The following is a 113,178-nucleotide window of genomic DNA, read 5'->3' as shown; positions in this document are numbered from 1 at the left end:
GTGGGCGAGATCACTCAGTTGCAGGCGGTGGCCCGCCTCTTCCGAGAGCAGGCTGAGCACCTGGAACTCGAAATGGGTGAGCCCGGACTCGCGTTGCAGCCGGGTGTCCAACGCGCCGGGGATCCGGGTCATGAGCGCGACGATCGCCTGCCATGCGCGCCGTTCGACGGGGTCGAGCCACTGGGTCATCGCCGGAACTGCCTCGCGGTCGGACGGCGGGCATGGTGGAGTGGGGCGCGCACGAGAGAGAGTTTGCCACGACGTCGCTGTGGCGTCCGCGAGTTGGTGGTGGTCGTGAGGTCACTCACATCACCGCGAGGTCGCGGATAACGGCTACCGGTCGCCGGTCATCGGCGGCATGGTGGGCTCGGGCGGGCGTGCCGCGGCCTTGGCGGCCTGGTGACGGTTCAGTCCACGCTTGCCCATCAGTGCGAGCACCAGCGCGAAAACCACCGCCGCGATGATGGCGCCGACCAGGCAGGCGCCGCGGAACGCAGGCGCGTCGACGTCGAGAATGCGTTGACCGGCGTGTGCGGCATTGTTGCCACCGAGCACGATCGTCAACGTCATCAGATTGGGCAGCGAGCAAGCCAGCGCGATGATCACCGCCGCGCCCGCGATGAACTTGCCGCCCTTGCGCTTCCACACCCGCACCGCCGATACCAGCAGCAGCAAGGGCAGCAGCGTGAACAGGAACCCGTACACCAGACCCCACCAGATGCCCGAGCTGAAACTGCCGTGCACGACGTTGGCCAGCCGCTGTGCCCACCATCGGGGGATGAACGAGGACAGAATGAAGTAGGCGATCACCAGTACCACCACCGTGGCGAGCGCCATGATCGCCCGGTTACGCCATCGGACGGCGGTGGATTTCTGACCGCTCGACTGCACCTCGCCGGTTGTCATCTGCCCAGCGTAAGTGCGTCGGGGCCGCCGGGCGGCGACCCGGCGCCCGGCGATTCTTCGATCGGTACTACTCCGGGGTGGTGCTGCGTTCGCGCAGGAAGGCCAGTGCTTCGTCGGCATGCACGGCCGCGCGCAGCTCACCGGTGATGATCTTCAGGATCGTGCGGTCGGTGTCGATCACGAAGGTGTGGCGCTTGACCGGGGCGAGTTTGCCGAGAAGTCCACGCTTCACGCCGAATTCGGCGGCCACCGCGCCGTCGCTGTCGGACAACACGGGATAGTCCAGGCGCTGCTTGGTGGCGAAGCCGGCCTGCACCTCGGTGCTGTCGGTGCTGATGCCGACGCACGAGGCGCCCAGCGCGGTGAATTCACCACTCAGATCGCGGAAGTGGCAGGCCTCGGCGGTGCACACCGGGGTATTGGCGGCGGGGTAGAAGAACAGCACCAGCGGGCCGTCGGCGAGCAAGCCGTCGAGCGAGCGGAGCTGGGCGGACTGATCGGGGAGCTCGAACTGCGGAGCGCGCTGGCCTGGCTGCATGCCCAGACAGTAACGACCGGCAGCGAAGTAAGGAAGATCCCCGTTCGCGTACACGAGCGGGGATCCTCATGGCCTACTGCCCGAGCAGCGCCGCGACGTCGGGATTGCGGATCTGCATCACGTCGAGGATGCCGTGCGCGCGCAGCAGTGGCTCTAGCTCGCGGATGCGGTCGCTGTGCCCGGCGTACTCGTCGGGGAAGTTCTTCTTGTCGAGGTCCTGGATGGCCTTGGCGTAGGTGACGAACGAATTGATCGCGCTCGCTGTCACCGCCTGCTGGCCGGGACCGTAGTGCTGCTGCGACGGGACAGCCAGCCGGCTGTCCTGTGCGCCCTGGTGCGAGGGGTACAACATTGCTCCTCTCGGAAAGGGGATTACCGCATGCGACGTGGAACCCGCGCGAGTGTAGTGATGCCGGTCACCGCCCGATTCGGCGCGGGGTCGGGTCCGCGCGCGCAGGCGGCGGCACGCCTGGGATGATGGGCTCATGCAGGGCGCGTCGACACCAACCACCACGACCCGCGAACAGTTCCGGCTGCTCGCCGCCGAGCACCGGGTCGTCCCGGTGACCCGAAAAGTGCTGGCGGACTCCGAAACTCCGCTCTCGGCCTATTCCAAACTGGCAGGCGACCGGCCGGGCACCTTCCTGTTCGAATCCGCGGAGAACGGGCGCTCGTGGTCGCGCTGGTCGTTCATCGGCGCGGGCAGCCCGTCGGCACTGACCGTCGTCGACGGTGAAGCCACCTGGCTCGGCACGGTGCCCGCCGACGCCCCCACCGGTGGTGACCCGCTGCGCGTGCTGCACGAGACCCTCGAACTGCTGCGCACCGAACGGCTGCCCGGTCTGCCGCCGCTCACCGGTGGCATGGTCGGTTATCTCGGCTACGACGCGGTGCGCCGGATCGAACGGCTGCCCGAGCTGGCCGCCGACGATCTGCGACTGCCCGAGCTGGTGCTGATGCTGGCCACCGACCTGGCCGCGTTCGACCACCACGAGGGCGCGATCACCCTCATCGCCAACGCGGTGAACTGGGACGGCACCGACTCCCGGGTCGACGACGCCTACGACGACGCCGTCGCCCGGCTCGACAAGATGACGGCCGCGCTGGCCGCCCCCGCGACCTCGACGGTGTCGGTCTTCGACCGGCCGGAACCGCAGTTCCTGCGCAGGCGCACCACCGAGGAATTCGGTGCGGGCGTGCACCGTCTGATCAAGGAGATCGAGGCGGGCGAGGCGTTCCAGGTGGTGCTCTCGCAGCGCTTCGAAATGGACTACACCGGTTCCCCGCTCGCGGTCTACCGGATGCTGCGGGCCTCGAACCCGAGCCCGTACATGTACCTGATGCACATCCCCGACGGCGCGGGTGGCACCGCGTTCTCCATCGTCGGCTCGAGTCCTGAATCGCTGGTCACCGTGAAAGACGGTGTGGCGACGACACATCCGATCGCGGGCACCCGCTGGCGCGGCGACAGCGCCGAGGACGACATCCTGCTCGAGAAGGACCTCCTCGCCGACGAGAAGGAGAACGCCGAGCACCTGATGCTCGTCGACCTCGGTCGCAACGACCTTGGCCGGGTCTGTCGTCCCGGCACGGTGAAGGTCACCCAGTACCGCCACGTCGAGCGGTACAGCCACGTGATGCACCTGGTCTCGACGGTGTCCGGGCTACTCGCCGAGGGCAAGGTCGCGCTCGACGCGGTGCGGGCCTGCTTCCCGGCCGGCACGCTGTCCGGTGCGCCGAAGGTGCGGGCGATGGAACTGATCGAGGAACTGGAACCGACCCGGCGTGGCGTCTACGGCGGCGTGGTCGGCTACCTCGACTTCGCCGGTGACGCCGACACGGCCATCGCCATCCGCACCGCCCTGCTCAAGGACGGCATCGCCTATGTGCAGGCGGGCGCGGGCGTGGTCGCCGACTCCGATCCCGTGTACGAGGACACCGAGGCCCGCAACAAGGCCATGGCGGTGCTCAAGGCGATCGCGGCCGCGCAGACCCTGCGCACCTACGAAGGCGGGGACTTATGACGGCCACGCCCGGAGCAGACGACACCCCTCCGGCGGACGTCGACGGGCCGGATGCGGCGGTCACGGACTCCACCGGGGCCACGGCTGGGACGCCCGCTCGGGCAGCCAAGCCGATCGTTCCGGTCGTGCTGCTGGCGCTGGCCGCGGCGGGGTTGTGGGCTGCCTCGCGGATGACGTGGGTGACGGTGCACTCCGCCGACGGGCTCACCGAACCGCGCACCGATGACCTCAACGGTGGCGTGTGGTTCGGCGCGCTCACCCCACTCGCCCTGGTCCTGGTCGCCTCGATCGCGGCGGTGTTCGCGGTCAAGGGTGTGCTGCGTCAGCTGCTCGGGGTGGTGATCTCGGTGATCGCGGCGGCGGCGGCGGTACCGGGCTTCGCGCTGGCGGCCGGGGCGGGCAATACCGCCGACCGTGCGGGCACCCTGGCCGAATTGCCGGTGCGCGCGGTCGTCAGCGGCGCCGACGCGCACCTGGGTCCGGCGATCCTGTCGATCCTCGCCGCGATCCTGGCACTGGCCGCGGGCATCCTGCTCACCCGCCGCACCGGCGAACGCGCCGAACTCTCCGGCAAGTACGACAACCCGGTGTTCCGACGTGCCGACGCCAGCGCCGCGGTGAGCAAACAGAACGCGGAGACCGGAACCGCGGCGCCACTGTCGGACCGGGTGCTGTGGGACGCGCTCGACGCGGGTACCGACCCGACCGACACCTCCGATACCCCCGGCGCCGACCACGGTCCGGCCGGGGAGAACAAGTGACCGGCAGCACCCCCGCCGCAGTGACACGCGCGGCGGGCATTTATTCTTTACCAGCATCGGTGAGACAGCGCCTGAGGGGACTCTCGGGCGAGAAGTGCGTCTTCCCAGAAAGGATTCGAGCCAGATGACGGTACTCGACTCGATTCTCGACGGGGTCCGGGCGGATGTTGCCGCTCGCGAAGCCCTCCTCGATTTTCAAGCGATCAAAGCTGCTGCCGCCGCGGTCAAGGGACCGCTGGACGCATATGCCGCGCTGCACGAGGACGGAATCGGTGTCATCGCCGAGGTGAAGCGCGCCAGCCCCTCCAAGGGCGCGCTGGCCGACATCCCCGATCCCGCCGTGCTGGCCAAGGCCTACGAAGACGGTGGCGCGCGCATCATCAGCGTGCTCACCGAGGGTCGGCGCTTCGGCGGATCGCTCGACGATCTCGACGCCGTACGCGCGGCCGTGAACATCCCGGTGCTGCGCAAGGACTTCGTCGTCGGCCCGTACCAGATCCACGAGGCCCGTGCCCACGGCGCCGACGTGATCCTGCTGATCGTGGCCGCGCTCGAGCAGGACGTGCTCGCCTCGCTGATCGACCGCACCGAATCCCTCGGCATGACCGCCCTGGTCGAGGTGCACACCGAGGAAGAAGCCGACCGCGCCCTCGAGGCCGGTGCCACGGTGATCGGCATCAACGCGCGCAACCTCAAGACCCTCGAAGTCGACCGCGATGTGTTCGCGCGGATCGCGCCCGGCCTGCCGTCGGAGGTCATTCGGGTGGCCGAGTCCGGCATCCGCGGCACCGCCGACCTGCTGGCCTACGCCGGCGCGGGCGCCGACGCCGTGCTCGTCGGCGAGGGCCTGGTGACCAGCGGTAACCCGCGTTCGGCCGTGTCCGAGCTGGTCACCGCCGGTACGCACCCGTCCTGCCCGAAGCCCGCTCGGCGGAGCATTCGGTGACGGTGCTTCCCCCGGCGAGCGCCGGCGTCGCGCAGCACTCCGACTACGAGCCCGACGCGGGCGGCCACTTCGGCATCTACGGCGGGCGCCACGTCCCCGAGGCGCTGATGGCCGTGATCGAAGAGGTCACCGCCGAGTACGACAAGATCCGCACCGATCGCACCTTCCTCGACGAGCTCGACCGGTTGCAGCGTGACTACACCGGCCGCCCTTCGCCGGTGTTCGAATGCACCCGGCTGGCCGCGCACGCCGGTGGCGCGCGGATCTTCCTCAAGCGTGAGGACCTCAACCACACCGGCTCGCACAAGATCAACAATGTGCTCGGCCAGGCCCTGCTCGCCAAGCGGATGGGCAAGACCCGCGTCATCGCCGAGACCGGCGCGGGCCAGCACGGCGTCGCCACCGCCACCGCGTGCGCGCTGCTCGGCATCGGCTGTGTGATCTATATGGGCGCGGTCGACACGGCCCGCCAGGCGCTCAACGTGGCCCGCATGCGGCTGCTCGGCGCCGAGGTGATTGCGGTGACTTCGGGTTCGCAGACCCTCAAGGACGCGATCAACGAGGCATTGCGCGACTGGGTCACCAACGCCGACGACACGTTCTACTGCTTCGGAACCGCCGCAGGTCCGCACCCGTTCCCGCTGTTGGTGCGTGATTTCCAGCGCGTGATCGGCCTGGAAGCGCGCGAGCAGATCCAGCTCCCGGAGCAGGCGGGCAAGCTGCCCGATGCCGTCGTGGCCTGTGTCGGCGGTGGTTCCAACGCCATCGGCATCTTCCACGCCTTCATTCCCGACGCGGGCGTACGCCTGGTCGGTTTCGAGGCGGCCGGTGACGGCGTCGAAACCGGACGCCATGCGGCCACCTTCACCGGTGGCACGCCCGGCGCCTTCCAGGGCGCCTACTCGTACCTGCTGCAGGACGAGGACGGCCAGACCATCGAATCGCATTCGATCTCGGCCGGTCTCGACTACCCGGGCGTCGGCCCCGAACACGCCTACCTCAAGGACACCGGTCGCGCCGAATACCGGCCGATCACCGACACCGAGGCGATGGACGCGCTGCTGCTGCTCTCGCGCACCGAGGGCATCATCCCGGCGATCGAGTCCGCGCACGCCGTGGCCGGCGCGCTGAAGCTGGGCTCCGAGCTCGGCGAGGGCGCGGTCATCCTGGTCAACCTGTCGGGTCGTGGTGACAAGGACATGGACACCGCGGGCCGCTGGTTCGGTCTGTTCGATGACGACGCCGCCGAGGAGAACAAGCAGTGAGTCAGCAGTCCCGTCTCGCGAACACCTTCGCCGCGGCGCGTAGCGAAGGTCGGGCCGCCCTGATCGGCTACCTGCCCGCGGGCTATCCCGACCTGGCCGGATCCATCGCCGCCTGCCGCGCACTGGTCGAATCCGGTTGCGACATCGTGGAAGTGGGCGTCGCCTACTCCGATCCCGTGATGGACGGCCCGGTCATCCAGGCCGCCGCCGAGCAGGCGCTGCGCGGTGGGGTGCGCGTGCGCGACGTGTTCTCCGTCGTCGAGGCGATCACCGACGCCGGTGGTCAGGCCGTGGTGATGAGCTACTGGAACCCGGTGCTCCAATACGGTGTCGACACCTTCGCCCGCGACCTGGCCTCGGCCGGTGGCGCCGGAATCATCACGCCGAACCTGATCCCCGACGAGGCCGACGACTGGTTCATCGCCTCGGCCACCCACAACCTGGATCGCATCTTCCTGATCGCACCGTCCTCGACCGAGGAGCGTCTGGTCAAGACCCTCGAGGCCTCGCGCGGCTTCATCTACGCGGCCTCGACCATGGGTGTGACCGGTGCCCGCGACGCGGTCTCCTCGGCCGCGCCCGCGCTGTGCGCACGGGTCCGCGCGCACTCCGACATCCCGATCGGCGTCGGCCTCGGCGTGCGCTCGGGCGCGCAGGCCGCCGAGATCGCCGCCTATGCCGACGGTGTCATCGTCGGATCGGCGCTGGTCTCGGCCGTGCCGGAGGGCCTCGACGCGGTCCGCGCACTGACCGCTGAACTGGCTGAAGGTGTGCGCTCGGCGACCGTTCGCTCCTGACCGCATTGCCAGCCCCGCACCCGCGACCCCTGGGGAGCGGCGGCCACGAAGTGGCCGGTCCGCGGCCGGGTCGCCGGTTAGCGCTCGACAGCGCATGCGCCGCAGGCGCGAGTCTCGAGCGCTAACCGGCGGCCCCTTGGGGCCGCGGACACGCGCGCGCCAGCGCGCCAATATGCTGAGGCCGTGAACTCAGTCCTGGCCTATATTCCGAGTCCGCCTCAGGGGGTCTGGCACCTCGGACCCTTCCCGCTGCGGGCGTACGCACTGTTCATCATTCTCGGCATCGTCGTCGCCATCTGGTGGGGCGAACGCCGGTGGCGCGAGCGCGGTGGTCAGCCGGGCGCCGTCCTCGATGTCGCGATGTTCGCGGTGCCGTTCGGCCTGGTCGGCGGCCGTATCTACCACGTCGCCACCGACTGGCAGAAGTACTTCGGCGAGGGCAAGCACCCCGTCGAGGCGCTCTATATCTGGCAGGGCGGCCTCGGCATCTGGGGTGCGGTGTTCTTCGGTGCCATCGGCGCCTGGATCGGCTGCCGGATGTACAAGATCCCGCTGCCCGCGCTCGGCGACGCGGTCGCGCCCGCGGTGCTGCTCGCCCAGGCGATCGGCCGGCTCGGCAACTACTTCAACCAGGAACTCTACGGGCGCGCCACCGAGGTCCCGTGGGGTCTGGAGATCTACGAACGGTTCGACCCGGCGACCGGCGCGCGCGACATGATGAACGGGGTGTCGACCGGGCGAGTGCTCGAGGTCGTGCAGCCGACGTTCCTCTACGAGCTCGTCTGGAACGTGCTCGTCGTTATCGGGCTGGTGCTGCTCGACAAGCGCTACAAGATCGGTCACGGCCGCCTGTTCGCGCTCTATGTCGCGGGCTACAGCTTCGGCCGGTTCTTCGTCGAACTGTTGCGCAGCGACGAAGCCACTCACATTCTCGGCATCAGGATCAACTCGTTCACCTCCGCACTCGTCTTCCTCGGCGCCATGGCCTATTTCGCGTTGGCGACCAAGGGCCGCGAGACGCCCGCGCAGTTGCAGCCGGACGGTGAGCCGCGTCCGTGGCCGTGGCAGTTCTCCGCGTTGCGGGCCGCCGGTGCGGCCGGCGCCGGTGCGGCGACGGACTCCGCGACCACGACGGTCGACGTCACGAAGAAGGCAGATTCCCCTGCGGTGGAAAATGATTCGGCAGATGTGGACGGTGTGACCACTCCCGCCGACGAGGACGCGAAGGACGTCACCGACGCGAAGGACGTCACCGACGCGAAGGACGTCACCGACGCGAAGGACGTCACCGACGCGAAGGACGTCGCGGACGTGTCCGGTGAGGACTCCGAGTCCGCGACCGGCGCCGACGGGGAGCCGTCGAAATCAGGTGCGAAGAAGTCCTGATCCACCACGGTTTTCGTCGAACCGACGGGCGTCCGGCAACATTGCGGGCGCCCGCCGCGATATTTCGAATGTGTGGCGAGGGCCGATCGGGTGGTACCCGACAAGACAACAGTGGGCAGTACCGGCCACAATGGCCGTGATCGTCGCGCGCGCACCGCCGTTCGGCCGATCGCCACGGGCCGGGGGCCACGACGGGTACCCGCACGAATGAGGAGGACATGAGTGACCGATCCCTATAACCCCAATCCCCAGTACGGACCTGACCTGAGCAAGCCGCAGGACGGCGGCTCGCAGCCGCAATACGGTCAGCCTGCCTACGGTCAGCCCTCCGATCCGTACGCCCAGCAGCCGCAGCAGCCCGGCTACGGCCAGCCACAGTACGGTGCGCCGCAGCCGCAGTACGGCCAGCCCGCCGATCCGTACGCGCAGCAGCCGCAGCCGGGTTACGGCCAGCCGCAGCCGGGTTACGGCCAGCCGCAGTACGGTGCGATGCCGCAGGGCTACAACCCGAACGACCCGGAGGCGCCCTGGGGCCGGGACATGTACGGCGTGCCGTTGTCGGACAAGCAGAAGCTGATGGCCGGTCTGCTGCAGATCTTCCTCGGCAGCTTCGGTGTCGGCCGTTTCTACCTCGGCTACACCGGTCTCGGCATCGCCCAGATCGCGGTCACCTGGCTGACCTGTGGCCTCGGCGCCATCTGGCCGCTGATCGACGGCATCATGATGCTCACCGGCAAGGTGCCCGACCCACAGGGTCGTCCACTGCGCGACTGATTCCATGCCCACACCGGGGAGGTAGACGGGTGCTCTGCTCACGCGGAGTGCCCGTTTCGCGTTTTCCCACCGGTATTCCGATCACGGTGAGCGATACTCTGTGTCGGTCTGTGGCGGCGCCGTATCGTCGCTTGGCCTGCGCGTGCCCGCTACGCGCAGCGGAGAAAGGGATGTCCGTGCGCAAATTCATTGCCGCCGCCGTACTCGCTGTCGTCGCCGCGACGAGCCTGTCGGCCTGCTCGTCCGCGTCCGACCCGAACGTGCTGAAGATCGGCACCGAGGGCACCTACGCGCCGTTCAGCTACCAGGAGGGCGGCACGCTCACCGGCTACGACGTCGAGGTTGCCCGCGCGGTCGGCGAGAAGCTCGGCAAGCAGGTGGAATTCGTGCAGACCCCGTGGGACTCGATCTTCGCCGGGCTCGAGTCCGAGCGCTTCGATCTGGTCGCCAACCAGGTCACCGTGAACCCCGAGCGCACGGCCAAGTACGCGCTGTCGCAGCCGTACACGACCTCCGAGGGCGTGATCGTCACCAAATCCGACAACGCCACCATCACCTCGCTGGCGAGCCTGGCGGGCAAGACCACCGCGCAGTCGGCCACCAGCAACTGGAGCAAGGTCGCCGCCGGCGCCGGTGCGAAAGTCGAAGCGGTGGAAGGGTTCGTGCAGGCGGTGCAGCTGCTCAAGGCCGGTCGGGTCGACGCCACCGTCAACGACACACTCGCCGTGGGCGAGTACACGAAGAAGACCGGTGACACCGGCATCAAGATCGCGGCCCAGACCGGCGAGACCAGCAAGCAGGCCTTCGCCGCCCGCTCCGGCGACACCGCGCTGATCGCCGACGTCGACAAGGCCCTCGCCGAACTGCGTGCCGACGGCACGCTGGCCCGGCTGTCGGAGAAGTACTTCGGCACCGACGTCAGCAAATAGCGGATGGATCCGGCTACCTGGGAGCTGATCCGGCACAACCTGGTGCCGATGCTGAAGGCCACGGTGACGATGACGTTGCCGCTCACGGCCGTCAGCTTCGTCATCGGCCTGGCCATCGCGGTGGGTGTCGCGCTGGCCAGGATGTCGACGCGGCGGATGCTGTCGGTGCCCGCCCGCTTCTATATCTCGATCATCCGCGGCACCCCGCTGCTGGTGCAGCTGTTCATCGTGTTCTACGCGCTGCCGCAGTTCGGGATCGTCATCGATCCGTTCCCGGCGGCGGTGATCGCGTTCAGCCTCAATGTCGGCGGGTACGCCGCCGAGGTGGTGCGCTCGTCGATCATGAGCGTGGCGCACGGGCAGTGGGAGGCCGCGCAATCGCTGGGCATGACCTATGTCCAGACGCTCTGGCACATCGTGTTCCCGCAGGCCGCCCGGATCGCGGTGCCCCCGCTGTCGAACACGCTGATCTCGCTGGTCAAGGACACCTCGCTGGCCTCGACCATCCTGGTCACCGAGCTGCTGCGCACCGCCCAGCTGGCCGCCGCGCCCACTTTCGACTTCTTCGCCCTCTACGGCGTCGCGGCGCTCTACTACTGGGTGATCTGCCTGATCCTCGGCTTCGGCCAGACCCGTCTGGAGACGCGGCTCTCGCGCCACGTTGCCGTTCGGTAGCAACCGTTTTCGTGAACACGAGTCGAACTCAGCGTGCAACTCGACAGGCGAAAAGACTCGGCGCTCCCCGAGTACTAGGCTGTTGGGCGTGATGCGACGGACGAAGATTGTGTGCACCTTGGGGCCGGCCACTGCTACCCAGGATCGTATTCGTGAGCTCGTCGAAAGCGGCATGGATGTGGCCCGGCTGAACTTCAGCCACGGCGACCACGCCGACCACGCCGACAACTACAAGATGGTCCGCGCGGCCTCGGACGAGATCGGTCGCGCGGTCGGCATCCTCGCCGACCTCCAGGGCCCCAAGATCCGCCTCGGCCGCTTCGCCGACGGCAAGACCGTGTGGGTCAACGGCGAGCAGGTCCGGATCACCGTCGACGAGGTCGACGGCACCCACGACCGCGTCTCGACCACGTACAAAGAGCTCGCGCAGGACGCCAAGGCCGGTGACCGGCTGCTCGTCGACGACGGCAAGGTCGGCCTCACGGTGGAATCCGTCGAGGGCAACGACGTCGTCTGCCGGGTGACCGAGGGCGGCCCGGTGAGCAACAACAAGGGCCTGTCGCTGCCCGGCATGAACGTGTCGGTGCCCGCGCTGTCCGAAAAGGACATCGCCGACCTGGAATTCGCGCTGGAGCTCGGCGTCGACTTCATCGCACTGTCCTTCGTGCGCTCACCGTCGGACATCGAACTCGTGCACGACATCATGGACCGCGTCGGCCGCCGGGTTCCGGTGATCGCCAAGCTGGAGAAGCCCGAGGCGATCGATAACCTCGAGGCGATCGTGCTGGCCTTCGACGCGGTGATGGTCGCCCGCGGTGACCTCGGCGTGGAGCTGCCGCTCGAGCAGGTGCCGCTGGTGCAGAAGCGCGCGATCCAGATGGCGCGCGAGAACGCCAAGCCGGTCATCGTCGCCACCCAGATGCTCGAGTCGATGATCGAGAACTCGCGCCCGACCCGCGCGGAGGCCTCCGACGTCGCCAACGCGGTGCTCGACGGCGCCGACGCGGTGATGCTGTCGGGGGAGACCTCGGTCGGCGCGTGGCCGATCGACGCGGTGCGCACCATGGCCCGCATCGTGACCGCGGTCGAGTCCGAGACGTCCCGGGTGCCACCACTGACCCACGTGCCGCGCACCAAGCGTGGCGTGATCTCCTACGCCGCCCGCGACATCGGCGAGCGGCTCAACGCCAAGGCGCTGGTGGCGTTCACCCAGTCCGGTGACACCGTGCGCCGCCTGGCCCGCCTGCACACCCCGCTGCCGCTGCTGGCGTTCACCCCGCTGCCGGAGGTGCGCAGCCAGCTCACGCTGACCTGGGGCACCGAGACGTTCATCGTGCCCATGGTGGACACCACCGACGCGATGATCCACCAGGTGGATCAGGCGCTGTTGTCGCTGGACCGTTATCGCAAGGGTGACCTGGTGGTCATCGTCGCCGGTTCGCCTCCGGGTACCGTCGGTTCCACCAACCTGATCCACGTGCACCGCATCGGCGAAGAGGACCACTAGTAGTGAGCAGTTCGATCGACATCGAGACCACCCAGGGCGAGCCGACACCCGATCTGCGGGTGTTGCTCGACCTGCTCGACCTCGAGGCGATCGGCGAGGACACCTTCCTGGGCAAGCACCCGGAGAAGGTGTGGAGCCGCACCTTCGGCGGGCAGTTGGTGTCGCAGGCGATCGTCGCGGCCGGCCGCACGGCAGGCGACCGGCCGCTGCACGCGATCAACGCGCATTTCGTGCGCGGCGGTGATGTGAAGAAGCCGATCGAGTACCACGTGCAGCGCCACCGCGACGGTCGCTCGCTGGCCAACCGGACCGTGACGGCCAGCCAGGACGGCCAGGAACTGTTCGTCATGCTGGCCGCGTTCCAGGACTTCGGCAAGGGCCTCGAGCACGCCCACGACGGCCCGGACGTGCCCGATCCCGAAACCCTGCCCCGGGTGGAGGAGAGCTTCGCCGGCTTCGAGGACAAGCTGGAGATGTTCATCAAGGCGCCGCACCCGATCGACATGCGCTATACCAACGATCCGGCGTGGATCCTCAAGGGCACCGGCGAGAAGCTCAACCACAACCGGGTCTGGATGCGCACCGACGGCTCGCTGCCGGACGATCAGCTCCTCCACGTGGCCGCGCTTGGCTATTCCTCCGACACCACCGTGCTCGATTCGATCATCACCACGCACGGTTTGTCGTGGGGGCTGGACCGGATTCTCGCGGCGACGGTGAACCACTCGATCTGGTTCCATCGTCCGTTCCGCTTCGACGACTGGGTTCTCTACGCCACCGAGTCACCGGTCGCGGCGGGCTCGCGTGGGCTGGCGACCGGCCGGTTCTATTCGCGCACAGGCGAATTGATCGCCACCACCGTGCAAGAAGGCGTTATCCGGCACTTCCCGGCCCGCTGAGCGCCGCTGGGCGGCCCCGCTGAGGGCTCCCGTGGCGGGCCTCAACGCAGTTCGTGGTCGAGTGCCGGTTCGACGACATCGGTGCGCTGATGTGCGCGCAAAATAAAGGGCACGCCGCGGCCAGGATGCGGTGGGGCGGCGCCGTACACGGCCAATGCGAGACCGTGCTCGAGGTCGGCGATGTCGGCGTCGGTGAGATCGGCCGGGTCGCCGACCAGACTCAGCGCGATCTCATAGGTGCTCTCCGTGCTCGGCTCGAGGCCGGGAGAGCAACCGCGCCACTGTGCTTCGAGATCGCGATGGACCGGGTCGCTCGCGTCGACGGGCATGGTGAACCGCCAGGCATAGACATCGCGGTCGTGCACATGGTCGTCGAGGACCGTCCGGACACTGGCGACGATGCGGTCGAGGATCTCCGGTGTCACATACACATGGAGCGAAACATCCGAAATGCGTTTCGGCAAGTCTGTAGTCCCGTCGTGTGTCGAACCTGCAAGGGGTAACACCCACGTCCGCGCCGAAGTGTAATCCCTGCGCGCCGCCGCGAACAGCCTTAGCGAGCGTCAGGACACGGCGGGGTGCCTCAGCGCCTGCGCTGCGCGGCGAGGAATGCCGATAGTGGGCCGGGCCCGCCGGGCGCTATCACCAGGCCGGCGCGATCGCCCTCGCCGGAGAGTTTCGTCTGCTCGTGCGGTGCCAGCGCTCCCAGAACGGGGAACAGCAATTCGGCGATGCGGTCGCCGACCTCGAGGAAGGCTTCCGGGGAAAGGCCGATCGGATCGGCGATGTTCTCCCGGCCGACGTAGGCCAGGTTGTTACGCGCGTCATGCAGTGCGGCAATGGATTTCGCGCCGGTGACCTTGGCGATGCGATAGGCCTCGGCGAGGGTGAAGGTCCGCGGGGCGGTGCCGAAGGCCAGTTCACCGACCTGGTCGCGTAAAGAATCGGTCATCGTCAGCACCAGGTCGGCGCGATCGACCATCTCGGGCTTGAGCTTTCGGGCTTTGAAGCCGGTCGTGTCACCGCCGAGGCTCGCGATGGTCTCCACGGCCAGTGGCTCGGGTGGGAAACCGACCAGGGCGCGGGTGCCTGCGCTCTCCGCGGTGAGGTCGGGTAGGCCGTGCTCCGCCGCGAACGCCCGGGTGAGCCGTTCGGCCATCACCGACCGGCAGACATTGGAGTTGCAGACGAAGAGCACGTGCATACCGACACCGTAATCGGGTCGATTGTCGTGCAGTAGGTCAGAATTGTAACCATCACAAACGCGGTACTACTTATTCACCTCTCGGTTGAACGCCGTACATCAATCATGATGCGCAAATCCGTTGTGTGCCACCGTGATACCCGTGAGATATGGAGTGAAAACCTCGCGGTTATATGTGTCGATCATCACTCGTTCCGATTATAATCATTCGTTCTGTAATAATTCGATTCGGTAATAACCGGCGGTACGGCTGGTGGAGTGCCGTGTACCCGGCCGCGAGTGGAGAACATCGGGCCGCGCGCCGGCACCCGCGGGGCGAATGCCGCCAGCCCGGTCGGCGCCGACATCGTCGTAGACCGCGTCGATCCCGCCGCGGCGGAAGTAGGCCTCGTGCCAGAAGCCGGTGCCGCCGGAATCGCGGAGGAATTCACCCACCACTGCCGGTGCGGCCGGCGATCGCGTCCAGCGCTCCATCGAATCCGGATCGCGCCAGTACTGCCGGGCGCCCCAGTGCGGCGGAAACATCGACCACACGATGTCCTCGTGGCGCGGCAATCCGTCGGGCCGGTCGGTATGTGAGCGAGACAACTTCGGGCCGACGCCGAGCAGCCGCAGCATGCCGCGTGGGGTGCGCACCCGCGTCCCGAGCGGGATCATCACCAGGTCGGGGTAGGCGTCCGGGTCGACCGCAGTGCTGTGCACGCGCATGATCGCGGCCCCTTCCGTGGTGCCCTTTCGGGGTACGTACGGGGCAGCCGGACGTCCGCTTCGACCGGCGGTTCGCTTCCCGGCGCGCCGAGACGCTATAGTGACCGCGGTGCGCCGGGTTGGCGGAACTGGCAGACGCGACGGTCTCAAAAACCGTTGTCCGGAAGGACGTGTGGGTTCGAGTCCCACACTCGGCACCACGGCGGAAGCGCGGCGAAGGCAGCCGCGCTCCGCGGGGGAGTATCCGGCGCAGGGTGTGTGCGCGATCTCATCGCAGGCGCATTTTCTGCGCGGAAGCAAAAGGTACTCTTTACATCGCCCGTCGTGGTGTGATCGACAGGCATCTCCAATCCAGAGGGGTCGAACCTATGAGCACGAATGCAGCCGGCGCCACGCGTGAGGCCGCGGCCAAGCGGGTCGTCGTCGCCGAGGATGAGGCCTTGATCCGGATGGACCTCGTCGAGATGCTCAAGGAAGAGGGCTACGACGTCGTCGGCGAAGCGGGCGACGGGCAGCAGGCCGTCGAGCTCGCCGAGGAGCTGCGCCCCGATCTGGTCATCATGGACGTGAAGATGCCGCGCCGTGACGGCATCGATGCCGCCGCCGAGATCGCGTCGAAACGTGTTGCGCCCGTGGTGATTCTGACCGCGTTCAGTCAGCGTGACCTGGTCGAGCGCGCACGTGACGCCGGCGCGATGGCCTATCTCGTCAAGCCGTTCACCAAATCCGATCTGGTCCCCGCGATCGAACTCGCGGCCAGTCGTTTTCACGAAATCACCGCGCTGGAAACAGAAGTCGCGAATCTGTCGGACCGTTTGGAGACGCGCAAACTGGTCGAGCGGGCCAAGGGCGTGCTCATGCAGACCCAGGGGCTCTCGGAACCGCAAGCGTTCAAATGGATTCAGCGCACCGCGATGGATCGCCGCACGACGATGAAGGCGGTCGCCGAAGTCGTGCTGGAGAACCTCACCCCGCAGTGACACGGTTCGGCTCTCACTGCCGCGCGGGTCGAAAGCAGAAAATGTTTACGCAAGCGAAACAATAATGTGAACTATTGCTGGACAACTGACCTCCGACATGATGCGAATGTGATGCGGATCTAACAAAGCGGCGATATGTTCTCTGCGGGCTGAACGTGGTCGGCCCCCTCGGTGAACCCGGGGAGCACAGGACATAGAGGTGAGACGTGCTCAGTTCGACATGGCGCAGTCGGTCGACGCGAGGAGTTCTGGTTATCGGAGCTGCCGCGTCGTTGGTGTTGTCCGGATGCAGTGACAAGTCGTCCGATGGCGGCGGTGGCGGCAACACCGATCTCTCCATCCAGTCGGTCGTTCAGCTCGATACCGAGGGTAAGGCGGTCGCGACAACCGATGCCGGCAAAGCCGCGGACCCCGCTGGCGACGGAAAGGCCAAGTGCGCGCCACAGACCCTCGCGATGGCAGGCCCGCTGACCGGCGGTAATGCCGCCCTCGGCATCAACATCATCATGGGTGTGAAGCTCGCGCTCGACCAGCACAACAAGGCCAACCCGGACTGTCAGGTCTCGGTGAAGCAGTTCGATACCGAGGGCAAGCCGCAGATCGCCAGCCAGGTGGTTCCGACGATCGTCGCCGACCCGAACATCGTGGCCCTGGTCGGCCCGACCTTCTCGGGTGAGACGAAGGCGACCGGCCAGATCCTCAGCGAGGCAGGCATGCCCACGCTGACGGCATCGGCCACGAACCCCGCCTTGACCACCAACGGCTGGAAGACCTTCTTCCGTGGTCTCGGCAACGACGACTCGCAGGGTCCGGCCGTGGCCAACTATCTGACCGGCGAGAAGGGCTTCAAGAAGATCTGCGTCGTGCAGGACAACACCGACTACGGTGCCGGTCTCGCGAAGGCCTTCATCACCGCCGCGGGTCCCGCGGCCGACGCCTCCTGCGGGACCAGCGTCAAGGAAGGTGACAAGGACTTCTCGGCAGCGGTCTCGAAGCTGTCCGCGGCCAAGCCCGACGCCATCTTCTACGCCGGTTACTACGCCGAGGCAGCACCGTTCGTGCAGCAGCTGCGTTCCGGTGGCGTGACCGCGGCCTTCGTTTCCGCCGACGGCACCAACGATCCCGAGTTCGTCCGCCAGGCCGGTTCCTCGTCCAAGGACGCGCTGCTGTCGTGCCCGTGCAGCCCCGCGCCGGAGAAGTTCGCCGCCGACTACAAGGCGCTCAACGGCCAGGCGCCCGGCGTCTACTCCGTCGAGGGCTACGACCTGACCACGATCCTGCTCAAGGGAATCGATGCCGGTAAGGTCACCCGCGCCGAGCTCGTCGACTTCGTCCGAAACTACGACGGCACCGGTGTCGCCCGCCAGTACAAGTGGGGCGAGACCGGCGAGCTGGCCAACATCCAGATCTGGATGTACCAGGTCAAGTAGTTCCGAAGACGTGTGTAGCGGTGCGCGTGGCTGTGATGCCACGCGCACCGCGCGCCTGACGCGAGAGTAACCATGACATCAGCGGCTTCGCTCGGTGTGACCCTGTTGGCCGAGGGGTCCATCGATTTCAACGTCTCCGGGGTGATCGACCAGTTCTGGCGATTGACCGTGGACGGCCTCACCTACGGCTCGATCTACGCTCTGGTGGCTGTCGGCTACACGCTGGTCTACGGCGTGCTTCGACTGATCAACTTCGCCCACTCCGAGATCTTCATGCTCGGCATGTTCGGCACCTACGTGGGACTGGAACTGCTCGGCTTCGCGCCCAGCGGCAACGTGTATTCCCAGGGTGTCGCGCTGACGGTTCTCTACCTCGGCGTGGCGATGCTGTTCGGCATGCTCGTCTCGGGCATCGCGGCGGTGGGGCTCGAACGGATCGCCTACCGGCCGCTGCGCAGGCGCGGCGCGAAACCGCTGGCCTTCCTGATCACCGCGATCGGTATGTCGTTCGTGATCCAGGAGTTCGTCCACTACATCCTGCCCAAGATCAAGCCGGGTCTCGGCGGCTCCAACGCTCAGACCGGAATCCGGCTCGTCGAGCCGAAGGTGCAGTTCACCTTCCTCGGCGCGCAGGTCACCAATGTGGCGCTGGTGATCTTCGCCGCGGCCATCGTGCTCGCGGTCACCACCGAAATCGTCATCAACAGAACCAAATTCGGCCGTGCCATCCGCGCGGTGGCCCAAGACCCCGACACCGCCACCCTGATGGGCGTCTCGCGCGAGCGGGTCATCGTGCTGACCTTCCTCATCGGCGGTCTGCTCGCCGGCGCCGCCGCGATGTTGTACACGCTCTACATTCCCACCGGCATCATCTTCTCCGGCGGTTTCATCCTCGGCATCAAGGCGTTCAGCGCCGCGGTGCTCGGCGGTATCGGCAACCTGCGTGGCGCGCTGCTCGGCGGTCTGCTCCTCGGCGTCGCCGAGCAATACGGGCAGATCCTGTTCGGCACCGAATGGCGTGACGTGGTCGCGTTCGTGCTGCTGGTGACCGTGCTGATGTTCCGGCCGACCGGCATCCTCGGCGAGAGCCTGGGGAGGGCACGCGCATGACAGACCTGACGAAAACTCCGGAAGTTCCCGCCGCACCCAAGGATCGACGTGGCGTCGGCGACGCGATCCGCGGCTGGTGGGACGGGCTCTCGCGGCCTGCCCAGTGGGCCGTCGGGGTGCCGATCCTCGCCCTGCTGGCGCTGATGCCGCTGTTCCCGCCCCCGCTGCTCGACACTCCGGGCGTGAGCTTCGGCGGTGTGATGGCGCAGTTCGCCATGTACGCGTTGATCGCCATCGGCCTGAACGTGGTGGTCGGCCAGGCGGGCCTGCTCGACCTCGGCTATGTCGGCTTCTACGCTGTCGGCGCCTATACGGTCGGCCTGCTGACCAGCCCGAACAGTCCGTGGAACCAAACCGACGGCGGATGGCTCAGCTCGGGCTGGGCGTGGGTGGCCTGTCTGCCGATCGCGGTCGCGCTGACCGCGCTGGCCGGTCTGATCCTCGGCTCCCCGACCCTGCGGCTGCGCGGGGACTACCTGGCGATCGTGACGCTCGGCTTCGGTGAGATCGTGCGCCTGATGGCCGACAACCTGGGCGAGCTGACCAACGGCAGCCTCGGCCTGTCCAAGATCGCCTACCCCGAGGTCGGTGAATCCGAAGCGCATCCCGGTGGCTACTTCTCCCCGGGCAACCTCGGTGACAAGAGCAGCTGGAACCCGTTCGATCGGGCGAGTAGCGGCACCTGGTGGTTCTGGCTCGGCATGGTCCTGGTGATCGTGGTGCTGTTGATCATCGGCAATCTCGAGCGCAGCCGGGTCGGCCGCTCCTGGGTCGCCATCCGCGAGGACGAGGACGCCGCCGAGATCATGGGCGTGCCGACCTTCAAGTTCAAGCTGTGGGCGTTCGTGATCGGTGCCTCGGTCGGCGGTCTGTCCGGTGCGATGTACGCCGGTCAGGTCACCTATGTGAACCCCAAACAGTTCGACATCATCTTGTCGATGCTGTTCCTGTGCGCGGTCGTGCTCGGTGGTTCGGGTAACAAGCTCGGCGTGATCGTGGGCGCGTTCCTCATCGCGTACCTGCCGATGCGGTTGCAGTCGGTGCAGCTGGTGTCGAACGAGTCGACCGGCTATCTGCTGCTCGGCCTCGATATCGCGCTGCTGATCGGGTTGTGGTTGCTGTGGCGGTGGCGCAGGGACTCGCTGGGCACATGGGTCCGACGCGCGGTGATCGCACTCGCGATCTTCGCGGTGATCGCCGGATTGCTGCTGTTCGGCAGCGTGCTGCTGTTCCGCAAGGGTGGCGCGCAGAACCTCGGTGACCTGAAGTACCTCTACTTCGGCATCGCGCTCGTGGTGATGATGATTCTGCGGCCACAGGGTCTGTTCCCGGTGCGGCAGAAGCTGCTCGCCTACGGCAGACAGGTGTACCAGGCCGTCGTGCGCAAGCCGGCGGCCGAATCGATCGGAGCAGGGCAATGACGGGGCCGGGCGCGGGAGACGCGCTGTACGACAACGAAGACATGAAGGCGGGCTACCAGCCGCCGCCCGAGGTCGAGCCGACGGGCGAGGTCGACGTCACCGCGGTGATGCCCGAACTCGCCGATGCCGAGACGGTCGCCGAGGTGGTCGCGCCGCATCGAGCGATCGAGACCGCGGTCGGCGAGCCGCTGCTGCGCACCGACGGTCTCACCGTCAAGTTCGGCGGTCTGACCGCGCTCGACGGGGTGAGCTTCGAGATCCGCCGCGGCGAGATCCTCGGCCTGATCGGCCCCAACGGCGCGGGCAAGACCACCTGCTTCAACGCGATCACCGGTGTCTACAAGCCCGCGTCGGGCAGCGTGCACTTCGACGGTCGGCCACTGGCCAAGACCAAGCGCAACGAGATCACCCGGATGGGTATCGCGCGCACGTTCCAGAACGTGCGGCTGTTCGGCGAGATGACGGCGCTGGAGAACGTGGTCGTCGGCACCGACGCTCGCCACACCACCTCGGTGCCCGGCGCGGTGTTCCGCACGCCGAAGTTCAAGCGTGAGGAGCGTGACGCCATCGAACGCGGCATGGCGCTGCTCGAGTTCGTCGGCATCGCGCCACGCGCGGTGGAGAAGGCCCGCAACCTGTCCTACGGCGATCAGCGCAGACTCGAGATCGCGCGGGCGCTGGCCACCGAGCCCAAACTGCTGTGCCTGGATGAGCCGGCTGCTGGTTTCAATCCCAGCGAGAAGTCGGCGCTGATGGATCTGATCCGCAAGATCCGCGACGACGGCTACACCGTGCTGCTCATCGAGCACGACATGCGCCTGGTGATGGGCGTGACCGACCGGATCGTAGTGCTGGAGTTCGGGCGCAAGATCGCCGACGGCCTGCCCACCGCGGTGCGCGAGGACCCGGCGGTGATCGCGGCCTACCTCGGTGTGCCCGACGCGGACACCATCGACGAGGTGCGCGAGGAATCCGTGGCCGCTGCGGAGGAGGGGGCGACCCCTTCGCCGGTTGTGGCGCAGGCGCGCGAGGACGAGCCGCAAGCCGTTGTCGAGAAGGCGGTGCCGCTGCTCGAGGTGCAGGACATGGTGGTGAACTACGGCCGGATCGAAGCGCTGCACGGCATTTCGCTCTCGGTCGCCGAGGGTGAACTGGTGACATTGCTCGGCGCCAACGGCGCGGGCAAGACCACCACTATGCGGGCGATGTCGGGCCTGCTCCCGCTCACCTCGGGCCGGATCCTGTTCCAGGGCAAAGACATCACCACGATGAAGGCACACGATCGGGTGGTCGAGGGTCTCATCCAGGCACCCGAAGGTCGCGGGGTGTTCCCCGGCATGACGGTCGCGGAGAACCTCGACATGGGTTGCTACGGCAGGCCTTTCGAGAAGAAGACCGAATACCAGCAGACCCTGGATTGGGTTTTCGAACTGTTCCCCCGCCTGGCCGAACGCCGCAAGCAGGTCGGCGGCACGATGTCGGGTGGCGAACAGCAGATGCTCGCCATCGGCCGCGCCCTGATGGCCCGGCCCAAGCTGCTGCTGCTCGACGAACCGTCGATGGGTCTGGCCCCGATGGTGATCCAGCAGATCTTCCGGATCATCAGCGAGATCAACCGCCAGGGCACCACCGTGCTGCTGGTGGAACAGAACGCCCAACAGGCCCTGACCCGCAGCGATCGGGCCTACATCCTGGAAACCGGCGAGGTCACCAAGTCCGGCCCTGGCGCCGCGCTCCTCACCGATCCCGCGGTGAAGTCGGCCTATCTCGGCGTCGACTGATCCGTTCTCGGCCCGAGTCGGGTCCCTGCTCCACTCACCCAGCGAAGCAGGGGCCTGTTTCGGGTTTCCCCCCACATCAGCGGCCGCTAGGCCAGTTCTCGGCCGCCTTGATCTGGACTGAGTGGAGGGTGCGACGAAGGAGTGCCCGGAGGGAGGGAAGATCGAGGCTTCCAGGCCGAGAACCCGCGGCGCCAGCCGCCAGAGATTCTGTCGGTGGGGGTGCCTAGACTCATGCGCGTGAGTTCACCGACGACTGCGCAGGCATCGACTACGACCACTGCCCCTGACGGCGAGCGGCCTACGCTGCTGCTCCTGGACGGGCATTCGATCGCCTATCGCGCGTTCTTCGCGCTACCGGCGGAGAACTTCAAGACCGTCACGGGTCAGACCACCAACGCGGTGTACGGATTCACCTCGATGCTGATCAATCTGCTGCGCGACGAGAAGCCGAGCCATGTCGCCGCGGCGTTCGACGTGTCGCGCAAGACTTTCCGTACCGAGGCGTACCCGGAGTACAAGGCCAACCGCAGCGCCACCCCCGACGAGTTCCGTGGGCAGGTCGAACTCACCAAGGACGTGCTCGGCGCGATGGGCATTCCGGTGATGGCCATCGACGGCTACGAGGCCGACGATGTGATCGCCACCCTCACCACTCAGGCCGTCGCGCAGGGTTACCAGGTCTTCATCGTCACCGGCGACCGCGACGCGATCCAGCTGGTCAACGATGACGTCACCGTGCTCTACCCGAAGAAGGGTGTCTCGGACCTGACCCGCTTCACCCCGGCCGAGGTGGAGACCAAATACGGCCTCACCCCCGCGCAGTACCCCGACTACGCGGCCCTGCGCGGCGACCCGAGCGACAATCTGCCCGGCATTCCCGGGGTGGGGGAGAAGACCGCCGCCAAGTGGATCCGCGAATACGGTGACCTGGCCACCTTGGTCGACCGGGTCGACCAGGTGAAGGGCAAGGTCGGCGACTCGCTGCGTGCGAATCTGTCGAGTGTGGTGCTCAACCGCCAGCTCACCGAGATGGTGCGCGAGGTGCCGCTGCCCTACACCCCCGACCAGCTGATCAAGGCGCCGTGGGACCGCGACAAGATCCACCAGCTCTTCGACGACCTCGAGTTCCGGGTGCTGCGCGACCGGCTGTTCGACACGCTCGGTTCCCCCGAGCCGGAAGCCGAGTCGGGTTTCGAGATCAGCGGTGCCGCGCTCGAACAGGGCGCGGTGGCCGACTGGCTGGCCGAGCACGCGAAAGCCGGTGTGCGCCACGGTCTCTCGATTGTCGGCGTCGGCACTCCCGTCCACGGTGACGCGCGGGCACTTGCCATCGCCGCCGCCGACGGAGAGGGCGGCTACATCGACCTGACCGTGCTCACGCCCGAGGACGAGACGGCGCTGGCAGCCTGGCTGGCCGACCCCGAGGTGCCCAAGGCCCTGCACGAGGCCAAGTCCGCCGGTCACGCGCTGCGCGGGCGCGGTTTCACCCTGGGCGGTCTCACCACCGACACCGCCCTGTCGGCCTACCTGGTCCGCCCCGGCCAGCGCAGCTTCAACCTCGACGACCTGTCGCTGCGCTACCTCAAACGCGAGCTGCGAGTCGAGACCGTCGATACCGGCCAGCTCTCGCTGCTCGACGACGAGGACACCCTCGCCGCCGACGTCGCCCGCGAGGAAATGCTGCGCGCCCGCGCGGTCGCCGACCTGGCCGACGCGCTCGACACCGAACTCGCGGCCATCGAATCGACCCCGCTGCTCACGGAGATGGAACTGCCGCTGCTCGGCGTGCTCGGTCAACTCGAGGAAGCAGGCATCGCGGTCGACGTCGCCCAGCTCGAAAACCTCCAGCAGCAGTTCGCCGACCGCGTCAGCGAGGCCGCGAACGCGGCCTACGACGTGATCGGCAAGCAGATCAACCTGGGCTCGCCCAAGCAGCTGCAGGTGGTGCTGTTCGACGAGCTCGACATGCCGAAGACCAAGCGCACCAAGACCGGCTACACCACCGACGCCGATGCGCTGGAATCGCTGTTCGAGAAGACCGGCCACGCGTTCCTGGAGCACCTGCTGGCCCACCGCGACGCGACCCGGCTCAAGGTGACTGTCGACGGCCTGCTCAAGTCGGTCTCCGACGACGGCCGCGTGCACACCACCTTCAACCAGACCATCGCCGCCACCGGTCGTCTCTCCTCGACCGAGCCGAACCTGCAGAACATCCCGATCCGCACCGACACCGGCCGCCAGATCCGCGACACGTTCGTGGTCGGTCCGGGCTTCGCCGAACTCATGACCGCCGACTACAGCCAGATCGAGATGCGCATCATGGCGCACCTGTCCGGTGACGCGGGCCTGATCGAAGCGTTCAATTCCGGCGAGGACCTGCACACCTTCGTCGCGTCGAAGGCCTTCGACATCCCGATCGCGGAGGTGAGCCCCGAGCTGCGCCGCCGGATCAAGGCCATGTCCTACGGCCTCGCCTACGGTCTCAGTTCCTATGGCCTGAGTGCCCAGCTGAAGATCAGCACGACCGAAGCCAAAGAGCAGATGGACGTCTACTTCGACCGCTTCGGCGGCATCCGCGACTACCTGTCCGACGTCGTCGATCAGGCCCGCAAGGTCGGCTACACCCAAACCCTGTTCGGTCGCCGCCGCTACCTCCCCGACCTGGACTCCAGCAACCGTCAGCGCCGCGAATCCGCCGAACGCATGGCGCTGAACGCTCCCATCCAGGGCACCGCCGCCGACATCATCAAGGTCGCGATGATCAACGTGCAGAACGCGATCCGCGAGGCAGGACTGCGCTCACGCATGCTCCTGCAGATCCACGACGAACTCGTCTTCGAGGTGGTCGACGGCGAACGCGAAGCACTCGAAGCCCTTGCGCGCGAACAGATGTCCGCCGCGATCGACCTCTCGGTCCCGCTCACCGTCTCCGTCGGCACCGGCCGCAGCTGGGACGCGGCCGCGCACTGACCCGGCCACACAGCACAATGGGCACCGACCCGCGCGGGGTCGGTGCCCATTGTGGGCGTGTCAGGGAACGCTGATTACGCGTTGACCGTCACGGCATCGTCGGCGATCGAGTAGCTGATCGAACCGTTCTCGAACTGGCTCACCTTGCCGCCGTCGATGTCCTGCTCGTCAGTGGTGGGGTAGCCCAGACGGCCGCCCGCGCCGCCTTCGGCTTCCCATGCCAGTCGGATGGCGCCGTACACGGTCTTGGCTCCGGTCGGGAGCTTGAAGTAGATGACGCCGCCGGTGAATTCCTGGAACTTGCCACCGTTGGCGGCGTCCTGCTCTGCCGAGGTCGGCTCACCCAGCGGGCTGGAAGCACCACCGGCTTCGTTGTAGTGATCGCCGATAGCCCCAGTGACTTCGAATGCCATGTCGAACAATTCCTTTCACGCAGTAACAATTGGCCTAGCGGCGGCGACGCTACAGTGCCATCGCCCGTTCTGGGCGGCGACTCGCGGGAGATTCACGATCTGGTCACACTTCGTTAGCCGATGATTTGCTCGCGACCGACGGCTGGAGTCGGCACACGATCTACCTGCCGTCATCGGGAAACCTGTTGCGGCGCTAGAGAAAACGCTGGCCGATAGCTTCGGCGATCTTGCCGGGCTCGTGCTCGGGGATGAAGTGCTTGGCGTCGGGCAACTCGAGGACCTGGTGATCGGTGAACGTGTCGCGCATTCGCGGCAGGAACGCCGGGGCGCGAAAAGCCATGTCCTTCATGCCCCAGACCAGCAAGGTGGGTTTGGCGCCGAGTCGAGCGGGCACGTCGGTGGCCAGCTGCTCGAGCAGCGGACGCGCAGCCAGGATCTGCCCGGGCATAGCGGCGATCCCGCGCCTGGCTTCGGGTGAGGGCTGCACCCTGCGGTAGTGATCGGCCTCGGCGGCGCTGATCGTATTCCGCAGCTCGGCGATCAGAAACCGCTCGACGAGCAGGTTGTTGTCCAGGATCCGCCGCTGCATCGGCCTGCTGCCCATGACCCGGCTGAAGGCTTTCTGGGGCCAGGTCTCCGTCGGCCACAACGTGGTGTTGCCGAGTACCAGTCCACGAACCCGGTCGGCCCGCTCGGTGCCCACGGCGGCGCCGATCGGCCCGCCCCAGTCCTGGCCCATGATCACGAACTGATCGAGCCCGAGATGGTCGACGAGCTCGCCGACCACCGCGGCATGTTCGGCGATGGTGTAGCCGTAGCCCGCCGGCCGCTCGGACAGGCCGAAACCCGGGTAATCGACTGCGATGCAACGAAATCGGTCGCCCAGCTCGCCGATGATCTTGCGATAGAGAAAACTCCACGTGGGGCTGCCGTGACAGAACAGAATGGGGATTCCGGAGCCCTCGTCGATGTAGTGCACCCGGCCTGCGGAGGCAGCGAACCACCGGGACTCGAAGGGGTAGAGCGCTTTGTCCGGTGTGAAATCGATCAGCATCGCATCCATCCTGTCCGAGGGTTTCGATCCGACCATACGGACGAAAAGATCTGCGGTTCAATGTGTTCGGTGGATATGCCGCTGAGATGCTCGCCACGCATGCGGTGATGGCCCCGGACCGACTCGACTGTGTGTGCTCCCTCGGTCACGAACGGGCCGGGTCTACTCCTGGTGGGCAACCAGTCCACGCCCAGGCCTGTTGCATCGACGCGGGCGCGGCGAACTGTGGCAGCATCGCCCGTATGACCGAACCCGTCATCGCGACCCCGCTGCCCGACTGCCTCGATATCGAACAGGCGTTCGCGATGTCGTGGCCCGTGCGGCTGGGTGATACGGACGGTGACGACCGGTTGCGGCTCGACGCGGTGGCGCGGTATCTGCAGGACATCGGATTCGATCACCTCGACGCGGTCGAGGACGGCGATACCCATCAGGCGTGGATCGTGCGGCGCACGGTCATCGACGTGTACGAGCCGATCATGTTCGGCGATCGTGTCCAGCTACGCCGCTGGGCCGACGCGCTCTCGAATCGCTGGTGCGACATGCGAATTCAGCTGCGAGGGGAGAAGGGTGGACACATCGAAGCCGCGGCGTTCCTGATCCATATCGACCCTGTCGCCGGCCGCCCCGCTCGCATGAGTGACGCGTTCATGGCGCCGATGCTGGCCAGCACCACCGAACATCGGCTGCGCTGGAAAGCGGCCCTCACCGAACTCGACGACCCGCACGTGGAGTCGGTGCCGTTCCCGCTGCGCGTCACCGACGTCGACCGGCTCGGTCACGTCAACAACGCTGTGTACTGGGAGGCGGTCGAGGAAGCACTCGCCGCGCACCCGGACCGTCACCGGCTGCCGTACCGAGCGATCGTCGAACATGTCGGCCCGGTGATGATGGGCGACAAGGTGGTGCTGCGGACGAGCTCGCAGTCCGACAGCCTGCGCGTCCAGGTCGACGTCGACGGCTCGGCGCGTGCCCTCGCCTCTGTGGAACCCCTACCCGGCGATGTGCCGGGACGCTGACCGTGGCAATTCGTCGAAATCCCCGTGGCGCTGCGGCTTTCGCCGGCGGGTGAGGCGTGCGGCCTCAGCGCTCGCGGGCGACGAGCCGTGCCGAGCTGCCGGTCAGATCCACCTGATCCCGCGGCGGCGCACCCTCCGGCGGGTCCTCTCGATGCATCAGCGTGCTCTGCCGCTGTTCGAACTGTTCCTGAACCAGTTCGCCGCCGTCGGCGAGCCACCGATTGCCTGCGGAAAATAGCCAGATGATTGCTATTATGGAATGCGTCGTGTCACATTTTGGTGAGCAGTGGTCGGCGTGGGAGGTCCACCGCCGAGATCGGCGACCGATCGGAGACCAGGATGCCGGACGGTTTTCACGTCAAACGAGCCTATGACGAACCCGCGAACACCGATGGATACCGAGTGCTCGTGGATGGGTTGTGGCCGCGCGGAGTCAGCAAGGAACGCGCGGACCTCGATGAGTGGGCAAAGGACGTCGCGCCGTCGCCTGACCTGCGGCAGTGGTTTCACCACGATCCTGGCGCGAGTTTCGCGGGTTTGACCCGTCGGTACAAGACCGAACTAGCAGGGGAGAGGCAACAGGAAGGGTTGCGGGAGTTGCGTTCTCGCGCTGCCCGGCAGCCGGTCACCCTGATTACCTCCGAGAAGGATCTCGAACACAGTCACGTCGCGATTTTGCTGGATGCGCTCTGTTCCCGCCGTATGGGAGGAAACTCGGCATAACGAAAAGAGGGGTCAAGGTGCTCGCCAGTAGACACGCGCGCAAGTAGGGAAAGGCATGAGGTTGCGATCTCGTGACAAGAGCCCTATCCTCGACTGCGTGCCGAATCCCGCCCGCTGTGCCGCGCTGCTAGTCGCTGACCGCGACCTCGCGGTCGCTGCTGCGCAGACCGCGCAGGAAGCTTCACGGCGAATTCTTCTCGTAGTAATCCGCCGTAGCGGGGTCTGATTCGGACCAGCCCCTACGCTGCGGGCTGTATTTCATCGTTCTGCTGGTCCCACCCTGCCAACGAAGACATCTTCGGGAAGACCTCACCTGCAATGACGCTGACACTGGACCATGCCCTGTTCGCCGCCGCCCCCAAGGGCCTGCGCGCCGAGCTCACCGACCTCGACCCCGCCGCTTTCCTCGACCGGTACACCCGCGCCGACGGATCCATCGCCCTGCGCGAATGGTCTTGTTCCGGAACGGATTTCACCGCCACCCTGGAATTCGCCGACCACCTGCGCACCGTCATCGCCACCGGTAGCCCGGTCGCGGCGATGACCTCCGCGCTCTACGACGAGGGCTACCCCCTCGAGATCCTGCACTTCCATCAGCGCCCGACCACCGACGGCATCGCCACTTTCATGCAGTGCGAGTTCAACGGCAGGCGCGGCTGGGCGGTGGCGACAGCCGCCGACAGTGCGGAATCGACCGTGCGCGCCATGCTCGCCGGCGTCAACCTGCTCGCGGGCTGACACCACACCGCACACACAAGGGCCCGTTCACCTCGAAAGGTGAACGGGCCCTTTGCGTTACGCAGCGCCGAACTACTCGGCGGGGGAGGACTCCTGCTGCTCGGCGATCTGCTTGCGCACCTCGTCCATGTCCAGGTCCTTGATCTGGGTCACCAGATCCTCGAGCGCGGCGGGCGGCAGCGCGCCGGGCTGGGCGAACACGAGCACGCCCTCGCGGAAGGCCATGATGGTCGGGATCGACTGGATGTTGGCGGCCGCGGCGAGCCCCTGCTCGGCCTCGGTGTCGACCTTGCCGTACACGACGTCGGTGTGCTTCTCCGACGAGGTCTCGTAGGTCGGCGCGAAACTGCGGCACGGACCGCACCAGGAAGCCCAGAAATCGACGAGGACCACGTCGTTTCCGGTGATGACTTCGTCGAAGTTCTGCTGGGTCAGCGTCTGGGTGGCCATGACGTCCTCTCCTTGTCGGTGTCCTCGGCTGTAACGCCGGGGCGTCCTACTATCTTCCCCCGATCACGATTCGCTCCTGCCGCGCCTCCCCGTCCCAGCGGCGAACCCCCACGATGAGCGACCGGAAATCGGTGTCGGCCGCGACCGCCCGCATCGCGTCGCCGAGCCGTTCGGGGGGCACGCGCCGCGCCAGGGTCACATGCGGTGTCCACGCGCCGGGAGCCATGGTCGCCGGTATGCCGGGACAGGGCGAGACCACCTCGCTGACCCGGCGATGCAGGGTGAGCAGGTCCGCGGTGACGACGACCGCCCTGACCAGGATCGGTCGGCGCGCACCGAAGACGAGCAGTCCGCCCAATCGGATCGGCAGCGGCTCGAACGCGAGCCGTTCCAGCGCGTGGTCGATGCGCGGCCAGATCTCGCGCGCCACCGCGACGGTGATGTGCGGCCGATAGGTCTCGGCGCGGCGATTGCCGAGGCCTGCTTCAGCAAGAACCGCCCATTGCCTGCGGATCTCCGTCTCGCCGCGATCGTCGAGGAGCAACTCCACCGACTGCACCATGATCTGCAGAAACTAGTCGCTGCGGCGTGTCCGCACGGCCCACTCGCTCGATAAGGCCCGGACACGCGCGAGGATGGGGGAGTGAACGGTGCGAAGGCGAACCTGCGACTCGGTGTGATCGACGGCGACGGAATCGGCCCCGAGGTGGTGGCCGCGACCCGAGCGGTCGTCGACGAAGCGATCGGCGCGGCCGGGCTGGCGCCGGTGGAGTGGGTGCCGCTGCTGATCGGGCACGACGCGATCGCCGCCTACGGCAACCCGCTGCCGGAACAGACCCTGACCGCACTCGAGGATCTCGACGCCTGGATCCTCGGTCCGCACGACAACGCCTCCTACCCGTCGGATATGCGAGTGGCACCGGGCGGCGTCATCCGCAAACGGCTCGAGCTCTACGCGAACATCCGCCCCGCCGCCGCGTTCACCGGGGTGCGCGCGATGGCGCCCGATATCGATCTGGTGATCGTCCGGGAGAACAGCGAGGGCTTCTACGCCGACCGCAATATGTTCGCCGGCTCGGGGGAGTTCCGCCCCACCGAGGACGTGGCGATGGCGGTCGCGGTGATCACGCGCAAGGCGTGCGAGCGGATCGCTCATCAGGCGCTGCGACTGGCGCAGGGCCGGCGCAAGCGGGTCACCGTGGTGCACAAGGCCAATGTGTTGCCGATGACGACCGGCCTGTTCCGTGACGTCTGTTACGAAGTGGCCGAGCAGTATCCGGACGTGCGGGTCGACGACGAACACGTCGACGCGATGGCGGCGCACCTGGTCCGCTCACCCGCCGAGTTCGATGTGATCGTCACCGAGAACCTGTTCGGTGACATCCTCTCGGACCTGGCCGGTGAGCTCAGCGGTTCCCTCGGCATGGCCGCCTCGCTCAACTGCTCCGATACGCGCGCGATGGCGCAGGCCGTGCACGGCGCGGCGCCGGGTCTGGCCGGACATAATCGGGCCAATCCCGCCGCGCTGCAATTGTCGGCGGCAATGTTGTTGCGCTGGTTGGCGGTTCGTGACGACAATAGGGTGCTCCATGATACGGCCGACCGCATTACCCACGCCGTGACGGCGACACTGGCGGCCGGAATCGCGACCGCGGATCTCGGCGGCCTGGCTTCCACCAGCGAATTCACCGAGCAGGTCAGTGCCCGCGTGCACCGGAGGTGAAGGGACCCCTTTCACATTGGCTGATTAATCTTCGGTTACTGTCGCACCACGCTGTGTCCGGTTCGCATACATTGCCAAACAGGCGCTGACACGTGGCCGGCGTCGACGTGAAATGTGGAGGCTCCTTTGTCTGTTCGAACTGTCCTCGGCCGTGGTGCCGTGCGGCTGCTGTGTACCGTCGCCGGCGGTGCCTTGTTGTTGACCGGCTGCGCCGAGAACACCGAGGGCGACGGCGCCTCGGTGAACAAGGTGTCGGCGGAGAAGGTCGACGCGCTCGCCGCGGCCGTCCCCGACAAGGTGAAGCAGGCAGGCAAGTTGGTCGTCGGCGTGAACGTGCCGTACCAGCCGAACGAGTACAAGGACGCGAGCGGCAAGATCGTCGGCTTCGATGTCGACCTCCTCGATGCGGTCGCCAGCACCCTCGGACTGAAGGTCGACTATGTCGAATCCTCGTTCGAGAAGATCATTCCGGCCATTCAGGCAGGCACCTACGACGTGGGTATGTCCTCGATCACCGATTCGCGTGAACGCGAACAGCAGGTCGATTTCACGACCTATTTCTCCGCCGGTATCCAGTGGGCCCAGCAAACCGGTAAAGCGGTCGATCCGAACAATGCGTGCGGCAAGAAGGTCGCCGTACAGTCCACTACGGTCGAGCACACCGACGAGATTCCCGCCAAGAGCGCCAAGTGTGTCGCCGAGGGTAAGCCCGCCATCGATATGAAGGCTTTCGACGAGCAGAGCGCCGCGACCAACGCATTGGTGCTCGGCCAGGTCGACGCGATGTCGGCGGACTCCCCGGTGACCGCGTACGCGATCAAGCAGAGCGAAGGCAAGATCGAGGCCGCGGGCCCGCTGTTCGATTCCGCGCCCTACGGCTGGGCCGTGCAGAAGTCCTCCCCGCTGGCGGTGGCCCTGCAGAAGGCGCTGCAGCACCTGATCGACAACGGCAAGTACGGCGAGATCACCACCAACTGGGGTGTACAGGAGGGTCAGATCAAGACCTCGGTGATCAACGGTGCAGTGAGCTGACGTGACCGACGAGAAAGACACGGTGGAGGTGCCCGGACCGGGCACCGAACCCGAACCGATCAAAGCGGTCCCGCTGCGCAGGCCGGGCCGCTGGATCGCGGCGGCAATCATCCTGATCCTGGTGGGATTGTTCGTCTACGGCGCTGCCACGAATCCCGCCTACCGGTGGGACACCTACGGCAAGTACCTGTTCGACAGCCGGATCACCGCCGGCGCGATCGTCACCCTGGAACTCACCGTGCTCGCGATGGCGATCGCGGTGGGTCTGGGCACCGTCCTCGCGGTGATGCGCCTGTCGCCGAACCCGGTGTTGCGCACGGCGGCCTGGGTGTATCTGTGGATCTTCCGCGGGACCCCGGTCTATGTGCAGTTGGTGTTCTGGGGCCTGGTTCCCTCGCTCTACAAGCAGATCGACCTCGGCGTGCCGTTCGGCCCGCAGTTCTTCCATCTCGACGTGCAGAGCCTGCAGGCCGCGTTCCTGTTCGCCGTGATCGGCCTCGGCCTCAACGAGGCCGCGTACATGGCCGAGATCGTGCGCGCGGGCATCAACTCCGTCGGCGAGGGTCAGCGCGAAGCGTCGGTGGCACTGGGCATGTCGTGGACGCAGACGATGCGCCGCACAGTGTTGCCGCAGGCCATGCGGGTGATCATCCCGCCCACCGGCAACGAGCTGATCGGCATGCTCAAGACAACCTCGCTGGTCACCGCGATTCCGCTGAGTACCGACCTGTTCGGCCGCGCCCGCGATATCTACGGCGTGAACTTCCAGCCGATCCCGCTGCTGCTCGTCTGTGCCACCTGGTACCTGGCGATCACCAGCATCCTCATGGTCGGCCAGTACTACTTGGAACGCTATTACTCGCGCGGTGCCACTCGGCAGCTCACGGCCAAGCAGCTGCAGGAACTGGCCACGGCGCAGGCGGCGGTGAAGGCGAAATGACCGAACAAGTTGTGGCAGTCCCGCCGATGGTGCTGGCTGACCGGGTGTGCAAGAGCTTCGGCGCGCTGCAGGTGCTCAAGGGCATCTCGCTCGAGGTCGAGCGCGGCAAGGTGCTGACCCTGGTCGGTCCGTCGGGCTCGGGCAAGTCGACGTTCCTGCGGTGCATCAATCACCTCGAGCAGGTGAACGCGGGCAGGCTCTACGTCGACGGCGATCTCGTGGGCTACCGGGAGAAGAACGGCAAGCTCTACGAGATGCACGAGCGCGATGCCGCGATCCAGCGTCGCGATATCGGCATGGTGTTCCAGCATTTCAACCTGTTCCCGCACCGCACGGCGCTGGAGAACGTGATCGAGGCGCCGATCCAGGTGCGCGGGATCCGTAGGTCCGACGCGATCGCCAGGGCCGAGGAGCTCCTCGAGCGGGTCGGGCTCTCCGCCAAGCGCAACGCGTACCCCGCGCAGCTGTCGGGCGGTCAGCAGCAGCGCGTGGCCATCGCGCGAGCGCTGGCGATGGATCCCAAGCTGATGCTGTTCGACGAGCCGACCTCGGCGCTGGATCCCGAGCTGGTCGGTGAGGTACTCGCCGTCATGCGGGAGCTGGCCGATTCGGGCATGACCATGCTGGTGGTGACCCACGAGATGGGTTTCGCCCGCGAGGTGGCCGACGAACTGGTGTTCATGGATGCCGGTGTGGTCGTGGAATCGGGTCCGCCGCGTGAGCTGCTGGCCAACCCCCAGCACGAGCGGACCCAAGCCTTCCTGTCCCGCCTGCTGTGAGATAGCGACACAACGGCCCCGCGGATTCTTGGGTTCTCGCGGGGCCGTTGTGCGTTCAGTGGGTGTCCTGATTCTTCAGGCGCTCGAGGGAAACCTGGGCCTGGGCGATGCGGCGGATGGCGGCCAGGGCGGTGTCGCCGAGCACGGTGAGTACCACGACCGCGTCGATGATGTCGTCGCGGTCGCCCGCGGACAGGGCGGCCGCCACGTCGGTCTCCGCGACTGCGCGCGTGCTGTCGAAATAGGTGGGCAGGGTGGTGGTGGCCCAGTCCCGGTAGCCCAGTTGCGCGAGTCGAACGATCACTCCGGTGAGGGTTTCGATGGCCTGTGGGCTGGGTTTCATGTCCCAGCCGCGCCGGTCCATCTCCGTGCACACGGCCTCGTACGCACGGTCCCAGTCGGCGTCGTGGGCGGCGGGTACCGGCGTGGACAGACTGTCCTGTGCCACCCCGAGCACGTGGAACAGGGGCATCTCGGGGGAGTCGATCGCCGCGAGGACATCGGCGACGGTGGCGACCGGTATCCCGCCCACCTCGATCAACGCGCGGATCAGGCGCAGTCGGCGAAGGTGGTCCTCGCCGTAGCTGGCCTGGTTGGGGCTGCTGCGTTCGCCTGCGGGCAGTAGTCCCTCACGCAAGTAGTACTTGATGGTCGCCACCGCGATGCCGCTGCGTTCGCTCAACTCCGAGATTCGCACTGTTACCTCCGATTTCGTTCTACCCCCTTGCCTACGTCACCCGTAGCGGATAGTCTAACTATCCATAACGGATAGTATAGCTATCTATCTCTGGGAGATTCGAATGTCAGCCCTGACCGTCCCCTCGCTACCCCGCCCCAACGCCCCCCTGCATCGGCCACTGATGTATTTCGCCGCCGCCAACGTCGCGCTCGTCGTGGTCGGCCTGATCGGGATGCTGGTCGATGACCGGGTGATCGCCGGATCGGCCGCCTGGTTCAAGCCGACCAAGTTCGCGATCTCGTTCGTGTTCTACGGCGTGGCGCTGGCTTGGTTGATGTCGTTGCGGCCCAAGCCTTCTCGGCTCGCCTCGTGGATGGCCTCGGTGATCGTGGTTGCCGGGGTGATCGAACAGGCGATCATCTTCGGGCAGGTGATCCGCGGGACTCGCAGCCACTACAACATGACCACCGCCCTGGACGGCACCCTCTGGGTGATCATGGGATCCACCATTATCATCTTGTTCCTGGCAACTCTGGTGATCGGGATCGGACTGATGCGCGTACGCCTCGGCGACGCCTCGATCACCTGGTCGATTCGTCTCGGCATCGCGATCACGTTGGTCGGGTTGGCGCTGGGAAATCTGATGCCGCAGCAGGAATCCGGCGTCGAGGCAATCGCGGGCGCACACACTGTCGGAGCTCCCGACGGTACCCCCGGCATGCCGCTGACCGGGTGGAGTACGACCGACGGCGACTTGCGCATTCCGCACTTCTTCGGCATGCACGCACTACAGGCGTTGCCGCTACTCGCCGCGCTGCTGGTGTTCCTGGCGCCACGGATCCCCGCACTGCGGCCGACGCGGGTGCGGCTGGGCCTGATCATCACCGCGTCGTCGGGTTACGCGGCGGTCCTCGCCCTGGTCACCTGGCAGGCGTTGCGTGGGCAGCCGTTGATCCACCCCGATCAGGCCACGCTCACCGCCGCGGCCGCGATCGTCACCGGAGTTGTTGTCGGAGTATTGATCTCGGTCGCGAGCGCGGCCGGTGCCCGAAAGGTAGTCACCGCATGAGCACGCTGTTCGACCTGTCGTTCTTCGTCACGGTGCCGTTCTGGGCCTTGATGATCTTCGCCCCGACCTGGCGCTGGACCCGCGCGATCATCTCCTCACCGTGGATTGTGCTGGTGCCCTTGGTGGTATGGGCGATCGTCGCGGTGCCGGTGCTCGGCGCGATGTGGTCGCTGGTGACCTCGCCCTCGCTGGACGCGATCACCGAAGCCACCGCCGACCCTGCCGTACTGACCGCGCTGTGGGCGCAGATCATCGCGTGGGATCTGTTCCTCGGGCGCTGGGTCTACCTCGACAGCCGCGAGCGCGATATCCATCCGCTGCTGATGGGGCCGCAACTGGTCGGCACGATCCTGTTGTCGCCCATCGCGTTTCCGATCTACCTAATGGTGCGCGAAGTCGCACGGCGCGGTACTTCGCCTGTGCCGCAAGCGAGTTCGGTCAGCACATAGTCGCCGTGAGCCGGACTCCGAGGAGTCCGGCTCACGTTGTTCGCCTAGGCGGGGTCGGCAAGGCCCTCCGGTTCACCGAGCGGTGCCAAGCAGGGGCGCTGTCAGTTGTCGTCGAAAGTGATGTGCGAGCGTGCGTGCAGGCCACCGCGTCGGGGCGGTGACGCCCGGCGCTACAACGGCATCAGGCGATGTTTGCGCGGGGCCTGCTCGACGTGTTTGTCGCCGAGCAGTCGCAGCGCTTTGCGGATTTCCAGCCGCGTGGTCGACGGCTCGATGACCGCGTCGATGTAACCGCGTTCGGCGGCGGTCCACGGTGTCGCGACCGCGGCGTTGTAGAAGTCGACCATCTGCTGTCGCACAGCAGGCCGCTCGGCCGCCGGAACGGCGGCGAGCTGCTTGCGCTGCGTCAGACCCACCGCGGCTTCGGCACCCATCACGGCGATGCGCGCGGTCGGCCAGGCGAGGTTGATATCGCCGCCGAGCTGCTTGCACCCCATCACCGCGTAACCGCCGCCGTAGGCCTTGCGAACCACCACGGTGACGATCGGGACGGTGGCCTCGACAACCGCGAAGAAGAATCGGCCGCCGCGTTTGATAACGCCGATCCGCTCCTCCTCGACGCCCGGCAGCACGCCCGGTGTATCGACGACGAACACCAGCGGAATGTCGAACGCGTCGCAGAGGCGGATGAAATGCGCGGCTTTGTCCGATCCGCGCGCATCGATCGCGCCGCTGGCCACCAGCGGCTGATTGGCGACCACCCCGACACTGCGTCCGTCGACCCGCGCGAATCCGGTGATCAGATTGCGGGCGGCGCCGTCGCCGATCTCGTGGAACTCCCCGTCATCGAAGATCCGGAGTAGGACCTCGTACATGTCGTAACCCATGCGATCGGAATCCGGTATGAGCGAGTCGAGTTCGCGATCGGAGTCGGTGATCTCCGGTTCCAGACCGGGATTGACCAGCGGCGCCCGCTCGTAGCAGTTCGACGGCATGAAGCTCAAATATGTTCGCGCCCACTCGAACGCGGCCTTCTCATCCACCGCTACGTGGTGGATATTGCCGTTGTTCGCCTGGTTGAACGCGCCGCCGAGCTCGTCGAGGGTCACTTCCTCGCCGGTGGTCTCGCGGATGATCTCGGGACCGGTCACGAACATATACGCCGACTCGGTCGCGATCAGCACATCGGTGTTGATCGGCGAATACACCGCGCCCGCAGCGCATTTGCCCAGCATTACCGACACCTGTGGCACCACCCCGGACAGCCGCGTCTGCCGCCTGCTCATCTCCGCGTACCAGGCCAGCGAGGTGACCGCGTCCTGCACCCGCGCACCGCCGGAGTCGTTGATCGCCACGAACGGGCACGCGATATCGGCCGCCAGATCCATCGCCATCGCGACCTTGCGCCCGAACATCTCACCCACCGAGCCGCCGAACACGGTCTGGTCGTGGGCGATCACCACCACCGGCCGCCCGTCGATCCTGCCGTGCCCGGTGACCACGCCGTCACCGTAGAGCCCGTCGGCCGCGCCCGGCTGCTTCACCAGCGCGCCGATTTCGGTGAAACTGCCCTGGTCGAGCAGTATTTCGATGCGTTCGCGTGGGCTGGGAATTCCTTTCGCCGCACGCTTGGCGATCCCCGCATCTCCCGCCGGTTCCCGCGCCGCCGTCAGATTGTCCCGCAGCTCTTGCAGTTTCGCAGCAGTATTCGACTCCACCACGCACGCCCTTCCTCGTCCTGGTCGAGCTCGCCTCCATCGGTTAGCCACAGCGTAACCCGATGTCCTGCGCGACATCAGCGGCACGGCGTCAGATGCCTGACGAATCATCGGAGATCGGCGTCGGCGTCCGGGGTTCGGGCGCCGAACGCGATGCGCAATTGGCCGAGCAGCACCGTGGCGGCTGGGCTGAGTGGGCGGTCGGTGCGCCAGGCGAGGGCGAGTCTGCCGTGGATTCGTGGGGCGACGATGTCGAGGGTTCGGACGCCGAACTCGGCGGCTTCGGCGGGGGTGAGCGCGGGGACGATCGCGGTGCCGAGGCCGCGCGCCGCGAGCTCGAGCAGCAACGGGGGAGCGGCGGCTTCGAAAGCGACGTTCGGGGTGAAACCGGCTGCGGTGCAGGATCGTTCGAATATTCCGCGCAGACCCGTGCCCCTGGTGAGGCAGATCAGCCGGCGGTCGGCGAGAGTCGCCAGGGTGATGGAGTTCGCCGATTCGGCAGGGTCGACGGGTGCGTCGCGGGCGACGGCGGCGACGAGTGGGGTCTCCAGGATCACGTGCAGGCCGATGTCGGAACCTGTTGGGGCGCCGGTCAATCCGGTCAGCGCGATATCGAGGTCGCCGTGCTCGACGGCGGTGAGCATCCTTTCCGCGGTGTCCTCGGTGAGGCTGATCCCGACCTGCGGATGATCGTGGTGGAAATCGGCCAGCACTCCCGCGACATCGAATACTTCCGACGCCGCCCCGGAGATCATGCCGAGCCGCACCTGCCCGCGCAGCAAGCCCGTGAACTCCCCGACCGTGTCGCCGATCCGGTCGGTGGCGGCCAGGGCGGCCCGCGCGTGCTCGAGCACGGCGGCGCCGACGTCGGTGAGCGTCACGGTGCGCGCGCCGCGGTCGAGCAGGCGCTGACCGAGTTCGCGTTCGAGTTGCCGGATCTGGGTGCTGAGGCCGGGCTGGGTCAAGTGCAGCCGTTCGGCGGCCTTGGTGAACCCGCCTTCGTCGACGATCGTCACGAAGTAGCGCAGCTGCCGCAGTTCCATAACTATCAATTATAGGTTACAGAAGAACTATCTCTTTTACTTATTTCCTCGCGGGACGCAGAGTCGAAGACATGACCGATATCGCAATGAAGTTCGCTGGTCCGGTGTTCACCCCGGACGACCCCGGATACGCCGAGGAGATCGCCGGTTTCCAAACCGCCTACGCCCACCGTCCGGCGTTCGTGGTCGGCGCCCTGCACGGTCAGGACGTGCGCGCCGCAGTGGAATTCGCCGCGCGGCACGGGCTCTCGGTGGCTGTGCAGGCGACCGGACACGGGTTGTCGGTCGCGGCCGACGGCGGGGTGCTCATCACGACCGGACGCATGGACAGCATCGCCGTGGACCCGCAGGCCCGTACTGCCCACATCGGTGCGGGGGTGCGCGCGGGTGCGTTGGTCGAGGCGGCCGCTCGGTATGGGCTGGCGCCCTTGAACGGATCGTCGCCGTCGGTGGGTGTCGTCGGGTATGTGCTCGGCGGTGGGCTCGGATTGCTGGCGCGTGAATTCGGTTATGCCGCCGATCATGTGCGCCGCATCGAGCTCGTGACCGCCGACGGCAGAATGCGCTCGCTCGGCCCGCGAGACGAATTGTTCGGGGCGGTACTGGGTTCCGGTGGGAACTTCGGTGTGGTGACCGGGCTCGAACTCGATCTCGTCCCGGTCGACGAAATCTATGGTGGTCAGCTGGTTTTCGATGCACCACTGGTCGATCTGGCGCTGGAGACCTGGCGGGCGTGGACCGCGACTGTACCGAGCGCGCTGACCTCGACGATCGCGGTGATGACCTACCCCGATATCCCGCCCGTGCCGGAATCCCTGCGGGGCCGCCACGTCGCCTCGATCCGGGTGGCCTTCGACGGGTCGGACGAGGAGGGCGAGCGGTGGGTCGCGCCGCTGCGGCAGATCGGACCTCGGCTGCGCGAGGACCTGCGCACGATGCCCTACGCCGAATCGCACACCATCCACAGCGATCCGCCCTTCCCGCACGCCTACGCCGCGACCAACGCGCTGCTCTCGGAGCTGACACGGCAGAGTCTGTCCGCGCTGCGCGCACTGACCTCGCCGGGCGGACAGGTCGACGCGGTGATCGACATCCGCCACCTCGGCGGCGCCCTCCGGCACGGCGGCCCGGCCTCGATCGATCATCGTGATGCCGAGTACATCGTGCGGGTGATCACCGGTCCCGGCGCGGGTGACTCGGCGCCCGAAGGGCTGGCATTGGTCCGGGAAGCGTTGGCGCCGTGGACGATCGGACACAGCCTCGCGTTCCTCTACGGTGCGGGCGGTGCGGCGGACGCGGCCCAGACCGCGGCCGGGTACTCCCCGGACACCTACCGCTGGCTGGCGGCGGCGAAAGCGAAGTACGACCCGCGAAACATGTTCCGGGCCAACCGCAACATCGCTCCCAGCGCCTAGCGGTCTCTTGCTCGGCCTCCCGATATCTACTATCTTGGTGATATCACTCAGATATCGGGAGGATGTCATGGAGCTGCGATCCGCATTCCGCGTCAATGGATTCGTCGTCTTGCTGGGGTGCCTGGTGCTCACCCTGTTGTTCAGTGCCGCTGCCGTTTTCGCGTTCGTCGCGGCCGCGCAACACGGTGGCGGCGCGCCGGCCTGGATCGGTGCGGTGGCTGCCTCGATCGCCGCGTTTGTCATGATGCTGCTTGCCACCGGGCTGACCATCGTCAACCCCAACGAGGCCAAGGTCGTCACCTTCTTCGGCCGCTACATCGGCTCGGTCAGCGATCCCGGGTTCTTCTCGGTGGTTCCCATGGCCGACCGCAAGTCGATCTCGCTGCGGGTGCGCAACTTCGAGACCCAGAAGCTGAAGGTCAACGACGCCGACGGCAACCCGGTCGAGATCGCCGCGGTCGTGGTCTACAAGGTCGTCGACAGCTTCAAGGCGGCTTTCGCTGTGGACGACTACGAGGAATACGTCGAAACCCAGTCCGAAGCCGCCGTGCGCCACCTCGCCACCACCCACCCCTACGACGCCCACGACGATTCACGCACCAGCCTGCGCGACGGCGCCGAGGTGGCCGAGGAACTGACGGCCGAGCTGCGCGAACGCACCCTCACCGCGGGCATCGAGGTCATCGAGGCCCGCATCACCCACCTCGCCTACGCCCCCGAGATCGCCCAGGCCATGCTCGTGCGTCAGCAGGCCGCCCAGGTCGTCGCCGCCCGCACCCAGATCGTCGAAGGCGCCGTCGGTATGGTCGCGCTCGCTCTCGACCGCCTCGCCGAACAAGGCACCGTCGAACTCGACGAGGAACGCAAGGCCAACATGGTCTCCAACCTGCTCGTCGTCCTCTGCGGCGACCGCGCCACCCAGCCGGTCGTCAACACCGGATCCCTCTACTCCTGAGCCGCGGCGATGACCCAGCCGAAGAAGGAACCCAAAAAGATCCTGCTGCGGCTCGACCCGGCCGTCCATGAGGCACTCGCCAAATGGGCGGCCGACGACCTGCGCAGCGTGAACTCTCAGATCGAGTACGCGCTGCGCATGGCCCTCGAGCAGGCCGGACGTAAACCCAAGCGGGACTGAGTCAGGGTCATGAACTCCACGGGAGGGGTGATGGTCCCGTGGAGAATCGCCTGGCTCGCGTCATCCGAGATCGGGCATGTTCTTGAGCTGTCTGCGCGAGGTGATACCGAGCTTGCGGAAGATGTTGCGCAGGTGGGCGTCGACCGTCCGGGGGCTGAGGAACAGGTGCGTGGCCACCTCCCGCGATGTCGCGCCCGCCGCGACCTGGCGAGCGATATGCATCTCCTGCATGGTCAGGCGGTCGTAGGTGTGCTCGGAACGGGCACGGGCCACTTCGCCGGTCGCGCGTAGCTCGTCCGCGGCCCGTCGCGCGAACGCCTCCATGCCGATCTTCGAGAGTTGTTCATGCGCGGTACGCAGGTGTTCGCGTGCGTCACGACGGCGGCCCGCGCGGCGCAGCCACTCCCCGTACCGCAGGTGTGCCCGCGCGAGGTGCGCCATCAGCGCGCTGTCCGCCAGGTACTCGAGTGCCGCCATGTGGTCCTCTTCGGCATCGTTGACCAGCGCTCGCGCACCTGCCGCCACGCCGAGGGCGAAGCTGGTTCCCGCGGGCTCGGTGCGCTCGATCAGCGACGCCAGCGCCGACCGCGCGACGGCGGTGTCGCCGCACCGGACCGCGGCCTCCACCAACTCGGGCAGCGCGAATCCGGCGAGGAAGAGGTCGCCGCCCGCCACCGCCCGCGTGGCCGCGTCCATCGCGGCCGGGTATTCGGCCAGGCCGTTGTACAGCACGGCCGTCGCCCAGTGAGCGTTCGCGGTCAGCTGACCGGTGCCACGGCTCATCACCTCGGCGAACACGTCCAGGACCTCCTCGCGGCGGCCACGCATCGCCGCCACGTGCACTCTCGGGTACAGCTGCGGCAGATCGCCGAGGGCGTCGGCGATCGCTTCCTCTTCGGCGATCGCGGCCATCGCCTGCCCGAAGTCGCCGGCGAACACCGCCGATACTGCCGTTTGCGACAGGCCGAGCCGGATGGTGATCGGCGACCCCGTGTCCCGCCCGGTCCGCACCAGCCACTCGGTCACCGTGGCGTGCAGGTCGATGTCCCACAGTTCGCCCGCGAGCACCGTGGCCAACGCGGGCGCCTGAGTCCAACCGGCATCGTCGCCGGTGAGAATCCGTCGAAGCGCAGGTACTCCGGCGCTGTGTCCCGCGGTGCTCAACAGCATGAGCGCGTCGAGCAGATCCGGCGCTCGCGTGGCCGTCGGCGCCGAGCGGGCCGCGTCGAGCACCCGGTCCATCACCCCCGCGGCCCGCCCGACGACGAGCCCCATCTCCAGTGCCGCGACGAAGCACGCACGCGACTGTTCCGGATCGACGTCGGCGAGCCGCTGACCTGCGCTCATGATGAGCTCTGGACCCCGGACGGCCCCGTCGTCACCTTGGACGAACGCGATCCGTCCGCGCAGTAGGTCGACCGACGCGTGCCGACGATCATCGAGCGTCTCGGTATCGATACTGGCGAGCAGATCGGCCGCCGCGCTCGCTCCGCCTGCTTCGAGTGTCGCCCGAGCGGCCGTCAGCGTCCGCTCGGTCTGCTTGCCTGCGTCGAGCGACAGCGCCGCCGCACGTTCGAGAAACGCGGCGGCCGCCGCTATGCCGCCCCGTGCCTGCGCACGCCACGCCGCCGACTCCAACTCCGCCGCGACCTGTTCGTCCGGCCCGCTGGTGGCCTGAGCACGGTGCCAGGCCCGCCGGTCCGGAGCGCCGTCCGGGTCGGTGGCATCGGCCAGCGCTCGATGCGCGGCATGACGCTGTTCCGGTTCGGCCGCCCGGTAGGCGGCCGAACGCGCGAGCGGGTGGCAGAAGCGCGCCCGCGTATCGACCTGCATCAGCGCGGATGCCGAGGTGGCGGCGCTCGCGGCGGGCACGTCGATGCCCAGCCGCCGCGCGGCCGCCCACAGCAGAGCGGGGTCGCCGGTGGGATCGGCGCTCGCGACCGTCAGCAGCAGCCGTGCGTTCGGGGGCAGTTCCGCCATCCTGGCCAGGAAGCTCCGCTCGATCCGGTTCGCGACCGGCGACGGCGTCGGCAGCGCGAAGCCACCGGCTTTCGGCAATTCGATCAGGGCCAGCGGGTTTCCGCGTGCCTCGGCGAGCAGGCGGTCGCGCACCCGCTCGTCGAGTGTCCCGGTCTGCTCCGCGGCCAGCAGCTCGCGCGCGTGGGCGTCGCCGAGGCCACCGATGGTCAGCGCAGGCAGCTCGTCGAGCCCGCGGGTGGCATCGTCGCGCGCGGCGAACACCATCACGATCGGCTCCGCCGCGATGCGCCTGGCCAGAAACGTCAACGCCCGCGCGGAGGCGCCGTCCATCCAGTGCGCGTCGTCGATGAGGCACAGCATCGGGCGATCCGCGGCGGCGGCCGCCAGCAGTTCGAGTGCGGCGAGGCCGACCCGGAACGGGTCCGGCGTTCCGTCGGCCATCCCGAAGGCGACCAGGAGGAAGTCACGGTAGGGAGCCGACAGTTCGTCGAGGTGCGCGAGCACCGGGACACACACCTGATGCAGTGCCGCGAACGGCATTTCACCCTCGAACTCGGCCCCGGAGGCTCGGATTATCCGGAACCCGGCCGGCGTCGCGTGTTCGACGTGGTCCAACAGCGCGCTCTTGCCGATGCCCGGTTCGCCGCGCAGGACGAGCACGCCGCCCGCACCCTGTTCGGCCGCGCGGACGAGGGCGAGGAGGCAATCGATCTCGGTGTGCCTGCCGACGAGCGAGCCGCGTGACGTCGTGCGCATGGTGCGAACAATAGGGGTCCGCGCCGACCGGCGTGCCGGCGGAAGTAGGTAATTGTCGCCGACGCGAGCAGGGGCGTGCCCAGTGGATCGTGGTGGCATGACGACACAAGCTCGCAGCACATCAGCGCCGCCGACAGTGCTGACCCGTTCGGGGATACCCCGCCCAGTGGCGATGATCGGCCTCGCGACGGCCATGTTCCTGGTCATTCTCGATGCCGCGATGGTGAACCTCGCCGGGTCGACGATCCGGGACGGTCTCGCGCTGACGGCCGCGGAACTCACGATCGTCGTCGACAGCTATCTGGTGGCGTTCGCCGGTCTGCTCCTGCTCGGCGGGCGGCTCGCCGACGTGCTCGGCGCCAGAAAAGTGTTCCTGGGTGGAATAGCTGTCTACCTCGCTGCCTCGGCCTTCTGCGCGGTCGCCACCAGCGGCACGATGTTGATCGCCGGACGGATCGGGCAGGGTGTCGGTGCCGCGATCGTGATGCCCGCGGCGCTCTCGCTCGTGCTCGCCCTCTATCCGTCTCCCGCGGAACGCACTCGGGCGATGGGCATCTGGGGCGCCGTCGCGGGGGCAGGCAGTCTCCTCGGTGTCTTTCTCGGTGGAACGTTGACCGAATTGCTCGGCTGGCAGTCGGTATTCGTGACTCCGGTGCCGTTCGGCATCATCGGGGTGATCGTCGTGGTGCGCGCGGTGCCGTCGGTTCCCGGCAGGCCAGGCCAGTTCGATGTGCTCGGCGCCGTCACCATCACCACCGCGATCTCCGGCCTCGCGCTGGGCATGGTCGCCGCCGCTGACGCCGGATGGACCGCGCCCGCCACGGTCACCGGCCTCGCAGTCGGCCTCGCCTCGCTCGTGGCGTTCGTGATCGTCGAGCGCAGCGCGGCCCGTCCACTCGTCCCGCTCGGGGTGTTCCGTCGCAAGGCTGTGGCCACGGCGAACCCGGTGATGCTGCTGATCGGCGGCACGCTGACGAGCCTGTTCTTCTTCCTGCCCCAATACCAGCAAGACATTCTCGAGATGAGCCCGCTCGCCGCCGGGATGGCGCAGATCCCGATCGCCGTCATGATCATCGTGGGCAGCATCGTGGCACCCCTGCTGGCTCAGCGACTCGGAGTGGCTCGCGCGCTGCCGGTCGGCCTCGCCGTGCTGCTCGTCGGCTTCTTATGGCTGGCGCTCGACCCGACGACCAGCGGCTTCTCCGTCAGCCTGCTCGGCGCGTTCCTCCTGATCGGCACCGGCCTCGGACTCGGTGCGGTCAACGCCACGGCGATGGCGGTGCGCGACAGCGCCGACGGTGAGTCAGGTCTGCTCAGCGGACTCGTCAACGCCGCGCAGCAGCTGGGCGGCGCGGTCGGGCTCGCCGCGCTGGCCGGAATCGCGATCGGCACCGCGGGGACAGACGGCGACATCTCGTTCACCACCGCGTTCCTCGGTGAGGCCGCGCTCATCCTGATCGCCCTCGCACTGGCGCTCATTTCCACTGTCAGCACACGGCGGCCCGAGCCGGCCGCCGCGCGCTGACCTCCTCTACTGAAGGGACCTTTTGACGATGAAAACCCGCACCGTCCTCGTTACCGGCGCGACCGGAACCGTCGGATCCGCACTGATCCCCGCGCTGCAAGCCCGTGGTGTGACCGTCCGCGCGATGACCCGCAACCCCGATCACTCCGTCCCCGGCGTCGAGACCGCTGTCGCCGACCTGCAGGATCCGGCCTCGGTCGCCGAGGCGCTGAAAGGCGTCGACGCGGTCTTCCTCAACAGTCCATCGGCACCCGACGCCGCCGCGCTCCAGATCCAGTTCGCCGACCTCGCCCGCGACGCGGGCGTGCACCGGCTCGTGCTGCTCTCCCAGTACGCGGCACGCATCGACTCGCCGGTGCGGTTCCTGCGCTGGCATGCCGAAGTCGAAGCACATGTCAGCGAGCTCGGGCTCGACTACACCGTGCTGCGCCCGAACCTCTACCTGCAGGCACTACTCGGCTTCGCCGGCACCATCGCGCAGGGCTGGTTCGCCGCACCCATCGGTGACGCGGCTGTCAGCCTCATCGACACCAGAGACATCGCGGATACCGCCGCCACCGTGCTGACAACAACGGGACACACCGGCCACACCTACACCCTGACTGGACCCCGCGCCCTTACCCACGCCCAGATCGCCTACGCGATCGCCTACGCCACCGGGCGCGACATCACGTTCCACGACGCACCCGCCGACCAATTCACCGCCGTGCTGACCGGGATTCTGCCGCCGTGGCAGCTCGACGGGCTCGTCGAGGACTACGCCCACTACGCGCGAGGCGAAGCCGCCGAAGTGCACACGTGTGTCACCGACCTCACCGGCCGCCCCGCACGCGACATCACCGACTTCGCCCGCGATTACGCAGCCGCCTTCATTCCGGCATGATCTACCACTGCATTCGATTCACCCTCCGGCCCGGAGTCTCGGAGGAGGAGAAGGTGATCGGTCTCGCGCAAATGCGCGAGCACATCCACGCCATCCCGTCGATCAAGGCACGCGTCGTCGGCCCCGACTTCGGCGGTGAATTCGAGTACGGCGCTGTGTCTTTGATCGAGGATCTCGAGGGTTACGAGGAGTACATGAACCACCCGGCGCACTTGGCGATGGACCGAGCCGGGCTGCCGCTCGTCGACAAGTTCGTGTCGTTCGACATCACCGACGATCCGGATCCGGAGGTCGGCGCGAAGATCGCCGAGATCCACCGACGCAGGTTCGACAACGTCCCCGATATCGCCGAATTGGTCTCCGGCCTAGCCGAATACACCGGCAGCGCAGCGCCCGGCGAACATGGCCCTGCGCTGCCGGGAGCCGCAGCGGGTTGAGACCGCATCACAGGTCCGCTGGAGCGCGTGCCGCCAGCGGACCTGGGTCGGCCCGGCCGGAATCCTGAGTAGGTGCCGAACCATCCGCCTGCGACGCCGAGCTAGGTGATGGTCGCGTTGCGGAACGCCAGATACGGGGCGCTGGAGCTGAAGCAGATCGCTGAGCCCGCGGTGCCCGTCGCGAGCCCACTGGTGGTTTGCCCGGTTCGCAGAATCGTGGCTGACGGGACGATCGGTCAGCCGACGCCCAGGACTCGGGAGAGGAGGCGTTGGCGGGTTCGGGTGCCGGATTTGGCGAGGATGGCTTTGACGTGGTCGTTGATCGTGTGTTCGGACAGGAATAGTTCTGTTGCCAGTTCGTGGGAATCCAGGCCTGTCGCCACGAGGGCCAGGACCTGGGATTCCCGGGCGGACAGGGCGTGGGCTCGGGCGAACAGGTCGAGGCGTTCGGCGGCGGTGCTCGGTTCGAGGGCCACGGCGATGTCGGTGCCGATGCGGTCGGCTTTCACGGTGAGCCAGCGGTTGCCGCCCAGATGGACGCGGGCAGTGGCGGGGCCGAGGGGCGTGGCTGCCTCGATGGCGAGCAGGGCGGCGCCTACGTTGTAGACCGAGGCGGGGACGGGGGGAATCGGATCGTCCGGGGGGAGCAGGCGGAGCAGGGAATCCGCGGCGGCTGCTGTCTGGGAGCGCACGCGCAGGGTGTCGTCGAGGAGTACAACCGCGGGGCCGAGGGGTGCGAGCCGGGCGTCGGATTCGACGAAGGTGGCACCGACGGTCCGGCGCAGGCCGACGGTGACCGTGGTTGTCAGCGTGCTCAGCGCAGCGAGTTCTGCTCTGGTGAAAGGGGATTCGGTGTAGCGGAGCAGTTCGAGAAAACCCCAGCAACCGTAGCGGTCGGCGAAGGTGACGGTGGCGGAATCGGTGATGCCGAGATCGCGCTGCGCGGTGCGCCACAGCAGGGAACGGTCCGGGTCGCCGTCGGTGGCGCCGAGCAGGGAATGGGCGCCGGTGCCGCGCACGGTGTCCCAGCGATTGAGCGGGGTGAGATAGCGGGCGCGGATCAAGTCCGGCACGAGCCCTAGGTCGAGTCCGGGGAGATCGGCGAGCGGCGCCGTCGCGACGGCGGTCACAGGATCGGTGAGCGCGAAGACATGACCGGCGAACGGGATCGCCGCGCGGATCTCGACCAGGACGAGTTCCCGCAGTCGTTTGGCGGAGTGATCGGCGCGGCACAAACGGCCGATCCGGTCGGCCAAGATACTCGGCACCTATCCAGCCTACGGCGCAATCCCCCCAGGATCAGGGATGTTCCAGCGCATCGGGCCGGCCGATGATCGGGGTATCCCATCCGGCACGACGACGGAGGTCATCATGGCCATCACCCTGCACATCGACAACACCGTTCGCGACTACGACGACTGGAAGGTCGCCTTCGACCAGTACGAGCGGTTCCGCGCCGACCACGGCGTGCGCGCCTACCGTGTCGGCCGGGTCGACGGCACGCCACCGCGGGTGCTCATCGACCTCGATTTCGACGACCGCGCGGCCGCTGAGGCGTTTCGCACCGCGCTGGCGACCGTGCTCGCCACCCCGCGCAGCACCGCGATGGTGATCAGTCACAAAGCCTGGCTCGTCGACGTGGTCGACGAGCGCGTTTCTCCCTTGATCGACGCGCCGAGCGCCGCACGGGGACAACCTAAGTCGGCGGCGCCGGTAGTTTGATCGGGTGCCCATCTCGTTCGACATTCCTGGAATGCAACAGTTGGACGACACGACCTGGGGGAATCCGGCCACTCGTGACGTCGTCGCGCTGAACTATGTCTACGGCGCGCCCGACCTACCCGCTCGACTCGACGACTTGAAGCGGTTACGCAGGCGGCTGGCCGAGCACCACGCGCGGACCGGCTGCCTGATCGAAGCCTTCGTGGTGTGGGTCGACCAGCTGCCTGCCCTGCTCCGGGTGGAGAAGACTCAGCTGCCCGGTCCGCGCGGTGAACTCGTTTTCGCGGCGTCGATCGTGGTGCCCAAGGACCGGTGCTCGGCGGTATTCCAGATCATGTGCCCCGAGACCGGTCCGCCCGGCGCGCGCGAAACCTCGATCGGCAGGCAGGTTCGGCGCAGCGAGATGTGTCCGCCCCACCCGTACGCGCCCGGCCTGCGCGGACGGTTGCCCTATCTATTGTCCGATGACGTCCGCTTCGATGCCGAGTTCCCCGACCACGCGCTGACCAGGGCGCGCCGCTGGGTCGCCGACACGGTGCCGAACGTGCGGGTCGACGCGTCCTTCGCCGCGCTACCGGCGTTCTAGGGCTTCTCGGCGATGAAGATGGCGGTTCCGGGGAAGATCTGCCCGCGCAGCGGCGACCACTGACCCCATTCGCGGTCGAGCCACTCCGGCCACTCCGGTTCGACGATGTCGACCAGGTGCAAGCCGGCGCCGACGATCTCGCGGACGCGGTCCCCGATCGTGCGATGGTGCTCGACATAGGTCGGCACACCGTCACCGTCGACCTCTACATAAGGGGTGCGGTCGAAATAGGGGATCGTGGCGGTGAGACCCGCCTGGCCCGGATCGTCGGGGAAGATCCAGCGCATCGGATGGTTCACCGAGAACACCCAGCGCCCGCCCGGCCGCAACACCCGCGCTACCTCGCGCATCACCAGCGCCGAATCGGCGACGAAGGGCACCCCGCCGAACGCCGAACACGCCAGGTCGAACGACGCGTCGGCGAAGGGCAGCGCCTCGGCCCCCGCCTGCACGAGGGGCACCCGCGGTCCGCCCTGATCCATCGCGGCCACGCCACGCTCCAACATCCCCATCGATACATCGAGCCCGACCGGGAACGCGCCGTGACCGGCCAGCCACCGCGAGCACGGCGCCGAACCGCAGCCGATCTCCAGGATGGTCTTGCCGGTCACGTCCCCGAGGAAGCCCATGTCACCCTCGTGCAGGCCCTCCGGGCACCACACGAACTCGCCGCCGGGGGAGTCGACGCCGAGGAAGTCGGCGTGGGTCTGGTGGTACTGCTCGGCGTCGGCGTCCCACCAGCGGCGATTCGCGCGTTCGCTGTCGCGCGAGTCGATCTTGGTTCGGGTGGTCGCTGAGGTACCCAGCAGCGCGTTGGCCTGCGCATGGCGTTCGTCGTCGGACACGCCGAACAGGGTATCGGCGTGGTGCGGGGGGTGGTTTGCCCGGCTCGGCGCCGGTCGCGTAGGCTGACACACGCTGTAGAGGGACGCTGAAGTTGATCAGCGGCAAGTGCGACAGTCCATGCGATACTTTACCGGTATCCCTTCGTCGCGTCGTCGCGGTGATCTCGCAGCGTACCGAAAGATCCAATGTCCGCAACCGACCACAATCCGTCCGGAGCAAACCCACATATGCCCACCACCGTCACCTCGCCGCAGGTAGCCATTAACGACATTGGCTCCGCCGAGGATTTCCTGGCCGCCATCGACGCAACGATCAAGTACTTCAACGATGGTGACATCGTCGAAGGCACCATCGTCAAGGTCGATCGTGACGAGGTCCTGCTCGACATCGGTTACAAGACCGAAGGTGTCATCCCCTCCCGCGAACTCTCCATCAAGCACGATGTCGACCCGAACGAGGTCGTTTCCGTGGGCGACGCGGTCGAGGCCCTGGTCCTCACGAAGGAGGACAAGGAAGGCCGCCTGATCCTGTCGAAGAAGCGGGCGCAGTACGAGCGCGCGTGGGGCACGATCGAGGAGCTCAAGGAGAAGGACGAGGCCGTCAAGGGCACCGTCATCGAGGTCGTCAAGGGCGGCCTGATCCTCGACATCGGCCTCCGTGGCTTCCTGCCTGCCTCGCTCGTCGAGATGCGTCGTGTCCGCGACCTCCAGCCGTACGTCGGCAAGGAGATCGAGGCCAAGATCATCGAGCTCGACAAGAACCGCAACAACGTGGTTCTGTCGCGTCGCGCCTGGCTCGAGCAGACCCAGTCCGAGGTCCGCAGCGAGTTCCTGCACCAGCTCCAGAAGGGCCAGGTCCGCAAGGGCGTCGTGTCCTCCATCGTCAACTTCGGTGCCTTCGTGGACCTGGGTGGCGTCGACGGCCTGGTGCACGTGTCCGAGCTGTCCTGGAAGCACATCGACCACCCGTCCGAGGTCGTCGAGGTCGGCAACGAGGTTACCGTCGAGGTTCTCGACGTCGACCTGGACCGCGAGCGCGTCTCCCTGTCGCTCAAGGCGACCCAGGAAGACCCGTGGCGTCAGTTCGCCCGGACCCACGCCATCGGCCAGATCGTGCCCGGCAAGGTCACCAAGCTCGTTCCCTTCGGTGCCTTCGTGCGCGTCGAAGAGGGCATCGAGGGCCTGGTCCACATCTCGGAGCTGGCCGAGCGCCACGTCGAGGTCCCGGACCAGGTTGTGGCCGTCGGCGACGACGCCATGGTCAAGGTCATCGACATCGACCTCGAGCGTCGTCGTATCTCGCTGTCGCTGAAGCAGGCGAACGAGGACTACAACGCCGAGTTCGACCCGTCGAAGTACGGCATGGCCGACAGCTACGACGATGCGGGCAACTACATCTTCCCCGAGGGCTTCGATCCCGAGACCAACGAATGGCTCGACGGGTTCGACAAGCAGCGTGAAGAGTGGGAAGGCCGCTACGCCGAGGCCGAGCGTCGCCACAAGATGCACACCGCTCAGATGGAGAAGATGGCAGCCGACGCTGCCGCCGAGGCCGCCGCTGGCGGTCCCGTCGCGGGCAACTACTCCTCCGAGACCGGTGGCAGCGCGGCTGCGTCCACCTCCGGTCCGGCCGAGTCCACGGGCGGCTCGCTGGCCAGCGATGCCCAGCTCGCGGCTCTGCGGGAGAAGCTCAGCGGCAACGCCTGATTCAGTCGGCTGACGCCTGAATCAACAACTGCATTACCGAAGGCCCTGGTCCACACGGACCAGGGCCTTCGGCCTTTTCGGGGGTAAGTTCCCGTCAGCGTCCGACAGTGAAGCGACGCTGGAGGTGGCGCGGCTGGTCGACCTCGTCGAGGAGCGCGACGGCGAGATCCTCGGCCGAGATATCGGTGTCGGAGTCGAGGAGCTGATCACCGCCGAGCCGGTAGCGCCCGGTGCGCGGGCCCGGTTCGATGCGGCCCGAGGACGGGCTCAGATAGGTCCAGTGCCGATTGGACTGGCGGTAGATGTTCAGTGCGTCGCGACCGGCGAGTACGGGTTCGCGATACTCGGTCGGTACCCGCAGTTCCTCGGTGAGCACCCGGGTGAAGTCCGGGGTGTCGACCAGCTGCAGGCCGGGGGCGACCTCCAGGCTGCCGCCGCCACCGACGACGATCAGCCGGATCTCCGGATGTCGTTGCAGCGCATCGACCATCGCCCGCGCGCCGACGACGAAATTACCGGCCTTGGCGATGGTGTCGGCGATGCCGTGCCCCGCGTTGACTGCGCTGATCACCACGTCGAGTCCCGCGATCGCCGTGGCGATGCTGTCGGCGTCGAGCCAGTCGGCGGCTCGCCATGTTGTGTCTCCACGCTCGGTAGGAAAGCGGGCCGAATCGCGGGTGAACGCTGTCACCCGGTGTCCCCGATACTGTGCTTCGGCGACTACTCGGGAGCCGATGACGCCGGTCGCGCCGAATACTCCGATATTCACAATGCCACTCGTTTCTGCGTGGTGTTCGATTACTACACGGCGTTCAGTAATGACACGGCTGATAGTAGACGAACACTGTAAGGTGTCAACCGTGGTCGAGGTGAGGAATCGGCGCGAGCGATTGCGCGAGGAAGCGACAGCGGAGATCAAGGCGATCGCGTTGCGGCTGTTGACCGAAGGTGGCCCCGACGCGATCTCGTTGCGCGCCATCGCCAGGGAGATGGGGATGACCGCGGGTGCGCTGTACGGCTACTTCCCGGCCAGGGACGACTTGATCACCACCCTCATCGCCGACGTCTACACCTCGCTCGTCGACCGGGCCGTAGCCGCGCGTGATGCGATACCCGATACCGATCCGGCCGGTCGGATCGTGGCTTGGGGTGAGACCGTCCGCGAGTGGGCGGTCGCCAATCCGGCTGGGTTCAAACTGATCTACGGCGATCCTGTCCTCGGCTACCAGCCGCCGGTCGGTGGTCCTTCTCGCGATGCCGAACTGCGGGCGTGCAGCGGATTGGTGGGTCTGGCCGCGGCGGCGTGGCCCTACGCCGCCGGCTTGCAGACCATTGGTGCGCCGGCTTGGTCGGATTTCGATCCCGGGCTCGTCGATCATGTGCGCGGCGACTTCCCCGACCTGCCTGCTGCGGGATTGGCTCTCGCACTGCGGATGTGGGGGCGCATGCACGGGCTGCTCGCGCTGGAGATCTACGGTCATCTCGGGCCTCGGGCGCAACATCCGGACAAGCTCTACCGGGCCGAGATGCTCGATCTGGTCCGTTCACTCGGGTTGCGAGAATAGGCCCATTCCCAGGTGGAGTACCGTGTGCGCGATTGCTCCATCCCCCTACGGGAAAGGTGCTCCAATCCGATGAGTTCTGGTCCCTTCGCCGGTCTCAATCGGCGGCAGTTCCTTGCGAAGGCGATGGCCGCCGGTGCGGTGGGAACGCTTGCCACCTGGGCGAATCCGATTATCGACCGAGCTTTTGCCGCCGATCCAGCCGGTATGGGTGGGCTCGGCGATATCGAGCATTTCGTCTTGCTCATGCAGGAAAACCGGTCCTTCGACCACTATTTCGGCACCATGTCGGGTGTGCGCGGGTTCGGTGAGGCGTCGGCTTCGTGGCGTCAGTTCGGGTGGTCGCCCGGAATCGGGCCCACCGCAGAGGGTTTCGTCGAACCGTTTCGGCTCGACACCACTCGCGGCGCCACCCTGGACGGGGAGTGCATCAACGACCCCGACCACACCTGGCCCGGCATGCACAAGGCATTCAACAACGGGCGCAACGACGGCTGGATGCCGATGTCGGTGGCCTCGGTAGGGCCGGGTAACGCGCCCGCGGCGATGGGTTACTACCTGCCGGAGGACATTCCGATCCATACCGAGCTCGCGCAGGCATTCACCCTCTGCGACAACTACCACTGCTCGGTGCTCGGCCCCACCGACCCCAACCGGCTGTACTGGATGAGTGCGAGTATCGACCCCGACGGCCTGGCGGGCGGTCCGCTGGTGGAGACGCCCCTCCTGCTCCCGAAGAACGTCTACAGCTGGCGCACTTACCCGGAGAACCTGTCCGAGGGTGGGGTGCCGTGGAAGATCTACAGCAATCGCGATATCGGCGAGGCCTCGTCGATGATTCTGGACGGCATGATGGGCTGCTTCACCCAGGCCGCCGACCCGAATTCCGAACTGGCGCGCCGCGGTATCGCCCCGACCTATCCGAACGATTTCCAGGCCGACGTCGCCGACAACACCCTGCCCGCGGTGTCGTGGGTGGTCCCGTCGGTGCTGCACTGCGAACACCCCGCGCTGCCGGCGGCTTTCGGCGCGCTAGGGATAGTGCAGCTTCTCGATATCCTCACCTCGAATCCGGCGGTGTGGGAGAAGACCGCGCTGATCATCAGCTACGACGAGAACGGCGGCTTCTTCGACCACGTCACCCCGCCGACCCCGCCGCCCGGCACCGCGGGCGAATTCCTGACGGTGCCACTGGACCGGGTGCTCGCGGCGGGCGGGATCACCGGCCCGATCGGACTGGGCTACCGGGTGCCGTGCATGGTGATCTCGCCGTACAGTCGCGGTGGGCTGGTCGCCTCGCAGACGTTCGACCACACCTCCCAATTGCGTTTGCTGGAAACCAGATTCGGCGTCGACGTGCCGAACCTGACCGCCTGGCGACGCGGCGTCACCGGTGACATGACCTCCACCTTCGACTTCGCGGCGGCGCCGGATGCCGCGAAACCGGTGCTGCCCGACCCGCGTCCCAAGGCCGACGCGGCGATCGCGCAGTGCGGTCCGAATATCGCGGCGGGCACGCTGGGACAGGGTGTGCCGTACCCGGTGCCGCCGAACGCGATGCCGGCTCAGCAGCCGGGGACTCGGCGCGCGCCGAGCGGTCTCGTCGGCGTGTGAGCCGGGGGTGGGCTCGGTATCAGGCCGGGCCCACTGTCAGCTCGCGGCAGCGGGCGACCAGTATCCGGTGGCCATGCTGGGGCGTTTGCGCATCGCGGCGAAGCTGTGTCTGGCGGGGGAGAGCAGGGTGCTGAACCAGGAACGCCGGTATTCGGCGAGAGTCGCTGCGACGGCGGGGAATTCGATGCAGTGCACACCGCCCTGCATGCCGAGGCGGTGGCGAGCCGCCCGGTGGTTCCTGGTACCCATGATCATCCTGTCGGTAGTCGTGCGGCCTTCTCGCCTGCGCGGAAGATTAATCCACGCGACGCGCCCGGCCCGGGATCTTCCGCCGCTCCGGGGGTGGGCGTGTCGCAGGAGCTGCCCCGACCCGGCGGTCGAGATGCGAGACTGGGCCCATGTTGCGGATCGGCCTCACCGGAGGCATGGGAGCGGGTAAATCCACAGTGGCGCGGACGCTGGTCGAGCTCGGGGCGGTGCTCATCGACTCCGACGCGATCGCTCGCGAGGTCGTCGCCCCTGGCACGCCGGGCCTGGCTGCGCTGGTCGAGGAGTTCGGTGCGGCGATCCTGAGCCCCGACGGCAGTCTGGATCGGCCCGCGCTGGCCGCGGTGGCCTTCGCCGACGACGAGTCGCGGGGCAAGCTCAACGCCATCACCCATCCGCTGGTCGGTGCCCGCACCGCGGAACTGATCGGCGACGCGCCCGCGGATGCCGTTGTGGTGCAAGATATTCCGTTGCTCGTCGAGAACGGGCTCGCGCCGCTGATGCAACTCGTCGTTGTGGTCGGGGCCGAGGAGAAGACCAGGCTGCGCAGACTGGTCGAACACCGCGGGGTAGCCGAAGCGGATGCGCGAGTCAGGATCGCCGCGCAGGCCACCGACGAACAGCGCCGCGCGGTCGCTGATGTGTGGCTCGACAACAACGGTGCGCCGGAGGTGGTCGAGGCGCAGGTCCGGGAGCTGTGGACGCGACGGCTGGTGCCGTTCGAGCGCAATCAGCGCGAGGGCGTCCGCGCGCGCGCCGACTACCGCCTCGTCACCGACCAGGAATGGGACATGCAGGCGCGCAGGATCATCGCCCGGCTGCACCTGGCGTGTGGTGCGTCGGCGGTGCGCATCGATCACGTCGGATCGACCGCGGTGCACGGACTACCCGCCAAGGACATCATCGACATCCAGGTGACGGTGGCCGACATGGCCACGGCCGAATCGCTGACCGATGCGTTGACGGCGGCCGGGTTCCCCCTGGCCGCGGGGGTGACGCACGACAATCCGAAACCGAGTCAGGGTGATCCCGAAGGCACCGACCTCGCCCGGTGGGGCAAGCGCCTGCACGGCAACGCCGATCCCGGTCGACCCGCCAATATCCATCTGCGTGTGCGGGATTCGCTCGGCCAGCGGTTCGCGATCGACCTGCGCGACTGGTTGCGGGCCAACGAAAGCGTGCGGTCGGAGTACCTGGCGGTCAAGCGTGGGGCCGAACTCGCGGCGGCGGATCTGACCGATGACGCGGCCGGTGATGCCTACTACGTGGTGAAGGAACCGTGGTTCGACGCGGTCTATCCGGTGGTCACCGAGTGGGCGCACGCCCGCGCGTGAACCGCGTACCAAACTGTTAAACATCATTGTTTCGGAAACCGTCCGCACGCTGTCGCGCGCTGTGTAAATTGTGCGAAGTCACCACGGGGTGACTCAATTCACAGGGAAGTTGTAGCGCGTATGACAACACATCACCGTCAGTTCGGCCGTGCGGGCTTCGGTATCACCGCACTCGGCGCCGTCGCCGCCAGCCTCGTGCTGGCCGCTCCGCAGGCCTCGGCCTGGGTCGGCAACCTCGGCGTGGCCGGAACCGACCACAAGGTCGGTTGCAGCTACAAGCTGACCGCGAGCGTCGAGGTCGACCGGTTGACCTCGGTGAAGTTCACCGACAACGGCGTGGATATCCCGGGCAGCCCGGTGTCGCCGTCGCTGCTGTCGGGCACGGTGAGCATCACCTGGAAGCCGACCACAGCGGGCCAGCACAAGCTCGAGGCGCGTCAGCTGCTGATCAGTGACTCGATCACCGTCACGGTCGGTGCGGCGGGCAGTACCGGTAGCGCGTCGTGCGGCGGCGGCCTCGCGGATCTGTTCCCGAGCCTGTCGGCCGGCTGACACCGACTCCCCGCACCGCCCGGACCCCTACCGAGGTCCGGGCGGTTCGTCGTTTCGGCGCCAGGTCAGGGTCATCCCGAAGGTGCTCAACCAATTCTCCAGCGAATACCCGTGCGCGGCGATCCCGTCGATCGCGGTGGTGGCGTGTTCGATCGCGGCCTGGCATTGGGCGGCGTCGAGCAGGCCGTCGGCGTGCGCGCCGAGCAGTTCGTCGACATCGACGAGCCGGACATCACGCCCGGTGCGGACCAGCAGATCGAGGTAATGGTCGATCGAGCGCCACAGCGTCGGCGACTCCCTGGTGAACGCGCCGACATCGACATAGATGTCCTGCCACTGATCGACACCAGGGTTGTAGTGCAGTTTCGACGCGCGCAGCGACAGCTCGGGGAGCAACCACGATTCCAGGTAGTGGAAGTGCGCGTGATCGGAGTGACGACCCATGTACAGGCCCCACGGCTCCACCCGATAGATCTCCACCGGTCGGATGAACCCTTTGGGGTCGGTGTTCGTTTTGGCCGCGACGTCGAAGTACTCGACCTTGGGTGGATGCACGTGCACGGTGGATGCCTGCGTCATGAGCGCAGAATCTACCGGCGCGTGCCCACCCTCGCCCGGTCGCCGGCTACATCCAGGTCAGCGTGATGTCCCGGGAGCGCAACCACTGTTCGACATCGTGGTCGTTGGCTGCCAAACCGTCGAGCACGCGCGCGGCGCGTTCGAATGCCCGGTCGGCGTGCTCGGTGTCGACATGGCCCGCGGCGTGCGCGGCGAGCAGTTCGCTCGATCCGGACAACGTCGACGACCGGCCGCGCCGCACCGCGACGTCGAGGAAGTAGTCGGTTGCCATCCACCGTTTCGGCCCGACCTGGGCGAACTCGACGATGTCGAGCACGTAGTCGTGGCTGCGGTGATGGCCGGGCCGGTCGTGGCTGATGGTGGCGCGAATCGCGTGGCCGGGCAACATCCACGACTCCTCGTAGCGACCGTGCGGCCGGTCGAGAATGCGGGCCAGGTAGATGCCCCATGGCTGCACTCGGTACCGGTCGACCGAGTGGATGTAGCCCTTGGCATCGGTAACGGTCAGCTCGGCGAGGTCGAAGTATTCGACCCGGGGTCTGGCGGCCGGTGAAACGGTTGTCGAATCAGTGGTCGGTGTGTGCGGGCCGCGTATCTCTCTGGCGAAGTATCCGGCGAATCCGGTTACCGCGGGAGCCGCGACGAGCAGGGGAAGTAGAACGCTCATGGCCTTGTCCTTCACCACGTGCCGATGATCAACTCAGGGTACGCCCGCATCGGGCCGTATGGCGTGTTCGATTCGGTACCGCGATCGGCGAATATCTTTGGGGCAAGCGACTTTTCGGGCATCAGTCGAGGTGCCCGGAATTCGCCGAGTTGGGGCTTGATGCCTCTACCAGGCGAAACAGTAGTCGCCGCCGGTTTGCGTGCAGTGGTTGCTGTCACGTTCGCGCAGCGCTGTGACGGTATCGATGAGCAGAAGTTCACCCGAACGACCACGTCCCGACCGACGGTCATCGGCGCGGCGCAGGGCGTGGCGAACGGGCGGTGGTTCGCCGGCGCCGAAACGTGTCAGTGGTCGCGCCTAAGCTTGGTCCATGGCATTCGCAACCGAGATCCCGACGGAAGGGTACGAAGAGCGGGGTCACCCGATCGCCCATTCCGAGCACCGCCCCGTCGGCACGATCGAGCGCACGGGCGCCCGGTTCGAGGTGGTCAGCGAGTACTCGCCCGCAGGCGACCAGCCCGCGGCGATCGCGGAGCTCGAGCGCCGGGTGAACGCGGGGGAGAAGGACGTTGTCCTGCTCGGTGCCACCGGTACCGGTAAATCGGCGACCACCGCGTGGCTGATCGAGAAGTTGCAGCGACCCACCCTGGTGATGGCGCCGAACAAGACCCTCGCCGCGCAGCTCGCCAACGAGCTGCGCGAGATGCTGCCCAACAACGCGGTCGAGTACTTCGTCTCCTACTACGACTACTACCAACCCGAGGCGTACATCGCCCAGACCGACACCTACATCGAGAAGGACAGCTCGATCAACGACGACGTCGAGCGGCTACGGCACTCGGCGACCTCGAGTCTGCTCTCGCGTCGCGATGTCGTGGTGGTCGCGTCGGTGTCGTGCATCTACGGCCTCGGCACCCCGCAGTCGTATCTGGATCGGTCGGTGCAGCTCGAAGTCGGTGGCGAGATCGATCGCGACGCGTTGCTGCGGCTGCTGGTCGACGTGCAGTACACCCGCAACGACATGTCGTTCACCCGTGGCTCGTTCCGGGTGCGCGGCGACACCGTGGAGATCATCCCGTCCTATGAGGAGCTGGCGATCCGCATCGAGTTCTTCGGTGACGAGATCGAGGCGCTCTACTATCTGCATCCGCTCACCGGTGATGTTGTGCGCCAAGTGGATTCGGCGCGCATCTTCCCGGCTACCCACTATGTGGCCGGTCCGGAGCGGATGGAGCGGGCGGTCGTCGACATCGAGGCCGAATTGGCCGCGCGGCTGGCGGAATTGGAGCGTCAGGGCAAGTTGCTCGAGGCGCAGCGGTTACGCATGCGCACCGAATACGACCTGGAGATGATCCGTCAGGTCGGCTTCTGCTCGGGTATCGAGAACTATTCGCGCCACATCGATGGGCGTCCGGCGGGTTCGGCACCGGCCACGCTGCTCGACTACTTCCCCGACGATTTCCTGCTGGTGATCGACGAATCGCACGTCACGGTGCCGCAGATCGGTGGCATGTTCGAAGGTGACATGTCGCGCAAGCGCAACCTGGTCGATTTCGGTTTCCGGTTGCCCTCGGCAGTCGACAACCGCCCGCTGACCTGGGAGGAATTCGCCGGGCGAATCGGTCAGGCGGTGTATCTGTCGGCGACACCCGGCAATTACGAGCTGGGTCAGGTCGGCGGTGAGGTGGTCGAGCAGGTGATTCGCCCGACCGGCCTGGTCGACCCGAAGGTCGTGGTCAAACCGACCAAGGGCCAGATCGACGACCTGGTGCACGAGATCCGTGAGCGCGCCCAGCGCAACGAGCGGGTGCTGGTCACCACGCTCACCAAGAAGATGTCCGAAGACCTCACCGATTACCTGCTCGGCCTGGGCGTGAAGGTCCGCTACCTGCACTCCGAGATCGACACGCTGCGCCGCGTCGAATTGCTCCGCCAGCTGCGCCTCGGCGAATACGACGTGCTCGTCGGCATCAACCTGCTGCGCGAGGGTCTCGACCTGCCCGAGGTGTCCCTGGTGGCAATCCTCGACGCCGACAAGGAAGGGTTCCTGCGGTCGAGCACCAGCCTCATCCAGACCATCGGCCGCGCGGCGCGCAATGTGTCCGGCGAAGTGCACATGTACGCGGACAAGATCACCGACTCGATGCAGCACGCGATCTCCGAGACCGACCGTCGCCGTGCCAAACAGGTCGCCTACAACGAAGAACACGGCCTCGATCCGCAGCCGCTGCGCAAGAAGATCGCCGACATCCTGGACCAGGTGTACACCGAAGCCGAGGACGAGGTGGCCGTGGGCGGATCGGGTCGCAACGCCAGCCGCGGCAGGCGTGCTCAGGGTGAGCCGGGCCGGGCGGTCAGCTCGGGCATCTACGCCGAACGCGACGTGAAGTCGATGCCGCGCGCCGAATTGGCCAACCTGGTCACCGAACTCACCGCGCAGATGATGAACGCGGCCCGCGAACTGCAGTTCGAGCTGGCGGGCCGGTTGCGTGACGAGATCGCCGACCTGAAGAAGGAGCTGCGCGGCATGGACGCCGCGGGGCTTTCCTGACGACAATGACGACGCCAGAGCCTGTCGGCGGCCGCGCACCCGGGCTGCGCGACGGATCGCGCAGCTCGGAGGCGAGGTCCCCGCAGTCGAGGACCCAGCCCAGTGCGTCGCTACGCCTGCTCGGCCATCCACGCGGCCACCCGGCGGTCGGCCTCTTCCTTGGAGACGTCCTCGACGCGGGTGATCACCGCCCAACGGTGCCCGAAGGGGTCGATCACCACGCCGAAGCGGTCGCCGGTGACGAAGGTCTGCGGCTCCTCGGCGCTGCGGGCACCGTGGGCGAGCGCGCGGGCGATCACCGCGTCCACGTCGGGGCAGTAGTGCACCACCGAGGTGTGTACCCAGTCCTCGGGGGCGCGAACATTGTTGTCGGGGATGGGCATTCCGAGCTGCAGCGTGGAATCGCCGATGAGCAGTTCGGCGTGCGCGGGCTGGCCGTCGGGCCGATCGGCCCGGCTGAGTACCTTCGCGTCGAAGACCGCGGTGTAGAAGTCGATGGCCGCGTTACCGTCCGGCACGGCCAGGAAACAGGTGATGGAGTGGTAGCCCTCCGGAATGGGCGCAACGGGATTGGTCATGACTGCGATCCTGCTCCGCCACCGGCGACCCGTCTTGTAAGAACGCGACAGATCGGCCGGTGATGACAGCGGCGCCGGATCCCGGTGATGTGAAAGGAATCCTGCACCCCGACGAGCAGGCCAGACACCGGTCGCTGCACCGGCTCGGGGTCGGGCCCGCGCTGGCCGAATTCGCGGACCGGTACTGGGTGGTGCGCTGGGATCTGCGTGGGCAGCCCAGCTATTCGGCCGAGGTGCTGTCGTTCCCGTGTGTGAATGTCACTTTCGAACGCAGCACCACCCGCACCGGCGGGTTCGTCAACGGTGTGTGCACGACGAAGTACGTGCGCGAGCTCGAGGGGGAAGGCGAGACCTTCGGCATCCGGTTCGCCCCCGGCGGCTTCGGTGCCTTCACCGGCATGGATGTCGGAGCGCTACGCGATGATTCGGCGCCGTTGAGTGCGGTGTTGCCAGAGGCCGCGGGGCTGGCCGAACGGGTGCTGGCCGAACAGTCCGACGAGCGAAGGCAGGTCATCGTCGAGGAGTTCTTCGCGGGCCGCGGTCGCACCGACGATCCGCACTACGCACTGGTGACGCGCATCGTCACAGCCATGGCGAACGATCCGGAGCTCACCAGGGTCGACCAGGTCACCGACCGTTTCGCGATCCCGATCCGCACCCTGCAACGGCTGTTCCGCCGCTACGTCGGGGCAGGCCCGAAATGGGTGCTGTGCCGGTTCAGATTGCAAGACGCCGCAGACCTGCTCGCGCGTGGCCGCCTCGATCTCGCGGTACTGGCCGCCGACCTCGGCTATTTCGACCAGGCGCATTTCAGCCGCGAATTCACCGCCGAGATCGGGATGTCACCGACGGAATACGCCCGCAGCGCACAGGTGGTCTCCACGGCACGGTGACCGGTGGAACGACCCCAGAATCGGGGGGTTTGAAATATTGACGTTCCAACTTGGTGTGGCGGTATTCGTCGATAGTGTCACCGCATTCGCAGCGGCCATTGCTGCGTGGAGAAGTCAGGACATCAACAGTGACAACATCTTTCGACCGGACCGCCCGTCTGGGCGCCGCCCTCGGGACCGCCCTGGTCGCCACCGCATTGCTCGCACCGACCGCGCATGCCGATGGCCAGTGGGTCAGCGTCTCGAGTCAGGACCCCAAGGCCGGCTGTTCCTACACGCTGGTCGCAGTCAATGTCGTCGGCTACAGCTCCGGCTACGCCGGTGCGCCGGTGACCTTCTATGACAACGGCGAGGTGATCGACACGGTCACGGTCCCGGCGTTCGGCGAGACCAAGACCTCCTGGCGCCCCTCCGTGGCCGGTTCACACGAAGTGACGGCGAAAGTCGACGGCTATGGGCGTATCTGGTGGATCACCCCCGCCACGGTGACCGTCGCGCCGAATACCGGTACCGGCAGCGCCGCCTGCGGATTCCCCAGTTTCTCCGGCTGATGTGATCGAAGTCCCAGTCGCACTGCGTCGTTGATCGTGTTGTGATAGGCCACAATTTCTTCGACCTGCGGTTCTATCGCCGCAGGTGGATGTTCTCGACTGTCGCGAAAGCCACCGTGACATCGGCACACACGCCAACACTCCGGGATGTGATCTATTGCGAATTGTCGATAAATCGGCCTGATTTGGCGTTAGGGTCGAGCCGATTGCCGCGCTGACGCTCGATTCCCGAGTGGTTCGGTGCTGGCACCGACCAAGTTGGAGGAGAGATGACCGCCTACCGGACCATTGTCGTCGGTACTGATGGCTCGGATTCGTCGTATGTGGCGGTGGAGAAGGCCGCGGCGCTCGCCGGGGACGCGGAGGCAACTCTCGTGCTGGCCTGCGCCTACTTCCCGACCGACGACCGCGACGTCGCCGCCGCCGCCGATGTGCTCAAGGACGAGGCCTACCAGGTCCGTGGCTCGGCCCCGACCAACGAGATCCTGCACATCGCCCGGGAGAAGGCCCTGGCCGCCGGTGCGAAGAACATCGTCGATCGCGCGATCGTCGGCGAGCCGGTCGATTCGCTGCTCGACCTCGTCAACGAGGTGGACGCGGATCTGCTCGTCGTCGGTAACCGAGGCCTCAACACCCTCACCGGCCGCCTGCTCGGCTCCGTCCCCTCGGACGTAGCCCGCAAGTCCCGTTCGGACGTGCTGATCGTCCACACCGTGCGCTGACCGCCTCTCCGGGTATTCAGGCCAGACCTAGGTGGGAGTTGCGAGCGTAGGCGGCCGGCGGTAGAGCGCGGGGGCGTTAGCCCGTCCCGGTGAGTTACCCATGTGCTTGCGAGATCATGGGTGGGCTTGTGTAAAGGAAGGAACGTGGCGTCGCGGATCGTGCGACGCCACGTTTTTTCATTGGGCGAAGTGTGCGGCGAGGGTCTCCGGCAGTCGTTCGGCGTGCACGACTGTCAGCCGCTGTGTCGCGCGGGTGAGTGCGACGTACAGGTCGTTGAGGCCGCGCGGGGATTCGTCCAGGATCGCCTGTGGCTCAACGAGATACACGCGGTCGAACTCGAGACCTTTCGCGTCGTGCACCGTGAGCACCTGAACGGATTCGCCTGCCAGGGAAGATAGTTCCGGCACGAGGGCGGCTGGAGCGAGGACCGCGCTGGTGCCGGGGCCGTGCTCGGTTTCGAGCAAGCGTGCCAGCTCGCCCGCCAGGTCGGCGGGCCGAACCCGGTGGGCGCGTGGGGGATTGCCGGTTTCGCGGACCGAGCGCGGCACCTGGGTGCCGGGATCGATCGCGGCGAGCACGTCGGCCGCGACCGCCATGATCTCGGCGGGGGTGCGGTAGTTCACGGTGAGCTCGGTGAGCTTCCAGCGATTGGCCACATACGGTTCGAGCACCCGCTGCCAGGACGACGCACCCGCCGGGTCGCCGGTCTGCGCCACATCGCCGACGACGGTGATCCAGCGATTCGGGATGCGCCGCATCACCATTCGCCACGCCATCTCCGAGAGTTCCTGTGCCTCGTCGACGATCACATGACCATAGGTCCAGGTCCGGTCGCCCGCGGCGCGTTCGGCGGTGGTCTGCCGGTTGCCGAATTCCTGGCGCTGGGCCAGCTGGGAGGCGTCGATCAGGTCGTAGGCCATCAGGATCTCGGGATCGAGTTCGTCCTCGATGTCCTGCGGTGCCGAACCGGTGAGGATGTCGAGGGCGTCCTGGGCCTCCTCGATCTGGGCCCGCCACCGGCGACGCGAGCGTTCGCGTTCCTCGGTGTCGTCGACGCCGAGCAGTTCGGCCAGCTCGTCGAGCAGCGGGGCGTCGGCCGCGCCGAACATGCCGTCATCGGAACGCACCAGCTCGGCGCGATCCGCACCGCTCAACGTCTTGGCCGCGCGGTCGAGGCGGGCGGGGTCGGCGAGCAGGTCGGCGAGCACTTCCTGGGGCGACAGCACCGGCCACAGCGCGCTGATAGCGGCCTGCACGTGCGGGTCGCCGCGCATCTCGTCGCCGATCTCGCTGAGGTCGGCGGAACTGAGCAGGCTCTTGCCACCGGACAGGTCGGCACCCATCGTCGCGGCGAGCTGATCGGTGAGCGCGTCGATCACCGACGACGCGAAGATCGGCCTGGCCAGGTTGTGCGGGCGCCGCGAGGAGCGGGCCCGGCCGCGGGCCCGGGTCGCGATCTTGCGATCCAGGGTCACCGGATAGCCGTCGAAAGCGAGGCGGACCGGTTCCGACGGCACTTCCTGACGGTCGCGCACGGCCTGCTTGAGCACCTCGAGCATGTCGAGGGAGCCCTTGATCTCCCCGGCGCGCAACGAATCCTCGCGTACCGCCTTCACACCCGGATACAGGTCGCCGATGGTCGACAACAGCACACCGGTCTCACCGAGTGAGGGCAGCACCTGGCCGATGTAGTCGAGGAAGGTGGCGTTCGGGCCGATGATCAGCACGCCGCTCTTGGCCAGCTGCTGACGGTAGGTGTAGAGCAGGAACGCCGCCCGATGCAGCGCGACCGCGGTCTTGCCGGTGCCCGGCCCACCCTGCACCACGAGCACGCTCTTGTGCTCGGAGCGGATGATCGCGTCCTGCTCGCTCTGGATCGTCTCGACGATGTCGTTCATGTGCCCGGTGCGGGCGGCGTTGAGCGCCGCCAGCAGCGCGCTCTCGCCACCGACGCCGTCGTCGGTGCCGACCACACCGTCGCGTTGGGCGGCACCGAGATCGAGGTACTCGTCGTTGATCGCGGTCACCGCTCGGTTGCGCGAGCGAATGTGCCTGCGGCGGGTGACGTCCTCGGGGTTGGCGGTGGTGGCCAGGTAGAACGGGCGGGCCATCGGTGCGCGCCAGTCGAGCAGCAGCGGCTCGTAGTCGTTGTCCTCGTCGAGGATGCCGAGCCTGCCGATGTAGCGCGCCTCCTCCTCGGTGCCATCGAGGTCGATCCGGCCGAAGCACAGACCGTGCTCGGCGGCGTCGTATTTGGACAGGTCCTCGCTGTAGAGCTGAGTGAACGACTCGCGTTCACTGCGCGCCTGCGGTGTGCCACCGGCTTCGAGGAGCACGGTCTTGAGCCGGTTCTGCGCGTAGTCGCGCATGCCGTCGAGCCGGTCGTAGAGCACCGAAACGTACTTCTGCTCATGTTCGATCTCGCGGTCGTGCGCGGCCGGGGAGGCGTCGGCGAGGCGGTCGGGCAAAACAGGACTCCTTTGTCACCGCGTTGAGAACAGAGTTGTCGAGTCTACGTGCCCGCCGGCATGGCCGCCGCGACCGGGAAGACTTCGTCGCCCAGGACCGGTGTGAAGTGTTCGACCACCGGGAAAGGCTCATAGAAGTGGTGCAACAGCGCACGCCAGCGCTGATATTCCGGCGACTCCCGGAATCCCACTGTGTGATCGGTCAGCCGCTCCCAGCGCACCAGCAACAGAAAGCACTCGGGCCGCTCGACACACCGCGACAACGACAACCCACCGAAACCGGGCATTCCCGCGATGATCGGATACGCCTGCGCGAAGGCCGCTTCGAAAGCGGCGGTGGCACCGGGGCGAACGGGTAACAGCGCGTGTTCGACGATCACGCCGACCAGTCTGTCAGGAGGCGTGGGTGTTGTTCGAGCGTCGATTCTGACCGAGACCGAGCTCACGATGCGCCGACGGCTTGTCGCGATACATCGCCAGGTCGGCGTCGTGCAGCACGGCCTCAGGGGTGCGGTTCTCGTGCGGGCCGAGTTCGGTGATACCCACCGAGGCGCTCACCTCGAGCCGGTGACCGCTGGCGATGATCGGTTCCGACATCGTGCCGCGCAGCCGCTCCACCAGCGCGGGCAGGTCGGCGCGCTGCGGATGACCGGACAGCAGCACCAGGAATTCGTCGCCGCCGAGCCGTCCTACCAGGTCTTCGCTGCGCAACGACTGCTGTAGCCGCTGGGCGACGATCTGCAACACCGTGTCGCCGATGGCGTGCCCGAGCGTGTCGTTGATCGCCTTGAAGCCGTCGAGGTCGATGAACAGCACCGTGGTGACCAGGCTGCCGCCCTCGTCGGCCAGCGCCGAGGACAGCTGCGACAGGATCAGGGACCGATTCGCGAGCCCGGTCAGCGCATCGTGGGTGGCCTGAAATTCGAGCTGGCGCCTGCTCGCCCGGAACTCGGTGATGTCGGCGAACGAGGACACCCCCGACGAATCCGGGCTGTCCGGGTTGAGCAGCCTGCAGTTGCACGACAACCACACCTGGTGGCCGTCGGCGTGCTCGACACCGAAGATGAACTGGGTGATCACCTCACCGGTCGCGAGCGTGTGCGCCATCGGGTGTTTTCCGGGCGGTAGCGGCCGTCCGTCGCTGTCGATCATCGTCATCGGCAGATCGTCGATGAGGCAGCCGAGGACCGGCCCGACGTCGTCGATGCCGAGTATGTGTATGCCCGCCGGGTTGATCGATTCGATCCGGCCCCGCCGATCGACGACGAGCACGCCCTCCTCCAGTTGGGAGACCACGGTGGTGAAATGTGCTTCCGCCCGCCGCGCCGATGCCTCGGCGGCTCGCTGCGCGGTGAGATCGTGCACCACCACCTGGTAGGCCGGTTCGCCCTGCCACACCGTGAGCACCGACACCGTCTGCACCGGCACCGCGCGCCCGTCCACCCGAACCAGGTCCATATCGGAGGGTGGCGAGGCCGATCCCTCGGCGGTGAGCTGGTTGATCCGGTCGAGCATGGCGGCCACGGAAGCGGGATGAACGAAGGTGGTGATCGACAAACCGAGTAGTTCTTCGGCCGAGCGGGCTCCGAGTAGGCGCACCATGGCCGGATTGACGTAGACGACGGTTCCGGATTCGTGCACACAGATGGCGTCGGGGGTGTGTTCGACCAGCGACCGATAGCGCTGCGCGAGTTGTTCGGCGCTCGCCGCGTCGGTCTTTCGTTCTCCCACTGCGAAACCCCCGATCTCGGCCTGCGTCGGCGGACGGCGTATCGGACTAGTCTGGTGATCCTTCATGAGATCCGCGAGGAGCGATGTGATACCGGACCTGCTCACGGGCGGCATGGCTCACCGCCTCGATTCTATGTCGATAGCCGGCATCGGTGTCGTCTCCGGTTACGGGTGGGGTCGCGAATTCCTGTGGCAGGGATTGCTGGGGGGTAAACCGGCGGCCCGTTTGTACCCCGGTTACGGGCCGGGACGCGATGAACACGCCTGGGTCGGCCGGATTCCCGACGGCGGTGACCCGGCGTACGGAACCGGTCTGTTCGGGCGTGCCGTGCATGCCGCGGCCACCGAGGCGATCGCCGACGCGCAGGCCCGCGGGTGGCGCCACGAAGGCCGCACCGTCGGCCTCGTCCACGCGTTCACCCTGGGCGATGTCGCCGACTGGCGCGATTTCTACCTTCGTGACGACGGCCACCGGCGCTCGCGTGACTATCTGCGGATGCTGCCCTCGACAGCCATCTCGGTGGTGATGCAGGAGTTCGGTTTTCATGGGCCCGCGATGAACGTGTCGGCGGCCTGCAGTTCGGGAAATGTCGCCCTGCTGACGGCGAAGATGTGGCGTGACGCGGGTCTGGTCGACGATGTTCTGTGCGTGACGACCGACCTCTCGGCCACCTCGGAAATGCTCGAACATTTCGTCGGTCTCGGTGCCGCGATCGCCGCCGCCGACCCGTTCACCGCCTGCAGGCCCTTTCAGGAGGGCACGCTCGGGTTCACCATCGCCGAGGCGTCGGTGGCGCTGCTGCTCACCGACGCGGTCGAGCTGCCCTATGCCCGGGTACTCGGCGGCGCGATGACCAACGACGCCTTCCACGTCGTCTCGGTCGATCCCACCCACACCCAGATCATCGCCTGCGTCCAGCGCGCGCTGGCGAACGCCGGGATCGATGCCGCCGACGTGGCGTACTACAACGCGCACGGCACCGGGACCCGGCAATGCGATGCCGCCGAACGCGACGTCATGACCACCGTCTTCGACGACCGTCCCGCCATCGCCGCGCTCAAACCGCTCACCGGGCATTGTCAGGGCGCGTGCGCGGCGATCGAAGTCGCCGCGATCGCACTGTCCTACGAGCGTGGCATCGCCGCATCGGCGCCGATCGTGGCCCCCGCGCACCCGGGACTGCTCGACGGCCCGACCCCGATGCTCGACGGTCCGACTCTCAAATTGTCGATGGGGATGGGCGGCAACAACGCGGCCGTAATCCTGGCCAAGGTTTGACGTCGCCGGTTCCGGCTCAGTCCTCGCCGGTCTCGGGTCCGCCGGCGAGGGCGAATCCGCCGGTCGTCGGCGCGTCCTGGGGGAGTGGCACCGCCCAGCGCAGCTGCGTGCCCGACATCTCCGGGTGGTTGCCGTCGGCGTCGGGGCGCTCGGCCGGACCGACCTCGAAGTGCCCGCCGGCCTCCTGTGCGCGTTGCTCGAGATTGCGCAGCCCGCTGCGGATGACGTGGTTCGGAATGCCCCAGCCGTTGTCGGACACCGTGATCACCAGATCGTCGGCCACCTCGATCACGATGGCGACGGTGTCGGCGCCGGAATGGCGCACCGCGTTGCTCACCGCTTCGCGCACCACCGCCTCGGCGTGGTCGGCCAGCTGCGGATCGAGGACCGACAGCGGGCCCGACACCTGGATCGTCGCGCGCAGGGCGATGTCGGCGGTCTGGCGCCGGATCGCGACCTCGAGGCGCTGCTGTAGCCCCTCGCTGTGGCCCGAGCCGCTGGCGTGGAGATCGAAGATGGAGGTGCGGATCTCCTGCACCACTTCTTGCAGATCCATGATCACCGTCGAAAGCCGTTGCCGCACTTCGGGAACCACGGCCTTGGGTAGGGTGGCCTGTACCGTGAGGCCGATCGCGAACAGGCGCTGGATCACATGATCGTGCAGATCGCGCGCGATCCGGTCGCGGTCGGCGACGAGGTCGAGTTCGCGCATCCGCTGCTGCGCGTCGGCCAGCCGCACCGCCAGCGCGGCCTGATCGCAGAACGCCGCCGTCAGTTCGAGCATCTCGTCGGAATACGGTGCGAAACCCGGCGGCCGGAACGTCACCAGGACGCCGAGGGTGGCATCGGGTGTGCACAGCGGCAGCACGAGAGCCGGTCCGGCGCCGGGCAGTTCGGCCACCGGGAACTCGACGCCCAGCGTCACCTCCGACACATCGTCGAAGCGCAGCGGTGTCCGTCTGCTGAACGCGTCGCCCACCACCGTCCCCGCGATCGGAATGGTCTGCCAGTCCTGGCCCGCGTCCGGGCCCGTCCACTGCGTGACCACCAATTCGCTGATCTCGCTCGGCAATTCGTCGGGTACGGGCACCGAGGCGAGAAACGCCTGATGCGATCCGGTCAGCCCACGCGCGTGATCGACCACATGACCCAGCACTCGGTCGGATTCGGTACCGGCGAGGAATTCCGTCGCGATATCGCGGGTGGCCTCGATCCACGCCTGCCTGGTACGTGCCTGCTCGTAGAGCCGCGCGTTGTCGACCGCGATGCCCGCCGCGGCCGCCAGCGCCAGCACCAGGACTTCGTCTTCCTCGGTGAACGGCTGCCCATTGGACTTCTCGGTCAGATAGAGGCTGCCGAACACCTCGTCCCGAATGCGTACGGGCACACCGAGGAACGTGTGCATGGGCGGATGTCCCGCCGGAAAACCGATCGAGGTTTCGTGTTGGGTGAGATCGGCCAGCCGCATCGGTGCCTTGTGTGCGAACACCGCGCCGAGTACGCCGTGGCCGGCGGGTAATCGCGCGATCCGGTCGCGGATCTGATCCGGCATGCCCTCGTCGATGAACTGCGCGACCTGCTGATCGTGGCCGCGTACCGCCAGCGCGCCGTAGCGGGCGTCGACCAGATTCATCGCGGTTCGCACGATGGTGCGCAGGGTTTCGTCCAGGTCGAGCCCCGCCGTGACGGTGAGCATGGCCTCGACGAGGCCATCCATCCGATCGCGCGAGCCGATCATCACCTCGACCCGATCGGCGACCTCGCCGAGCAGGCTGCGCAACATCTGCCGCGACACCGTCTGGTCAGCCGAATAGCGGCCGCCCCGACCGTCATTCGCCATCGCAGTATCCCGTCTTCGCAGCTCCTCGAGTGAGTCGCAACAAAGTCTAGTCCGCAATGAGGGGACTTTCGGCCCTTCACTCGCACCGGCGGTAGTGGTGGCATTGGGCACCGGGAATTGGGATCGAGAAGTGGGGCACATGATGAATTCGTTGTCGAGCACCCAGCACTGGACGACCGCCGCGGACCCGGAGCTGGCCGTGACCACGCGTGGCGAAGTACCGGCCCAGGACGTCACCCGTGCCGTCCGGGCCATCACCCGCGTCATGCGCAGGCATCACCTCGACAGCCCGGCCAGGGTGCGCGTCACCGCGCCGCAGGGCTACGACGAGCCGACCCTTGTGCAGGCCAATATCCGTACCAACGACACCTTCACCCGGGTCCAGGTCACCGGTCCCGGCGGTTTCGCGGTGACCTTCGCCGCCGAACGGCTCGACCGCCAGCTCGCTCGCCGCGCGGGCAAGGAAGCGCGCGGCGCGTGGCCCGATCCGGCCCGCCGCCCGCTGGCCCAGATCACCGAGACGCGGCCGATCATCCGCCGCAAGGACTGCGCCCTGATGACCGGCACCCCGCTGGAAGCCAGCACGGTCCTGGACGCGATGGACTACGACGCCTACCTGTTCACCGACGCCGACACCGGCGAGGACGCCATCGTCACCTGGGCCGACCCGCACGGTGTCGCGCTGGCCCGGCAGCGGCGCACCGCCGCGGCGGACCAGCCGGCCGAACTGCCGTTGACCGCGAGCGCGATGCCGGTGCGGGTGGTTCAGGACGCGGCTCCCGTCTTCGCCGAGGACGAGGCCTCCGACGCGCTGTGCGCCGCCGGACTGCCCTACCTGTTCTTCACCGACAGCCACACCGGCCGCGGGAACCTGCTCTACCGCCGCTACGACGGGGACCTGACCATCGTCGTCCCGTCCTGAGCTGTCACGGCTCGCGGAGTTTGGTCGCCAGGACAGCGGCCTGGGTGCGGCGTTCGACACCCAGTTTCGCCAGCAGTCGCGAGACATAGTTCTTGACCGTTTTCTCCGCGAGGAACATGCGCGCGGCGATCTGCCGGTTGGTCAGGCCCTCACCGAGCAGTTCGAGTAGCCGGCGTTCCTGGTCGGTGAGCCCGGCCAGTGGCCCTGATGGTTCGGCGCTGCGGCGCAGCCGGGCGCGCAGCGCGTCGGCCGCGCGGGTATCGAGCAGCGAGTGGCCCGCGCCGACCTGTTTGATCGCGTCGGCCAGTTTCATCCCGTCGATGTTCTTCACCACATAGCCGCTGGCACCGGCCAGGATGGCATCGAGCATCGCGTGCTCGTCGGAGAACGAGGTCAGGATGAGGCAGTGCAAGTCGTCGAACTCGGCCAGCAGGTTGCGGCACAGTTCGATGCCGTTGCCGTCGGGTAACCGCACATCCAGGACCGCGACGTCGGGGCGAGCCTCGCGGATGCGCACCATCGCCTCGGCGACGCCGCCCGCCTGACCGATCACAGTGAGTTCTGGATCACCCTCGAGCAGGTCGATCAACCCACGCCGCACGATCTCGTGGTCGTCGACCAGGAACACCTCGAGCACGTCGGCTCCTTCATCATGTCGAACGATCCACCCTTGTGGTCCAACATAATCCGCGCATCTGGGTTGTGGGGCGGGTCGGTGAACGAGGTTCGTCACGTCCCCTGCGCAGCGCGCCCCGTCCCGGGGTCCGTTCGCCCCGCGCACCGAAACTTGTCGGACCCCCCGCCTAGCATTGTCAGCGGGGGATTATGTCCGGTCGGCGGATGACGATGGAGAAGGGATTCACCAGGTGGCGGAACGCCTCACTGTGCGCGGAGCTCGGGAACACAACCTGAAAGGTGTCGACCTGGATTTGCCACGCGACAGCCTGATCGTGTTCACCGGTCTGTCCGGTTCCGGGAAGTCGAGCCTGGCGTTCGACACGATCTTCGCCGAGGGGCAGCGCCGCTACGTCGAATCGCTGTCGGCCTACGCGCGACAGTTCCTCGGGCAGATGGACAAGCCGGATGTCGACTTCATCGAGGGCCTCTCGCCCGCGGTGTCGATCGACCAGAAGTCGACCAACCGCAACCCGCGGTCCACGGTCGGCACCATCACCGAGGTCTACGACTACCTGCGCCTGCTCTACGCCCGCGCGGGCACGCCGCACTGCCCGGTGTGCCACGAGCTGATCGAAAAGCAGAGCCCGCAGCAGATCGTCGACCAGGTGCTCGCCATGGACGACGGCCTCAAGTTCCAGGTCCTCGCGCCGGTGGTACGTACCCGCAAGGGCGAGTTCGTCGATCTGTTCGACCAGCTCAAGACCCAGGGCTACTCGCGCGTGCGGGTCGACGGCGTGGTGTATCCGCTCACCGATCCGCCGAAACTGAAGAAGCAGGAGAAGCACGACGTCGAGGTGGTCGTCGACCGGCTCTCGGTCAAGGCCGCCTCCAAGCAGCGCCTCACCGACTCGATCGAGACCGCGCTGCGGCTGGCCGACGGCATCGTCGTGCTCGATTTCGTCGACCGCGACGAGCACGCCCACGACCGTGAGCGCCGCTTCTCCGAGCGCCTGGCCTGCCCCAACGGCCACCCGCTCGATATCGAAGACCTCGAGCCCCGCTCGTTCTCCTTCAACTCGCCCTACGGCGCCTGCCCCGACTGCACCGGCCTCGGCATCCGCAAGGAAGTCGACCCGGAACTCGTGGTGCCCGATCCGGACCTGAGCCTGGCCGACGGCGCGATCGCCCCGTGGTCGCGCGGGCAGACCGCCGAGTACTTCAACCGGTTGCTCGCCGGCCTGGCCGAGGCGGTCGGCTTCTCCATGGACACCCCGTGGCGTGACCTGCCGGCGAAGGCGCGCAAGGCGGTGCTGGAAGGCAGCTCCGACCAGGTGCACGTGGCCTACACCAACCGCTACGGCCGCAAGCGCTCCTATTACGCCGATTTCGAAGGTGTGATGCCGTTCCTGCAGCGGCGCATGGACAACACCGAGTCCGAGCAGATGAAAGAGCACTACGACGGCTACATGCGCGATGTGGCGTGCCCGGTCTGCAACGGCTCCCGGCTGCGCCCGGAGATCCTGGCCGTCACCCTGGCCGCGGACGGCACCGACAAGTCGATCGCCGAGGTCAGCGAGCTGTCCATCGGCGACTGCGCGCACTTCCTGAACTCGCTCACGCTGGGGGAGCGCGAGACCGCGATCGCCGGTCAGGTGCTCAAGGAGATCCAGGCCAGGCTCGGCTTCCTGCTCGACGTCGGCCTCGAATATCTGACGCTCTCGCGCGCCGCCGCGACCCTGTCCGGCGGTGAGGCCCAGCGCATCCGGCTGGCCACCCAGATCGGATCGGGCCTGGTCGGTGTCCTCTATGTCCTCGACGAGCCGTCGATCGGCCTGCACCAGCGCGATAACCGCAGGCTCATCGAGACGCTGCTGCGCTTGAAGAAACTGGGCAACACCCTGATCGTCGTCGAACACGACGAGGACACCATCCGAGCTTCGGACTGGGTGGTCGACATCGGTCCGCTGGCCGGCGAACACGGTGGCCGGGTGGTGCACAGCGGCCCGTATGCCGAACTCCTGGAAGTGCCCGAATCCCTCACCGGCGCTTACCTTTCGGGCCGCGAGCAGATCGAGCTGCCGCTGGTGCGCCGCGCGATCGACAAGAAGCGCAGGCTCACCGTCGTCGGCGCCACCGAACACAACCTGCACAACGTCGACGTGGCGTTCCCGCTGGGTGTGCTCACCGCGGTCACCGGTGTCTCGGGTTCGGGTAAGTCGACCCTGGTCAACGACATCCTGGCCACCGTCCTGGCCAACAAGCTCAACGGCGCCCGCCAGGTGCCGGGCAGGCACACCAGGATCAACGGCCTCGACAACCTCGACAAGCTGGTGCAGGTCGACCAGTCGCCGATCGGTCGCACTCCCCGCTCGAATCCGGCCACCTACACCGGCGTCTTCGACAAGATCCGCACCTTGTTCGCCTCCACCACCGAGGCGAAGGTGCGCGGCTACCAACCCGGCCGGTTCTCGTTCAATGTCAAAGGCGGCCGCTGCGAAGCGTGCTCGGGCGACGGCACGCTCAAGATCGAGATGAACTTCCTGCCGGACGTCTACGTCCCCTGCGAGGTCTGCCATGGCGCCCGCTACAACCGGGAAACCCTCGAGGTGCACTACAAGGGCAAGACCATCGCCGAAGTGCTCGATATGCCGATCGACGAGGCCGCCGATTTCTTCGAGGCGATCACCTCGATCCACCGCTACCTCAAGACACTGGTCGAGGTCGGCTTGGGTTACGTGCGGCTCGGCCAGAGTGCGCCGACCCTGTCCGGCGGTGAGGCCCAGCGGGTGAAACTTGCCGCTGAACTACAGAAACGATCCGCCGGGCGGACGGTCTACATCCTGGACGAACCGACCACCGGTCTGCACTTCGAGGACATCCGCAAACTGCTCAAGGTGATCAACGGGCTGGTCGACAAGGGCAATACGGTGATCGTCATCGAGCACAACCTCGATGTCATCAAGACCTCCGACTGGGTCATCGATATGGGTCCCGAGGGCGGTTCCGGCGGCGGCACCGTGGTCGCGACCGGCACGCCGGAAGACATCGCCGCGGCGTCGGACAGCTACACCGGGCAGTTCCTCAAAGAAGTCCTGGCAGCGCCCGCGCCGAAGAAGCCCGCACCGAAGAAGGCCGCCGCGAAGAAGGCAGCCGAGAAAACCGCCCCCGCGGCGAAGAAGGCACCGGCGGAGACGACCGCGGCCAAGCGGTTGGCGCGAAAGGCGGCCGCGCTGCGCTGAGCCGGGCTACCTTCCTTTCGAGACATCCCGGCAGGGACTTTCGGAAACCGCCACAAAGTGAAACAGCCGTAGGTAACATTCGCCTCACCGTCCCCGGAATACCGGGAAGTAGCGGTTTGTCGACGGCTCGATCGTCGTGTAGCTCGAAAGGAACGTCCTCATGGATGAAGCCACCACGGCGCTCATCGCCCAGATTCTCGGTTTCCTCGCAGGCGGGTCATCGCTGGCTTACGAGCCCACCAAGCCGACTGTCTGACCTGGATTCGAAAGGAACGCCTGTAATGGATACCGGAAGCGCGGCCATGATGGCCGCAATCGCGAATATGATCACCTCCGGCTCGGCCGTGTCGGTCACCCCCGGCGGTCCTACTCCGACTCCGACCCCGACCCCCGTGGTCTGAGTCGCGACTCCGTTCGCAGCACAGAAAAGATCCGCCGACGCATCGCGTCGGCGGATCTTTTCGTTGACACCGAACTCAGTGCACCGGACCGGTGTACTTCTCGCCCGGACCCATCCCCGGCGCGTCCGGCACCGAGGACGCCTCGCGGAACGCGCGCTGCAGCGCCTGCAAGCCCTCGCGGATCGGACCCGCGTGCGGGCCGAGGTACTCCACCGACGCCGTGACCAGCCCGGCCAGCGCGGTGATCACCCGGCGCGCCTCGTCGAGATCGACGCCAGCGCCCGAATGGGGGTTCTCCCCGGCCAGGCCCAGCTTCTCCGCGGCCGAGCTCATCAGCATCACGGCGGCCCGGCTGATCACCTCGACGGCGGGGATGTCGGCCAGGTCGCGCACAGGGGGATCGAGCTCGTCAGTCATGCTGATCAGGCTATAGCGGGCCCGATTCCGGATGCTCGCGCCCGGCTGATTCGGTGATAGCCCAACGCCATGCTAGACTTTCCGCTGACGACCGCCCCTGGATGTGTCATGCATCCGTGGGGCAGATAAGTGGAGCCCGACTCCCACCGTTACCGGCGAGCAATCGTTCGGATATACGGTCCCGGTCACCCGCTCATTGTGGTGGGTTTCCCGTGTGCCTGGCACGCGGGGGTCGACAACCGAGCTCGTGAGGGCATCGGCTGTGGGCGATCGGTCGACATCGGGCCCCGTCGCGGAGAAATACCGCAACGGGGCTTTCGTGTTGAAACAGGGGTTGCAGTTATTGCGTGCGGTCGTTAAGACGACACCGCTTGACCTAGGAGGCCCCATCAGCACTGAGACCCGCATCAACGATCGCATCCGTGTTCCCGAGGTTCGTCTCATCGGACCCGGCGGCGAACAGGTTGGGATCGTGCGTGTTGAAGATGCACTACGCGTCGCGCTCGAAGCCGACCTCGACCTCGTCGAGGTAGCACCCGATGCCCGTCCGCCGGTCTGCAAGATCATGGACTACGGCAAGTTCAAGTACGAGACCGCGCAGAAGGCGCGTGAGTCCCGTAAGAACCAGGTCCAGACCGTGATCAAGGAGCAGAAGCTCCGTCCGAAGATCGACGACCACGACTACGAGACCAAGAAGCGCAACGTTGTTCGCTTCCTCGAAGCCGGGTCCAAGGTCAAGGTCACGATCATGTTCCGCGGTCGTGAGCAGTCGCGTCCCGAACTCGGCTTCCGGTTGCTCCAGCGTCTGGGCTCCGACGTGGCCGATCTCGGATTCGTCGAGACCTCGGCCAAGCAGGACGGCCGCAACATGACCATGGTCCTCGCTCCCCACAAGGGTGCGAAGACGCGGGTGAAGGCCCAGCAGGACTCCTCGGCACCGGCGGCGACACGTGCGCCGCTGCCGACCGGTCCCGCCGGTGCCGAACCGGCCGCACCGGTCGAGCAGGCAGCACCGGTCGAGCAGGCCGCGCCTGCCGAGCAGGCTGCGCCGGCCGACCCGCAGTAAACGATTTCAACGACTAGATAGAGGAATCCATGCCGAAGAACAAGACCCACAGCGGCGCCAAGAAGCGATTCAAGGTGACCGGCCGGGGCAAGCTGCTTCGCGAGCAGGCGAACCGTCGCCACCTCCTGGAGCACAAGTCCTCTCGCCGGACTCGTCGTCTGGAAGGCACGGAGTCCGTCGCTTCCGTCGACGTCCCCCGCGTGAAGCGGCTGCTCGGTCTCGCCTGACCTTTCCGGTCAGCTCGACCGTCGCAACCCGACGATTCCGCGGCCGGGATAACCGGACGCCGACAACTACCGAATTCGGGCGCCGCCGCGCCCCCAGATGATCAAGGACTACCAAAGTGGCACGCGTCAAAAGGGCCGTCAACGCTCAGAAGAAGCGCCGTTCCATCCTCGAGGCCTCCAAGGGCTACCGGGGCCAGCGTTCGCGCCTGTACCGCAAGGCCAAGGAACAGCAGCTCCACTCGCTGACCTACGCCTACCGTGACCGCAAGGCGCGCAAGGGTGACTTCCGCAAGCTGTGGATTGCTCGTATCAACGCCGCCGCGCGTCTGAACGACATCACCTACAACCGCTTCATCCAGGGCCTCAAGGCCGCTGGTGTCGAGGTGGACCGCAAGATCCTCGCCGAGCTCGCTGTTTCCGACGCCGAGGCCTTCGCCGGCCTGGTGGCTGTCGCCAAGGCCGCACTGCCGGCCGACGTCAACGCCCCGGCCACCGCTGCCTGAGCTTGACAACACACAGTGATCTGTCGGAACGACCCGTGGACGCGCTCTCCGAGCGCAATCCGCGGGTCGTTTCCGCTGTCAAGCTCCAGCGCGCGGCCCAGCGCCGCAAGTCCGGCCTGTTCCTCGCCGAGGGCGCCAACGCCGTGTCCGCCGCGCTGGCGACCGGCCGGGTCCGCGAGATCTTCTACTCGCTCGCGGCCGCCGGTCGGGATAACGCGCTGATCGCCGGTGCCACCGCCGACGGCATCCGCACCACGCTGGTCAGCGACCGCGCCGCCGAACATCTCGGCGAAACCGTCACCGCGCCCGGCCTTGTCGCTGTCTGCGAGCTCCTCGACGTGCCGCTCGGCGAGATCCTCGACCGCGGTCCGCGCATGCTCGCCGTTCCCGTCGAGATCGCCGAACCCGGCAACGCGGGCACCCTGATCCGGGTCGCCGATGCCGTCGGCGCCGATGGTGTGGTGCTGGCGGGGGAGACCGTCGACCCACACAACGGCAAATGCGTGCGCGCCAGCGCGGGCAGCCTGTTCCATGTCCCGGTAGCCCGCAGCCGCGATATCACCGCGACTCTCGACGCGATCTCCGCCGCGGGCGTGACGATCCTCGCGACCGCCGCCAACGGCGAAGTCGACCTCGACGCCGCCGATGACATCCTGCGCGGACCGGTCGCCTGGCTCTTCGGCAACGAGGCCCACGGCCTCGACCCCGCCGTCGCCGCCCGCGCCGACCACCGCATCCGCATCCCCATCCACGGCCGCGCCGAAAGCCTGAATCTGGCTGCGGCAGCGGCGATCTGCCTCTACGCCAGCGCGCGCGTCCAGCACGCGAAGTAGTTCTTACGACGGCGCGCTACGGCCACGCAGACGTTCGATCTGGGTGTGGCTGAGCTGCTCGGCCTTGCGCATGTGCTCGGTGATCACCGTGAGCTCGTCCGTCGTATGGGTGTCGAGTAGCGCCTCCCAACCTTCGCCGAGGTCGTCCCACACGGCGGTGACGCGGGCGACGCGATCAGGTACGGGGGAGACCAGGACCCGACGGCGATCCTCGGCGTCGGGTTCGCGCACCACGTAGCCGTCGCGTTCGAGCCGGTCGACCAAGCGGGTGGCCGAGCCGGTGGTGAGTCCGGTCATGTCGGCGATCTGCTTGACGGTGAGTGGCTGCGGCTCGGCGGTGAGCAGGCTCAGGCATTGCAGATCGGTGGGGTGCAAGCCCAGATGGTCGGCGACAGCCTGGTTGAACAGGACATACGAGGCCATGTACTGCCGCGAGACGCGCGACAACTCCGCGTAGCGGGCACGTCGACTCCGCTCTGTCATCCGGATCACACTCCTAATCAGCTGCGCGGCGCAGTTAAAACGGTTAGATTGCTGCGTGGCGCAGTTAATGCGCCGCACAGTAAAATCATACCGGAGGAGACATCATGCTCACCATCGCAGTCACCGGCGCCACCGGCGCGCAGGGCGGCGCCACCGCTCGTGCCCTGCTCACCATGGGTCATCGCGTCCGCGCGCTCACCCGATCTCCCCAAAGCCCGGCCGCTGTCGCGCTCGGCGATCTCGGTGCCGAGGTCCGTTATGCGGACTTCGGCGACCGCGATTCTCTCGATGCCGCCCTGGCGGGCGCTGATTCCCTGTTCGCCGTGACCACGCCCTTCGGCACCGACACGACCGTCGAGACCCGCCATGGCATCACCTTGGTCGACGCCGCTGTCGCCGCGCGCGTCGGCCACATCGTCTTCACCTCCGCGGCGCACGCCGACCGCGCCACCGGAATCCCGCACTACGACAGCAAATTCGCGATCGAAGAGCACCTACGTGCGAGCGGTGTCCCGTGGACCGTCATCGCACCCGCCGCCTTCATGGACAACTACGCCACCGGCTGGACCCTCGACGCCCTCCGGGACGGCACCTTCGCCTGGCCGATGCCCGCCGACCAGCCGCTCACCCTCATCTGCGCCGAGGACATCGGTGCCTTCGCCGCGCTCACCTTCGATCGCCGTGCCGAATTCGCGAACCGCCGCATCGACCTGGCCGCCGACGAACTCACCCCGACCCGACTTGCTGCCACACTGGCCGTCGCCATCGATCGCCCGATCGCGCACCACGAAGTCCCGCTGTTCGTCGTCCGCCGCCACTCCGAAGATCTGGCCGCCATGTTCGAATACTTCGGCACCGTCGGACTCGATGTCGACGTCACCGGCCTGCGCCGCGACTACCCGGACGTCGCCTGGCACTCGTTCGCCGACTGGGCCCGCGGGCAGAACTGGCCCGCCCTGCTCGCGCGCTGAACGGTTTCAGCACTCGGGCGCGGTGGCGCTGTGCAGGTCGTTGAGAATTTCGGTGGCCCAGGGGAGTGGGATCGCGTCGCTGCCCGCGACTTGCATCGCGGTCATGATCGTCAGCAGCATCCCGGTGGCGACGAAGCGGCGTGATTGCAGGGTGTCGGCGCCGGTGAGTTCGCCGATCAGGCGATACATCCGCCCGAAGCGTTCCCGCATGTGGTCGCCGATCGCCGGATCCGCACTGGCGGCGGCGCCGTGCAGCAGGACGAGGGGGAGTTCGCGTTCGGCCAGGAAGACGTCGAAGCCGTGGCCGAGGGAGCGCAATGCCTCCGCGGTGTCGGCATCGGGGGCGATCTCGGCGTCGCGGAACACCTGCTCGATGCGGGTGCACACCTCGAGCAGGCAGGCGATGAACAGCTGCTGCTTGGTTCCGAACAGGCGGATCACGTAGGGCTGCGACACGCCGGCCAGCCTGGCGATCTCATCGGTTTTCGTTGCGGCATAACCCGTTGCGGCAAACGCTTGGATCGCGGCTTCGAGCACCTGGGCGCTGCGCTCGGTCGCCGTCATCCGGGTTCTCGTCATGGGCGCCACTGCCTCCTCGTTCGTTTGCCTCTTGACATGTTATCAGCCGATGCATAACCATGGACAGGGAAGTTATCAGTCAATAACAACTAAGGGCTTGGCATGACGCAGACACTCGAATCCGGCGACGCGCGAGCCGCCGTTGCGCCCGCGAACCCCGGGGTGAAGAACAAGCCGCTCGGCGCGGTCATCGCCGCCGTCGGCATTCCGATGTTCATGGTCACGTTGGACAACCTCGTCGTGACGAACGCGCTGCCGGTGATCAAAACCGAACTGGGAGCGTCGCTTTCGGACCTGCAGTGGTTCATCAACGCCTACACGCTGTCCTTCGCCGCGCTGCTGCTGTCGGCGTCGGCCCTGGGTGACCGGATCGGCCGTCGCCGCGTGTTCCTGGCCGGTATCGGGATCTTCGTCGTCGCCTCGGCGGCGTGCGCGCTGGCCACCGAGCCGTGGATGCTCATCGCCGCCCGCGCGGTGCAGGGCGTCGGTGGCGCGGCCGTCATGCCGCTGTCACTCACTCTGCTCGCCGCCGCGGTGCCCGCGACGATGCGCAGCGCCGCGATCGGCATCTGGGGTGGGATCGCGGGCCTTGGTGTCGCGGTCGGGCCGGTCGTCGGCGGTGCGGTGGTCGACGGCCTGAACTGGCAGTGGATCTTCTGGCTCAATGTCCCGATCGGTCTGCTGGCGCTGCCCTTCGCCGCCCGCATGCTCGCTGAATCACGGGGCGCGGCGAGGAAACTCGACTACCTGGGCGTGCTGCTCTCCGCCGGTGGCGTGCTAGCGCTGGTGTGGGGTGTCATCCACGGTGCCGAAGATGGCTGGACCGCACCGCAGGTCCTCACCGCCCTGATCGGCGGCACCGCGCTGCTCGTGGCGTTCGTGGCCTGGGAAACCTACGCCACCGACCCGATGCTCCCGCTGCGCATGTTCAGATCCCGCGGCCTGAGCCTCAGTTTCATCGTGTCCTTCGGCTTCTCGTCCGGTGTCTTCGGCTCGATCTTCCTGCTCGCCCAGTTCTTCCAGGTGGTGCAGGGTTACTCGCCGCTGGAATCGGGGATCCGTACGATGCCGTGGACGATGGTCCCGATGGTCGTCGCACCACTGGCCGGCCTGATCGTCGACCGCGTGGGCGCCCGCACGCTCATCGCGATCGGTCAGCTCTGCCTGGCCGTCTCCCTCGCCTGGATGGCGATGATCACCACCGCCGACGTCCCCTATCTCGCCTTCGTCGCCCCCTTCGTCCTCGGCGGCATCGGCATGGGCCTGACCTTCGCCCCCTCCTCCACCATCGTCATGGCCAGCGCATCGCCGGCTGACCAGGGCATGGCCTCAGGAATCAGCAGCACCGTCCGTGAAGTCGGCGTAGCCATGGGCATCGCCGTCCTCGCCTCGGTCTTCGCCTCCTACGGCTCCTATACCGACCCCCAGTCCTACGTGGACGGCTTGGTCCCGGCGGTCTGGGTCGGTGCGGCCCTGGTCGCCTGCGCCGCGGTGGTAGCGGCCTTCCTTCCCCGGCACACTCACCCCGCGGAATAGCCGCTGATCGCAGACGGATCCCGGAGCAGGTGGTTGTCGCCGAACGGCACGACAACCACCTGCTCGGCATCGTCGTAGATGATGTCCCCCGGCGCAGCGGAGTCCAACCGCTCCCACCCGACTCCGTGCGCATCGAGAATCGCGAGATATCCCTCGACCCGCTCGATCATCGACACCGCACTCGACTTGAACCACGAGGCCGCGCCCGGATACAGCTCACGGTCGTACACGCGCGGATCCACCTGGCTCGGATTCGTCAGATTCTCGCTGAACCAGTCGTTTCCGCCACGGCGAAACCGCACCTCCCGGGCACTCAATTGCCCTGCGGCCCATAACCCGTTCACCAGGCCGAACACACCCGGATACCGACCGTGTCGATGGGGTCGCGCCGCCTGGAATCGAACGTAGGACCGTTCGCCGGCCGATAGGAACCGCCGGTCGCTGAGCCCTGTCATCCGACACTGTCCGGGTGCTGCCCCTGCTCCGGAGCCGCCTGCTGCTCGGGCCGGTGCGCGCACAACCCCGCCGCACGGGGGAAAGGCCGCCGCTCCACCGACCGAATCCCGAAGCCACACAACGCAAGACCGCTCCCCGGAGCAGTGAGTCGAGCACGTCGCCCCTGCGGAGACGTCGGATCGCCTGTCTGTTCAGCCATCGAGTCGTCCTGTTCTCGAGTCGAACACGCTGGTGTGTTTGATCATTTGGACGCGCCCCGACCCCATTCGGTTCCCTCGATCTCCGATCGATTTCCGATTGCCCTGGGAAACCGGCGATTTCGGGCGCGGCACCCGGCACCACGCTCTACCCGGTGTTGCGCGGTACGGTGCAGTCCGTGGGATCGATGGGGGAATGCGACGCACCTGGCTGGCCAGAAACGTCCCCGTGAGCCGCGAGGTAGCCAGGTCACGAAGCTGAGCCGGTTGATCATTGGCTTGACCAGATCGCGGTATTGTTGACCACGGCAGTCCGCACGAATGGAGCGAGGCGCATGACCCTTCCCTCGATGCATCCTCGGCCAGGCAACCTCCGTGAGGTGGCCGAGGAGATCGAGCGCGCGACCGGTCTGCGTGTCGAGATTCTGGGAGGGGCGCTCGTGATGTCACCGACCCCGCGTGGAAAACACGCGGGTTCCATCCGCCGCCTGCGTCAGCAGTTGGAGGCATCGATGCCGGATGGGCTGGCCGCGTATGAGGTCACCTCGATCGCGATGCCCGATGATGACGACGATTACTGCACTCCCGACCTGGTCATCCTCCCTGATACCTGGGACACCGACGATGACTGGCTCGCCGACCCACTCGATGTCGAACTCGCCGTCGAGGTGATCTCGAAATCGGAGCGGGCGGCCCAGATCAACGGCAAGAACGGCTGGTACGCCGCGGCGGGCGTGCGCGCCCTCCTCGTCATCGACCCTCGCGTCGGCCGCTGGGCATTGTTCGCCGGTCCCGCCGCAGGCGGCTACGCCGAGTTGATCGAAGGCGCGTATGGCGACTCGATCGTGCTCCTCTCCCCGCTGACGATCTCCCTGGATACTGCCTGCCTTCCCCGGTACGACGAGCAATAAGGCCATCAGCGTCGGGTCCCGGTGAATTGGCATCGAGACCGCTGACGTATCGCGCTGACCTGGATCAGTCCATATCGCGACCCTCTTGACCAGCAGTGATCGCCCCGCGAGTAATCCGGATGAATCGCGCGAACCCCATCCCATAGGATTTACGCAGCACCGATGCGGGATGGCAATGACGCGCCCGCGAACCGATCCCCAGGGGAGAGTCGAGAAGATCGTGGCCGACGACAACAGTGGAGTCGAGCAAAACGCCTCTTTGACCGAGGAGGCGCTCGCGGCAGCGGCGGCGGAAGCCGAGAAGGCCTTCTCCGCGGCGGCTGATCTGGATGCGCTGGCGGTCGCCAAGACCGACTACATCGGCGGCAAGTCGCCGATCGCACTCGCGCAGCGTGGGCTGGGCAGTGTGCCCAAGGAAGAGAAGGCCGAGGCAGGTAAGCGGGTCAATGTCGCGCGCAAGCGGGTCTCCGATGCGTTCGAGGCACGCCGTGCCGCACTCCTGGAGGAGCGCGACCAGGCTGTGCTCATCTCCGAGAAGATCGACGTCACGCTGCCCGCCCGTCGTCGGCCTGTCGGCGCCCGGCACCCGATCACCGTCATCTCCGAGCAGATCGCCGACTTCTTCGTCGGTATGGGCTGGGAGGTCGTCGATGGTCCCGAGGTGGAGACCGAGCACTTCAACTTCGACGCGCTGAACTTCCTGCCCGATCATCCGGCGCGCACCATGCAGGACACCTTCCACATCGCCCCGGAGGGTTCGCGCCAGGTGCTGCGCACGCACACCTCCCCGGTGCAGGTGCGGTCCATGTTGACCCGTGACGTGCCGATGTATATCGCGTGCCCGGGCCGCACCTTCCGCACCGACGAGCTCGACGCGACCCACACCCCGGTCTTCTCCCAGGTGGAGGGTCTGGCGATCGACAAGGGTCTCACCATGGCCCACCTGCGCGGCACCCTGGACGCCTTCGCGCGCGCCATGTTCGGTCCCGAGACCCGCACGCGCATGCGCCCCAACTACTTCCCCTTCACCGAGCCATCGGCCGAGGTCGACGTGTGGTTCCCGAACAAGAAGGGCGGCGCGGGCTGGATCGAGTGGGGCGGCTGCGGCATGGTCAACCCGAAGGTCCTCATCGCCAGCGGCATCGACCCCGAGGTGTATTCCGGGTTCGCGTTCGGCATGGGCATGGAGCGCACTCTGCAGTTCCAGACCACCATCCCCGACATGCGCGACATCGTCGAGGGTGACGTGCGGTTCACCCTGCCCTTCGGTATCCGGTCTTAGAGAGAGAGCGAAACGTCAAGTGCGAGTAGCACAGTCCTGGCTGACCGAGATCCTGCAGCGCACCACCCCCGAGTGGTCGGTGTCGGCGGAAGAGCTCGACGCGGGCTTCGTCCGTGTGGGTCTGGAAGTCGAAGAGGTCGACAAGCTCGAGCCGATCGGTGGTGAGATCGACAAGCCCCTGGTCGTCGGGCGCGTCGCCGAGATCACCGAGCTCACCGAGTTCAAGAAGCCGATCCGCTTCTGCAAGGTCGACGTCGGTAACCCCGAGTTGCAGGAAATCGTCTGTGGCGCACGCAATTTCGCCGTCGGCGACCTCGTCGTGGTCGTGCTGCCCGGTGGTGAGCTGCCCGGCGGGTTCAAGATCTCCTCGCGCAAGACCTACGGCCACACCTCCAACGGCATGATCTGCTCGGTCGCCGAACTCGGCATCGGCAAGGATCACGACGGCATCCTGGTGCTCGAGCCCGGTTCCGCCCAGCCGGGCGACGACGCGAACGTGCTGCTCGGCACCGATGACACCATCATCGAACTCAACATCACCCCCGATCGCGGCTACTGCTTCTCGGTGCGCGGCCTGTCCCGCGAACTGGCCTGCGGCTTCGACCTCGAATACGCCGACCCCGCCGTGCGCACGCTGCCCGAGGTCGACGCGCTCGCCTGGCAAGTCCGCCTGGAAGACGACTCGGACTGCACGCGCTTCGGCGCGCGCCGCGTCACCGGGATGAACCCGAACGCGGTGAGCCCGCTGTGGTTGCAGCGCAGGCTGATGCTGTCGGGCATGCGCCCGATCTCCCCGGCTGTCGACGTCACCAACTACGTGATGCTCGAACTCGGCCAGCCGCTGCACGCCTTCGACGCGGCAAAGCTGCACGGCGGCTTGGTCGTTCGCTCGGCGCACAAGGGTGAGACCCTGCGCACCCTCGACGACACCGAGCGCACCCTCGACGCCGAGGACGTGGTGATCGCCGATGATTCCGGCGTGATCTCCCTCGCCGGTGTCATGGGTGGCGCGAGCACCGAGGTCGCCGCCGGGACCACCGATGTGGTCTTGGAAGCCGCGGTCTGGAATCCGCTGCGGGTGTACCGGACCTCGCGCCGCCACAAGCTCTCCTCGGAGGCGGGCAAGCGCTACGAACGTGTCGTCGATCCCGAGATCAATATCGCCGCGCTCGACCGCGCCGCGACCCTGCTCGCCGACATCACCGGCGGCACCATCGAATCCGCGCTCACCGACATCCGGGTGCCCCTGGCGGCGGTCGCGCCGATCGCGATGGACATCGACCTGCCCGACCGCATCGCCGGCGTCACCTACCCGGCGGGCACCTCCGTGCGCAGGCTCGCCCAGATCGGCGCGGGCGTCGAAATCGAGGTCAACGACGCGGGCAAGACCCAGCTGCTGGTGACCCCGCCGAGCTGGCGCCCCGACCTGTCTCAGCCCGCCGACCTGGTCGAAGAGGTCCTGCGGCTGGAAGGCCTCGAGCAGATCCCGTCCATCCTGCCGACCGCGCCGGGTGGCCGGGGCCTGACCGTGCAGCAGCAGCGTCGCCGCGCGGTGAGCAGGGCACTGGCCTTCGCCGGTGCCGTCGAGGTGCCGCCGCCTGCCTTCCTGCCCGGCGGTGTGTTCGAGGTGTGGGGTCTGGACGCCGACGACCCGCGCCGCAACACCACCCGCGTGCTGAACCCCCTCGACAGCGACCGCCCCGAGCTGGCGACCACGTTGCTGCCGGGTCTGCTGGAAGTGGCCGCCCGCAACATCTCTCGTGGTGCGCGCGACCTGACCATCTACGGCATCGCCCAGGTGGTGCGGCCCGGCGCGCAGACCCACGCGGTCGAGGCACTGCCGGTGGATCGTCGTCCCACCGACGAGCAGATCGCCGAACTGAACGCGTCGCTGCCCGCCCAGCCGGTGCACGTGGCCGCGGTCCTCAGCGGTAAGCACGATCCGCGCGGGCCGTGGGGTCCGGGCCGTCCGGCCGAGGCCGCCGATGCGTTCGCGCTGGTCGACGACCTCGCCGATGCGGCGGGCGTCGTCATCGAGCGGCGTTCCGCCGCCTACCTCCCGTGGCACCCCGGTCGCTGCGCGGAACTGCTCGTCGACGGCGTGGTCGTCGGACACGCGGGCGAACTGCACCCCGCCGTCCTCGAGCGTGCCGGTCTGCCGCCGCGCACCTGCGCGCTGGAAGTCGATCTCGACGCCCTGCCGCTCGATGAATCCCTGCCTGCCCCGACGATCTCGGCGTTCCCCGCCGTCCTGCAGGACGTGTCGATCAGCGTCGAGAAGGCCGTCCCCGCCGCGCAGGTGGAAACCGCGCTCCGCACCGGCGGCGGCGACCTGCTCGAGAGCATCGCCCTGTTCGACGTCTACGAAGGCGCCCAGGCAGGCGAGGGCCGCAAATCCCTCACCTACGCCCTGCGCTTCCGTGCCCCCGACCGCACCCTCACCGAAGACGAAGCCAGCGCCGCCCGCGACGCCGCCGTCGCCTCGGCCACCACCGCGGTCGGCGCCGAACTGCGCGGCTGATCCCGCTCGACACCCGAAGGCCGTCCGGTTCCACCGGGCGGCCTTCGTCGTATGCTGGAGTCCCTCAGGCGATTTCGCGTCTCCCGAACCCGAATCGCCGACTCTGCGGCGCGGGTGCAGCGCTCACCAGTAGCGCACCGCCGATCATCACCGGCACCGCGTAGTCGGCTGTCGCGGCCAGCCCGATCGAGGTCGCCATCGCCACCGCGAATATCGTGAACAGCGCCGCCGCGGCCGCCGCGGTGATCCGGGGCCGCACCGCGAAGATCAACGCCACGCCGAGCACGGCCTCCGCGACCGTCGCCGCCCCCGCCGCGATCGGCGCCGCGTCAGCGGCGAACGCCGGTAGCAGTGTCCGGGTGTAGTCGACGAACTCCGCGTAGGACCCCCACGACACCCCCGCGCTGCCCGGAGCGCCGAACATCCCGAAGCGGTCCGCGACCGAACCCGCGAACAGCACGCCCAGCGCCACCCTGGTCACGACCACCAGCGCCCGCACGCGCCCCAGTGTCACGGCCGTCACCGCGACCAGAGCCACAACCCCTATCGTGACCGGCCCGATCGTCGCATCCCCTAACGCGAGCCACGCGACTTCGACCAGAACCGCCACGCTCGTGAAAACCGCCGCCGCTGTGCGCATCGCCTCCGCCTCTCAACTAGTAAGGTTCTTGACCAACCATAGAAAGGCGGAAGAATTTGGTCAAGCACCTGACTAATCCCTTGCTCGATCGACCGGCACCGCTGGGAAACCTGCTGTCCGCTGCCGCTCGCACCCTGTCCGCCGAACTCGACGCGGGCCTGCTCGCCGCCGGGTTCGACGACATCCGCGCCGCCCACGCGCCGGTGTTCCAGGTGATCGACCCCCAGGGCACCCGCCTCACCGTGCTCGCCGAGCGGGCGGCAATGACCAAGCAGGCGATGGGTGAGCTGATTCGGCACCTGGCCGACCGCGGCTACGTCGAGGTCGGACCGGACCCCGCCGACGGCCGGGCGCGGCTGGTACGGCTCACCGAACGCGGGTGGTCGGCGGTCGAGGCGGGCGTCCGGGTGGTCGAACAGTTCGATCGGCACCTCGATCAGTTGATCGGCGATGCCGAGGTCGACCGGCTGCGCGAAATCCTCACGCGCATCATCGCGGGCGAAGGGTCCACCTACACGGCGCGACGCCAGAATTCGGCCGTCATGCGGCTCGAGTAGGGGCGACGGGTTGGGCCCGGTCGGGGCGCGCGGGATAGGTTGGACGATGTGTCGATGACGAAAGGCGCCAATGTTGCGGTGCCTGCCTCCGCGGTCCGCGTCGAATTGGGTTGGCGGTCGGGGCAGGGTGTGCCCGATGCTGATGCGTCCGCGCTGTTGCTTGCCGGGGCGAAGGTGCGTTCCGATGACGACTTCGTCTTCTACAACCAGGCCGTGCATCCTTCGGGGGCGGTTCGGTACGAAGGAAAACAGCAGGGTCAGACCGTTGTCGACGCGCTGTCGGTGAATCTCGGGCAGGTCGAGCCGCAGATCGAGACGATCGTGCTCGCCGCGTCTGCCGACGGGGGGACCTTCGGTCAGTTCCATGGGCTCTACATTCGGGTGATCGACACCGCGAACGGTGCCGAGGTCGCGCGTTTCGACAGTAGTGGGGCGACCACCGAAACCGCGTTCGTGCTCGGTGAGCTGTACCGCCGCCAGGGTGCGTGGAAGTTCCGGGCTGTCGGCCAGGGGTACGACAGCGGATTGGCCGGGCTCGCTACCGATTTCGGTATCTCCGTCGACGATGCCCCGCCCGTGCCCGCGCAGGGTCAGTCATTCGCCTCCGGCCGGCCGAACCAGCAACAGTCGTACACACCGCCGACGCAGCCGTTCACCCCCGCGCCTCAGCCGAACCGGTCCCACACCCCACCGCCTGCGCCGCCGGCACCTGCGTTCCCGCCGAATCAGCAGCCGCAGCACGCGCCGCCGCCGAACCAGCCCCACGCAGTCGGCGTTTCGCCGCAGCAGAACCCCCAATTCGCCCCGCCCCCACCACCTCCGGTCAACCTCGCCAAGGTGTCGCTCACCAAAGAAGCCCCGTCGGTCTCCCTGACGAAACACGGTGCGACCGGCGGCGTCATGCGCGTGAACCTCAACTGGACCTCGATGGCCGCCACCGGCCGCCTCTTCGGCAAACTCCGCGGCAAGAACATCGACCTCGACCTGTGCTGCTTCTTCGAACTGGTCAACGGCGCGATCGGTTCCGTGCGCGCCCTCGACCGACGCTTCGGTGCCCTCTACGAACCGCCGTTCATCCACCTCGACCAGGACGACCGCACCGGCGCCAGCATCACCGGCGAGAACCTGTCGGTGAACCTCGACTGCACGCAGTTCATCCGCCGCATCCTCGTGTTCGCCTCGATCTACGACGGTGCCAGTGACTTCCGCAATGTGCACGCCACCGTCACCCTCAATACCGTGAACTCGGCGCCCATCGAGATGACCCTCGACGGCTGCACCGACAACTCCCGCGACGCGGTGCTGTTCGCGCTGGAGAACGTCAACGGCGAGTTCGTGGTGCGTCGCGAGGGCGCCTTCGTTCGCCCGCCCGCCGGTCAGCCGGGCGGTGGCGTGGTGGAGATCGCCCGCCTCTACAACTGGGACTTCGGCTTCCAGTCTGGGCGCGGCAAATGATGCGACACCCCGCGACGCGTGTGCTCAACGCGCTGGTCTACCACCCCGAAAAACACCTCGCCCAAACCCCGGCGGCGCTGGGCCTGGACTACCGGGATCTGACCATGCGGACCGCCGACGGCCTCGACGTGCACGGCTGGTTCGTGCGCGCCGATCGGCCACGCGGCCACATCCTCTACGCGCACGGCAACGCTGGCACCATCGGCGACCGCGTCTCGATCATCGCGCTGCTGGTCGAAGCCGGTTTCGACGTGCTTGCCTTCGACTACCGCGGTTTCGGTCACAGCGCGGGCACCCCGAGCGAACAGGGCACCTACCTCGATGCCAGAGCCGCCCGCCAGGCCCTGCTCGACCAACCTGAAGTCGACCCCGATCGGGTCTACTACCTGGGTAAATCCCTCGGCGGCGGGGTATTGCTCGAACTGGCGGGCGAACATCCGCCCGCGGGCATGATCCTCATGTCGACGTTCAGCGGCATGCGCGCCGCCGCCCGCTCGGTCTACCCGTTGCTGCCCGCCCCGCTGATCCCGAACGCGTACCCGAGCCTGCGGCGCATCGCGAACCTGCGCGTCCCGGTCCTGATGATGCACGGCGACCGCGACGAGCTCCTCCCGCTGCGCCACGCCGAACGCCTGTACGCGGCGGCGCGGGAACCGAAACAGCTGATCGTTGTCCCCGGTGCGGGCCACAACGATGTGATCGACACCCTCGGCGCGGAATGGGCGAAGATCATCGCCGACTGGGCGGACCGATAACGGGCACCTGGTGGCAGCCGATTCTGCGTAGCCTGGCGGTATGAGCGAAACGAGCGAACTCCTCGGCCGCCTGGCCGCGTTGCCCGACGACGAGCTGGTTTCGGTGCTGCGCGCCGCGGTGGCCGCACGCCCCGGGCTCGGCGCCGTCGCCGCCGCACTGGCCCAGGCCGAAACCGGTCATGCCGAAACCGGAGACCCTGTGACTCTGGACACGAACGTCATCGACGCGGATGTGGTGCCCGTCGCATCCGGGCAGGTCGGAGGCGCGATGCCGGTACCGCCGGTACCGTCCGGGCTACCGGTGACCGGCGCACCCACCGCCACCGGCGGATATTCCACTTCGGGAGTGCCGACATTCGACTCGGTTCGGGATAAGGTCGAGCAGCGTTTCGGCACCGCGCAGGGAATGGACGAGCTCGACCGGCAGACTCCCGCGGGTCGCAGCGTCGACGAACAGTGGGAGGCGCGGGAAAAAGCCGCGCGTGAGCGCCTTGATCAGATCCGGAAATCGGTGCAGGGCAACGATTCCGGCGACAAGTAGCCACCCGTCCTCCCTTTCAGCAACGACCGTGATGGGTGGACTCAGAAGATGACGCAGGCGCGCCAGATCGCCGACCGACTGCTCGACGCGCAGGTGGAATTCCTGCTCGCCGAGGTGACCGGTGACCGGTTCGCCGAGGTGATCGCCCGCGACGTGGCCGCCGTGCTGGCCGTCGGTGAGACGATCCGGTTCGGTGACGTGGTCTCCCTGGAACAGGGCGAGCAGACCGTGGCCACGGTGTTCGACCGCATCGGCGGTAGCCCCGTGATCGCCGACACCGTCGGCATCTTCTCCGACGCCATCTACGACCACATCGCGTCGAACACCGAATACACCCTCGGTGACGTCGTCGACCGTGAACCGGTGGAAGCGTTGCTGGAGAAGATCTTCGGCATGCACCAGGCCCAGGAGCGGATTCTGGACCGGCTCACCGAGAGCCCCCTCGTCGCCACCGTGGCCTCGCGTTTCGTCGACAAGCTGATCGGCGACTTCATGGCTGCCAATCGTGAACGCGCCGAGAAGATTCCGGGCGTCTCCTCGCTGATGTCGCTGGGTCAGTCCGCGGCCAACCGGGCCAAGAAGGTCGCGGCCGACAGCACTTTCGTCGGTGATCTCGCGGGCAAGGGCGCGCTGTTCGCGCTCAAGCGCACCAACAACGCGATCCGCGACATGCTGCGCGACGCCCCGGTGCACTCGGCGGCGATGGAATTCTGGGACCTGCACGCCGACGAGCCCGTCGCGGGCCTGCGCGAGTACCTCACCCAGAAGGACCTCAACGAGCTGGTCCAGATCTGCTACGAGATCGCGGTGACCACCAGGGAGAAGGAGTACTTCGGCCTGCTCGTGCGTGAGTGCGTCGCGGTGTTCTACGCCAGGTACAGCAACCACACGCTCTCGGCGATGCTGCCCGAGCTCGGCCTCGACGCCGACGACATCAGTGCCGAGATCCTGCGCTACGGCCCGGCCGTCATCGAGTCGGCCAAGCGCAACGGTGTGCTGGCCGGGCTGATCAGGGAACGCCTCGAGCCGTTCTTCTCCTCGGATCAGGTGCTGGGAATTCTCGGCGGCGAGTAATTCCCCGAATGGTGTTCGACCATTCGCTGTGGTGAATTCTGATCGCCTGAACGAAATGTGTTGCGTGTCACTATCTGTGGTGACCTGTATGTATCCGGCAGCGCACCGGCCGACCACCTCGCTGCCGGCCCGGCTGTGAGTATTCGGCTACACAAACCCCGCTGGATTTCCGGCATGTTTAGATCAGCCGACGAAATGCTGCTTTACACCGTTCCGCATTGACCGCGCAGTGCGCGGAGTGCGAGTTTGCACCTGACTTTCCGTGGGCCATCGCGAATTACCTCGTGGTGGCATTGCAAAGGAGTAGGTGTGCGTGCACGTTCCCGGCCGACCCCGACCGGAACCCGATCGGACGACGGCGTCGGCCGTCAGGTGGCCGGCGCCGGGCTGATCCGGCCGCGCACCATTTCCGGTCAGCTCGCCCGGATCTTGGCGGTGTCGCTGATCCTGGTGCTCGCGTTGCTCGGGCTGACCATGTCGTCGCAGGTCAGCGCCTACCACCGCAGTGGTGAGACCGTGGACGCCGTGGTGGTCGCGCTGGCCGCGCAGGACCTCGTGCAGCAGGTGCAGCGCGAGCGCGGTCTGAGCAACGGCCTGCTCGGCGGTGATCAACGCCTGCGCCAACCCGTCACCGACCAGCGCGCGGGCACCGACGCGGCCCTGCGCGCCCTGGTGAACACCGTCGCGGGCGACCCACCGGGTGCGGGGGAGGTGCGTTCGGCGCTGGGTCATCTGGCGGGGATGCCCGCGATCCGCTCCCAGGTCGACAATCGCAATGTCACCCGGCAGGCGGCGTTCCAGTTCTATACCGACGGTATCGACGCGTTGAACCGCCTCTCGCTCGGTCTCGATCAGGCGCGCGATCCGGCCGTCCGGCACGGTCTACAAGCGCTCTACGCCCTCGGTGACGCGAAGGAGTTCGCGGCCCGCGAGCGCGGGTTCCTCAACGGCGTCTTCGCCGCCGGGGAATTCGTGTCGGGGGAGTACGTGCAGTTCCTCGACATCCGCGCCGCCCGCAATGCCGCGCTCACCGCGTTCGGCCACGACGCGACCCCCGCCCAGCAGGCTCAGCTCGACGCGGTGCTGGCGAGTGAGAACGCCAGGCGGGCAACCGAATCGGAGAACATCGCGATCGCCTCGACGCTGGGACCGCTGATCCAGCCGGTCGACCCGGCCGTCTGGTGGGCGCAGATGACCGCGGTCATCGACGAACAGCGCACCGTGCAGCAGGTCATCGGCGATGACGTCGGCGCGCGGGCCGAGAAACTTCGCCGCGATGCCGCGCTGATTCTCGCCGGATTCGCCCTGGCCGCGCTGCTGGCGATCGCCGCCGAAGTCGCGCTGGTCTTCGCCAGCATCAGGGCCATCGTCCGCCCGCTGGCTCGACTGGCCACCGAGGCCGACGACGTCGCCTCCACGCGACTGCCCGAGGTGATCGAGGCCTGGCACAGTGCCGCCGACGCCCAACCCGATCCGCCCGCACCGGTCCGCACACCCCGCGGTGCGAGCATCGAGATCGCCGCTGTCGCTGGGGCTTTGGATCGGGTGCAGACCACCGCCTTCGACCTCGCTTCCGAGCAGGCGCTGGTGCGGCGCAACACCACGGAATCGATGGCGAATCTGGCCCGCCGCAATCAGAACCTGGTGCGGCGTCAGCTGGGATTGATCAGTGAGTTCGAACGCGAGGAACTCGACCCGAAGGCGCTGTCGAACCTGTTCGAACTCGACCATCTGGCCACCCGCATGCGGCGCAACGCCGAAAGCCTGCTGGTGCTGGTCGGCGAGGCCAGCCCGCGTCGGTGGGCCGAACCGATCGCGCTCACCGACGTGATCCGGGCCGGGTTGTCCGAGGTCGACGACTACCGGCGGGTGGTGCTGCGCCGGATCGACGACATCGCGGTGACCGGCGCTGTTGTGAGTGAGCTGGCGCATATTCTGGCCGAACTCATCGAGAACGGGCTGGCCTTCTCGCCGCCCGATCTCGAGGTCGAGGTATACGGGCGCAAGGTCGCGGGCGGCTACCTGCTCGCCGTCGTCGACCACGGTGTCGGCATGCCCGCCGAGCAACTGGCCGAAGCCAACGCCCGGCTGCGCGGCGAGCAGGACTTCATCGTCGCCTCCACTCGCTACCTGGGCCACTACGTGGTCGGTCGGCTGGCGGGTCGTCTCGGCATCGACGTGGAACTGAACACGTCACCGGTCAGTGGCATCGTCGCCCGCCTGCTCCTCCCGCCGTCCCTTCTCACCGACGAAAAGTCCGGGCAGACAGCGGATTCGAGGAGCGGCACTGCCGCAGGCCCCGGGGAGGGTGCGGGCCGGGCCACGGCTGACCGCACGGCGCTGGGGCGCAGCACCACCTCCGGCGTCGCGGACACGCATTCATCCAGTGCTGCTCGGGTTGACGAGGCGACGCCGACGAGTAGCGGCGCGGTCGCGGCCGCGGACAGCAGCGCCGACCTCGGCGCGGCTATCGCTGGGCGCGGCGATGCTGCTGGCTACTCGACGGGGTCAGCGCGCAATGGCGCCACGGTCGGCGCGGCGACGCCGCGACAGCACGGGAACCTGACCGGTGCGGCAGGTTCAGAGTGGGCCGACGGTCGCCCGGTCGAGATTCCCGACGACTCGTCCCACGCCGTCTACCGCAACGGCACCGCGCGGCCGACCGACACCAACGGTCGATCCCGGCACAGCCGAAACATGGAATCCGGACCGAGCAGCAGCGCCAACGGCAGCGTTCAGGGCTCGGCGAACCACTCATCCGGCGGCTCGGTCTATGCGCAGTTCCTCAGCAGCACACCCGATTCCGTGCACCCGTCGCGCAACGGCGCAGATCACTTCGGCGCGACAGCCCCGGAGCGCCCCGAGTCGGTGTCCCGAGACCGCAACGGCTCGTCGGCACCGCAACCGCGCGAGCTACCCGCCGTCGAGTCCATCGGCGCCCCCGCCGTCGAACGCACCCGCAACGGCCTGGTCAAACGCGGCAAGCGCGCCAAGATCACCGGCGCACCGGAGCGAACCCGCCGCGATCCGGCCGACCGGCAGGAACGGCCACCGGTCGTGGAACGGACCCCCGACCAGACCCGCAGCATGCTCTCGTCGTTCCGCACCGGCCACGAACGCGGCGGCGCGACCGAATCATCGTCCACCCCACTCGATCCCATCCGCTGACCGATCGGACCAGACCCCAGGAGACCCGGTGACCACCCACCTATCGACCGTCGATCCACACACCTTCAACTGGCTGCTCGGCAACTTCGTCCGCAACACCGACGGGGTGCGCGACACCGTCGCCGTCTCCTCCGACGGGCTGCTGATCGCGATGTCGGACGGCCTCGACCGCACCGGCGCCGACCGGCTCGCCGCGATGGTGTCGGGTCTGTCCAGCCTCGCCCGGAGTGCCTCGCGCAGTTACGATTTCGATGGCCTGAAGCTGATCATGATCGAGATGAAACGCGGCTTCCTGCTGGTGTCGGCGCTGGGCGACGGCAGCTGCCTCGGCGTGATCGCCGACGGTGGCTGCGATGTCGGCCTGGTCGGCTACGAGATGGCCGTCCTCGCCGAACGCGCCGGATCACTGCTCGACCCGCTGCTGATCAGCGAATTGCGAGAGTCGTTGCGCAGATGAGAGATCCCGATCTCCCGCGGTTGCCCGACCCGCGCATGATCCCGATGCACCAGCCGGCGGGCTGGCGTGGGCCCGTCCCGACGGTGCCGGTGACCCCCACCGATCACGACGATGCCGACGACCGCTTCGTTCGCCCGTTCGTGCTCACCGCGGGCCGCACCGTTCCGGTGCTGGACGGGCTACGCATCGAAACCCTCGTCCAGGCACCGCCGTCCGCGCTGTCGGCTCCGCTGCGGTTCGAGGAGCGCACCGTTGTCCAGCTGTGCCTGACACCGCACTCCATCGCCGAAATCGGTGCCGCTCTGCGGGTTCCGATCGGCATCGCCAAGGTGATCGTCAGCGATCTGGCGGCGGCGGGGCATGTGACCGTCCGTGACGCGCCGGAACTGTCGACCGCCGCCATCGAGAGGATCCGCGACCTTGTCCGCGCACTCTGAACTCCGCACCACCGCACCGGCTATGCCGTCCTCGGTGAAGATCGTGGTCAGCGGCGGCTTCGGCGTCGGCAAGACCACCTTCATCGGCGCCATCTCCGAAATCGAGCCACTGGTCACCGAAGCCTCGATGACCGAGGTCTCCATCGGCATCGACGATCCCGGTCGCCGCGCCGAGAAGACCGCGACCACAGTGGCTTTGGACTTCGGCCGGATCACCCTCGACCAGTCCCTGATCCTCTACCTCTTCGGCACACCAGGCCAGGACCGGTTCGTGTTCCTCTGGGACGACCTGGTCGACGGCGCACTCGGCGCGGTCATCGTCGTCGATACCGGCCGGGTGGAGGACTGCTACCCGGTCCTGGACTACTTCGAAGAACACCACACGCCCTTCGTCGTGGTGGTCAATCGTTTCGCCGACGCCACCCGCTTCGACCTCGGCGAGGTCCGCGAGGCCCTCGGTCTCGACGACTGGATCCCGGTACTGGACTGCGATGCCCGCGACCGCGATTCGGTCCGTGATGTCCTCGTCGCACTCCTCGAGCAGGTCCTCCTGCACCGCGTCCAACCCCGCCAACGGGAGGTGAGCTGAGCCCAACCCCGGTGTCGATCAGTGCCGATTCAGGGTGAGATCCGATAAGGGGTGTGCCCGTGTCTCACAGCCATCCCGCCGCGCCGAATCCGATGAGAGCGATCGCGTCGATCCCGAAGATCGTGCCGACCACCAGCGCCTTGCTTCGCACGGTCGGCAGATCGTGCACGAAGAAGCAGGCGGTGAAGAACGGCACGTACCCGATGATCCAGATCAAGAACGGGAAGCTCGGCTGCCACCACGACCAATCCCAGGTGAGGACTCCCGCCTTGTTCAGCAGCACCTCGACACCCACTGCCGCGGCCGAGTTGACCGCGATCAGTACCGGCCGGTTCGGCAGCCCGAAGATCCGAGTCTGTTTCGGCGGCAACATCTTCGCCGCCGCGATCCCCATGATGGCGAACATGAAGCAGATCTCGATATTCAGCCCGATCAGGATCTGATAGGCCGTCGGTCCGCTCGCGGCCCAGACCGGCGCCCGTTCGGTGAAGTGGAAGACGAGCGCGTTCCAGATCTCGTTGAACCAGTCCATGCCCCAGAGCGCGAGTCCGGCGAACAGCACATTCCAGTTCCGTCGCTCGACCTCGACGGAATAGATGTACACCACGATCAGTAAGAGCGGAATGACGTACCACTTGAACTGACCTGCGTCGCGAAGAATCTCCAGTGCTGCCAGCGCGCTATCGGTCAATGACTCTCTCCTGCTCGGGCTCGACGATCCGGCCGAGTATGATACAAATCGACATCAAACGTCAATATGTATCGCCGATCTCAGCGAGCGCCGAGTGGAGTGCCGAAGAGCGTGGCGAACTTCGCGGCGAGCGATTCGCCCAGGAAGTCGAGCGCGCCGGGAGTGGCGCCCATCGTGCCCGCGTCGCTGATAGTGCAGCCGGGGGCGGCGGGGACGCCGTCGAGCCGGTCGCGCAGCCACAGCAGGGCCGCGGGGCCGCCGACGACCTCGGCGATGATGTGTTCACTGGCGTGATCGCGGGTGTAGGTGAGCGAGGTGGCGGGGTCGCGGCAGTAGGTGTCGACCAGGGTGTCGGTGGCGGCGAGGGGGAGGATCTCGTCCCACGCGGAATGCCAGACGAACAACGGCATGTCGGGCACGGACTTGCCCATGCGGGTGTCGTCGAGCATGGCCGCGACCGGCGGATCATCGAGGGGGTTCCCGTCGGAGCCGATCATGCCGGTCAGGTTCAGGAATGGCAGCAGCGCCGACTGATACTGCACGCACAGCGGCGATTTGATCGCGAACAACGCTTTGCCGAGCGGGTCGAGCCGCTGGTCGAGGTAGGCCGCGAAATCGGGGTACTCGCGGGTGAGGCCGAGAACTGCGGCGAACACCAGGCCCGAGGTGAGCTGGTTGTTCGCCATGCTCAGCGCGGCGCCGAGATCGGCGCCGACGCCACCCTCGGCCGCGCCGACGATATTCAGTTCGGGTGCGTAGGTGCTGTGCAGTTCTGCGGCATGCCCGGTCGCGATAGAACCGCCGGAGTAGCCGTAGAGCCCCACCGGCGCGGTCGGTCCCGCCTCGAGCGGGGCGAAGCTGGTCGCCGCGCGAATGCCGTCGAGGGTGATCCGCCCCGCCAATGGTCCGGCCGCATAGGCCGAATCCGGGCCCTGGTGGTCCGGGATGACCACGGCCCAGCCCTGCGACAGCGCGGCCTGGGCGAACAGGAATTCGGCGGGCACCACGATCTGACCCGCCACCGCGGCCACCGAAAGGTGTTGCAGCGCATAGGACGGCGCGCAATAGCCCGCGGTCGAGTCCTCGGCCAACTGCACCGAAAGCAGCTTGCGCGGCGACGGCGCCTGCCCGCGCGGCTTGATCAGGGTGGCGACCGCGGGGATGGCCTCATCTCGGCTGTTGTTGGAGCGATACGACACCTGCCAGGCGTCGACATCGATCGGCAGGAGCCCGAAGTCGGCGATCCGTACCTGCCGGACCGCGATGATCGCACCCGGCTCCGTCGCCGCCACCACGTCGGCGGGCGGTAGATAGAAGCCCGGATCCCATTCGGGCGGAAGTGGAATCACCGGTGGGGGTGGGGCCGACGGCTCGGCCGTGACCGGCCCGGCCGTCAAAACCGTTGCCGCCGCGAGCAAGCCGGTGGCCAGGGCCAGCCATCGCTGAACGAAGGGAGATCTCATCGCGCACAGTCCTCACATGAATTGAGACGCCTTCGTCTCAATAGCGGCTACTATGACACGGGTGTGGCGTAGATCGCAATCAGCTGCCGGGAGAAACCGCTGAGATCAGGCTGTTCAGGATGGTGGAGAAGACATCGACCAGCTCGTCGACGGGTGGGCGCGGGTCGTCCAGGCTCCACTGGTGCACGGCACCGTTCACCGCTCCGATGAACGCCGCCATCGGCACCCGCCAGCCGCCCGGCGGCAACCGCACCCCGTCGCGCCCGGCCGCGATCGCGGCGACCACCTCACCCCACCGATCCCTGACCTGCGCCCGATACTCCTCGATCTCGGGGCTCACCCCGACGATGTCGACGAAAGCGACTTTGGCACACCGGATGTCGTCGGTGATCGCCTTCGTATACGCCCGCACCGCCGCATCGATGAGCGCGTGGACATCGTCGGATGCCGCCGCCAGCGCCTCGGCCACGGCCGCCCCGGCCTTGTCCTGCACGGAGTCGTACACCGCGACGAGCAATTCCTCGCGCCCGGCGAACTGTTCGTAGAACTGCCGACGCGACAAGCCCGCGACCGCGCACACATCGGTCAGCGAACTGTTGGCGTAGGACTTCTCCGCGAAAACGGTGAGTCCCGCGTCGATGAACAGTGCCCGGCGCTCGACCTGTCGTTCGGCGACCGAGGTGCCGGTGTAGTTGTGTCGGGTCCGCCCAGATGTCACCCTATGACCCTACTGTTCAGGGTTCTGTCGCATCGGTGTCGACCGGTCCGATCGGGACTACCAGCGGGGTTCCGGTGACCGGGTCGTCGATCACCTTCGCGCGCAGCCCGAAGACCTCCGCCACCACTTCTTCGGTGAGGACTTCGGCGGGCGTTCCCGCGGCAACCACGCGGCCCGCGCGCATCGCGACCAGTCGATGCGCGTAGCGCGCGGCGAGATTCAAGTCGTGCAGCACCATCACCACCGTCCGGCCCGCGTCGGCGTGTAGGCGCCGGACCAGGTCGAGCACCTCGATCTGGTGAGCGAGGTCGAGGAAGGTGGTCGGCTCGTCGAGCAGGAGCAGGTCGGTGTCCTGGGCCAACGCCATCGAGATCCACGCGCGCTGGCGTTGCCCGCCGGACAGCTCGTCGAGTGAGCGATCGGCGAATTCGACCATGTCGGTCCAGGTCAGGGCCTCGTTGATGGCGGATTCATCGTCGTCGGACCACTGGCGGTACCAGCGCTGGTGCGGGTGCCTGCCGCGGGCCACCAGATCGGCGACCGTGAGACCCTCGGGGGCGAGCGGTGATTGGGGCAGGATGCCGAGAACGCGCGCCACGTCCTTGGTCGACATGCGGTCGATCCGTTTGCCGTCCAGGTGGACCTGACCACCGGTGGGGCGCATCAGCCGGGCCATCGCGCGCAGGAGCGTGGATTTGCCGCAACCGTTGGGTCCGATCACCGCGGTGACGGTGCCGCCGGTGATGTCGAGGTTCAGGCCATCGACGACAGTCGTCGGCCCGTAGCCGAGGGTCAAGTCGCTGGCCTGCAGCCGAACGGTCATCACACGCCCGCTTTCCCGGCACGATTGCGCCGCATCAACAGATAGATCAGATAGGGCGCGCCGAGCACGGCGGTGATCACGCCGACGGGGAGTTCGCCCGCGGGCAGCAGCGTGCGGGCGACGAGATCGGCGGTGACGGTGAAGGCCGCGCCGAGCAGCGCCGAGGTCAGCAGTGGTGGCTGCGCCGACCCGGTGAGTCGCAGCGCCACCTGGGGCACGGCGAGTGCGATGAAGATGATGGCGCCCGCCGAGGCGGTGGCGACCCCGGCCAACAGCACGGCCAGGACGAGCAGTGTCAGGCGGGCGGCGTTGAGCCGCACGCCGAGCGAGCGGGCGGTGTCGTCGCCGAAGTGCAGTGCGCCGAGCAGGTGGGTGCTCGCCAGCACCACCGGCACCAGGAGGGCGAGGGCGATCGCCACCGGTGTCACCTGGATCCAGCTACTGCCGTTGAGGCTGCCGGTCAGCCAGGTCACCGCCCGTGCCGCGATATCGACTTCGCCGACGCTGAGCAGCCAGAAGGTCACGCTGGAGAGCAGTGACCCGGCGCCGAGACCGACCAGGACGAGCCGATAGCCTTCGATGCCCCCGCGCCAGGCCAGGGCGAAAACGCCGAGCGCGGCGAGCAATCCGCCGAGCATCGACGCGACCGGTACCCCGATCGCGGCGGCGGCGCCGCTGAGCTGGCCGCGACTGCCGGACAGGGCGATCACCGCGACCGCGGCGACGCTCGAGCCCGCGGTGACGCCGAGAATATCGGGACTCGACAGCGGGTTACGGGCGATGCCCTGGGTGATCGCGCCCGACAACGCCAGCGCCGCGCCGACCAGCGCGCCGGTGAGAATTCGGGGCAGTCGCAGATCCCACACCACATAGGCGAGGCCGTCGTCGCCACCACCGGTGAGCACGGCGAGCACGTCCCACGGTGTGACCGGACCTCCGTCGGGCATTGTGTAGGTGCCCAGCGCGAGCGCGACGCAACTCGCGGCACCGAGTATCCCGAGTCCGACCACCAGGACGGCGGTCGTGCGAAATCGCAGTTGCCATGACACCGGTCCCAGTCGAACCGCTCGGACGGTACTCATATGCTCACCAGCTTGCGACGGCGGACCAGGACGACGAAGAACGGGACGCCGACGAAGGCGAGCATGATGCCCGCGGGCAGTTCGCCCTTGTCCAGGACCAGCCGCCCCGCGATGTCGGCGACCAGCACCATGACCACGCCGAGCAGCCCGGCGACCGGCACGAGCCAGCGGTAGTCGGGACCGGTGATGCCGCGCGCCAGGTGCGGAACGACCAGCCCGACGAAGCCCAGTGGCCCGGCGATCGCCACGACCGCGCCGGTCAACAGCACGATCGAGGCGATCCCGACGGTGCGAGCCAGGAAGAGGCGATGGCCGAGTGCGCGGGCGGTGTCCTCGCCGAGGCCGAGCGCGTTGAGCGCGGAGGTGTTGGCCAGGGCGAGGACGATCCCGACGATGATGAACGGTGTGGCCTTACCGAGCAGGTCGAGGTTGGACCCGACCAGCGAACCGGCCTTCCAGAAGCGGTAGATATCGGTGACGTCGGTGTCGAACAGCACCACCGCCGAGATCAGGCCCTGCAACAGGTAGCTGACGGCGGCGCCCGCCAAGGCGAGGGTCACCGGGGTGGGTCCGCCGCGGCCCGTCGCGCCGATGACGAACACGGTGATGGTGGCGATCAGTGCCCCCGCGAAGCCGAACCACACGTAACCGAACAGGCTCGAGATGCCGCCGACCATCACCGCCAAGACGATGCCGAGAGCCGCGCCCTGGGTGATACCGAGCAGCGCCGGGTCGGCCAAGGGGTTTCTCGTGTGACCCTGGATCACCGCGCCCGCGATGCCGAGCGCGAGGCCGGCGAGGATCCCCAGCAGGGTGCGTGGCAGGCGGAGGCCGTTGACGATGGCGCCGGTCTCGGTGTCGGTCGTGCCGCCGAGCGCGCCCAGAACATCAAGGGGAGCAATGAATTTGGATCCGACGGCCAAGCTGAGCAGAACGGCCGCGAGCACCGCGGCCAACAGTCCGGCAATCAGGAGCAACCGGCGAGACCGCGTGTTGGCGAACACGACTCCGGGCGGCGATGCGGTCACTATCCCTCTTCATAGTTGGTAATTAGGTAAGGCTTCGCTAGGTTAGCAACCCTGAGAAACTCTGAACCAACCGGGAGACGTCGATGAACACCCCACTGAGCCGCAGGCTCGCCGCCGCCACGGTCGTCGCCGCGGCCGTACTGAGTCTGTCCGCGTGCGGCCAGGACCGGGCAACCACCGGCGCCGCGGGCAGCGATTGTGATACCTCGAGCAACCTCGACGGCGGCGCCTACCCGCGCACCATCGAGGCCGGGGCGGTCAAGGACAAGGCGGGCACGAATGTCGGCACGGTGGTCGACCCCGCCACCATCACCACCCGACCGGTCCGGGTCGCGGCACTGGATCAGACCTTCGTCGACGCCGCCCTGGTGCTGAACACCGAGCTGGTCGCGTACACGACGTACCAGGCCATGGGCGAGAAGCTGCCCGCGTTCCTCGGCGCGGCCGCCGAGACCTGCGGCGCGCGAGCGGTGAATATCGGCAACCTGCAGACCCCCGATATCGAGAAGCTGGCCGGTGCCCGACCGGACCTGATCGTGTCGGCGAAGGTGCGCCACGAGAAGCAGTACGAGCAGTTCAAGGGCATCAAGCTCGGTTCGGGCAATGTCCCGGTCGTGTTCAGCCAGACCACCGGCGCCACCTGGAAGGAAAACCTCCTGCTGCTCGCCAAGGCGATCGACAAGGAGAACCTCGCCCAGGCCAAGCTCGCGGCCTACCAGGACCGTGCCGCCAAGATCGGCGCGGCGATCAAGGCGAAGAACGGTGGCAACGCGCCCACCGTGTCGCTGCTGCGCTTCCTGCCCAAGGAAGACCGGCTGATGCAGCGGGTGAGCTTCATCGGCGACATCTTCGCCGACACCGGCCTGAACCAGCCCGACAAGTCCGCCGACCCGAAGAACGACTTCTCGATCACGCTGAGCCCCGAGCGTCTGCTCGACGCCGACGCCGACTACGTCTTCCTCACCAGCAACGGCGAGGACGCCGCCGCCCAGCGCAAGGCGGCCGCCGAGGCCAACCCGCTGTGGAATCAGCTGCGGGGCAAGGTCACTCCGGTCGACGACTTGGTCTGGCTGACCTCGGTCGGTCTCACCGGCGCGCACCAGGTGCTCGACGACATCGCCAAGACCTTCGAGGTCGACCCGGCGAAGTAGCCGAAACATCACGCCGTGCGCTGTTCGCCCGCCCCTACACTCGGCGGGGTGGGCGAACAGAAGCAGCGGATGCTGGCCGGGGAACTGTATCGGGACAACGATCCAGAACTCGTGGCCGAACGGCAGCGGGCGCAACGGTTGTGCGACGAGTTCAATCGGACCGGGCCGGATGAGACCGGTCAGCGCACCGAATTGCTGGGCGATCTCCTCGGCAAGCTGGGGGCGGGCTCGTGGATCATGCCCCGGTTCCAGTGTGACTACGGGTACCTGATCGAGATCGGGGCCAACAGCTTCCTCAACTACGACGCGATTCTGCTCGACTGTGCGCCGATCACCATCGGGGACGACTGTTCGATCGGGCCGCGCTGTCAGCTGCTCACCGCGCTGCATCCGATGCAAGATCACGAAAAGCGCAGGCAGCGTTGGGAATCCGCGGCCCCGATCCGGATCGGGAACAACGCCTGGTTCGGCGGCGGGGTGATCGTGTGCCCCGGCGTGACCATCGGCGACGACGTGGTGGTCGGCGCGGGCAGTGTGGTGACCCGCGACCTGCCGGATCGGGTCTTCGCGGCGGGCAATCCGGCACGGGTGATCAGGCAGCTCTAGGCGTGCCGGCTGAGGCCGACATGCGGTGCGGGTGCGGTGTCGGGTCGCGTCCGCGAGTCCGCGGCCATACTGTCTGACCATGGGCGAATCGCGAATCGAGATGGAACCCGAAGCCACCCGGCCGCTGCGCGAGGATATCCGCTTCCTCGGCGGCATCCTGGGCGACACCATCCGTGACCACGAAGGTCCCGAGGTGTTCGACCTGATCGAGCGCGTCCGCATCGAGGCGTTCCGGGTGCGCCGCGAGGAGGTCGAGCGCAGCGCCGTCGCCGATATGCTCGACGGCACCCCCACCGAGGTCGCGATCCCGCTGATCCGGGCATTCAGTTATTTCGTCCTGCTGGCCAATCTGGCCGAGGACATCCAGCGTGACCGGCGGCGCGCCGCGCACGTGGCGGCGGGTGAGCCGCCGCAGGATTCCTCGCTGGCCGCCACCTACGACAAACTCGACGCGGCAGGGCTCGACGGTGCGATGGTGGCCGACCTGCTCACCGACGCGCTCGTCTCCCCGGTGATCACGGCGCACCCGACCGAAACCCGCAGGCGCACCGTCTTCGACGTGCAGTCCAAGATCACCGAGCTGATGCGCCTGCGTCGCAGGCTCGAACCCGGCGAATCCGGTCTCGACGAATCCGAACTGCGGATCCGGCGCGAAGTGCTCACCCTGTGGCGTACGGCGCTGATCCGGTTGGCGCGCTTGCGGATCCAGGACGAGATCTCCGTCGGTCTGCGCTACTACGACCTGACTCTCTACGACGTGATCCCCGCGATCAACGCGCAGGTGCGGGCCGCGCTGCGGACGCGCTGGCCCTCCGAAGATCTCCTGCCACGCCCGATCCTGCGCCCCGGATCGTGGATCGGCGGTGACCGCGACGGAAACCCGTTCGTCACAGCGGAAGTCGTGCACACCGCGGCCGAACAAGCCGCCGCCTATGCCTTCGGCCGGTACCTGGACGAGTTGGTCGAACTCGAGAAGACCCTGTCGCAATCGGCGCGCCTGGTGCAGGTGACACCTGCGGTCGCCGAGCTCGCGGCCGCAGGCTATCCCGACCCCGGCCTGTTCGCCGACGAACCGTATCGTCGTGCGCTGCACGCGATTCGGGGCCGTCTCAGTGCCACCGCCGAGCTGGCCCTCGGTGAACTGCCCGAGCAGGGCCTCGATGCCGGTGCCGCCCCGTATCCGACACCCCAATCCGTCCTCGACGACCTCGACGCGATCGATGAATCCATGCGCGCCAGTGGCGACGGGCTGCTCGCCGACGACCGTCTCGCCGCCCTGCGCCATGCCATCGAAACCTTCGGCTTCCACCTCCAGAGTCTCGATCTGCGCCAGAACTCCGAGGTGCACGAACAGGTCGTCACCGAACTGCTGGCCTGGTCGGGGGTGCACCCCGACTATCCGAGCCTGTCCGAAGCCGCGCGCGTGGAGTTGCTCGCCGCCGAATTGCGCACGCGCCGACCACTTCTCGGGCCGAATGCACGGTTGAGCGAGCTCGCCACCAAGGAGCTCGGGGTATTGAGCGCGGCGAAGGAGGTCATCGATACCCTCGGTGCCGCTGCTATCCCGAACTACATCATCAGCATGTGTACCTCGGTCAGCGACATGCTCGAAGCGGCCTTGCTGTTGAAGGAAACAGGCATCCTCGATCCGGGCACGGCCGATACCGCGCCGAGTTGTCCCGTCGGGATCGTCCCGCTGTTCGAAACCATCGAGGACCTGAGCGCTGGTGCGTCGACTCTGGCCGCGGTGCTGGAGGTTCCGGTCTATCGCGAGTTGGTCGAGGCGGCGGGCATGCGCCAGGAAGTGATGCTCGGCTACTCCGATTCCAACAAGGACGGTGGCTACCTCGCCGCGAACTGGGCGCTCTACCGCGCGGAGCTGGACCTGGTGGAGGTGGCCGGGAAATCGGGAATCCGGTTGCGGCTGTTCCACGGTCGCGGCGGCACTGTCGGTCGCGGCGGCGGCCGCAGCTACGACGCCATTCTGGCCCAGCCCGCGGGCGCGGTGCGGGGTTCGCTGCGACTCACCGAGCAGGGCGAGGTGATCGCCGCGAAGTATTCCGAATCCGGTGCGGCACATCGCAATCTGGAATCGCTGATCGCGGGCACGCTCGAATCGACGCTCTTGGATGTGGAGGGCCTCGGCGCCGACGCCGAACCGGCTTATGAGCTCCTCGACGATCTCGCCGCCCGCGCCCGTGCCGCCTACGCGAACCTGGTGCACGACACCCCGGGCTTCGTCGAGTACTTCCGCGAATCCACGCCGGTCGCCGAGGTCGGCGACCTCAATATCGGTAGCCGTCCCGCCTCCCGCAAACCCACCAATTCGGTCTCGGACCTGCGCGCCATCCCCTGGGTGATGGCCTGGAGCCAAGCCAGGGTCATGCTGCCCGGTTGGTACGGCACCGGCACCGCACTCGAAGACTGGGTCGGCGACGACCCGGCCCGCCTCGCGCGTCTCACCGACCTCTACCAGCACTGGCCGTTCTTCAACACTGTGCTGTCGAATCTGGCCCAGGTGATGGCCAAGAGCGACCTCGACATCGCCGCCCGCTACGCCGAACTCGTCACCGACGAAACCCTGCGCGCCGACATCTTCGCGATGATCGCCGATGAACACGCCCGCACCATCCGCATGTACCTGGCGGTGACCGGCCACACCGAACTCCTCAGCGACAACCCCTCGCTGGCCGAGTCGATCCACAACCGCTTCCCCTACCTGGAGCCGCTGAACCAGCTCCAGGTAGACCTGCTGGCCCGGCTGCGCGGCGGTGACGATTCCGAACTGGTGAAGCGGGGCATCCTGCTCACCATGAACGGCCTGGCCACCGCCCTGCGCAACTCGGGTTAGTGCTCAGAGGCAGACGCTGATGGTGAACGGGCCGACCGGGATGCCGGTGCAGATCGACACCGAGCCGACGACCGGCTGCGCGGGGGCGGCCGATGCGGTTCCGGCGCCGATCGCGGTCACGGACAGGGCAAGGGCGGCGACGGCGAGCGGGCGGGCGAACTTGGCGAACATAAGCTGATCCTCGGGTAGGACGGGGCGAACACCCCCGTGCGGGGGCGTCCCCATCTCAACACGCACGCACCGTCGGCGTCCACGACATGAGGGGAATCGCGGTGGCTCAGTCGGTGACGACGGCGATCGCGTCGATCTCCACCAGCATCTCCGCGCGCGGCAGGCCGGTGAAGACGGTGGTGCGCGCGGGCAGCACGCCGTTGCTGGTGTGCTTGGTGACGAACTCGCCGTACGCCTCGTTCATGACCGCGAAATCTTCGCGCTTGGTGAGGTAGACGCGCAGCATCAGCACATCGTCGAAGGTGGCACCGGAGGCGTCGATGATCGCCTTGACATTCATCAGGGTGCGGGTGGTCTGCGCGGCGACATCGCCCTGATGCAGGTACTCGTTGGTCTCGGGATCCACCGGGCCCTGACCGGAGACCTGGACGAACGGGCCCTTGCGCACGCCCTGGGAGAAGGTGTGGGCGGGAGCCGGGGCGTCGGAGGTGCGCACGGCGGTCTTGTCGGACATGGGGTTCAGCCTTTCCTCGCGTTCACGTCTCGGCGGGGGTCCCAGCCGAGTTCGGTGGAGATGGCGTCGGCCGTCGCCCTGACCTGCGGCAACAACGCCAGCACTTGATCATGGTCGAGCAGCACGTCGGGAACCGAGACCGACACGGCGGCGACTACGGAACCGATCCCGTCGCGCACGCCGACGCCGATGCAGTTGACGAAGCTCTCGTGTTCCTCGTGGTCTTCGGCGAACCCCTGCGTGGCAACGAGATTCAATTCGGCCAGATACTGCTCGGGTGTGCGCAGCGTGCGGGTGGTGAAGGGGTGGTAGTCCAGTCGTGCTGCCACCGCGGGCCATTCGCTGCGTGGCAGCGCGGCCACGAGCACCTTGCCGACCGCGGTGCAGTGCAGCGGTGCGGGCCTGCCGATCCGCGAGTACATCCGCACCGCCTGCTCGGCGTCGACCTTGTCGATGTAGACAGCGTCGCCGGATTCGTAGGCGGCCAGGTGCACGGTCTGCCCGGTGGCCGCGCCCAGCGCGCTCAGGTGCGGGCGGGCTACGGTGCGCACATCACGGTTCTCCAGTGCGCGACTGGCCAATTCGAACATCCGGGTACCGAGCGAATAGCGGTGCGCGTTGTCGTGCACGACGAACCGATCGGCCTGCATGGTCTGCAGCAACCGCAGCACCGTCGATTTGTGGACACCGAGCCGGACCGCCAGCTCGTCGAGGGACTGCGAGCTCTCGCCGAGGGCGATGAGAATGGACAGGGCCCGCGACACGCTTTGACTCATGAGCTGATCGTTTCATCCAGCGCCGCGGGGTAGCGCAGTGTGGCCCAGATATCGTCCGGGAGTAGCGCGAGGCGCTGAATATCCTCCAGCGGTGGCAGTTTCGCGGAATCTCCGGTCGCGGTCAGCGTGGCCGCGGCGCACAGGTGGCCGTACCGCAGGCGCGTGCGCAGGTCCGCGCCGTATAGCAGGGCGGCGAGGTAGCCGCCGGCGAAGGCGTCACCGGCACCGATGCGTTCGGTGATCGCCAGCCTCAGCGCGGGCACCTCGATCGAGGACTCGCCCTCGAAGCCGGTGACGGTGTGCTTGTCGTTCTTGACGATCAGCTGGGCGGGCTCGGGGAACAACGCGCGCAAGGCGGCCGGGTCGCCGGTGCCGAAGATCTCCTCGGCCTCGTCGGCGCCGAGGAACACCACGTCGGCGCCGCGAAGGTGCGCGTCGAGTTCGTCGGCGGCCTCGTCGATGCGCGAACCCCACACTGCCGGACGGTAATTCAGGTCGAAGCTGACCAGCCCGCGCCGGGGCCGGGTGAGCAGTGCGCGGGTGAGCTCGGTCGCCGACTCCGACAGTGCCGGGGTGATGCCGGTGAAGTGCACGAGATCGGCACCGTCGAGCAGGGGCGCCTCGGCCGCGAGGTCGGCAGGCGACAGCGCGCTGGCGGCTGAACCCGTGCGGTAGTAGTGCATGCGGCTGGCGTCGGCATCCAGGTCGTTGGCCGCGCCGGAGCCCGCACCACGTTCCTTGACGTACAGGCCGGTGGGCCGCGTGGGATCGATGGCGACCGCCGCGACATCCACCCCCTGCGCGCTGAGTTCGGCACACAGATACCGCCCGAATCCGTCGTCGCCGACCCGCGACAGCCAGGCCACCGACACGTCGAGCTGAGCCAGCACGACGGCCACGTTGGCCTCGGCGCCGCCCGCGCCGCGATCGAACCGCGCGGACTGTTCCAGGGGCCCCGCGCCCGCGATCAGCACGGCCAGTCCCTCGCCGACGGTGACCGCCCTGGGCTGAGCGGTTGTTGCCTGGGTCACCTTAATCGCCCTTTCGTGCTTGCGGTCACTGCCCTGGAGATGCACAATAACGAGCAGAAACATTAAGCGCAACCACCGTTGCAACATATGCAATGTTTATCCGATATAACCGATCGAGCCGCCACCCCGGGTTCGGTCGAAGAGAAAGGGATGCTGTGATCATCGACAACGACGTCGTGGACGCCCTCGCCGACGAGTTGCTCGGACCCCGTGACAAGAGCGCGCCGCCTGCGGCGTGGGGGAGCACCGTGCGCGAATACCTCGCCGGCGCACCGCGTCTGGATCAGTGGCAGACGCCGTTGCTCACGCTCGACCGCGGCAGGCTCGACGCGAACCGCGACCTCATGGCCGAGTGGACCGCCACGGCCGGCGTCGCGCTCGCCCCGCACGGCAAGACGACGATGGCGCCGCGGCTGTGGCGCGAGCAGCTCGTGGCCGGGTCGTGGGGGATCACCCTGGCCACCGCGTGGCAGGCGCAGCTCGCGCGCTCGTTCGGGCTCGGCCGGATCATGCTCGCCAATACCCTGGTCGACCCGGTCGGATTGGCCTGGGCCGCAGCGGAATCGGCGCACGACGCCGACTTCGAGATCTACTGCTGGGCAGACGGCGTCGCCACCGTCGAACTGATGGACAAGATCCTGCGCGATACCGCCGCGGGTCCGCGTGTGCGGGTGCTGGTCGAACTGGGTGGACCGCACGGCCGGACCGGCGCCCGCACCCGAACCGAAGCACGCGCGGTCGCCGCCGCCATCGGTGCGAGCGAGCGTCTGAGCCTGGCCGGTGTCGCGGGCTACGAGGGCGCGCTGGCTCACGATCGCAGCATCGATGGTGTCGCGGCGGTACGCGGCTATCTCGGCGAACTGGCCGCTCTGCACACCGAACTCGGTGCGGCGGGAGCCTATTCGGGTCCGGCGGTCGTCACCGCGGGCGGTAGCGCCTACCCCGAACTCGTGGTCGACGAACTCGCCGGGCTGGCCGATCCCGAGGGCGCGCGCGGCGTGCCGACCACCGTGGTCCTGCGCAGCGGCGCCTACCTCGTCCACGACGACGGCTTCTACGCGGGAATCTCCCCGCTGGCCGCGCCCGCGAAGCAACCCGGCCTTCGTTCGGCCATGCACGGCTGGGCCCGGGTGGTCTCGCGGCCCGAACCGGAACTGGCCCTGCTCGACGGCGGCAAACGGGATTTCCCCTTCGACGAAGGACTGCCGGTGGCCCAGCACGTGATCGGCGGCACCCTCCCACCGAACGCGGTGGTCACCGCGCTCAACGATCAGCACACCTTCCTGCGGTTGCCCGGTGCCGATGCGGCCGATCTACCGGTCGGCTCCGTCGTGCGGCTCGGTCTCTCGCACCCCTGCACCGCGTTCGACAAGTGGCGCCACATCCCGGTGATCGACAGCGTCGACGCGACCGACCCGCGCGTGGTCGACCTGATCCGCACCTACTTCTGACGGATAACCATGACGCACTTGCTCTTTCGTGACATCGACATCGTCGACGGCACCGGTGCCCCACGCACCCGCGGCGACGTTGCGGTCCGCGACGGCCATATCGCCGAGATCGCGCCACCCGGCACCATCGAATCCGACGCGAGAGTCGTTCCGGTACAACCGGGTTCGGTCATCGCGCCCGGATTCATCGACATGCACGCGCATTCCGATCTGTCTCTGCTCACCCATCCCGACCACTTCCCGAAGATCACCCAGGGCGTCACCACCGAGGTGATCGGCCAGGACGGGCTGTCCTACGCGCCGATCGACGACGCGGCACTCCCGGTGGTGCGCAAGCAGATCGCCGGCTGGAACGGCAACCCGGGCGACTTCGACTTCGACTGGCGCACCGTCGCGCAATACCTGGACCGCCTCGACCAGGGGATCACGCCCAACGCCGCCTACCTCGTTCCGCAGGGCACGCTGCGCATGCTCGTGGTCGGCAGTGAGCAGCGGGCGGCCACCACCGCCGAGATCGACCGGATGTGCGCGCTGCTGGCAGAGGGCTTCGAACAGGGCGCCGTCGGCATGTCCAGCGGGCTCACCTACACCCCCGGAATGTATGCCGACACCGGCGAACTCGCCGCGTTGTGCGCAGTGGTCGCGTCCTACGGCGGCTTCTACGCACCGCACACCCGCTCCTACGGCGCGGGCGCGCTCGAGGCCTACGCGGAGATGATCGGCCTGGCGAAGGCCACCGGCTGCGCGCTGCACCTGACCCACGCCACCATGAACTTCGGCGTGAACCGCGGCCGCGCACCGGAATTCCTCGCGATGCTCGCGCAGGGCCGCGCCGACGGGTGCGACATCACCCTCGACACCTATCCCTATCTGCCCGGCTCGACTACGCTGTCCGCGTTGCTGCCCAGCTGGGCAATGTCCGGCGGGCCCGACGCCGCACTGGCCCGCCTCGACGATCCGGCCGAGC

At 67.5% G+C, this 113,178-nt stretch carries 112 protein-coding genes, 1 tRNA gene and 1 pseudogene (2 of these 114 running past the window's edge); 71 read left to right on the top strand and 43 right to left on the bottom strand.

Going from position 1 to position 113,178, the window contains the following annotated elements; all coding sequences use genetic code 11:
- From ACFWO8_RS23100 to ACFWO8_RS23085, 4 genes are all read right to left on the bottom strand, one after another.
- A protein-coding gene (locus tag ACFWO8_RS23100) for a MarR family winged helix-turn-helix transcriptional regulator (protein ID WP_378957331.1) crosses the window boundary here: on the bottom strand, nt 1-189 show its 5' end (the start). 279 nt of this gene lie to the left of the window's left edge; the window shows 189 of its 468 coding nt (coding positions 1-189); it begins with the start codon at nt 187-189; the stop codon falls past the left edge of the window.
- A 144-nt stretch (nt 190-333) separates the two neighbouring features.
- Nucleotides 334-906, bottom strand: a complete 573-nt coding sequence (locus tag ACFWO8_RS23095; RefSeq protein WP_378957327.1) for a permease — start codon at nt 904-906, stop codon at nt 334-336.
- Nucleotides 907-973: 67 nt separating this feature from the next.
- Entirely contained in the window at nt 974-1,444 is a 471-nt protein-coding gene (locus ACFWO8_RS23090) for a peroxiredoxin (protein ID WP_378957324.1), read from the bottom strand.
- A 73-nt stretch (nt 1,445-1,517) separates the two neighbouring features.
- Nucleotides 1,518-1,796, bottom strand: a complete 279-nt coding sequence (locus ACFWO8_RS23085; RefSeq protein ID WP_378957320.1) for a hypothetical protein — start codon at nt 1,794-1,796, stop codon at nt 1,518-1,520.
- Between the two features lie 133 nt (nt 1,797-1,929).
- On the opposite strand from ACFWO8_RS23085, the gene ACFWO8_RS23080 reads away from it, so the two are divergent.
- The 11 genes from ACFWO8_RS23080 to ACFWO8_RS23030 all read left to right on the top strand — a co-directional run bounded on the left by ACFWO8_RS23080 (nt 1,930) and on the right by ACFWO8_RS23030 (nt 13,407).
- Nucleotides 1,930-3,468 carry an anthranilate synthase component I gene (locus ACFWO8_RS23080; RefSeq protein WP_378957317.1) on the top strand — a complete coding sequence of 513 codons (1,539 nt, stop codon included), beginning with the start codon at nt 1,930-1,932 and terminating at the stop codon, nt 3,466-3,468.
- Entirely contained in the window at nt 3,465-4,229 is a 765-nt protein-coding gene (locus tag ACFWO8_RS23075; RefSeq protein WP_378957309.1) for a TIGR02234 family membrane protein, read from the top strand. Before ACFWO8_RS23080 ends, ACFWO8_RS23075 begins: the two co-directional genes overlap by 4 nt.
- A gap of 124 nt (nt 4,230-4,353) precedes the next feature.
- Entirely contained in the window at nt 4,354-5,175 is an 822-nt protein-coding gene (gene trpC / locus ACFWO8_RS23070) for an indole-3-glycerol phosphate synthase TrpC (protein ID WP_378921480.1), read from the top strand.
- Nucleotides 5,172-6,440 (top strand): tryptophan synthase subunit beta, encoded by a 1,269-nt coding sequence (gene trpB / locus ACFWO8_RS23065; RefSeq protein WP_378957296.1) that lies wholly within the window; start codon nt 5,172-5,174, stop codon nt 6,438-6,440. The genes trpC and trpB overlap by 4 nt, the downstream gene beginning before the upstream one ends.
- Nucleotides 6,437-7,237, top strand: a complete 801-nt coding sequence (trpA, locus tag ACFWO8_RS23060; protein ID WP_378957286.1) for a tryptophan synthase subunit alpha — start codon at nt 6,437-6,439, stop codon at nt 7,235-7,237. The genes trpB and trpA overlap by 4 nt, the downstream gene beginning before the upstream one ends.
- A 183-nt stretch (nt 7,238-7,420) precedes the next feature.
- Nucleotides 7,421-8,623 carry a prolipoprotein diacylglyceryl transferase gene (gene lgt / locus ACFWO8_RS23055; RefSeq protein ID WP_378957269.1) on the top strand — a complete coding sequence of 401 codons (1,203 nt, stop codon included), beginning with the start codon at nt 7,421-7,423 and terminating at the stop codon, nt 8,621-8,623.
- A gap of 222 nt (nt 8,624-8,845) precedes the next feature.
- On the top strand, nt 8,846-9,397 hold the full coding sequence (locus tag ACFWO8_RS23050) for an NINE protein (RefSeq protein WP_378957240.1): 552 nt from the start codon (nt 8,846-8,848) through the stop codon (nt 9,395-9,397).
- A gap of 170 nt (nt 9,398-9,567) precedes the next feature.
- Nucleotides 9,568-10,326, top strand: coding sequence for an amino acid ABC transporter substrate-binding protein (locus ACFWO8_RS23045; RefSeq protein ID WP_378957234.1), 759 nt, complete (start codon nt 9,568-9,570; stop codon nt 10,324-10,326).
- 3 nt (nt 10,327-10,329) lie between these two features.
- The gene (locus tag ACFWO8_RS23040; RefSeq protein ID WP_378957209.1) at nt 10,330-11,001 is read left to right on the top strand and encodes an amino acid ABC transporter permease; all 672 of its coding nucleotides are present in this window, start codon (nt 10,330-10,332) and stop codon (nt 10,999-11,001) included.
- An 88-nt stretch (nt 11,002-11,089) separates the two neighbouring features.
- Nucleotides 11,090-12,508, top strand: a complete 1,419-nt coding sequence (pyk, locus tag ACFWO8_RS23035; protein ID WP_378957182.1) for a pyruvate kinase — start codon at nt 11,090-11,092, stop codon at nt 12,506-12,508.
- Between the two features lie 2 nt (nt 12,509-12,510).
- The gene (locus tag ACFWO8_RS23030) at nt 12,511-13,407 is read left to right on the top strand and encodes an acyl-CoA thioesterase (protein WP_378957153.1); all 897 of its coding nucleotides are present in this window, start codon (nt 12,511-12,513) and stop codon (nt 13,405-13,407) included.
- A 41-nt stretch (nt 13,408-13,448) separates the two neighbouring features.
- On the opposite strand, the gene ACFWO8_RS23025 is transcribed toward ACFWO8_RS23030, so the two are convergent.
- From ACFWO8_RS23025 to ACFWO8_RS23015, 3 genes are all read right to left on the bottom strand, one after another.
- On the bottom strand, nt 13,449-13,832 hold the full coding sequence (locus tag ACFWO8_RS23025; protein ID WP_378957143.1) for a hypothetical protein: 384 nt from the start codon (nt 13,830-13,832) through the stop codon (nt 13,449-13,451).
- Between the two features lie 158 nt (nt 13,833-13,990).
- Nucleotides 13,991-14,611 carry a low molecular weight phosphatase family protein gene (locus ACFWO8_RS23020; protein WP_378957137.1) on the bottom strand — a complete coding sequence of 207 codons (621 nt, stop codon included), beginning with the start codon at nt 14,609-14,611 and terminating at the stop codon, nt 13,991-13,993.
- Between the two features lie 204 nt (nt 14,612-14,815).
- A complete protein-coding gene (locus ACFWO8_RS23015) occupies nt 14,816-15,319 on the bottom strand; it encodes a monooxygenase family protein (protein ID WP_378957120.1) in 504 nt (167 codons plus the stop codon).
- 113 nt (nt 15,320-15,432) lie between these two features.
- Between ACFWO8_RS23015 and ACFWO8_RS23010 the strand changes: the two genes are divergently transcribed.
- The 8 genes and pseudogenes from ACFWO8_RS23010 to polA all read left to right on the top strand — a co-directional run bounded on the left by ACFWO8_RS23010 (nt 15,433) and on the right by polA (nt 25,011).
- Nucleotides 15,433-15,519, top strand: a tRNA-Leu gene (locus tag ACFWO8_RS23010).
- Between the two features lie 168 nt (nt 15,520-15,687).
- Entirely contained in the window at nt 15,688-16,299 is a 612-nt protein-coding gene (locus tag ACFWO8_RS23005; protein ID WP_056824610.1) for an ANTAR domain-containing response regulator, read from the top strand.
- 272 nt (nt 16,300-16,571) lie between these two features.
- On the top strand, nt 16,572-17,729 hold the full coding sequence (locus tag ACFWO8_RS23000; protein ID WP_378957098.1) for a branched-chain amino acid ABC transporter substrate-binding protein: 1,158 nt from the start codon (nt 16,572-16,574) through the stop codon (nt 17,727-17,729).
- 72 nt (nt 17,730-17,801) lie between these two features.
- Nucleotides 17,802-18,839 (top strand): branched-chain amino acid ABC transporter permease, encoded by a 1,038-nt coding sequence (locus ACFWO8_RS22995; protein ID WP_378957023.1) that lies wholly within the window; start codon nt 17,802-17,804, stop codon nt 18,837-18,839.
- Nucleotides 18,836-20,260 (top strand): branched-chain amino acid ABC transporter permease, encoded by a 1,425-nt coding sequence (locus ACFWO8_RS22990; protein ID WP_378957003.1) that lies wholly within the window; start codon nt 18,836-18,838, stop codon nt 20,258-20,260. Before ACFWO8_RS22995 ends, ACFWO8_RS22990 begins: the two co-directional genes overlap by 4 nt.
- Nucleotides 20,257-21,189: pseudogene (locus ACFWO8_RS22985) on the top strand (ABC transporter ATP-binding protein); the annotation flags it as partial. The gene ACFWO8_RS22990 and the pseudogene ACFWO8_RS22985, both read left to right, overlap by 4 nt.
- 156 nt (nt 21,190-21,345) lie before the next feature.
- Nucleotides 21,346-22,041 carry an ABC transporter ATP-binding protein gene (locus tag ACFWO8_RS22980; RefSeq protein WP_378957527.1) on the top strand — a complete coding sequence of 232 codons (696 nt, stop codon included), beginning with the start codon at nt 21,346-21,348 and terminating at the stop codon, nt 22,039-22,041.
- A gap of 231 nt (nt 22,042-22,272) precedes the next feature.
- A complete protein-coding gene (gene polA / locus ACFWO8_RS22975) occupies nt 22,273-25,011 on the top strand; it encodes a DNA polymerase I (RefSeq protein WP_378956986.1) in 2,739 nt (912 codons plus the stop codon).
- A 74-nt stretch (nt 25,012-25,085) separates the two neighbouring features.
- Here polA and ACFWO8_RS22970 read toward each other — a convergent pair whose 3' ends face one another.
- Both ACFWO8_RS22970 and ACFWO8_RS22965 read right to left on the bottom strand, forming a co-directional pair.
- Nucleotides 25,086-25,424, bottom strand: coding sequence for an LGFP repeat-containing protein (locus tag ACFWO8_RS22970; protein WP_378956971.1), 339 nt, complete (start codon nt 25,422-25,424; stop codon nt 25,086-25,088).
- Between the two features lie 193 nt (nt 25,425-25,617).
- Nucleotides 25,618-26,478, bottom strand: a complete 861-nt coding sequence (locus ACFWO8_RS22965; protein WP_378956961.1) for a haloalkane dehalogenase — start codon at nt 26,476-26,478, stop codon at nt 25,618-25,620.
- A gap of 242 nt (nt 26,479-26,720) precedes the next feature.
- Here ACFWO8_RS22965 and ACFWO8_RS22960 point away from each other — a divergent pair, with 242 nt between their 5' ends.
- Nucleotides 26,721-27,497, top strand: coding sequence for an acyl-[acyl-carrier-protein] thioesterase (locus ACFWO8_RS22960; protein ID WP_378956951.1), 777 nt, complete (start codon nt 26,721-26,723; stop codon nt 27,495-27,497).
- Nucleotides 27,498-27,561: 64 nt separating this feature from the next.
- On the opposite strand, the gene ACFWO8_RS22955 is transcribed toward ACFWO8_RS22960, so the two are convergent.
- Nucleotides 27,562-27,693 (bottom strand): DUF6191 domain-containing protein, encoded by a 132-nt coding sequence (locus ACFWO8_RS22955; protein ID WP_378957522.1) that lies wholly within the window; start codon nt 27,691-27,693, stop codon nt 27,562-27,564.
- Between the two features lie 143 nt (nt 27,694-27,836).
- On the opposite strand from ACFWO8_RS22955, the gene ACFWO8_RS22950 reads away from it, so the two are divergent.
- Nucleotides 27,837-28,220: a DUF488 domain-containing protein gene (locus ACFWO8_RS22950; RefSeq protein WP_378956940.1), complete on the top strand. Its 384-nt coding sequence runs from the start codon at nt 27,837-27,839 to the stop codon at nt 28,218-28,220.
- Between the two features lie 318 nt (nt 28,221-28,538).
- Nucleotides 28,539-28,958 carry a 2-keto-3-deoxygluconate kinase gene (locus ACFWO8_RS22945; RefSeq protein ID WP_378956934.1) on the top strand — a complete coding sequence of 140 codons (420 nt, stop codon included), beginning with the start codon at nt 28,539-28,541 and terminating at the stop codon, nt 28,956-28,958.
- A 72-nt stretch (nt 28,959-29,030) separates the two neighbouring features.
- Here ACFWO8_RS22945 and trxA read toward each other — a convergent pair whose 3' ends face one another.
- Nucleotides 29,031-29,408, bottom strand: a complete 378-nt coding sequence (gene trxA, locus ACFWO8_RS22940; protein ID WP_056824580.1) for a thioredoxin — start codon at nt 29,406-29,408, stop codon at nt 29,031-29,033.
- Nucleotides 29,409-29,457: 49 nt separating this feature from the next.
- Nucleotides 29,458-29,958 carry a 2'-5' RNA ligase family protein gene (locus ACFWO8_RS22935; RefSeq protein WP_378956905.1) on the bottom strand — a complete coding sequence of 167 codons (501 nt, stop codon included), beginning with the start codon at nt 29,956-29,958 and terminating at the stop codon, nt 29,458-29,460.
- A gap of 93 nt (nt 29,959-30,051) precedes the next feature.
- Between ACFWO8_RS22935 and ACFWO8_RS22930 the strand changes: the two genes are divergently transcribed.
- The 4 genes from ACFWO8_RS22930 (at nt 30,052) to ACFWO8_RS22915 (ending at nt 33,882) form a co-directional block, all read left to right on the top strand.
- Nucleotides 30,052-31,131, top strand: coding sequence for an isocitrate/isopropylmalate dehydrogenase family protein (locus tag ACFWO8_RS22930; protein ID WP_378956900.1), 1,080 nt, complete (start codon nt 30,052-30,054; stop codon nt 31,129-31,131).
- 126 nt (nt 31,132-31,257) lie between these two features.
- The gene (locus ACFWO8_RS22925; RefSeq protein ID WP_378956892.1) at nt 31,258-32,163 is read left to right on the top strand and encodes an ABC transporter substrate-binding protein; all 906 of its coding nucleotides are present in this window, start codon (nt 31,258-31,260) and stop codon (nt 32,161-32,163) included.
- Between the two features lies 1 nt (nt 32,164).
- On the top strand, nt 32,165-33,103 hold the full coding sequence (locus ACFWO8_RS22920; RefSeq protein WP_378917373.1) for an ABC transporter permease subunit: 939 nt from the start codon (nt 32,165-32,167) through the stop codon (nt 33,101-33,103).
- A gap of 26 nt (nt 33,104-33,129) precedes the next feature.
- Complete coding sequence (locus ACFWO8_RS22915; RefSeq protein WP_378957520.1) at nt 33,130-33,882, top strand: amino acid ABC transporter ATP-binding protein; 753 nt, start codon at nt 33,130-33,132, stop codon at nt 33,880-33,882.
- Between the two features lie 55 nt (nt 33,883-33,937).
- Here the strand turns inward: ACFWO8_RS22915 and ACFWO8_RS22910 are convergent, their stop codons facing one another.
- Nucleotides 33,938-34,579, bottom strand: a complete 642-nt coding sequence (locus ACFWO8_RS22910) for a MerR family transcriptional regulator (protein WP_378956872.1) — start codon at nt 34,577-34,579, stop codon at nt 33,938-33,940.
- Nucleotides 34,580-34,682: 103 nt separating this feature from the next.
- Here ACFWO8_RS22910 and ACFWO8_RS22905 point away from each other — a divergent pair, with 103 nt between their 5' ends.
- Nucleotides 34,683-35,630 (top strand): hypothetical protein, encoded by a 948-nt coding sequence (locus ACFWO8_RS22905; RefSeq protein WP_378956861.1) that lies wholly within the window; start codon nt 34,683-34,685, stop codon nt 35,628-35,630.
- Nucleotides 35,627-36,079: an ABA4-like family protein gene (locus ACFWO8_RS22900; protein WP_378956852.1), complete on the top strand. Its 453-nt coding sequence runs from the start codon at nt 35,627-35,629 to the stop codon at nt 36,077-36,079. Before ACFWO8_RS22905 ends, ACFWO8_RS22900 begins: the two co-directional genes overlap by 4 nt.
- Nucleotides 36,080-36,249: 170 nt before the next feature.
- Here ACFWO8_RS22900 and ACFWO8_RS22895 read toward each other — a convergent pair whose 3' ends face one another.
- A complete protein-coding gene (locus ACFWO8_RS22895) occupies nt 36,250-37,797 on the bottom strand; it encodes an acyl-CoA carboxylase subunit beta (RefSeq protein WP_378957516.1) in 1,548 nt (515 codons plus the stop codon).
- A gap of 107 nt (nt 37,798-37,904) precedes the next feature.
- On the bottom strand, nt 37,905-38,840 hold the full coding sequence (locus ACFWO8_RS22890; protein WP_378956831.1) for a LysR family transcriptional regulator: 936 nt from the start codon (nt 38,838-38,840) through the stop codon (nt 37,905-37,907).
- Nucleotides 38,841-38,911: 71 nt separating this feature from the next.
- Here ACFWO8_RS22890 and ACFWO8_RS22885 point away from each other — a divergent pair, with 71 nt between their 5' ends.
- From ACFWO8_RS22885 to ACFWO8_RS22875, 3 genes are all read left to right on the top strand, one after another.
- A complete protein-coding gene (locus ACFWO8_RS22885; protein WP_378956816.1) occupies nt 38,912-40,255 on the top strand; it encodes an FAD-binding oxidoreductase in 1,344 nt (447 codons plus the stop codon).
- 67 nt (nt 40,256-40,322) lie between these two features.
- A complete protein-coding gene (locus ACFWO8_RS22880) occupies nt 40,323-41,210 on the top strand; it encodes an SPFH domain-containing protein (RefSeq protein ID WP_378956804.1) in 888 nt (295 codons plus the stop codon).
- 9 nt (nt 41,211-41,219) lie between these two features.
- Nucleotides 41,220-41,390 carry a toxin-antitoxin system HicB family antitoxin gene (locus tag ACFWO8_RS22875; protein ID WP_378956797.1) on the top strand — a complete coding sequence of 57 codons (171 nt, stop codon included), beginning with the start codon at nt 41,220-41,222 and terminating at the stop codon, nt 41,388-41,390.
- Between the two features lie 60 nt (nt 41,391-41,450).
- Here ACFWO8_RS22875 and ACFWO8_RS22870 read toward each other — a convergent pair whose 3' ends face one another.
- Nucleotides 41,451-44,126 (bottom strand): AAA family ATPase, encoded by a 2,676-nt coding sequence (locus tag ACFWO8_RS22870; protein ID WP_378956787.1) that lies wholly within the window; start codon nt 44,124-44,126, stop codon nt 41,451-41,453.
- Nucleotides 44,127-44,223: 97 nt separating this feature from the next.
- Here ACFWO8_RS22870 and ACFWO8_RS22865 point away from each other — a divergent pair, with 97 nt between their 5' ends.
- Genes ACFWO8_RS22865 through ACFWO8_RS22855 form a run of 3 tightly spaced genes read left to right on the top strand, consistent with a single transcriptional unit; the run spans nt 44,224 to nt 46,971 of the window.
- Nucleotides 44,224-45,651 (top strand): MFS transporter, encoded by a 1,428-nt coding sequence (locus ACFWO8_RS22865; protein ID WP_378956781.1) that lies wholly within the window; start codon nt 44,224-44,226, stop codon nt 45,649-45,651.
- A 28-nt stretch (nt 45,652-45,679) separates the two neighbouring features.
- Nucleotides 45,680-46,534 (top strand): NAD(P)H-binding protein, encoded by an 855-nt coding sequence (locus ACFWO8_RS22860; protein ID WP_378956771.1) that lies wholly within the window; start codon nt 45,680-45,682, stop codon nt 46,532-46,534.
- A complete protein-coding gene (locus ACFWO8_RS22855) occupies nt 46,531-46,971 on the top strand; it encodes a Dabb family protein (RefSeq protein WP_378956759.1) in 441 nt (146 codons plus the stop codon). Before ACFWO8_RS22860 ends, ACFWO8_RS22855 begins: the two co-directional genes overlap by 4 nt.
- Before the next feature lie 236 nt (nt 46,972-47,207).
- Here the strand turns inward: ACFWO8_RS22855 and ACFWO8_RS22850 are convergent, their stop codons facing one another.
- A complete protein-coding gene (locus ACFWO8_RS22850) occupies nt 47,208-48,239 on the bottom strand; it encodes a LuxR C-terminal-related transcriptional regulator (protein ID WP_378956751.1) in 1,032 nt (343 codons plus the stop codon).
- A 103-nt stretch (nt 48,240-48,342) separates the two neighbouring features.
- On the opposite strand from ACFWO8_RS22850, the gene ACFWO8_RS22845 reads away from it, so the two are divergent.
- Both ACFWO8_RS22845 and ACFWO8_RS22840 read left to right on the top strand, forming a co-directional pair.
- Entirely contained in the window at nt 48,343-48,693 is a 351-nt protein-coding gene (locus ACFWO8_RS22845) for a hypothetical protein (protein ID WP_378956742.1), read from the top strand.
- 31 nt (nt 48,694-48,724) lie between these two features.
- Nucleotides 48,725-49,279 carry a hypothetical protein gene (locus ACFWO8_RS22840; RefSeq protein WP_378956737.1) on the top strand — a complete coding sequence of 185 codons (555 nt, stop codon included), beginning with the start codon at nt 48,725-48,727 and terminating at the stop codon, nt 49,277-49,279.
- Here the strand turns inward: ACFWO8_RS22840 and ACFWO8_RS22835 are convergent.
- Nucleotides 49,276-50,124: a class I SAM-dependent methyltransferase gene (locus ACFWO8_RS22835; RefSeq protein ID WP_378956728.1), complete on the bottom strand. Its 849-nt coding sequence runs from the start codon at nt 50,122-50,124 to the stop codon at nt 49,276-49,278. The two genes, ACFWO8_RS22840 and ACFWO8_RS22835, sit on opposite strands and share 4 nt — an antisense overlap.
- A 228-nt stretch (nt 50,125-50,352) precedes the next feature.
- Here ACFWO8_RS22835 and rpsA point away from each other — a divergent pair, with 228 nt between their 5' ends.
- A complete protein-coding gene (rpsA, locus tag ACFWO8_RS22830) occupies nt 50,353-51,831 on the top strand; it encodes a 30S ribosomal protein S1 (RefSeq protein ID WP_056824523.1) in 1,479 nt (492 codons plus the stop codon).
- A 94-nt stretch (nt 51,832-51,925) separates the two neighbouring features.
- On the opposite strand, the gene ACFWO8_RS22825 is transcribed toward rpsA, so the two are convergent.
- Nucleotides 51,926-52,600, bottom strand: a complete 675-nt coding sequence (locus ACFWO8_RS22825; protein WP_378956708.1) for an NAD(P)-dependent oxidoreductase — start codon at nt 52,598-52,600, stop codon at nt 51,926-51,928.
- A gap of 91 nt (nt 52,601-52,691) precedes the next feature.
- On the opposite strand from ACFWO8_RS22825, the gene ACFWO8_RS22820 reads away from it, so the two are divergent.
- Both ACFWO8_RS22820 and ACFWO8_RS22815 read left to right on the top strand, forming a co-directional pair.
- Nucleotides 52,692-53,396: a TetR/AcrR family transcriptional regulator gene (locus tag ACFWO8_RS22820; protein ID WP_378956691.1), complete on the top strand. Its 705-nt coding sequence runs from the start codon at nt 52,692-52,694 to the stop codon at nt 53,394-53,396.
- 69 nt (nt 53,397-53,465) lie between these two features.
- The gene (locus tag ACFWO8_RS22815; protein WP_378956656.1) at nt 53,466-55,007 is read left to right on the top strand and encodes a phospholipase C; all 1,542 of its coding nucleotides are present in this window, start codon (nt 53,466-53,468) and stop codon (nt 55,005-55,007) included.
- A gap of 36 nt (nt 55,008-55,043) precedes the next feature.
- On the opposite strand, the gene ACFWO8_RS22810 is transcribed toward ACFWO8_RS22815, so the two are convergent.
- A complete protein-coding gene (locus ACFWO8_RS22810) occupies nt 55,044-55,256 on the bottom strand; it encodes a hypothetical protein (protein WP_378917402.1) in 213 nt (70 codons plus the stop codon).
- A 149-nt stretch (nt 55,257-55,405) separates the two neighbouring features.
- On the opposite strand from ACFWO8_RS22810, the gene coaE reads away from it, so the two are divergent.
- Both coaE and ACFWO8_RS22800 read left to right on the top strand, forming a co-directional pair.
- A complete protein-coding gene (gene coaE, locus ACFWO8_RS22805; RefSeq protein ID WP_378956637.1) occupies nt 55,406-56,608 on the top strand; it encodes a dephospho-CoA kinase in 1,203 nt (400 codons plus the stop codon).
- 120 nt (nt 56,609-56,728) lie between these two features.
- The gene (locus tag ACFWO8_RS22800; RefSeq protein ID WP_378661173.1) at nt 56,729-57,160 is read left to right on the top strand and encodes a hypothetical protein; all 432 of its coding nucleotides are present in this window, start codon (nt 56,729-56,731) and stop codon (nt 57,158-57,160) included.
- Between the two features lie 27 nt (nt 57,161-57,187).
- Here ACFWO8_RS22800 and ACFWO8_RS22795 read toward each other — a convergent pair whose 3' ends face one another.
- Together ACFWO8_RS22795 and ACFWO8_RS22790 are read right to left on the bottom strand one after the other, a co-directional pair.
- On the bottom strand, nt 57,188-57,739 hold the full coding sequence (locus ACFWO8_RS22795; RefSeq protein WP_378956620.1) for a DUF402 domain-containing protein: 552 nt from the start codon (nt 57,737-57,739) through the stop codon (nt 57,188-57,190).
- A gap of 46 nt (nt 57,740-57,785) precedes the next feature.
- Nucleotides 57,786-58,406, bottom strand: coding sequence for a DUF402 domain-containing protein (locus tag ACFWO8_RS22790; RefSeq protein ID WP_378956614.1), 621 nt, complete (start codon nt 58,404-58,406; stop codon nt 57,786-57,788).
- 370 nt (nt 58,407-58,776) lie between these two features.
- Here ACFWO8_RS22790 and uvrB point away from each other — a divergent pair, with 370 nt between their 5' ends.
- A complete protein-coding gene (gene uvrB / locus ACFWO8_RS22785) occupies nt 58,777-60,957 on the top strand; it encodes an excinuclease ABC subunit UvrB (RefSeq protein WP_378956606.1) in 2,181 nt (726 codons plus the stop codon).
- 110 nt (nt 60,958-61,067) lie between these two features.
- On the opposite strand, the gene ACFWO8_RS22780 is transcribed toward uvrB, so the two are convergent.
- Complete coding sequence (locus tag ACFWO8_RS22780; RefSeq protein WP_378956595.1) at nt 61,068-61,535, bottom strand: VOC family protein; 468 nt, start codon at nt 61,533-61,535, stop codon at nt 61,068-61,070.
- A gap of 62 nt (nt 61,536-61,597) precedes the next feature.
- On the opposite strand from ACFWO8_RS22780, the gene ACFWO8_RS22775 reads away from it, so the two are divergent.
- From ACFWO8_RS22775 to ACFWO8_RS22765, 3 genes are all read left to right on the top strand, one after another.
- A complete protein-coding gene (locus tag ACFWO8_RS22775; RefSeq protein WP_378956587.1) occupies nt 61,598-62,428 on the top strand; it encodes a helix-turn-helix domain-containing protein in 831 nt (276 codons plus the stop codon).
- Nucleotides 62,429-62,556: 128 nt separating this feature from the next.
- Nucleotides 62,557-62,979, top strand: a complete 423-nt coding sequence (locus ACFWO8_RS22770) for a hypothetical protein (protein WP_378956572.1) — start codon at nt 62,557-62,559, stop codon at nt 62,977-62,979.
- A 269-nt stretch (nt 62,980-63,248) separates the two neighbouring features.
- Nucleotides 63,249-63,701: a universal stress protein gene (locus ACFWO8_RS22765; protein ID WP_378956561.1), complete on the top strand. Its 453-nt coding sequence runs from the start codon at nt 63,249-63,251 to the stop codon at nt 63,699-63,701.
- A 177-nt stretch (nt 63,702-63,878) separates the two neighbouring features.
- Here ACFWO8_RS22765 and ACFWO8_RS22760 read toward each other — a convergent pair whose 3' ends face one another.
- The 3 genes from ACFWO8_RS22760 to ACFWO8_RS22750 are packed head-to-tail and all read right to left on the bottom strand — an operon-like array spanning nt 63,879 to nt 67,901.
- Nucleotides 63,879-66,170, bottom strand: a complete 2,292-nt coding sequence (locus ACFWO8_RS22760) for a HelD family protein (protein WP_378956548.1) — start codon at nt 66,168-66,170, stop codon at nt 63,879-63,881.
- 44 nt (nt 66,171-66,214) lie between these two features.
- Nucleotides 66,215-66,550, bottom strand: a complete 336-nt coding sequence (locus tag ACFWO8_RS22755; RefSeq protein WP_378956533.1) for an antibiotic biosynthesis monooxygenase family protein — start codon at nt 66,548-66,550, stop codon at nt 66,215-66,217.
- Between the two features lie 13 nt (nt 66,551-66,563).
- Nucleotides 66,564-67,901, bottom strand: coding sequence for a diguanylate cyclase domain-containing protein (locus ACFWO8_RS22750; protein WP_378956490.1), 1,338 nt, complete (start codon nt 67,899-67,901; stop codon nt 66,564-66,566).
- A gap of 133 nt (nt 67,902-68,034) precedes the next feature.
- Between ACFWO8_RS22750 and ACFWO8_RS22745 the strand changes: the two genes are divergently transcribed.
- Nucleotides 68,035-69,180: a beta-ketoacyl synthase N-terminal-like domain-containing protein gene (locus ACFWO8_RS22745; protein WP_378956445.1), complete on the top strand. Its 1,146-nt coding sequence runs from the start codon at nt 68,035-68,037 to the stop codon at nt 69,178-69,180.
- Between the two features lie 16 nt (nt 69,181-69,196).
- Here the strand turns inward: ACFWO8_RS22745 and ACFWO8_RS22740 are convergent, their stop codons facing one another.
- Nucleotides 69,197-71,020 (bottom strand): GAF domain-containing protein, encoded by a 1,824-nt coding sequence (locus ACFWO8_RS22740; protein WP_378956422.1) that lies wholly within the window; start codon nt 71,018-71,020, stop codon nt 69,197-69,199.
- 139 nt (nt 71,021-71,159) lie between these two features.
- Between ACFWO8_RS22740 and ACFWO8_RS22735 the strand changes: the two genes are divergently transcribed.
- Nucleotides 71,160-71,942, top strand: a complete 783-nt coding sequence (locus ACFWO8_RS22735; protein ID WP_378956406.1) for a sigma 54 modulation/S30EA ribosomal C-terminal domain-containing protein — start codon at nt 71,160-71,162, stop codon at nt 71,940-71,942.
- A gap of 4 nt (nt 71,943-71,946) precedes the next feature.
- Here ACFWO8_RS22735 and ACFWO8_RS22730 read toward each other — a convergent pair whose 3' ends face one another.
- Nucleotides 71,947-72,579: a response regulator transcription factor gene (locus ACFWO8_RS22730; protein WP_056824462.1), complete on the bottom strand. Its 633-nt coding sequence runs from the start codon at nt 72,577-72,579 to the stop codon at nt 71,947-71,949.
- Between the two features lie 229 nt (nt 72,580-72,808).
- On the opposite strand from ACFWO8_RS22730, the gene uvrA reads away from it, so the two are divergent.
- Entirely contained in the window at nt 72,809-75,799 is a 2,991-nt protein-coding gene (gene uvrA, locus ACFWO8_RS22725) for an excinuclease ABC subunit UvrA (protein WP_378956381.1), read from the top strand.
- A gap of 476 nt (nt 75,800-76,275) precedes the next feature.
- Here uvrA and ACFWO8_RS22720 read toward each other — a convergent pair whose 3' ends face one another.
- Nucleotides 76,276-76,617 carry a DUF1844 domain-containing protein gene (locus ACFWO8_RS22720; RefSeq protein ID WP_378956366.1) on the bottom strand — a complete coding sequence of 114 codons (342 nt, stop codon included), beginning with the start codon at nt 76,615-76,617 and terminating at the stop codon, nt 76,276-76,278.
- 334 nt (nt 76,618-76,951) lie between these two features.
- On the opposite strand from ACFWO8_RS22720, the gene infC reads away from it, so the two are divergent.
- The 4 genes from infC (at nt 76,952) to ACFWO8_RS22700 (ending at nt 79,246) form a co-directional block, all read left to right on the top strand.
- Nucleotides 76,952-77,683: a translation initiation factor IF-3 gene (gene infC, locus ACFWO8_RS22715; RefSeq protein ID WP_378957514.1), complete on the top strand. Its 732-nt coding sequence runs from the start codon at nt 76,952-76,954 to the stop codon at nt 77,681-77,683.
- Nucleotides 77,684-77,712: 29 nt separating this feature from the next.
- Entirely contained in the window at nt 77,713-77,910 is a 198-nt protein-coding gene (gene rpmI, locus ACFWO8_RS22710) for a 50S ribosomal protein L35 (protein ID WP_056824456.1), read from the top strand.
- A 116-nt stretch (nt 77,911-78,026) separates the two neighbouring features.
- On the top strand, nt 78,027-78,413 hold the full coding sequence (gene rplT / locus ACFWO8_RS22705; RefSeq protein WP_019046423.1) for a 50S ribosomal protein L20: 387 nt from the start codon (nt 78,027-78,029) through the stop codon (nt 78,411-78,413).
- Nucleotides 78,414-78,448: 35 nt separating this feature from the next.
- Nucleotides 78,449-79,246: a TrmH family RNA methyltransferase gene (locus ACFWO8_RS22700; RefSeq protein ID WP_378956341.1), complete on the top strand. Its 798-nt coding sequence runs from the start codon at nt 78,449-78,451 to the stop codon at nt 79,244-79,246.
- A 3-nt stretch (nt 79,247-79,249) separates the two neighbouring features.
- On the opposite strand, the gene ACFWO8_RS22695 is transcribed toward ACFWO8_RS22700, so the two are convergent.
- A complete protein-coding gene (locus ACFWO8_RS22695) occupies nt 79,250-79,729 on the bottom strand; it encodes a MarR family winged helix-turn-helix transcriptional regulator (RefSeq protein ID WP_378956320.1) in 480 nt (159 codons plus the stop codon).
- A 104-nt stretch (nt 79,730-79,833) separates the two neighbouring features.
- Between ACFWO8_RS22695 and ACFWO8_RS22690 the strand changes: the two genes are divergently transcribed.
- Complete coding sequence (locus tag ACFWO8_RS22690) at nt 79,834-80,700, top strand: NmrA/HSCARG family protein (RefSeq protein ID WP_378956286.1); 867 nt, start codon at nt 79,834-79,836, stop codon at nt 80,698-80,700.
- Nucleotides 80,701-80,706: 6 nt separating this feature from the next.
- On the opposite strand, the gene ACFWO8_RS22685 is transcribed toward ACFWO8_RS22690, so the two are convergent.
- Entirely contained in the window at nt 80,707-81,279 is a 573-nt protein-coding gene (locus ACFWO8_RS22685; protein WP_378956270.1) for a TetR/AcrR family transcriptional regulator, read from the bottom strand.
- Between the two features lie 102 nt (nt 81,280-81,381).
- Between ACFWO8_RS22685 and ACFWO8_RS22680 the strand changes: the two genes are divergently transcribed.
- Nucleotides 81,382-82,815, top strand: coding sequence for a DHA2 family efflux MFS transporter permease subunit (locus ACFWO8_RS22680; protein WP_378956255.1), 1,434 nt, complete (start codon nt 81,382-81,384; stop codon nt 82,813-82,815).
- Here ACFWO8_RS22680 and ACFWO8_RS22675 read toward each other — a convergent pair.
- Nucleotides 82,800-83,045, bottom strand: coding sequence for a hypothetical protein (locus ACFWO8_RS22675; RefSeq protein WP_378956246.1), 246 nt, complete (start codon nt 83,043-83,045; stop codon nt 82,800-82,802). The two genes, ACFWO8_RS22680 and ACFWO8_RS22675, sit on opposite strands and share 16 nt — an antisense overlap.
- Before the next feature lie 758 nt (nt 83,046-83,803).
- On the opposite strand from ACFWO8_RS22675, the gene ACFWO8_RS22670 reads away from it, so the two are divergent.
- The 3 genes from ACFWO8_RS22670 (at nt 83,804) to pheT (ending at nt 88,182) form a co-directional block, all read left to right on the top strand.
- Nucleotides 83,804-84,379: a Uma2 family endonuclease gene (locus ACFWO8_RS22670; RefSeq protein WP_378956235.1), complete on the top strand. Its 576-nt coding sequence runs from the start codon at nt 83,804-83,806 to the stop codon at nt 84,377-84,379.
- Between the two features lie 175 nt (nt 84,380-84,554).
- Nucleotides 84,555-85,661: a phenylalanine--tRNA ligase subunit alpha gene (pheS, locus tag ACFWO8_RS22665; protein ID WP_378956208.1), complete on the top strand. Its 1,107-nt coding sequence runs from the start codon at nt 84,555-84,557 to the stop codon at nt 85,659-85,661.
- A 19-nt stretch (nt 85,662-85,680) separates the two neighbouring features.
- Nucleotides 85,681-88,182, top strand: coding sequence for a phenylalanine--tRNA ligase subunit beta (pheT, locus tag ACFWO8_RS22660; protein WP_378956191.1), 2,502 nt, complete (start codon nt 85,681-85,683; stop codon nt 88,180-88,182).
- Nucleotides 88,183-88,246: 64 nt separating this feature from the next.
- Here pheT and ACFWO8_RS22655 read toward each other — a convergent pair whose 3' ends face one another.
- Complete coding sequence (locus ACFWO8_RS22655; RefSeq protein WP_378956181.1) at nt 88,247-88,720, bottom strand: hypothetical protein; 474 nt, start codon at nt 88,718-88,720, stop codon at nt 88,247-88,249.
- Between the two features lie 158 nt (nt 88,721-88,878).
- On the opposite strand from ACFWO8_RS22655, the gene ACFWO8_RS22650 reads away from it, so the two are divergent.
- The 9 genes from ACFWO8_RS22650 to ACFWO8_RS22610 all read left to right on the top strand — a co-directional run bounded on the left by ACFWO8_RS22650 (nt 88,879) and on the right by ACFWO8_RS22610 (nt 97,855).
- Entirely contained in the window at nt 88,879-89,379 is a 501-nt protein-coding gene (locus tag ACFWO8_RS22650; RefSeq protein WP_378956165.1) for a MarR family winged helix-turn-helix transcriptional regulator, read from the top strand.
- A 54-nt stretch (nt 89,380-89,433) separates the two neighbouring features.
- Nucleotides 89,434-90,834, top strand: coding sequence for a TerD family protein (locus ACFWO8_RS22645; RefSeq protein ID WP_378956143.1), 1,401 nt, complete (start codon nt 89,434-89,436; stop codon nt 90,832-90,834).
- Nucleotides 90,831-91,589 (top strand): alpha/beta hydrolase, encoded by a 759-nt coding sequence (locus ACFWO8_RS22640; RefSeq protein ID WP_378956120.1) that lies wholly within the window; start codon nt 90,831-90,833, stop codon nt 91,587-91,589. The genes ACFWO8_RS22645 and ACFWO8_RS22640 overlap by 4 nt, the downstream gene beginning before the upstream one ends.
- A 40-nt stretch (nt 91,590-91,629) precedes the next feature.
- Nucleotides 91,630-92,130 carry a PspA/IM30 family protein gene (locus tag ACFWO8_RS22635; RefSeq protein ID WP_378956106.1) on the top strand — a complete coding sequence of 167 codons (501 nt, stop codon included), beginning with the start codon at nt 91,630-91,632 and terminating at the stop codon, nt 92,128-92,130.
- Between the two features lie 48 nt (nt 92,131-92,178).
- Nucleotides 92,179-93,204, top strand: coding sequence for a hypothetical protein (locus ACFWO8_RS22630; protein ID WP_378956097.1), 1,026 nt, complete (start codon nt 92,179-92,181; stop codon nt 93,202-93,204).
- Nucleotides 93,205-93,513: 309 nt separating this feature from the next.
- Entirely contained in the window at nt 93,514-96,372 is a 2,859-nt protein-coding gene (locus tag ACFWO8_RS22625) for a nitrate- and nitrite sensing domain-containing protein (RefSeq protein ID WP_378956084.1), read from the top strand.
- Nucleotides 96,373-96,400: 28 nt separating this feature from the next.
- A complete protein-coding gene (locus tag ACFWO8_RS22620) occupies nt 96,401-96,829 on the top strand; it encodes a roadblock/LC7 domain-containing protein (protein WP_378956074.1) in 429 nt (142 codons plus the stop codon).
- Complete coding sequence (locus tag ACFWO8_RS22615; RefSeq protein WP_378956064.1) at nt 96,826-97,266, top strand: DUF742 domain-containing protein; 441 nt, start codon at nt 96,826-96,828, stop codon at nt 97,264-97,266. Before ACFWO8_RS22620 ends, ACFWO8_RS22615 begins: the two co-directional genes overlap by 4 nt.
- A 43-nt stretch (nt 97,267-97,309) precedes the next feature.
- Nucleotides 97,310-97,855, top strand: a complete 546-nt coding sequence (locus ACFWO8_RS22610; protein WP_378917609.1) for an ATP/GTP-binding protein — start codon at nt 97,310-97,312, stop codon at nt 97,853-97,855.
- A 64-nt stretch (nt 97,856-97,919) separates the two neighbouring features.
- Here ACFWO8_RS22610 and ACFWO8_RS22605 read toward each other — a convergent pair whose 3' ends face one another.
- The 6 genes from ACFWO8_RS22605 to ACFWO8_RS22580 form a co-directional block, all read right to left on the bottom strand.
- Nucleotides 97,920-98,546, bottom strand: a complete 627-nt coding sequence (locus ACFWO8_RS22605; protein WP_378956058.1) for a hypothetical protein — start codon at nt 98,544-98,546, stop codon at nt 97,920-97,922.
- Nucleotides 98,547-98,626: 80 nt separating this feature from the next.
- A complete protein-coding gene (locus ACFWO8_RS22600; RefSeq protein WP_378956042.1) occupies nt 98,627-100,009 on the bottom strand; it encodes a lipase family protein in 1,383 nt (460 codons plus the stop codon).
- Nucleotides 100,010-100,088: 79 nt separating this feature from the next.
- A complete protein-coding gene (locus ACFWO8_RS22595) occupies nt 100,089-100,727 on the bottom strand; it encodes a TetR/AcrR family transcriptional regulator (protein WP_378956027.1) in 639 nt (212 codons plus the stop codon).
- A gap of 16 nt (nt 100,728-100,743) precedes the next feature.
- Nucleotides 100,744-101,550, bottom strand: coding sequence for an ABC transporter ATP-binding protein (locus tag ACFWO8_RS22590; RefSeq protein ID WP_378956004.1), 807 nt, complete (start codon nt 101,548-101,550; stop codon nt 100,744-100,746).
- Entirely contained in the window at nt 101,550-102,632 is a 1,083-nt protein-coding gene (locus ACFWO8_RS22585; RefSeq protein WP_378955990.1) for a FecCD family ABC transporter permease, read from the bottom strand. The genes ACFWO8_RS22590 and ACFWO8_RS22585 overlap by 1 nt, the downstream gene beginning before the upstream one ends.
- On the bottom strand, nt 102,629-103,660 hold the full coding sequence (locus ACFWO8_RS22580) for a FecCD family ABC transporter permease (protein WP_378955965.1): 1,032 nt from the start codon (nt 103,658-103,660) through the stop codon (nt 102,629-102,631). Before ACFWO8_RS22580 ends, ACFWO8_RS22585 begins: the two co-directional genes overlap by 4 nt.
- Nucleotides 103,661-103,743: 83 nt before the next feature.
- Here ACFWO8_RS22580 and ACFWO8_RS22575 point away from each other — a divergent pair, with 83 nt between their 5' ends.
- From ACFWO8_RS22575 to ppc, 3 genes are all read left to right on the top strand, one after another.
- The gene (locus ACFWO8_RS22575; protein WP_378955937.1) at nt 103,744-104,811 is read left to right on the top strand and encodes an ABC transporter substrate-binding protein; all 1,068 of its coding nucleotides are present in this window, start codon (nt 103,744-103,746) and stop codon (nt 104,809-104,811) included.
- Between the two features lie 48 nt (nt 104,812-104,859).
- Nucleotides 104,860-105,417 carry a sugar O-acetyltransferase gene (locus ACFWO8_RS22570; RefSeq protein ID WP_378955914.1) on the top strand — a complete coding sequence of 186 codons (558 nt, stop codon included), beginning with the start codon at nt 104,860-104,862 and terminating at the stop codon, nt 105,415-105,417.
- A 79-nt stretch (nt 105,418-105,496) separates the two neighbouring features.
- Nucleotides 105,497-108,268: a phosphoenolpyruvate carboxylase gene (ppc, locus tag ACFWO8_RS22565; protein ID WP_378955903.1), complete on the top strand. Its 2,772-nt coding sequence runs from the start codon at nt 105,497-105,499 to the stop codon at nt 108,266-108,268.
- A gap of 3 nt (nt 108,269-108,271) precedes the next feature.
- Here ppc and ACFWO8_RS22560 read toward each other — a convergent pair whose 3' ends face one another.
- The 4 genes from ACFWO8_RS22560 to ACFWO8_RS22545 all read right to left on the bottom strand — a co-directional run bounded on the left by ACFWO8_RS22560 (nt 108,272) and on the right by ACFWO8_RS22545 (nt 110,760).
- Nucleotides 108,272-108,439, bottom strand: a complete 168-nt coding sequence (locus tag ACFWO8_RS22560) for a hypothetical protein (protein ID WP_378869122.1) — start codon at nt 108,437-108,439, stop codon at nt 108,272-108,274.
- Between the two features lie 106 nt (nt 108,440-108,545).
- Nucleotides 108,546-108,953 (bottom strand): RidA family protein, encoded by a 408-nt coding sequence (locus tag ACFWO8_RS22555; RefSeq protein ID WP_378955879.1) that lies wholly within the window; start codon nt 108,951-108,953, stop codon nt 108,546-108,548.
- 5 nt (nt 108,954-108,958) lie between these two features.
- Nucleotides 108,959-109,729, bottom strand: coding sequence for an IclR family transcriptional regulator (locus ACFWO8_RS22550; RefSeq protein WP_378955856.1), 771 nt, complete (start codon nt 109,727-109,729; stop codon nt 108,959-108,961).
- A complete protein-coding gene (locus ACFWO8_RS22545) occupies nt 109,726-110,760 on the bottom strand; it encodes a sugar kinase (RefSeq protein WP_378955830.1) in 1,035 nt (344 codons plus the stop codon). Before ACFWO8_RS22545 ends, ACFWO8_RS22550 begins: the two co-directional genes overlap by 4 nt.
- A gap of 155 nt (nt 110,761-110,915) precedes the next feature.
- Here ACFWO8_RS22545 and ACFWO8_RS22540 point away from each other — a divergent pair, with 155 nt between their 5' ends.
- Complete coding sequence (locus tag ACFWO8_RS22540; protein WP_378955808.1) at nt 110,916-112,211, top strand: amino acid deaminase; 1,296 nt, start codon at nt 110,916-110,918, stop codon at nt 112,209-112,211.
- Nucleotides 112,212-112,220: 9 nt separating this feature from the next.
- On the top strand, nt 112,221-113,178 hold the 5' portion of the coding sequence (locus tag ACFWO8_RS22535) for an amidohydrolase family protein (RefSeq protein WP_378955800.1). Its footprint extends 656 nt past the window's final position; 958 of the gene's 1,614 nt are visible here — the first part of the coding sequence; the start codon lies at nt 112,221-112,223; its stop codon lies beyond the right edge, outside the window.

The sequence above is a fragment of the Nocardia sp. NPDC058480 genome (assembly GCF_042720495.1).
In the GTDB taxonomy this organism is placed as follows: domain Bacteria; phylum Actinomycetota; class Actinomycetes; order Mycobacteriales; family Mycobacteriaceae; genus Nocardia.
Note: the sequence above shows the minus strand (reverse complement) of the source record. Positions and strands in the feature narration are given on the sequence as shown.

Coding starts and splice junctions, on each gene's coding strand:
- trxA (WP_056824580.1), bottom strand. CDS start 29,408: ATGGCCACCCAGACGCTGACCCAGCAGAACTTCGACGAAGTCATCACC.
- ACFWO8_RS22815 (WP_378956656.1), top strand. CDS start 53,466: ATGAGTTCTGGTCCCTTCGCCGGTCTCAATCGGCGGCAGTTCCTTGCG.
- ACFWO8_RS22990 (WP_378957003.1), top strand. CDS start 18,836: ATGACAGACCTGACGAAAACTCCGGAAGTTCCCGCCGCACCCAAGGAT.
- ACFWO8_RS22645 (WP_378956143.1), top strand. CDS start 89,434: ATGACGAAAGGCGCCAATGTTGCGGTGCCTGCCTCCGCGGTCCGCGTC.
- ACFWO8_RS22550 (WP_378955856.1), bottom strand. CDS start 109,729: ATGAGTCAAAGCGTGTCGCGGGCCCTGTCCATTCTCATCGCCCTCGGC.
- ACFWO8_RS22795 (WP_378956620.1), bottom strand. CDS start 57,739: ATGACGCAGGCATCCACCGTGCACGTGCATCCACCCAAGGTCGAGTAC.
- ACFWO8_RS22555 (WP_378955879.1), bottom strand. CDS start 108,953: ATGTCCGACAAGACCGCCGTGCGCACCTCCGACGCCCCGGCTCCCGCC.
- polA (WP_378956986.1), top strand. CDS start 22,273: ATGCGCGTGAGTTCACCGACGACTGCGCAGGCATCGACTACGACCACT.
- ACFWO8_RS22885 (WP_378956816.1), top strand. CDS start 38,912: ATGACCGATATCGCAATGAAGTTCGCTGGTCCGGTGTTCACCCCGGAC.
- ACFWO8_RS22690 (WP_378956286.1), top strand. CDS start 79,834: ATGCTCACCATCGCAGTCACCGGCGCCACCGGCGCGCAGGGCGGCGCC.
- ACFWO8_RS22630 (WP_378956097.1), top strand. CDS start 92,179: ATGACGCAGGCGCGCCAGATCGCCGACCGACTGCTCGACGCGCAGGTG.
- ACFWO8_RS22575 (WP_378955937.1), top strand. CDS start 103,744: ATGAACACCCCACTGAGCCGCAGGCTCGCCGCCGCCACGGTCGTCGCC.
- ACFWO8_RS22615 (WP_378956064.1), top strand. CDS start 96,826: ATGAGAGATCCCGATCTCCCGCGGTTGCCCGACCCGCGCATGATCCCG.
- ACFWO8_RS22600 (WP_378956042.1), bottom strand. CDS start 100,009: ATGAGATCTCCCTTCGTTCAGCGATGGCTGGCCCTGGCCACCGGCTTG.
- ACFWO8_RS22880 (WP_378956804.1), top strand. CDS start 40,323: ATGGAGCTGCGATCCGCATTCCGCGTCAATGGATTCGTCGTCTTGCTG.
- ACFWO8_RS22870 (WP_378956787.1), bottom strand. CDS start 44,126: ATGCGCACGACGTCACGCGGCTCGCTCGTCGGCAGGCACACCGAGATC.
- ACFWO8_RS22855 (WP_378956759.1), top strand. CDS start 46,531: ATGATCTACCACTGCATTCGATTCACCCTCCGGCCCGGAGTCTCGGAG.
- ACFWO8_RS22965 (WP_378956961.1), bottom strand. CDS start 26,478: ATGCTGATCGATTTCACACCGGACAAAGCGCTCTACCCCTTCGAGTCC.
- ACFWO8_RS22685 (WP_378956270.1), bottom strand. CDS start 81,279: ATGACGAGAACCCGGATGACGGCGACCGAGCGCAGCGCCCAGGTGCTC.
- ACFWO8_RS22950 (WP_378956940.1), top strand. CDS start 27,837: ATGCCGGACGGTTTTCACGTCAAACGAGCCTATGACGAACCCGCGAAC.
- ACFWO8_RS22970 (WP_378956971.1), bottom strand. CDS start 25,424: ATGGCATTCGAAGTCACTGGGGCTATCGGCGATCACTACAACGAAGCC.
- ACFWO8_RS22790 (WP_378956614.1), bottom strand. CDS start 58,406: ATGAGCGTTCTACTTCCCCTGCTCGTCGCGGCTCCCGCGGTAACCGGA.
- ACFWO8_RS22740 (WP_378956422.1), bottom strand. CDS start 71,020: ATGGCGAATGACGGTCGGGGCGGCCGCTATTCGGCTGACCAGACGGTG.
- ACFWO8_RS22845 (WP_378956742.1), top strand. CDS start 48,343: ATGGCCATCACCCTGCACATCGACAACACCGTTCGCGACTACGACGAC.
- ACFWO8_RS22745 (WP_378956445.1), top strand. CDS start 68,035: ATGTCGATAGCCGGCATCGGTGTCGTCTCCGGTTACGGGTGGGGTCGC.
- ACFWO8_RS23095 (WP_378957327.1), bottom strand. CDS start 906: ATGACAACCGGCGAGGTGCAGTCGAGCGGTCAGAAATCCACCGCCGTC.
- ACFWO8_RS23075 (WP_378957309.1), top strand. CDS start 3,465: ATGACGGCCACGCCCGGAGCAGACGACACCCCTCCGGCGGACGTCGAC.
- ACFWO8_RS22915 (WP_378957520.1), top strand. CDS start 33,130: ATGGTGCTGGCTGACCGGGTGTGCAAGAGCTTCGGCGCGCTGCAGGTG.
- ACFWO8_RS22900 (WP_378956852.1), top strand. CDS start 35,627: ATGAGCACGCTGTTCGACCTGTCGTTCTTCGTCACGGTGCCGTTCTGG.
- ACFWO8_RS22860 (WP_378956771.1), top strand. CDS start 45,680: ATGAAAACCCGCACCGTCCTCGTTACCGGCGCGACCGGAACCGTCGGA.
- ACFWO8_RS22800 (WP_378661173.1), top strand. CDS start 56,729: ATGACAACACATCACCGTCAGTTCGGCCGTGCGGGCTTCGGTATCACC.
- trpC (WP_378921480.1), top strand. CDS start 4,354: ATGACGGTACTCGACTCGATTCTCGACGGGGTCCGGGCGGATGTTGCC.
- ACFWO8_RS23080 (WP_378957317.1), top strand. CDS start 1,930: ATGCAGGGCGCGTCGACACCAACCACCACGACCCGCGAACAGTTCCGG.
- uvrB (WP_378956606.1), top strand. CDS start 58,777: ATGGCATTCGCAACCGAGATCCCGACGGAAGGGTACGAAGAGCGGGGT.
- ACFWO8_RS22635 (WP_378956106.1), top strand. CDS start 91,630: ATGAGCGAAACGAGCGAACTCCTCGGCCGCCTGGCCGCGTTGCCCGAC.
- rpmI (WP_056824456.1), top strand. CDS start 77,713: ATGCCGAAGAACAAGACCCACAGCGGCGCCAAGAAGCGATTCAAGGTG.
- rpsA (WP_056824523.1), top strand. CDS start 50,353: ATGCCCACCACCGTCACCTCGCCGCAGGTAGCCATTAACGACATTGGC.
- ACFWO8_RS22720 (WP_378956366.1), bottom strand. CDS start 76,617: ATGACTGACGAGCTCGATCCCCCTGTGCGCGACCTGGCCGACATCCCC.
- ACFWO8_RS22875 (WP_378956797.1), top strand. CDS start 41,220: ATGACCCAGCCGAAGAAGGAACCCAAAAAGATCCTGCTGCGGCTCGAC.
- ACFWO8_RS23040 (WP_378957209.1), top strand. CDS start 10,330: ATGGATCCGGCTACCTGGGAGCTGATCCGGCACAACCTGGTGCCGATG.
- ACFWO8_RS22980 (WP_378957527.1), top strand. CDS start 21,346: ATGGTGGTGAACTACGGCCGGATCGAAGCGCTGCACGGCATTTCGCTC.
- ACFWO8_RS22810 (WP_378917402.1), bottom strand. CDS start 55,256: ATGGGTACCAGGAACCACCGGGCGGCTCGCCACCGCCTCGGCATGCAG.
- ACFWO8_RS23045 (WP_378957234.1), top strand. CDS start 9,568: ATGTCCGTGCGCAAATTCATTGCCGCCGCCGTACTCGCTGTCGTCGCC.
- ACFWO8_RS23085 (WP_378957320.1), bottom strand. CDS start 1,796: ATGTTGTACCCCTCGCACCAGGGCGCACAGGACAGCCGGCTGGCTGTC.
- ACFWO8_RS22995 (WP_378957023.1), top strand. CDS start 17,802: ATGACATCAGCGGCTTCGCTCGGTGTGACCCTGTTGGCCGAGGGGTCC.
- ACFWO8_RS22590 (WP_378956004.1), bottom strand. CDS start 101,550: ATGACCGTTCGGCTGCAGGCCAGCGACTTGACCCTCGGCTACGGGCCG.
- ACFWO8_RS22775 (WP_378956587.1), top strand. CDS start 61,598: ATGACAGCGGCGCCGGATCCCGGTGATGTGAAAGGAATCCTGCACCCC.
- ACFWO8_RS22680 (WP_378956255.1), top strand. CDS start 81,382: ATGACGCAGACACTCGAATCCGGCGACGCGCGAGCCGCCGTTGCGCCC.
- ACFWO8_RS23020 (WP_378957137.1), bottom strand. CDS start 14,611: ATGCACGTGCTCTTCGTCTGCAACTCCAATGTCTGCCGGTCGGTGATG.
- pheS (WP_378956208.1), top strand. CDS start 84,555: ATGACGCGCCCGCGAACCGATCCCCAGGGGAGAGTCGAGAAGATCGTG.
- ACFWO8_RS22960 (WP_378956951.1), top strand. CDS start 26,721: ATGACCGAACCCGTCATCGCGACCCCGCTGCCCGACTGCCTCGATATC.
- ACFWO8_RS22765 (WP_378956561.1), top strand. CDS start 63,249: ATGACCGCCTACCGGACCATTGTCGTCGGTACTGATGGCTCGGATTCG.
- ACFWO8_RS22890 (WP_378956831.1), bottom strand. CDS start 38,840: ATGGAACTGCGGCAGCTGCGCTACTTCGTGACGATCGTCGACGAAGGC.
- ACFWO8_RS22840 (WP_378956737.1), top strand. CDS start 48,725: ATGCAACAGTTGGACGACACGACCTGGGGGAATCCGGCCACTCGTGAC.
- ACFWO8_RS22695 (WP_378956320.1), bottom strand. CDS start 79,729: ATGACAGAGCGGAGTCGACGTGCCCGCTACGCGGAGTTGTCGCGCGTC.
- ACFWO8_RS22865 (WP_378956781.1), top strand. CDS start 44,224: ATGACGACACAAGCTCGCAGCACATCAGCGCCGCCGACAGTGCTGACC.
- ACFWO8_RS23015 (WP_378957120.1), bottom strand. CDS start 15,319: ATGCGCGTGCACAGCACTGCGGTCGACCCGGACGCCTACCCCGACCTG.
- ACFWO8_RS22640 (WP_378956120.1), top strand. CDS start 90,831: ATGATGCGACACCCCGCGACGCGTGTGCTCAACGCGCTGGTCTACCAC.
- ACFWO8_RS22560 (WP_378869122.1), bottom strand. CDS start 108,439: ATGTTCGCCAAGTTCGCCCGCCCGCTCGCCGTCGCCGCCCTTGCCCTG.
- ACFWO8_RS23090 (WP_378957324.1), bottom strand. CDS start 1,444: ATGCAGCCAGGCCAGCGCGCTCCGCAGTTCGAGCTCCCCGATCAGTCC.
- ACFWO8_RS22905 (WP_378956861.1), top strand. CDS start 34,683: ATGTCAGCCCTGACCGTCCCCTCGCTACCCCGCCCCAACGCCCCCCTG.
- ACFWO8_RS22670 (WP_378956235.1), top strand. CDS start 83,804: ATGACCCTTCCCTCGATGCATCCTCGGCCAGGCAACCTCCGTGAGGTG.
- ACFWO8_RS22735 (WP_378956406.1), top strand. CDS start 71,160: ATGATGAATTCGTTGTCGAGCACCCAGCACTGGACGACCGCCGCGGAC.
- coaE (WP_378956637.1), top strand. CDS start 55,406: ATGTTGCGGATCGGCCTCACCGGAGGCATGGGAGCGGGTAAATCCACA.
- ACFWO8_RS22585 (WP_378955990.1), bottom strand. CDS start 102,632: ATGAGTACCGTCCGAGCGGTTCGACTGGGACCGGTGTCATGGCAACTG.
- ACFWO8_RS23005 (WP_056824610.1), top strand. CDS start 15,688: ATGAGCACGAATGCAGCCGGCGCCACGCGTGAGGCCGCGGCCAAGCGG.
- ppc (WP_378955903.1), top strand. CDS start 105,497: ATGGGCGAATCGCGAATCGAGATGGAACCCGAAGCCACCCGGCCGCTG.
- ACFWO8_RS22780 (WP_378956595.1), bottom strand. CDS start 61,535: ATGACCAATCCCGTTGCGCCCATTCCGGAGGGCTACCACTCCATCACC.
- ACFWO8_RS22945 (WP_378956934.1), top strand. CDS start 28,539: ATGACGCTGACACTGGACCATGCCCTGTTCGCCGCCGCCCCCAAGGGC.